Origin of the sequence: Fodinicola feengrottensis (genome assembly GCF_010993775.1) — a bacterium.
GTDB lineage: Bacteria > Actinomycetota > Actinomycetes > Mycobacteriales > HKI-0501 > Fodinicola > Fodinicola feengrottensis.
The window spans coordinates 54,122-166,810 of record NZ_WOTO01000004.1; the positions used below are offsets into that span (position 1 = coordinate 54,122).

Genomic DNA, 112,689 nt, shown 5'->3' on the forward strand with positions numbered 1-112,689 from the left:
GCGAGTCGTCGAGCAGGTCCAGCCGACCGAGTGCCTTCGCGAGGTCCCACGAGTGCACAGTCATCTCCTGCGCGTACGCGAGCATCGCGGCCCGGCCAGGGAACTCGCCGAACGGCAGCGACAGCACCTTGTCCAACAACGCGTCGTCCGACCACACCTGCTCGACGGTGGCCCGCGCCTCGTGGAACAGCGGGATGAGCTCAGCGGCCGGCAGATCGGGTACGAGCGATGAGACGTCCGCGGCCTTGCCTCCCTTACCGGTGTGGATGACGCGCCGCACGACGCCGATCATGTGCCCGCTCAACTTCCGTACGTCGAACTCTTCGCACGGCGTCGGCAGGCTCATCTTCTCTTCGGTCGCCTCGGCGATGACCTTCTCGGCCTGGTCCAGCGCCTGGCCGAACAAGATCCGCGGGTCGCTCATTACTTCTCCTTCGTAGCTGGTTGGCGGTACGGGGAGCAGCATGGCAGCGATAATCTGACATCGGCTGTCATATATTGCTGGCAGAATTTCCAGCTGTGAAGTCAGACCGGCTGTTGTCCATCCTGATGTTGCTGCAGACGTACGGTCAGCTGTCCGCGGCCGACCTGGCCGGCCGGCTGGAGGTGTCGCAGCGCACCATCTACCGAGACCTGGAGGCGCTGTCCGCCGCCGGCGTCCCGGTCTACACCGAGCGCGGCCGCAACGGCGGCTGCGCCCTGCTCCCCGGCTATCGCACCGACATGACCGGCCTGAGTACGGACGAGGCCCGCGCGCTTTTCGTCTTCACCGGCCGCGGCGACACCTCGACGCCGGGGATGGAGCCGGCGTTGCGCTCAGCCCTGCGCAAGCTGATGGCCGCGCTGCCGGTCGGCCAGCAACCCGAGGTAGATCACGCGATGCAGCGGGTGTGGTCGACAGCCGCCGCTGGGGCGCCGAGCTCGACGAGCTACCAACGCTGCCGGTGATCGAGGACGCGGTCTGGCAGGACCGGCGGATCCGGATCCGCTACCAGCCCGGCCGCGGCGGCCCGGCCGCCGACCACCTCCTCGACCCGTACGGACTCGTCCACAAGTCCGGCATCTGGTACTTGATCGCGGCACACAACGACGAGCCGCGGATGTTCCGGGTGTCGCGCGTACAAGAGGCCACCGCGCTGGACGAGCCGTCCACCCGGCCAGCGGATCTGGACCTCGAAGAGCTGTGGCATCGGCTGCGCACCACCTTCGAGTCTTCCGGCAAGGGCATCGACGTCGTCGTTCGGGTACGAGCGGAGCGGCTCGCGCTGATGCTCGGTGCGACCCGCCGGCAGATGGTCGAACCACCCGAACACGATCCGCCGGACGCCGACGGCTGGTGTGAGGTCCGGGCTCGCTTTCGTGGTCTGCTGCCGGCTCGCGGTGTGCTGCTCGGACTCGGCACGGAGGTGCGGGTGGTGTCGCCGGTGGAGCTCCAGGACGACCTGGTCGCCACCGCGGCCGCCGTTCTGGCCACTTACCAAGGCCCGATCGGGCAACGCGATCGTGCCGCTGGGGCCACGCAGCGTGCTCGGCCGGGGCGGTGAGCAGGGCGATCATCGGGAGAATCCGGCATGAAAGTAACCCTGTGCACAAGTCGCTAGAGACATCGTTGACGAGAACCGCCACGATAGGACCGTGATCAAGACTGCCCAGCGGCTGCGTACCGGTGCCGCCACCCACCCCGGCCGGGTCCGGGAGAACAACCAGGACTCGTATTTCGCGGGTGAGAGGCTGATCGTCGTCGCCGATGGCGTCGGCGGAGCGGCCGGCGGTGAGGTCGCCAGCGCGGCCGCCATCGCCGCGATGTCCGCGGTAGACACGGAGCAAGCAGCGGACTCCCCGGACGCCGCTGCCGCCGCCTTCATCAGTGCGGGAGACGATGCCGCGGCGGATCCGGGCGGCTACCGAAGCCAAGCCGGAACTCGCCGGGATGGGTACGACGCTCAGCGCCTTCCTGCTCACCGGCGACCAGATCGTGATGGCGCACGCTGGCGACTCCCGGGCGTACCGGCTGCGCGGCGGCGAGATGGTGCAGCTGAGCAAGGACGACTCGTACGTGCAGCTCCTGATCGACCGCGGCTCGCTCCGGCCCGAGGACGCCGAGTCGCATCCGCAGCGCAACCTCGTCACCAAGGTCCTGCAGACCGACCCGGTCGACCTGTCCCTGCGCAAGGAGTTCGTCGAGCTGGGCGACCGCTACCTGGTCTGCAGCGACGGGCTGACCGGGGTGGTCCATCGGGACATCATCGTGGCGACCCTCGGCGAGGTCGCCGACCCGACCGAGTGCGCCAACGAGCTGATCGAGCTGGCCCTGGAACGCGGCGCGCCGGACAACGTCACCGCGGTCATCGGCGACGTGATCGCCGAGGAACCCGAGCCGGAGCCGGAGATGCCGCCGACCGTCAAGCTGCCGATCGTCGACGCCGAGGTCGCCGCCACCGGTGCGCCGGTCGATGCGCCGGCAGTGCTGTCGATCGATGCGCCGGGAGTGATGCCGGCCCTGGCACCGGAGCCTGAGCCGCCCGTACGCCGCGGTTTCTTCGCCCGGGTTTTCGGCCGCCGGCATGGGCGTCGCCGCCGTTAGCAGGTTCCCCGCGACAGGCCGGAGCAACAAAAAAGGGCGCACCTAGACTGAGCCGGTGAGTGATTCCCACCGGCTGCGCCGGCCATTGATCTGGGTCGCCCTCGCTGCGCTGGTCAGCAACGCCTTCATCGTGGTCACCGGCGCGACAGTACGACTGACGGGCTCGGGGCTTGGCTGCCCGACCTGGCCCAAATGCGGCGACGGGTCGTACGTGCCGACGGCGGAATACGGGATCCACGGCATCATCGAGTTCACCAACCGGATGCTGGTCTTCGCCGATGTCGTCGATGTCGCCATCCCGCTGATCGCCTTCGGCCTCGCCTGGCTGGCACGGCCCCGCCGCAAGCCGCTGATCGCGCTGAGCGTCGTCCTCGTCGGCGGCATCCTGCTGAACGCGGTGATGGGTGGGTTGACCGTCCTCAGCGGCCTGAACCCGTGGGTGGTGGCGGCGCATTTCCTGCCGTCGCCAGCCCTGGTCGTCGTCGCGTACGTCTTCTGGGTGCGGTCTCGCGAGGCCGGCGACGGGCCCATCCAGTGGCTCGGCGCGCAGCCGTTCCGGATTCTGGCGTGGCTGCTCATCCTGTCCGCCGGGCTGACCGTGGTCATCGGCACCGTGGTGACCGGGTCGGGCCCGCATGCCGGCGACGCGACCGCCGTACGCACCGGCCTCGACCCGGCGATCGTCAGCATGGTGCACGCCGACTCAGCGATCTTGCTGGTGGGGCTCACCATCGCAGCGCTGGTCGCCTTCGCCGCGGGAAAGGCACCAAAGGCGGCCACCAAGGCGATCGCCGTCCTGTTCATCGTGGAGTTGGCCCAGATCGCGATCGGCTATACGCAATACTTCACGCACCTGCCGATCGTGCTGGTCGCGGTGCACGTGACCGGCGCGATCGTGCTCTGGATCAGCGCCCTGCGACCACTGTTCGCACTGCGTCGGCGCGGCCTGGACGTACCACCCGCGGTGGAGACCGAGGTGCCGGTCGAGCTGGCCGCGGATCGGGTCTGACGCGGAACAAACCGGGCACCAACCCCGTTGCGACAGACATGAAAATCGGACTCTCCACTTTCATCACCGACGAGGGCATCCGGCCCGCCGACCTCGGCCGGGCCGCCGAGGAGCGCGGGTTCGACTCGCTCTTCATCGCCGAGCACAGCCACATTCCGGTACGCGAGGAAACGCCCTATCCGGGCGGTACCGAACTGCCGCGGATCTACTACCGGACGCTGGACCCGTTCGTCGCACTGTCCGCGATCGCTTCGGTGACCGAGAAACTGCTGCTGGGCACCGGCATCGCGCTGTGGTCATCCAGCGGGACACGATCCACACCGCGAAGGAGGCCGCGAGCCTGGACCTGGTGTCCAACGGCCGCGCGGTGCTCGGTGTGGGCGCCGGCTGGAAGCGCGAGGAGATGCGTAACCACGGCACCGATCCGCGGACCCGCGGCGCACTGCTGGATGAGCAGCTGCGAGCGATCCGGGAGATCTGGACCAAGGAACAGGCCGAGTTCCACGGAAAGCACGTGAACTTCGACCCGATCTACGCCTGGCCGAAGCCGGTGCAGCCGACCCTGCCGATCTATATCGGCGGCGAAGGGGAGGCCGCACAGCGCCGGGTCGTCGAGCTCGGCGACGGCTGGATGCCGAGCGCCAGCCGGCAGCCGACCGACCTGGCGGAAACCATCAAGAGCCTGCGCGACCGGGCCGGCCGGCACATCCCGGTGACGCTTTTCGGGGTGAGCGATCTCGGCGTCGACCTCGACGCGTACGAGGCCGCCGGCGTCGAGCGAGTCCTGTTCTTCCTCCCGACCCAGCCACGGTCCGAATCCCTGCAGACCCTCGACACCTTCGCGGCCCGCATTACCCGCTAGCCTGAGTTTCCTCGCTAGTTTGATCTTGGGTGGTGTTTTGCCTGGTCAGGTGGGTTCTGGATGGTGGCTGGGTGTATTACCTAAGTCGTGTCAGCGGGTGGGTGCGTAGTGGTGGATGTTGAACAGGTCGGCGAGTTTTTGTTGGGTCCAGGTCATGTCTGTGAGCATGCGTTTGGCGCGAGGGCGTCCTTTGTTGCCGTCGTGGTAGAGCAGGACGGTTTCCTGGATTCCTGATAGTTCGTTTAGCAGTTCGCGGACGGACATGTGTATATCGGCGTGTTCGGCTTCGCGGCGCATGAGGTGGGCGATGGTTAGGGCCAGGACGCAGTAGAACACGTGGACGCGGATTTTCTGGTCGGTCCAGTGGTGCATGGGGCTGAAGGAGACCACGTGAGTGTCTTTGAGTTGACGGAATCCGGCTTCTACGTCGGATTGGGAGCGGTAGCCGGCGACAATGTCGGTGACGGGCCAGTCGTCGTGGCCGGTGAACAGGATCCGTTTGCCGAAGATCCGGTTCTCCAGGCGGGTGCGGGCACGCCGGTCGGTGCGCCAGGTCAGCCGCAGCTCAGCCGGTTTGTCGCCGGTCAGCGTGGTGGTGATGATGTCGCTGACCCAGCGGTGTCGGCAGATCGTGGCGATCTCGGTCTGGACTGCGGCACGGGATTTGCGGGTGCGCCCGCGCGCCAGGCGGCCCTGCAAAGCGGTGAGCTTGCCAGTCACGGTGGCGAGCGTCTGGTCCAGGCCACGAACCTGTTTGGCGTGCAGCGTCGTCGAATGCGTGAGCACGGCGCGGCGTGTCACGCCCAGCGCGGTGACGGTGGTGTCGACATGGGTCAGGCCGCGATAGCGGCCGGCGTCACCGTCGGCGTCGACCGGCCGGTACCGGGATTTCGGTATCGCCAGCAACGCCGGATGGTCGCTCGGTGGCAGGAGCCGATGAACCCGATCCCGGTATCCTCCACCAGTTCGTGGTTGTCGGCGGAATTCTGCCCGGCGTCGTAGACGATCGTCAGCGACTCCACGGAGGTAGTCAGCTGCCGGTACCGGGCGACCAGTTCGTCGATCATCGCGCTGAACTGGGTGACATCCGGCCGGTCTCCCGGATAGGTATGGGACAGCACCGGAACCCCCGCCGTCGCGGGTGACCACCAGGCCCAGCCCAACCAGCCGCAGGTCCACCCGCTTCTGCTTCGCCCTGCCCCGCTGCGCGATCGGCGCCTTCTCGTTGCCGGAGTCGATGAAGGTGGCGAAGTTGGTCATGTCCAGCACCAAACCGGTCAGGTCCAGCCCGAACTCGGTGACGATCCGCCGCCCTAACTTGGTTTCGATCGCTCGCAGGTCGGCTACCGACAACCGATCCATCGCGTTCCAGAACCGGCGATGGTCGGTCGCGCCGCGCGGTAGCCGCAGCCACCGCGCGCCGGCGTGGAGGCCCACCAATCGGCGAACGCCAGCTTTGAGCACGGCGCCACGATCCGGTTCGCCGTCGCCAACGCGATATACGTGCCCACCGAGGCCAGCGCGTCCGCCCGGCGCGACACCACACCATCGACCGTCCCCACCACGTCCAGTCGCTCCAGCATCGACCACACCGCGGCCAGATCCCCGAACGCCTTGTGTTCGCTACGCACCGGTTCACCGGCCGCCGCGTCGGTCAGCTTGGCCACCACCTCCTCCGCGCTGCCCAGATACTGCTGCGACACGATCCGCGGCTTGCCCTGCACCCGCGCGGACTCGACCAGGTAGTAGTACGTCTTCCCCGCCTGGCGCTTCCCTACGATCGACGGCATATATAGGTAATACACCATCGACGCCTACAACCCAAACACACACAACACAAAACACGCCGAACGATCAGCTAGCAGGGAAACTCAGGCTAGGTTCGCTTGATGAGCCATCGGCCGCGGTCGATGGCTCATCAAGAAAGACTTCGTACGCGTGCCGGCGGTGGTCGGCGAAGAGCGTCAACGCACTCTCTCTGTTGCCAGCACGCAGGACCTGGGCAAGCTCGCGGTGCTCAGCTGGAATGTGTTCCAGATAGCCGGCGGCACTCCGGCCGACCCGCATCAGCAGAAAAAGGTGCACCTGGGAGCGGATCCCCTGCCAAGCCGCCCGCAGCCGATCGTGATGTGCCGCCGCGAAAACCGCGTCGTGGAAGGCGAGATCAAGGTCCAGCATCGCGTGTTTGTCCTCGGCGCGGGCCATCGCGGCCACCGTTTCCTCGATCGCCACGAGGTCGGCTTCGAACGCGTGGTCCATCAGTCGTCGTACGGCCAGATCCTCCAGTGCGCCGCGCAAGCTGTCGAGTTCGTCAGCGTCCACTGTGGACAGTGACGTGACGGTCGCACCGCGGTGCCACTCGTTGCGTACCAGTCCTTCGCGTTCCAGCCGCAACAGCGCCTCCCGTACGGGCCCCCGGCTGACCCGCAGAGCGCCGGCCAACTCCACTTCCCGCAAAGGTGTGCCGGGCGCATAGAGACCGCCGAAAATCGCGTCGCGGATGCGGTCCGCCACCTCGTCGGCCATGCCGCGCCGCCGGGCCGGAGCCAGTTGATCGCTCATGTCTTAATGTTAACATTACGACAACTCCCTCAACGGAAGGCGCGCCCGTGTCCCCACTCCCCCGCTTCCATCTGGCCGTGCCAGTCGACGACCTCGCCGCGGCCCGGCACTTCTACGGCGAGGTTCTCGGCTGCGAACAGGGCCGCAGCTCGGACCGGTGGATCGACTGGAACCTGCGCGGCCACCAGTTCGTCACGCACCTCGCGCCCGGACATGAGGCGCGGGCCGCGCACAACCCGGTGGACGGCCACGACGTACCGGTGCCGCATTTCGGGCTGTTGCTGACTGTCGAGGAATTCCACGTATTGGCCGACCGGCTCCGGGCCGCCGGCACCGCCTTCGTCATCGAGCCATATCTGCGATTCCAGGGCCAGCCGGGCGAACAGTGGACGATGTTCCTCACCGACCCGGCCGCAAACGCGATGGAATTCAAGGCATTCGCCGATGACGCCCAAGTTTTCGCTGTTTGAAAAAAAGAAGGAGACGAAGAATGCGGGTTGCCGCCGCGCAGGCTCGGCCGCACTGGCTCGACTCGGCCGCTACCACCGGGAAAGTGGTGGAGTGGATCGAGAATGCGGCCGCCGAGCAGGTCGAGCTGTTGACCTTTCCGGAGACCTTCCTGTCCGGCTACCCGTCGTGGCTGGAACACACCGGCGGGGCCCGTTTCGAAAACCTGGAACAGAAACGTGCGTACGCGGCCTATCTCGGTGCCGCCGTCGAAATGACCGGCCCTGAACTCGCCCTCATCACCGAAGCCGTACACGATCTCGGTGTTTTCGTTTACCTGGGCACCACAGAACGATCCGGCGGCACGATTTTCTGCACCCTGGTGGCCATCGACCCGGCCGCCGGCATCGTCAGCACCCATCGCAAGCTGATGCCCACGTACGAGGAGCGGCTGGTCTGGGGCATCGGCGACGGTCACGGCCTGCGTGTCCACCCGGTCGGACCGACCCGGGTGGGAGGCCTGAACTGCTGGGAAAACTGGATGCCACAGGCCCGCCACGCCCTCTATGCGCAGAGTGAAGAGTTGCACGTCAGCGTCTGGCCCGGCAATCCACACAACACGGCCGACCTGCCTCGGTTCATCGCCCGCGAAGGCCGGGTGTTCTGCCTGGCCGCGAACGGCCTGCTGTCGCTGGCCGATGTGCCCGCCGACTTTCCGTTGCGCACGGCGCTGGAAGCGGCGGAGTTGACCGACTACTGCCGCGGCGGCTCGGCCATCGCGGCACCGGACGGCACCTGGGTGGTCGAGCCGGTGGTCGACGAGGAACGCCTGGTCATCGCCGACCTGGACTTCACCCGGGTCCGCGAGGAACGCCAGAATTTCGACCCCACCGGCCACTACAGCCGGCCCGACGTCTTCTTCTCCGTCGAGGTCGACCGCCGGCGCCGCATCCCCACCGCCTTTCGGGACTAGTGGCCTGCGCGAACCTGACGTTTCGGTAGTCGACCACCCGGAGTGTCGTCTACCGAAACGTCGAGCTCGCGGAGGTCAGCTGGCGGCTCGTACGGGCGAATCGGCGAACTGCGTGTGATACAGCTCGGCGTAGAGCCCGTCGGCTGCGACCAGCGACTCATGCGTGCCGCGCTCCACGATCTGGCCATGCTCCAACACCAGGATCTGGTCGGCGGACCGGACGGTGGACAGCCGGTGCGCGATGACCAGCGCCGTACGCCCGGCCAGCGCCTCGTCGAGCGCGCGCGCTGCACCGCCGCCTCACTCTCGGAGTCCAGGGTGCGCGCGGTGGCCTCGTCCAGCACCACGATCGACGGGCCCTTCAGCAGCAGCCGAGCGATCGCGAGCCGCTGCTTCTCGCCGCCGGAGAGCCGGTAACCGCGGTCTCCCACCACCGTGTCGAGCCCATCCGGAAGCGACCGCACGAGCTCCCCGACCTGCGCGCGGTCCAGCGCGGACCACAGCTCGTCCTCGGTGGCGTCCGGCTTCGCGTAGACCAGGTTCACCTTGATCGTGTCGTGGAACAGGTGCGCGTCCTGGGTGACCACGCCGATCGCGCCGCGCAGCGACTCCTGCGTCCAGTCGCGTACGTCCGTGCCGGCCACCTTCACCGCGCCACCGGTCACGTCGTAGATCCGGGAAACCAGTTGGCTGATCGTCGTCTTGCCGGCGCCGGACGGGCCGACCAGGGCGATCAGCTGGCCGGGCTCGGCGGTGAACGACACCCCATGCAGCACGTCGCCGGCCGCCCGCCGGTCGGCGACCGCCAGGTCTTCCAGCGATGCCAACGAAACCTCGTCCGCGGACGGGTAGCGGAACCGCACGTCGTCGAAGACGATCGCCGGCTGGTCCGCCGGCAGCAGTGCCGGCAGGGTCTTCGCGTCCGGCCGGTCGGTGATCATCGGCGGCAGGTCAACGACCTCGAAGACACGCTCGAAGGACACCAACGCGCTCATCACGTCCACCTGCACGTTCGACAGCGCGGTGATCGGCCCGTAAAGCCTGGTCAGCAGCAGCGCGAGGGTGACCACCGTGCCGGCCGAGAGGGCGTTGGTCAGCGCCAGCCAACCACCCAGCCCGTACGTGGCGGCGCTGGCCACCGCGGTCAGCAGACCCAGCGCCACGAACAGGCCGCGGCTGTACATCGCGCTCTTGACGCCCATGTCCCGGACCTGCGCGGCGGTGTCGCCGAACTCCTTCGCCTCCGCCGTCGGCCGCCCGAAAAGCTTCACCAACAGCGCGCCCGAGACGTTGAACCGCTCGGTCATCGTCGAGTTCATGCTGGCGTTGAGCCGCGCGGTCTGCCGGGTGATGTCGGCGAGCTTGCGGCCCACCCATCGGGCCGGCAGCACGAAAACCGGCAGCAATACCAGCGCGGCCGCAGTGATCTGCCAGGACAGGGTCAGCATCGTACCGACCGTCAGGGCCAGCGCGATGACGTTGCTGACCACGCCGGACAGCACCGACGTGAACGCGCGCTGCGCGCCGATCACATCGTTGTTGAGCCGGCTGACCAACGCACCCGTCTGGGTGCGGGTGAAGAAGGCGATCGGCATCCGCTGCACGTGGTCGAAAACCGTCCGGCGCAGGTCCAGGATGATCCCCTCACCGATCCGCGCCGAATGCCACCGCTGCACCACCGACAGCCCCGCGTCGAACACCGCGAGCCCGGCGATCAGCGCCGCCAACCAGATCACCGTCGACACCGCGCCCTTCGCGGTGATCACGTTGATCACCCGCCCGGCCAGCACCGGAGTGGCCACCCCAATCGCCGCTGACACGGCCACCGTGAGCAGGAAGATCGTGATCTCCCAGCCGTACGGCCGCGCATATCTCATGATCCGCAGGGCGGTCCGCCGCCCTGGTCTTTTCTCTTTGGACAGCGTCTTTCGCCGCTCGGCGGACACCATCATCTGCCAACCGGACATCCCTGGATCTGACATCGACATCTCTATAACCCGTCTTCCCCTATGCTGGCGTCGGAACGCCGTCCTCGCCCAGCGCATTCCCAAGGTATGCGGCCGGTACGACAACAACGTCCCGTTCTGGTCCAGCATGCAACCTCAAGCAATGTTGAGGTCAAGGGCGCTTGGCCGGCTCCAGAGCCGCCGCCACCGCGTCCGCGAACCGCTCGGCAGCGCCTTGCGCATGCGCGAAGAACAGCGACGGCTCGGTCAGCTCAAGCTCCAACACCACCGGTCCGGTCGCGGTCGGAATGAGGTCCACCCGCGCGTACAACAAGAGCCGATCCGCTCCGCCCGGCACGGCCGCCAACACCCGCTCACCCATCGCCAACTCGGCCGCCGTCGGCTGGTGCGGGGTGATCTCCTCGGGCTGATAGAGCCCGTCGATCTGGCGTACCGGCCCGGCCAGCATCGCCGCTTTCTTCACCGAATGACTGAAGGAACCGCCGAAATACAGCAGCGCCGTCTCACCCTTGGTGTCCACATCGGACAGATACGGCTGCACCATCACGGTCCGCCGGGCCGCCAGCAGCCGGTTCGCATGCGCCCGCGCCTTGGCCACCAGCTCCGGGTCCTCGGCGTGGTATCGCCCGGTGTCCAGCGACCCCGCCCCCACCGACGGCTTCACCACGAACTCCCCCGCCGCCGGCAGCACGCTCGCGTCCCCCGGTTCGAGCCACGTCGTCGGCACCACCGACAGGCCAAGATTGGCCAGCTGCAACAAATACCGCTTGTCGGTGTTCCACCGTACGACGTCCGCCGGATTCACCAACCGCGGCACCGTCCCCACCCACTGGAGAAACTCGTCCCGCCGGCGTACGTAATCCCACACCGACCGCAGAACCACCAGCTGATACTTGTCCCAGTCGACCGATTTGTCATCCCAGACCACAATCTCGGTGTCGATGCCCCGCCGAGTCAGCGGATACAACACCTTCCGGTCGTCCGGATCCGCATCCGGCAACTCGGCACAGGTCACCAACGCCACCCGCGCGCGCCCCGCCATCATGTCCCCCTACGCTCAGCCGCCCACCGCTCGGCCAAACCCTACCGAGCCCGCCCCACGACCCACCCGCCCGCAGTCGAGCTTGCTAAGGCGCGGCGATGGGGCACCTTCGTTGTTGGCGTCAGACCAGGGCGTCCACGGTCATGGCGATCGACAGCAGCGTCAAATAGGTGATCGACACATGGAAAAGTCGCATCGGCCGGATCCGCTCTCCGCGGCTGACCTGAATGAACAGCCGGTGCGCGTCGATCAGGAACCAGCCACCCAGCGCGATCGCGACCAGGCCATAGATCCAGCTCATCCCGACAGCCCAGAGCGCCACCGAGGCCCCGACCATCGCCCACGAGTACACGACGATTTCGACCGCTACCCGCATCGGCTTGGCGACCACCGGCAGCATCGGTACGCCGGCGGCCGCGTAGTCCTCTTTGAAACGCATGGCCAGCGCCCAGAAATGCGGCATCTGCCAGAAAAAGACGATCCCGAAGAAGGCCCACGCCGACCACGAGAGGGTGCCGGTGACCGCTGCCCAACCGATCAGCACTGGAGCGGCACCGCAGATGCCGCCCCAAAAGGTGTTCTGAGCCGTACGTCGCTTCAGCAGCAACGTGTAGATCAGGACGTAATAGAGGTTCGCGCCAATCGACAGCGCGGTCGCGAGCGGGTTCGTGGTGAACCAGAGCAGAACGGCGGCGACCGCGCCGAGCACGAGACCGAAGATCAGCGCGCTGCGCGGCGAGATGAGCCCCTGCGGGAGCGGACGGCGGGACGTCCGCTTCATCAGCTGGTCGATGTCGCGGTCGATATAGCAGTTCAGGACGTTCGCGCTGCCGGCCGCCAGCGTGCCGCCGATCAGGGTGGCGAAAGCGGTGAACAGCGGCGGCACGCCGTGCGCGGCCATGAACATCGCCGGGACAGTGGTGATGAGGAGCAGTTCGATAATCCGCGGCTTGGTGAGCGCCACATAGCCGCGTACGACCGCGCCGAAGCCGCGGGCCACCGCGGGCTGGGCCTGGACTGAAGGGGTCTCGGCTGGGGGCCGAGCCGGATCGATGACCGCCGTCACGCGGGAGCCACCGCACCGCGAAGGGCAAGCGACCGCACTGGGCAGCTCATGGGCAACCTGGGCAGCATCGCCTCTCCCACTCATCGACCGTGTTCTACAGATCGTAGTACCGGGGTTCCGGCCGGTCCTTGCGGGGTGCCACCGACCAAGCGCCAACCACCCGCGCCGACGCGGGCGCCCACCGACGGACAGGACAACGCCGTCAGGTACGTACGAAATCCGGCCTCCTGATGCCCATCGGCGGCCATCGAAAGTCAAGCGCACGCCAAGAAAGCCCCGGATTTTGGTCGATTCGGAGGCCGTCGGTAACCCGTCAACCGCGCCGAAAAGAACAGCAGTCGACATGTGATTCAAGAGTCCGCCGTTGACCCGGCCCTGACCTGTCGAGTGTGGCGAACATCGGTAGGGTCGAAGACGACGTCTGAAACAGTGTTGACCCTTGTGAGCAGGAGCAATCGTGGCAGAAGCAGGATCGGGCAGCAGCCTGGGATGGACGGACCTCGACCGGCGCGCGGTGGACACCGCCCGGACCCTCGCGATGGACGCGGTGCAGAACACCGGCAACGGGCATCCGGGCACCGCGATGAGCCTCGCGCCGGCCGCATATCTGCTTTTCCAGCGCATCCTTCGGCACGATCCGACCGCCCCGGACTGGGCCGGTCGCGACCGGTTCGTGCTCTCGAACGGACACTCCAGCCTGACCCTTTACGTGCAGCTCTACCTGTCGGGATACGGCCTGGAGCTGGATGACCTCAAGCAGCTGCGCAAGTGGGGCAGCCTGACACCCGGTCACCCGGAGCACGGCCACACCAAGGGCGTCGAGACCACCACCGGCCCGCTCGGCCAGGGCGTCGGCAACGCGGTCGGGATGGCGATGGCGGCCCGCCGCGAACGCGGTCTCTTCGACCCGGACGCGGCTCCCGGCGAGAGCCTCTTCGACCACCAGATCTACGCGTTCTGCGGCGACGGTGACCTGGAAGAAGGCGTCAGCGCGGAGGCGTCGTCGCTGGCCGGCCACCAGCAGCTGGGCAACCTGACGCTGATCTACGACGACAACAAGATCTCCATCGAGGACGACACCAACATCGCGTTCAGCGAGGACGTGGCGAAGCGGTACGAGGCGTACGGCTGGCACATCCAGGTCGTCGACTGGACCGATGGCGGCAAGGGCTACCACGAGGACGTCGAGGCGCTAAACACCGCGATCGAGGCCGCGAAAGCCGAGACCAGCAAGCCGTCGTTCATCGTTCTCCGGACGATTATTGGCTGGCCAGCGCCAAAACTGCAGAACACCGGCAAGGCGCATGGCGCGGCGCTGGGCGAGGACGAGGTGGCCGCGACCAAGGAGGTTCTCGGCCTCGACCCGACCAAGTCCTTCGACGTGGCCGACGACGTCATCGCGCACAGCCGCGAGGTCGTCCAGCGCGGCCAGGCCGCGCATGCGCAATGGCAGCAGGCGTACGACAAATGGGCGGCGGCCAACCCGGAGCGCAAGGCGTTGCACGATCGGCTCGCCGCGCGCGCCCTTCCGGAGGGCTGGACGGACACACTTCCGCACTGGGATGTCGATCCGAAGGGTGTCGCGACCCGGGTCGCCTCCGGTGACGTGCTGTCCGCGATCGCGCCGGTGCTGCCGGAGCTGTGGGGCGGTTCGGCCGACCTCGCCGGCTCCAACAACACCACGCCCAAGGGCGAGCCGTCCTTCGTACCGGCCGAGCACCAGACCAAGATGTTCACCGGCGGCCCGTACGGCCGGGTGCTGCACTTCGGCATCCGCGAGCACGCTATGGGTTCGATCATGAACGGCATCACGCTGCACGGCGGCACCCGCGTCTACGGCGGCACGTTCCTGGTCTTCAGCGATTACATGCGCGGCGGCGGTACGACTGGCCGCGCTGATGAAGCTGCCGGTCACGTACGTATGGACGCACGACTCCATCGGCCTCGGCGAGGACGGCCCGACGCACCAGCCGATCGAGCACCTGTCCGCGCTGCGGACCATCCCGGGCCTGGACGTCGTACGACCCGGCGACGCCAACGAGACGGCGTACGCCTGGCAGACCATCCTGGAGAACACCGACCGCCCAGCCGGCCTCGCGCTCACCCGGCAGAACGTGCCGACCCAGGAAGGCACGTCACTGGAAGGCGTCCGGCGCGGCGGGTACGTCTTGCAGGACGCCTCCAGCGGCCGGCCCGACGTGGTGCTGATCGCGTCCGGTTCGGAGTTGCAGCTGGCAGTCGAGGCGCGCAAGACGCTGGAGGCCGACGGCGTTAAAGCCCGTGTGGTGTCCATGCCGTGTCGTGAGTGGTTCGACGACCAGGACCAGACGTACCGAGACGACGTGATCCCGCATGACGTGCATGCCCGGGTCAGCCGTCGAGGCGGGCATTTCGCAGAGCTGGTGGAAGGTCATCGGCGACGCCGGCCGGCACGTCGGCATCGAGCATTTCGGTGCCAGCGCTGACTACAAGACGCTTTACGAGCAGTTCGGCATCACCGCGGCAGCGGTTGTCCAGGCAGCGAAGGAAAGCATTCAGCAGGCCAGCAGTCGTTAATCATTCAACCGAAGATTCTGGGAGTGATGGCAGTGACAGAGAACAAGGGCGGTCCACTGGCCGAGCTGTCCGCCGCGGGGGTGGCGATCTGGCTCGACGACCTGGACCGCGGCCGGCTGCGGACCGGCGGTCTGGAAGCGCTGATGCACGACAAGCACGTCGTCGGGGTGACTACCAACCCGACGATTTTCGCCAAGGCGCTGGAACACGGCGACGAGTACGACGAGCAGACCCGCGATCTCGCGAGCCGCAAGGTGTCGATCGACGAGGCTGTACGCAGCATCACGACGTACGACGTGCGCTGGGCCGCTGACGTGCTGCGTCCGGCGTACGACGCCTCGAACGGCGCCGACGGCCGGGTGTCCATCGAGGTCGACCCGAGGCTCGCCCGGGACACCAAGAACACCGTGGCGGAGGCGAAAGCGCTGTGGTGGCTGGTCGATCGCGAAAATGCCTTCATCAAGATCCCGGCCACCCTGGAAGGTCTGCCGGCCATCACCGAGGCGCTCGCGGCCGGCATCAGCATCAACGTGACGCTGATCTTCTCGCTCGAGCGGTACGACGCGGTAGCCGAGGCTTTCCTGACCGGCATGGAAAAGGCCAAGGAAAACGGCCACGACCTGAGCAAGATCGAGTCGGTCGCGTCGTTCTTCGTGTCCCGGGTGGACACCGAGGTCGACAAGCGGCTCGACAAAATCGGCTCGGACGAGGCGAAAGCTCTTCGCGGCTCCGCGGCGATCGCGAACGCTCGACTCGCGTACCAGCATTACGAAAAGGCCTTCGGGTCGGATCGCTGGAAGGCCCTGGCCGCCGCCGCCGGCGCCCCACCCGCAGCGTCCGCTCTGGGCGTCGACCGGCGTGAAGGACCCAGCTTTCCCGGACACCCGCTATGTGGTCGAACTGGTGGCTCCAGGCGTCGTCAACACGATGCCCGAGGCGACCCTGGACGCGACCGCGGACCACGGCGAGATCAAGGGTGACACGGTCACCGGCGGGTACGAGGACGCGCAAGCCGCCCTCGACAAGCTGACCGCCGTCGGCATCGATCTCGACGATGTCGTCAAGGTCCTGGAGGACGAAGGCGTCGACAAGTTCGAGGTCTCTTGGAAGCAGCTGCTGGAGACCGTCGAGAAGCAGCTCGCCGGCGGTGCCGCGTGACCGGCTTCGGTGCTGAGCAAGGCAAAAAGCAGGACGACGAGGTCGGGAATGCGGCCGCCGGCGGCCTGCAGGTCGTCGGCGCGTACGACGTGGCCGGCGCCGCTGACGTGCTGGTCGCTTTCAAGGCCGACGACGTGGCAGCCAAGCTGTCCGCCGGCGACGACACACGTTGTGGGGTCCGGATGCCCAGCCGGAGTCGTCCAAGCGCCTGGGCTGGCTGGACCTGGCGAGCGAGTCGCGCGCTTTGGTCGAGCCGCTGGCAAAACTCCGCGAGGAGCTGGTCGCCGAGGGCCTGGACCACATCGTGCTCGCCGGCATGGGCGGCTCGTCGCTGGCGCCCGAGGTCATCACCGAGACCGTCGGCAAGTCGCTGGTCACCCTCGACACCACCGACGCTGGCCAGGTTCGGGCCGCGCTGGCCGAGAATCTCGACCGTACGATCCTGGTCGTCTCTTCCAAGTCGGGCGGCACCGTCGAGACCGACAGTCACCGCCGCGCGTACGTGAAAGCGTTCGTCGACGCCGGACTTTCCGAGGCGGACGCGAACAAACGATTGGTCGTAGTCACCGATCCCGGTTCGCCGCTGGAAAAGTCGGCGAAAGAGGCCGGCGTACGAGCCGTCTTCCTGGCGAATCCGAATGTCGGCGGCCGCTATTCGGCGCTCACACCGCTTTCGGCCTGGTGCCCAGCGCGTTGGCCGGCATCGACATTTCCGAGCTGCTGGACCAGGCCGAAGCCGTACGCGGCTCGCTGGCTGATCCAGACGGCCCGGCGGTCGCGCTCGGTGTTGCCCTTGGCGCCGCGTACAAAGCCGGTCGCGACAAGATCGTGATCGCCTCCGACGGCACCGGGCTGGTGGGTCTGGGCGACTGGGCCGAGCAGCTGCTCGCCGAGTCGACCGGCAAGGAAGGCAAGGGCATCCTGCCGGTCGCGGTCGAGTCCCCCACCGCCGCCGGGACCACAGGTGACGACGTGCTTGCCGTCACTGTCGGCGGTTCACTGCACGTCGGCGAGGCTGCCGGCGCCGGCCGCGATGTCGCGGTCAACGGCCCGCTCGGCGCGCAGTTCCTGGTCTGGGAGTTCGCCACCGCGCTGGCCGGCCGGGTGATCGGCATCAACCCCTTCGACCAGCCGGACGTGGAGGCCGCCAAGCAGGCCACCCGCGATCTGCTGGCCAACCCGGCCTCCGCGCAGTCCGACACCGAGCCGGTCTTCACCGACGGCCCGGTGCAGGTCTTCGGACCGGCCGAGCTGCTGGCCGGAGCGTCCACTGTGGACGATGCGATCGGCAAGGTTCTCGGCGCGCTCGGCGACCACGGTTACGTTGCCGTGCAAGCGTATTTGGACCGGCACGCCGACAAGAAGCTGGCGAGCGTACGCGACCCGTTGTCGAAGCGGTCCGGGCACGCGGTCACTTTTGGCTGGGGGCCACGGTTCCTGCACTCCACCGGGCAGTTCCACAAGGGTGGCACGCCAGTGGGTGTGTTCCTGCAGATCACCGGCGTGGTCGCCGACGATCTGGAGATCCCGAACCAGCCGTTCTCCTTTGGCACCCTGCAAAAGTCGCAGGCCGCCGGGGACGGCTCGGTGCTGGAAGGCCGCGGCCGACCGGTGTTCCGCTTCCACCTGACCGACCGTTCCGCCGGCATTGACCGGATCCTCAAAGCCGTGGAGTCCACCGGATGACCGATTCAGCACAGACGGCCGAGCGGCCGTCGCTCGACCCGCCGCCCGGCTGGGCGAACCCGCTGCGCGACCCGCGGGACCGTCGGCTGCCGCGCAGCGCCGGCCCCTGCGGGCTGGTGATCTTCGGGGTCACCGGAGACCTTGCCCGCAAGAAGCTCATGCCGGCCGTGTACGACCTCGCCAACCGGGGCCTCCTGCCGCCCGGCTTCGCACTGGTCGGGTTCGCTCGCCGCGACTGGGCGAAGCAGGATTTCGCGCAGATCGTGCACGACGCGGTGAAGGCGCATTCCCGTACGCCGTTCCGCGAGTCGGTCTGGAAGCAGCTGGCCGAGGGTTTCCGTTTCGTACCAGGCTCTTTCGACGACGACAACGCCTTCGACGAGCTGGCCCGTACGATCAAGGAGCTCGACGAGACCCGGGGCACCAACGGCAACCACGCGTTCTACCTGTCCATCCCGCCGAGCGCGTTCCCGGTGGTGTGTGCAAGCAACTCCACCGCTCCGGCCTGTCCGACCAGCTGCCCGGCGAGTGGCGCCGGGTGGTCATCGAGAAGCCGTTCGGGCACGACCTGAAGAGCGCTCGCGAGCTGAACAACGTCGTCGACGAGATCTTCCCGCCCGAGTCGGTCTTCCGGATCGACCACTACCTGGGCAAGGAGACCGTCCAGAACATCCTGGCGCTGCGCTTCGCCAACCAGATGTTCGAGCCGATCTGGAACGCCAACTACGTCGACCACGTGCAGATCACCATGGCCGAGGACATCGGCATCGGTGGCCGCGCCGGTTACTACGACGGCATCGGCGCTGCCCGGGACGTCATCCAGAACCACCTGCTGCAGCTGCTGGCGCTCACCGCAATGGAGGAGCCGGTCTCCTTCGACGCGAAGGATCTGCGCCAGGAGAAGGAAAAAGTCCTCTCCGCGGTACGCCTGCCGGCTGACCTGTCCCAGTCCACCGCGCGCGGCCAGTACGCGAACGGCTGGCAGGGCGGCGAGAAGGTCATCGGCTATTTGCAGGAAGACGGCATCTCCAAAAAGAGCATCACCGAGACGTACGCGGCCATCGAGCTCGAGATCGACACCCGGCGCTGGGCCGGGGTGCCGTTCTACCTGCGGACCGGCAAGCGGCTCGGTCGCCGCGTCACCGAGATCGCGGTGGTCTTCAAGCGCGCCCCGCACCTGCCTTTCGAGTCCACCGCGACCGAGGAGCTGGGGCAGAACGCGCTGGTCGTACGCGTGCAGCCGGACGAGGGCGTGACCATGCGGTTCGGCTCCAAGGTGCCGGGCACCTCGATGGAGGTCCGGGACGTCACGATGGACTTCGGCTACGGCGCGTCGTTCACCGAGGCGTCTCCGGAGGCGTACGAGCGGCTGATTTTGGACGTGCTGCTCGGCGATCCGCCGCTGTTCCCGCGGCACGAGGAGGTCGAGCTGTCCTGGAAGATCCTCGACCCGATCGAGGAGTTCTGGGCCCAGCAGGGCCAGCCCGACCCGTACACGTCCGGCACCTGGGGTCCGGCGTCCGCTGACGAGATGATGGCCCGCAACGGGCGTACCTGGAGGCGGCCGTGATCGTCACCCTGTCCGACACCACGTCGTCGGCGATCGACCACCGGCTCACCGAGATGCGGCACTCCGGCGGCGCGGTCGCGCTCGGCCGGGTGCTCACGCTGGTGGTCATCACCACCGCGGACGAGAGCGAGCCGGTCATCGCGGCGGCCAACGACGCGAGCCGGGAACACCCCTGCCGGGTCATCGTCGTACTGACCGGCGAAAAACGCGGGAAGTCGCGGATGGACGCGGAGATCCGTGTCGGCGGCGACGCCGGCGCGAGCGACGTGGTCGTCATGCGGATCTCCGGCGAGCTGGCCAGCCACGCCGACTCGGTGGTGCTGCCGCTGCTGCTGTCCGACGCCCCGGTGGTGGCGTACTGGCCGAGCGACCCGCCGGCCAACCTGGCGCAGGACCCGATCGGCAAGATCGCTACCCGGCGGATCACCGACGCGATGACCAGCAAGCGGCCGGTCACCGCGCTCGCCAAGCGCCGTGAGGGCTACAGCGAGGGCGACACCGACCTCGCCTGGACCCGGCTCACCCTGTGGCGGGCCGCGCTCGCCGCCGCGCTCGACCAGCCGCCGTACGACCAGGTCACCGAGGCAGTGGTCAGCGGAGAGGCGTCCAGCGCCTCCACCGAGCTGCTGGCCGGCTGGCTGGCGTACGCGCTGAAGTGCCCGGTCCGGCGCAAGACGAACAAGGGTCCGGGGATCGTCAGCGTACGGCTGGAGCGCGCGAGCGGCCCGGTCGTCCTGGAGCGCCCGGACGGCCTGACCGCGACCCTCGACCAGCCCAACCAACCGACCCGCCGGCTCGCGCTGGCCCGCCGGAAGCTGAACGAGTGCCTCGCCGAGGAGCTGCGCCGGCTCGACCCGGACGACGTTTACGCGGACACGTTGAACAAGGGCGTACCGTCCCTGGACGCCGACGCAAAAGCCACCGCCAAGGCGGCTCCGGCCAAGAAGTCGGCCGCCAAGAAGGCCACCGCCTAGGCGTGCGCCTGCGTGACAATCGGAATCCGATTGTCACGCAGGCGGCAGTGCGACGAGAGAGTGGGAGACAAGGATGACCACGGCCCCGTCCGTAGTAGTGCACCCGGACAAGGAAACGCTGGCGCAGGCGGTAGCGGCTCGGCTGATCACCAAGCTGGCCGACGCGCAGGCCGCCCGTGGTGAGGCCACCGCGGTGCTCACCGGCGGTACGGTCGGCACCGCGACCCTCGCGGCAGTGGCCGACTCCCCCGCCCGGGACTCGGTCGACTGGGGCCGGGTCAGCCTGTGGGGGGCGACGAGCGGTTCGTACCGGACGGCGACCCGGAGCGCAACGACGAGCAGGCTCGGGAGGTCTTCCTGGAGAAGCTGCCGCTGGACCCCAAGCGCGTCCACCGCTATCCCACGAGCGACGGGCCGGACGGCGACGACGCGGCGGCCGCGGCCAGTCGGTACGCCGAAGACCTGATCGCGGACGGCGGCGGCAAGCTGCCGGTCTTCGATGTGCTCCTGCTCGGCGTGGGCGGTGAGGGCCACGTGGCGTCGATCTTCCCCGATTCGGAGGCGGGTCGTTCGCAGCGGACCGTGGTGGCCGTCCTCAACAGCCCGAAGCCGCCGCCGATCCGGCTGAGCCTGACGTTCCCGACCATCAACACCGCCGACGAGGTGTGGCTGGTGGTGGGCGGCCCGGACAAGGCCGAGGCGGTCGGCCGGGCCCTGTCCGGCGCCACCCTGACCGAGGTGCCGGCCGCTGGCGCGCACGGGCGTACCGCCACCCGCTGGCTGGTCGACGAAGCTGCCGCCGGCCAGATTCCCCGCTAGAAAAGCAAAAGAGGCGCTACCGGAACTCCGGTGGCGCCTCTTTTTTGGTTTGCTACTCCCCGCGACGCTCGCGGAGGCGGTTCAGCGCCTCGTCAAGAATCGCGGCACCGTCGGCGTCCGAGCGGCGCTCTCGCACGTACGCGAGATGCGTCTTGTACGGCTCGTTGCGCGGAGCCGCCGGCGGGTGCTCCTCGTCCTGGCCGGCCGGCAACCCGCACTGCGGGCAGTCCCACAGATCCGGCACCTCGATCTCCATGGAGAAGGCCGGTCGGGTGACATGACCGTTGGCGCAGTAGAAGCCGATGTGCCGCCTGGGGGCGGACTCACCGCGCTCTGCCTCCCCCATCGGTCCAGCCCCGACCCGAGTGCCCCGAATGGCGTTCCCACCAGCCACAGCATGCTCCTGTCTGGTCGCCGCTAAACGTATAGTCAACAGATGTTACGGGACCCGGAAACCGGCACGAGGCCAGGTTCTGCGAATCCACCGGAAGATCGTCCGTTATTGGCGGAATGTCCCGCCAGCAGCGGGAACTAGAGGTTGAACTTCAGCAGCAGCCCGAGCCCGATCGCGCAGACGAACCACAGGATCCCGACACCGATGGTGATCCGTCCCAGGTTCTTCTCCGCGATCGACGAGCCGGAGAGCTGCGAGCTGACACCGCCGCCAAACATGCTCGACAGGCCGCCGCCCTTGCCCTTGTGGAGCAGGACCAGCACGATCAGCAGCACGCTCGCGATGACGAGCACGATGGACAGGGCCAGGGTCATCTCAGCTGGAGCCTCTCTGTACTGACAGGATGGGCCACACGAGTGTGGCTGTGGTCAAGGATACGCGCTCGCTCCGACACGCCGACGGTGCCCGGCGATAAAACGCCGGACACCGTCGATGAGTCGAGCTAGGACAGCCGGACCTTCGGGTCGATCACGCCGTAGAGCAGGTCGACGATCAGGTTCAGGAACACGATGAACGCCGCCGCGAGCAGTGTCACCGCGGTGATTACCGGGAAGTCGAGGTTGTTGACCGCGTCCACGATCAGGAACCCGAGTCCCTGGATGTTGAAGACCTTCTCGGTGATGATGGCGCCACCGAGCAGCGCACCAATATCCAGGCCGGCGATCGTCACCAGCGGCGTCAGCGCGGCCCGCAGGGCATGCTTCACCACGACTCTGCGTTCTCGCAGACCCTTGGCTCGGGCCGTACGGATGTAGTCCTCGTTCAGGGTTTCCAGCATGTTCGCCCGAGTCAGCCGGGCATAGATCGCCGCGTTCGCGATCGCCAGCACGAAAGCGGGCAGGAACATCGCCTGCAGGAAGAACCACGGTTGACTGAACGGCGAGAAGTAGTCCGGGCGGATCGGCCAGTATCCCTGGTCGACAACGAACTTCTGAATCGTCAGACCGGTGAAGAACGTCGGCAGCGAGACACCCGCGAGGGCCAGCACCATCACCACGCGGTCCATCAGACTTCGGGGCTTCAGAGCGGAAACAATGCCGGCGCCGACGCCCATCAGAATCCAGAGAATGGCCGCGTACAGGGTTAGTGACACTGTTACCGGAAGTTTTGGTCCTATCAGGTCGTTCACGCCGGTATCTCGGGCGAACGAGTAGCCCAGACAGGGTGCAGCGCAGTTGTAGCTTTCGGGGGTCGCCGCCCCGACCGATGGGCACCCGATGAAGTCCTTCGGACCCGTCATGTTGGCGTAATGCCGCTCAGTCACCAGGCCCTTGACGAAACGCAGGTACTGGCACTGGATCGGGATGTCCAGCTCCAGCTTGTGCCGCGCGCCGGCCAGGTTCTGCGGAGTGCACTGCTTCGAGCAGGAGACGGCAGCCGGGTCGGTCGGGATCGCGTAGAACAACCCGTAGCAAACCACCGACAGCACGAAAAGCGTCAACACCGCCAGGAGCAGGCGCCGGAGAATGTAGCGAATCATCGTGGTCTTCCTGGTCAACGGCCGGTGGGTCGGCCTCGGTCACCGTCTCATCTGGACGGCCTCGACTGGGGACGGTGCGAGAAAACCTTCGCTGACCAGAGGTGGTGCGCCGGCCGGTGAGCCGGCGCACCACATCGTGGCCGTTTGTCGAGATTTCTACTGTGAGACACCGATTTCAGCAGGCTGACATCGGAGTACTCGGAGTGCAGGTGCGCACCGGTGACCTTGGAGCCCACCAGGTACACGGCCTTCTCATACCGGAGCGGGATGGTCGCGCCGGTCTGCTGAATCGCGATGTCCAGGTCGCCCCACTGCGGCTGCTGGGCATCATCGGAGTCGGGGTTCTTGGCGATCGAGTAGATCTTGCTGTTGATCGCCGGGTCGTTTAGCTGGGAGTAGTTCTGGTTGCCTTCCGGGATGATCTGCGCGCCATCGAACAGCGGCGGGATCACGGTGGAAGCCGACGGCCAGTCAGCACCCCAACCCACGTACACCAGCTCGTCCTCGACCGCCGGCTTGCCGACGGTGGTGTAGTACTGCTTACGCGGGATCGGGTTGGCGGTCACGGTGATGCCGGCCCGGGCGAACCCGTCCTTCACCGCGGCGGCCAGCCGGTCACCGGTCGGGGGTCTGCGAGTAGTCGAACTTGATGTTCTTCTGGCAGGTCGGCGACTGCGCGAGCAGCTGCTTGGCCATCGCCGGGTCACCCTCGGGCTTGCTGCCCAGGTTGTACGGGTCGGCCTTCTTGTACGCCTTCAGGGTCGGCGCGATGATGCTCGTCGCGATGTCACCGAAGGCCGGGCCACCGAACGCGGTGAGCGCGGTCTGCTTGTTCATCGCGTAGTTGTAGGCCTGCCGGCACTTCTGGTCCGGGACCTTCTTGGTGTTGACCGCGATATACCAGGTGAAGCCGTCGAGGCCGACGACCGAACGGGCCTTCAGCTTCGGGTCGTTCAACACCTGCTGAGCCTGCTGCGCGGTGACCTGGGTGTTGCCGAAGGTCATCGTCGCCTGGTCAGCGCCCTTGTCCTGGATCAGCCGGTCGGTGATGACCGAGGCGTCCAGACCGAACTTGAAGTCGAACTCGTCCGGCAGGTTCTTCCGAACCTTGTCCAGGCTCTGGTCCCAGTACTTGTTGCGAACCAGCGTGAGCGACTGGTCGCGCACGTGGGACTTGATCATGTACGGGCCGTACGAGAACGGCTGGTCGTCGTACTTCTCCTTGGTGTCCTTGTCTTTACGGACGGCCGCGAAGATACCCATCGATACGGTGTAGTTGAAGTCAGGCACACCCTGAGCCAACTTGTACGTGATGGTGTCGCCCTTGCAGGTGACCGACGGCAGGCCGTTCGGGTCAAGGTAAACGCCCTTGTAGTTCTTACCACCCAGCAAGTACTGCTTCTGGTACTGCGGGCCGTCGGTGAGGATGTCCGAGAAGGACCGCTTCACGCCGTACAGGAAGTCCTCACAGGTGACCTCTTTGCCGTCCTGCCACTTCAGGTTCTGGCGAATCGTGAAGGACCAGACGCTGGCGTCGGCGTTCTTCGTACCGGTGTCGGTGGCCGCGTCGCCCGCGATCGCCGTACCGGCCACGCCGGCCGCGTTGACATAAGAGGTCAAGGTGGGCGCATAGAGCACTGCGACATGCTGCTGCGAGGCCACGTAGTTACGCGCCGGGTCCAAGTGCTCGAAGTCGGACTGGTCCAGCAACGTCAGCGTGCCGCCCTTGTGGTCAGCACCGCCGCTTCCCCCGGAACTCCCGGAATCTGGAGTGCCACAGGCGGTCGTCAAAATCGCGACCGCGGCACCGACCGCGAGCCATCTCACGGCTCGGTTTCTGCTGAGCGTCATGCGCTCCCTACCCTTCCTGCATCCCTCATTGGATTCCCCCAAGAGTGCGACGGCCGGACTGCCGCCGGTGTTTCCAGACGCCGAGAACTCAGTGGCTGGACCTCGGGTCGAGTGCGTCGCGCAGCCCGTCCCCAAAGATGTTGAACCCGAGCACGATCAGGAAAAGCACCAGGCCCGGGAGGAAGAAATACGACGGTACGACTGTCGACCAGCTGACCGCGTCCTGAAGAATGACGCCCAGCGAGGCGGTCGGTGTCACGAACCCGACGCCCAGGTAGGCCAGCGACGCCTCGACGGTGATGTAGACCGGGATGATCAGGCTGGTGAAGACGATGATCGGGGCCCACAGGTTCGGCAGGATCTGCCGGAACAGAATGTGGCCGCCACTCGCGCCCACCGTACGGGCCGCGTCAACGAACTCGCGCTCTCGCAGCGACAGCACCTGGCCACGGATGACGCGGGTGAAGTAAGGCCAGCCGAACACCGAGATGACCATCACCAGGATGAGGCCGCGCCAGAACGGCGAGGTCGAGTCGATGCCGAACGAATTCAGCCGGTTCGCGATCAGCGGGGTGAGCGCGATCAGGAACAGCAGCTGCGGGAAGCCCAGCAGCACGTCCACGATCCGGCTGATCAGGCTGTCCACCCAGCCCCCGAAATAGCCGGCGGCGATGCCGGTGACCACGCCGACGCCGACCGCGACGATCGCCGAAACGACGGACACGATCAGCGAGGTGGCGACCCCGTACAGCAACCGGGCCATCAAGTCGCGGCCGGTGGACGGCTCAACGCCCAGCCAGTGGTGTGCGGAAATGCCGCCGATCGGGCCGATCGGCAAACCTGCCGACGTGACCGAGCTGGCGTCGAAGGTGAACGGGTCGACACCGGCGATCAGGTCCAGCAACGGACGCAGGAGCGCCAACAGCACAAAGAAGAGCACCAGGCCGACGCCGAACATCGCGGCCTTGTCGCGGCGCAACCGCCGCAATGCGATCTGCCACAGGGAACGACCCCGAATCTCGGCGCCGGACTCCTGCGGCACCATCTCCGGAGTGTGGCCGAGTTCGGTTTCGCCAACCGATTGCGTCATGGACTCCGTCTGCCTTTCGGTAACTGATGGCCGGTACGCGGCGTGGCCCGACAACCACGAACCGGCTGGACTCTAATGCCGTCGAGCATGCCCGCGTGCGGAAAACGCCAACCCCGACGCAGAATCGTGACCTACTAGTAATAAAGCCGGACCAGCGGGGTCGGATCCAAGTATTGGGTTCAGACCTTTTGGGTGCATATAAAGGCGGGCCCACCTGCGATAACAGGTGGGCCCTCTGGTTGCGCCAGCTATCGAATGGTTACGCTGTCACATGCTCACGGAACCGGCAAATCCGGGCGAACTCCTCCGGATCCAGGCTGGCGCCGCCAACAAGCGCGCCGTCGACGTCCGCTTCGGCCATAATTCCAGCCACATTTGATGATTTAACCGAGCCGCCATAGAGGATACGAATGCCTTTCGCGACATCCACGTCGTACAACTCCTCAATGGTGGCCCGTAGAACCGCGCACACTTCCTGAGCATCCGCCGCGGTGGCCACTTCGCCGGTGCCGATCGCCCAGACCGGTTCGTACGCGATGACAAGGTCGACCGGCGCGCGGTCGCCCTTCGGGTCGCTGCCCAGGATGGTCTCCGCCTTCACACCGGCCAGTGCCGCCCGCAGTTGGAGCGTGCAGTGCTCGACATGACCATTCTCTTTCCGCACCAACAGGCCCTCGCCGACGCACAGAATCGGTGCGATGCCGTGCTTTCGGGCCACTTTGACCTTCGCTTGACGACGTCGTCGGTCTCGGCGTGATGCTGTCTGCGCTCGGAGTGGCCGATCACCACGTACTGGCAGCCGAGCTTGGCCAACATCGGACCACTGACATCGCCGGTATACGCACCGGAATCGTGCGGCGACAGATCCTGCGCTCCATAACCGAGCAACAGCCGGTCGCCGCCAATCAGCGTCTGCACGCTGCGAAGGTCGGTGAAGGGTGGCAGCACGACCACCTCGACGTCGGTCAACTGCTCCTCGGAGAGGCTGAACGCGATCTTCTGCGTCACCGAGATGGCCTCAAGGTGGTTGAGGTTCATCTTCCAGTTGCCGGCGATCAACGGCCGGCGACCGGTGGTGGCCGCCTTGGTACGGGCCATAGTTTCTTAGTCCTCCAGCGCTTCGAGGCCGGGCAAGGTCTTGCCCTCCAGGAACTCCAGCGAAGCGCCACCTCCGGTGGAGATGTGCCCGAAAGAATCCTCGCCCAGTTCTAGCAGGCGTACGGCCGCGGCCGAATCACCGCCACCGACCACCGATAGACCCGAGACCGCGGCGACGGCTTCGCCGACACCACGCGTACCGCCAGCGAACGGAGCCACTTCGAAAACGCCCATCGGGCCATTCCAGAACACCGTTTTTCGCGGTTTTGAGTATGTCCGCAAACAGCGCCACCGAAGCCGGGCCAATATCAAGGCCCTTGAGGTTGTCCGGAATCTCGTCGGCAGCGACCACCTTCACCAACGCGTCCGGGATGATCGCCTCGGCGACCACCACGTCCACCGGCAACACCAGCTTGTCGCCGGCGTCGGCGAGCAGTTGCTTGCAGACCTCGACCTGGTCCTCTTCCAGCAGCGAGCCGCCGACCTCTTTGCCCTGGGCTTTGAGGAAGGTGAAGCACATCCCGCCACCAACCAGCAGTTTGTCGACTTTGGGCAGCAGGGATTGGATAACACCGAGCTTGTCTGACACTTTCGAGCCACCGAGAACGACCGCGTACGGCCGCTGGGGATCGGTGGTGAGCCGGCGCAGCACTGCCAGCTCGGTCGCGACCAGCAACCCGGCATAACGCGGAAGCTTGCGCGCGAGTTCGAAAACGCTGGCGTGCTTGCGGTGTACGGCGCCGAAAGCATCGTCCACATAGGACTCACCGAATGCGGCGAGTTCGGTTGCGAACGCCTGTCGCTCCGCTTCGTCCTTGGACGTCTCGCGCGAGTCGAAACGCACATTCTCCAGCAGCGCGACGCCGCCGTTTTCCAGGCCCGCGACGGCCGCTTTCGCGCTTTCCCCCACTGTGTCGGTGGCGAAAGCGACCGGCGCGTCGAGCAGCTCGGACAGCCGGATCGCGACCGGATTCAGCGAGTACGCGACATCCGGCTTGCCTTTCGGCCGGCCCAAATGGCTCAGCAGAACCACCTGAGCGCCGGCCTCGCGCAACTTGTTCACCGTCGGCAGCACGGCCTTGATCCGGCCGTCGTCGGTGATCCGGCCGTTGTCCAGCGGCACGTTCAGGTCCACGCGTACGAGGACCTTTGCGCCGGCGACACCGGCCTTCAGCAGGTCGTCAAGCGTACGAACGACAGCGGTGCTCACTTCAGTGCTCACTACAGTGCTCACTACAGAGACGACCCGACGTACGCGGCGAGGTCGACGAGGCGGTTCGAGTAGCCCCACTCGTTGTCGTACCAGCCCAGGACCTTGACCTGGTTGCCGATGACCTTGGTCAGCGGCGCATCGAAGATGCAGGACGCCGGGTGCGTGACGATGTCGGCCGACACGATCGGGTCGGTGTTGTAGACCAGGTAGCCCTTGAGCGGGCCCTCGGCAGCCGCCTTGAACGCGGCGTTGATGTCGTCCACGGACGCCTCGTTGGTCAGCGTCGCGGTCAGGTCGGTCGCCGAACCGGTCGGCACCGGCACCCGCAGCGCGTACCCGTCCAGCTTGCCCTTCAGTTCCGGCAGCACCAGGCCGATCGCCTTCGCGGCACCGGTCGAGGTCGGGATGATGCTCAGCGCGGCGCACGCACGGGGCCCGGCGCAGGTCCTTGTGCGGCGCGTCCTGCAGGTTCTGGTCCTGCGTGTACGCGTGGATCGTCGTCATCAGGCCGCGCTCGATGCCGAAGCTGTCGTTCAGCACCTTCGCCAGCGGCGCGAGGCAGTTCGTGGTGCAGGACGCGTTGGAGATGATGGCGTGCTCGGCGGGCTTGTACGTCTCGTGGTTGACACCCATCACCACGGTCACGTCGTCGTTCTTCGCCGGCGCGGAGATGATGACCTTCTTGGCGCCGGCCGCCAGGTGCGCCTTCGCCTTCTCGCCGTCGGTGAAGAACCCGGTCGACTCGATGACGATGTCCGCGCCGAGGTCCTTCCACGGCAGGTTCGCGGGGTCACGCTCGGCGCTCGCGCGCACGACCTTGCCGTTGACGGTGATGTTCTCGTCGTCATAGCTGACCTCAGCGTTGAGCCGGCCGAGAATGCTGTCGTACTTGAGCAGGTGCGCCAGGGTCGCGTTGTCGACGAGGTCGTTGACACCGACCACCTCGACATCCGCACCGGAGGCCAGCACGGCGCGGAAGAAGTTGCGGCCGATGCGGCCGAAGCCGTTGATGCCTACACGGATCGTCACGCGGATTCTCTCCTCGATCTGAGGTGGTCTCCAGCGACCCAACGCCGCTGCGGAACACCTCACACTGGTCGTCACTCGCGAGCCTATCGACCCAGGCTGGCGTACCACTACCGGACCCTCTAGATCGATTCAAGAAACGTACGTGATTGCCACCACTTTCCGACTGTGCGTCGATCTGCGGGTGGGGCTGGATTCCCGCCGGCTGTGGGGTTTTTTGTCCCGCACTTGACGTCGAGTGCGGGGTTTTGTCCCGCACTCGAGACCTGACCAGTTGTCCAGAAATGGGGAACTGTCCCCAACCGCACCACCGAAAACAAAGATCTACTGGGCCAGCATGTCCTGGGTGACACTCGACTCGGTGTCGGGAATGCCCATTTCGCTGGCGCGTTTGTCAGCGAGAGCAAGCAAACGCCTTATGCGACCGGCGACGGCGTCCTTGGTCAGTGGCGGATTCGCCAGTTGTCCCAGCTCCTCCAGGGAAGCCTGTTTGTGCGTCAATCTCAACCGGCCGGCCTCGATCAGGTGCATTGGAGCCTGACCACCGAGGATTTCCAGCGCCCGCTCGACTCGGGCACCGGCGGCGACCGCGGCGCGGGCGGAGCGGCGGAGGTTGGCATCATCGAAGTTGGCCAGCCGGTTGGCGGTCGCTCGGACTTCGCGGCGCATCCGGCGTTCTTCCCAGGCCAGTACGCTCGCGTGCGCGCCGATCCGGGTGAGCAGGGCGCCAATGGCGTCCCCGTCTCGTACGACCACGCGGTCGACGCCGCGCACTTCTCGGGCCTTCGCCGAGATACCTAATCGGCGCGCGGCGCCCACCAGCGCCAACGCCGCTTCCGGGCCCGGACAGGTGATCTCCAGCGACGCCGAGCGGCCCGGCTCGGTCAGTGAGCCATGCGCGAGGAAGGCACCTCGCCAGGCCGCTTCCGTGCAACAAAGACCCGCCGACACCACTTGCGGCGGCAGCCCTCTCACCGGCCGGCCGCGCAGATCGAGCAGACCAGTTTGGCGGGCCAACGCCTCGCCGTCCCGGCTCACCCGGACGATGTAGCGGCTCCCGCGCCGCAACCCGCCGGACGCCAGCACCTGGATCTCGCTGGAGTGCCCATAGACCTCGGTGATCTCCCGGCGTAGCCGCCGGGCCGCGGCGCCGGTGTCCAACTCGGCTTCCACGATGACCCTGCCGCCCACAATGTGCAGCCCGCCGGCGAACCGCAGCAACGCGGCCATCTCGGCTTTTCGGCAGCACGGCTTGGTAACGGTGAGCCGACTCAGTTCATCCTTGACCGCTGCTGTCATCGCCATGAGTCCACCGCCATCCTCTCGTACGCCCCATCCAGTGCCCCCCACAGAGCCGCCGCCAGCAAAGACTGGTCATGACGAGGTGTCCCATCGGCTGCCGCCACCGGCGCGTGGATCACGCGCGCCCCCATTGCCGCGGCGGCAGAGTCCAGTTTGGTTGTCACTTCTGAATTGGCCGGCGCCACGGACGGATCGGTGACGATCGCGTCGCATCGCAGCCCCGGCAGATGCTCGGCCAGCACGTCCACATGGGCCGCCGCCGTCATCCCCTCGGTCTCCCCAGGACCGGCTGCCAAATTGAGCACCAGCACCACTTTCGCCCGGGTCCGCGCCACCGCGGCCCCTATCCCGGGCACCAACAGGGGCGCCAGCACACTGGTGAACCACGAGCCAGGACCAATCACCACCGCGTCCGCGGCCTCGATCGCCTGGACCGCCGCCGGACAGGCCGGCACGTCTTCCGGATCGATCCAGAGCCGGCGAATCCGGCCTCTGGCGCGGACGAGTGCGGCCTGCCCACCGACCTTTTCGGCTCGGTCGGATCCCGCCGTCACTACCTCACCACCCAGCACCAACGGCCGTTCCGCGGCTGGCAACACCCGCCCCCGGGCGTCCAGCATCGCGGCGGCGGCGGCCAGCGCGGTCGGTGCGTCGCCGAGCTGTTCCAGCAGCCCGGCGAGGATCAGATTGCCCACAGCGTGCCCGGCCAACGGCCCGGTGCCGCCGAGGCGGTGTTCGAACAACGTCGCCGCGGTGACCGCGGTCGGACTGTCTCCAGCCAGCGCGACCAGCGATTTACGCAGGTCACCGGGTGGCAGGATGCCCAGCTCGGAGCGTACGCGACCCGAGGACGCACCGTCGTCGGCGACCGACACGACCGCGCTCAGGTCCAGCCGGCGACCCGGCTGGTCGAGGTGCTTCAGGGCTCGTACGGACGCGGCCAAGCCGTGGCCACCGCCGATCGCGACAACCCGCAGCTTCGGCGTCCGCCGTGGCTTGGCGACCTTTCCCGCGCGGGCCCGCACCCTGGTCACTCCCGCCCCAGATCGCGGTGAACCACCCGGACCGGCAGCTTGCTCTCTTCCAGCATCGCCCCGAGCCGCTCGGCGGTGGCGACGCTGCGGTGCTTGCCGCCCGTACAACCGACCGCCACGGTCAAATACTGCTTGCCCTCACCGGCGAAACCGTCGACGACATCGGTCAGCAGTGCCGCATATCGAGACAGGAACTGCGCGGCTCCCGGCTGCTTGAGCACGAAGTCGGCCACGTCCGGGTGCTGGCCGGTCAGCGGCCGCAGCTCCGGCACCCAGTGCGGGTTGGGCAGGAATCGCATGTCCACCAGGAAATCCGCGTCGCCGGGCACGCCGTACTTGAAGCCGAAAGAAAGCACGGTCGCCTTCAGCCGGTGCCACTCGTCGCCGAAGATCTCCTCGACCCGGTTCCGCAGCTGGTTCACATTCAGCTCGGTGGTGTCGATGATCAGGTCGGCCTCGCCGCGGGCGCTGGCGAGCAGCGCGCGCTCGGCGATGATGCCGTCAAAGAGCCGGCCATCGCCCTGCAACGGGTGCTTACGACGCACACTTTCATAACGGCGTACGAGCACATCGTCGTCGGCTTCCAGGAAAAGCACCCGCGGATGGAAGTCCCGGGCTCGCAGTTGCTGGATCGCCTCGGCGATGTCGGAAGAAAGGGCGCGGCTGCGTACGTCCAGCACGATCGCCGTTCGCCTCGCGGCGCCACCGGTTTGCTGCGCCAACTCCGCCATCGTGATGACGAGCGACTGGGGCAGGTTGTCGACCACGTAATATCCGACGTTTTCCAGCGCACGCGCCACCGTCGAGCGACCCGCGCCCGACAGTCCAGTCACGATGACCAGGTCCATCACCGACGGCACCGTGGACAGCCTGCTGTCACTCGACCTGAACTGCGCGGACCTCGCCTGCGCCGACGACCCACCGGTCACTGCTGCCCCTCCCCAGCGTCCGGCTCGAGCACTTCCCCCGTCGCCGCATCAAATGCGATCGCATCCCCCGCGGAGCGATTTTCCCCATAAGAGGAATCCGGCTCCCCAAGCCCGACACCGGCCGATTCCCCCGCCCGGTGACGAAGACTGTCCCACCGTAGCCGGCCCACCTTCGGCATTTGCCGCCACCCCACCAAGTGCGGTGTGTACGGCTTGTGCGGTATGTAAACCTATCCCCGGCACGTCGGTGATGTCCTGAACACTGGCCGCCCGCAGCTTTTTCAATGACCCGAAGTGTTTCAGCAGCGCCTTGCGCCGGGTTTCGCCGAGACCGGGCACGCTGTCCAACGCCGACGCCGTCATCCGCTTCGACCGCTTCTGCCGGTGATAGGTGATGGCGAACCGGTGCGCCTCATCCCTGACCCGCTGCAGCAGATAAAGACCTTCGCTCGTACGAGGCAAGATCACCGGGTAGTCCTCGCCCGGCAACCACACCTCCTCCAGCCGCTTCGCCAGCCCGCACAGCACCACATCGGTGATACCGAGCTCGCTGAGCACCGCGGCGGCCGACGACACCTGCGGAGCGCCACCGTCCACCACCAGCAGATTCGGTGCGTACGCGAACTTCTTCGGCTTTCCGGTCTCCGGGTCGATGCCCTCGCCGACCACACCGCTGGACGATTCCCGCTCGCTCAGATACCGAGCGAACCGGCGGCGCAACACCTCGGCCATCGCGGCCGTGTCGTCCGGTCCGCGCTCACCCTCGACGATGGTCCCTTCGCCGCGTACGGCGAACCGCCGGTATTCGGACTTACGCGGCACCCCGTCCTCGAAGACAACCATCGACCCGACCACGTCGGTGCCCTGCACGTGCGAGATGTCGTAGCACTCGATCCGCAGCGGCGCGTCGTCCAGGCCGAGCGCGTCGGCGATCTCGGCCAGCGCCTGCGAGCGTACGGTCAGATCGCCGGCTCGACGGAGTTTGTGCTGCGTGAGCGACTGGCCGGCGTTGCGCTGGACCGTCTCCATCAGCGCCCGCTTGTCCCCGCGCTGCGGCACCCGCAGGTCGACGCGGCTGCCGCGCAGGCCGGTCAGCCAACTGCTGAGCGCCTCGGCGTCCTCCGGGAGCTGTGGCACGAGCACCTCGCGGGGCACCGCTTCGCTGTCCTCGCCGCCGTAGATCTGCGTACAGAACTGTTCCACCAACTGCCCAGTGTCCACATCGGACACCTTCTCGGTGACCCAGCCGCGCTGGCCGCGCACCCGCCCGCCTCGTACGTGGAAGACCTGCACAGCGGCCTCCAGCGGATCCTCCGCGAACGCCACCACATCGGCGTCGGTGCCGTCGCCGAACACCACCGCCTGCTTCTCCAGCGCCCGCCGCAGCGCGCCGATGTCGTCCCGCAACCGGGCCGCCCGCTCGAAATCCAGGTCGTCGGACGCGGCCCGCATGTCCTTCTCCAACCGGCGGATCATCTGGTCCGTCTTGCCGGCCATGAAGTCGCAGAAGTCCTCGACGATCGCCCGGTGCTCCTCGGCGCTGACCCGGCCGACGCATGGTGCCGAACACTTGCCGATGTAGCCGAGCAGGCACGGCCGACCGATCTGGCCGGAGCGCTTGAAAACCGGCCGAGCAGGTCCGGGACGGGAACACCCGAAGTAACAGGTCCAGGGTTTCCCGAATCGCCCAAGCATGTGAATACGGGCCGAAATAACGCACGCCCTTGCGCTTGGGGCCGCGCATGACCAGCAGCCGCGGGTATTCCTCGTACAAGGTGACCGCGAGGCTCGGATAGCTCTTGTCGTCCCGATAGCGGACGTTGAAGCGCGGGTCGTATTCCTTGATCCAGGAATACTCCAGCTGCAGCGCCTCGACCTCGGTGCCCACCACCGTCCAGTCGACGCTCGCCGCGGTGGTGACCATCTGGTACGTCCGCGGGTGCAGCCCACCGGGATCCGCGAAATAGGAGTTCAGCCGCGACCGCAGGCTTTTGGCCTTGCCGACATAGACCACCCGGCCCGTCTGGTCACGGAATCGGTAAACGCCCGGCGACTCGGGGATGGTGCCCGTCGCGGGCCGGTACGTCGCTGGATCCGGCACGCCCACACCCTAGCTCGCCGCACCGACAGCGTGTCGGTGATGCCGGGCCGTACAAACCGCGGAAATCCCCTTGATGCCATCGGGCAGCATGGACTCATGGCATCGACAGCTCCGCGTCTTCCGGTCGGCACCCAGGTGGTGCTGCGCGACCTCGCGGCCGACCACAGTGGCCGGCCGGTCCAGCGCGGTGCCATCGGCCGGGTCGTCGGCGACCAACCGGACGGTTCGTACGCCGTGAAGCTGTCCGACGGTCGTACGCTCGGCGCCGCCCGCGACCAGCTGTCATTACGTCGCGCGTACCAGCAGGACCTCGCGGTGGGTCTGTACTCGGATCCGCACCAGCTCGTCAACGACCACACGATCTACGCCGTCGTCGTCGGATCGCGCGCTTTCGGTCTGTCGACAGACGCCTCCGACACGGACGTGCGTGGCGTCTACGTCGCGCCGACAGCGGATTTCTGGTCGCTAGCCAAGCCTCCGATGCACGTTGAGGGTCCCGAGGATGAGTGGTTCAGCTGGGAGGTCGAGAGCGGTTTTGTGAGCTGGCGTTGAAAGCCAATCCGAACGTCCTGGAGGTGCTCTGGTCGCCGCTGGTCCGCCGAGTCACGCCGGTCGGACAGGAATTGTTGGACATTCGGCAGGCTTTCCTGTCCCAGCTGGCTTATCAGACCTATCACGGCTACACGCTGAGCCAGTTCAAGAAACTCGAGGCAGACCTGCGCCAGCGCGGCGAGCCGAAATGGAAGCACGTCATGCACCTGCTGCGCCTGCTGCTGTCGGCGCGAACACTGTTGCGTACGGGCGAGCTCGCTATCGACGTCGGCGACCAGCGGGACGCCTTGCTGGCCGTGCGACGCGGCGAACGGTCGTGGGAGGAAGTCGAGCGGTGGCGGTTGTCGCTGCACCGCGACCTGGACGACGCCATGGACGGCACCCCGCTGCCGGCCGTGCCCAACATCGCGCGCGTCGACGGGTGGCTCCGGGACGTACGCCTGCGCGGAGTGCCGCGATGACCCGGGACATGCGCGCGAGCTCTCGATGCCGGAGCTGCGGGACGTGGTAGCCGAGCAGCCGTACGAGCTGCTGTTCGTCACCGTGTCCGGTGCGCACCTCTACGGTTTTCCGTCCGTCGACTCGGATGTCGATCTACGGGGCGTCCACGTCCTGCCGCTCTCCGACGTCGTCGGGTTGCGCGGCGGCCCGGAAACCATCGATCGGATGTGGACTCGGGCCGGCGCCGAAATCGACCTGGTGACCCATGACGCGGGCAAGTTCTTCCGGCGGCTGCTGTTGCGGCGCAACGGATATGTGCTGGAGCAGCTGCTGTCCCCGCTGGTCGTGACCACCGGCCCGGTGCACGCCGAGCTGGTCGACCTGGCGCCTTCGTTGCTGACCAGGCACCACGCCCACCATTACCGCGGTTTCGGCCGCGGTCAATGGCGGCTTTTTCAGCAGGGCAACGACCTCAAGCCGCTGCTCTACACGTTTCGCGTCCTGCTGACCGGCATCCACCTGCTGCGTTCTGGTGAGAGGTCGTCGCGCACCTGCCCACGCTGGTCGATCTCGTCGACGCGCCCGCGTACTTGCCGGACCTGATCGCCACCAAAGCTGGTGCCGAACACTCCACTGTGGACGGTGATTTCGAGGCGGACATCGCTGGTCTTTTCCAAGTGCTGGACGACACGGAGCAGGACAGCGAGCTGCCCGACTCCCCGACCGCCGAGCCCGCCCTGCATGACCTGCTCGTACGACTCCGGACGCGCGGCCTAACTTTTCTTTAGCGCACCGGTAATTCCGTGCATTGCGGCGGACATCCGCTCAACATACCCTTCCGGCTCGCCGAAATGGATGGCCAGGTGTTCGGCTCCGGCGGCCGCGAAGCCGACCGCCGCGGAAATCAGGTCGTCCAGGCTCGTGTCCCAGGCCGTACGCGTGCCAACCGCAATCGGCCGATCGGTCTGCTGCTTGAGGAATGCGACCCGTTCGGCGAATTTCGGGGCGTCGATGCCAAATCCCTGCCAGCTGTCGGCCAGCCGAGCCACCCGCCGGAGCGCCCCGTCGGACGTACCACCCACCATGATCGGCACTGGATGATCCGGCCGCGGCTCGAAGAACCCGTCTTCGAAACCATAAAAAGTGCCTTCGAACGGGCCTGCACCAGCCGCGAAAAGGTGCCTTAGCAGCGCGACGGCCTCGTCCGTACGGGCCGCCCGCGTGCCGAAATCGGACCGCAGCGCGGTGAACTCCGACTCCTCCCAGCCGATCCCGACGCCGAGCGTGACCCGGCCTTCGGACAGCCGGTCGATGGTCGCGACCTGTTTCGCGACCAGGAACGGATCGCGCAGCGGAAGAATCAACACCGAGGTGCCGAGCCGGATATTCGTGGTCGTACCGGCCAGATGCCCGAGCGTGACCAGCGGCTCGTACACGCCGCCATAGGTCATCCCGTACGGACCGGGCGGCAGCACGTGATCCGGCAGCCACGCGGTGTGATAGCCGAGCGCGTCGGCCGCCCGGGTGATTTCCCTGCAGCTGCAGCGTCCGCCGCCCCATCCCGACCGATTCATTCGGTAACACCACTTGCAGTTGCATTCTGCCGAATCTAACGAAACGGCGCCGGTTTGTCTGGTTCCGGCGCCGTTTCGTACGCGACTAGCCGTTAACGGTCACCGTGGTCGTGGCGGTGACCCCACCGCTGGTGACCGAGATCGTGGCCGTACCAGCGTGCCGGCCGGTGACCACCCCGGTCCGCTCGTCCACCGAGGCGATCCATGACGCCGACGACGACCAGACGTGCGAGGCCGGATCGGCGATCGGCAACGTCAGCGGCGGCAGGTTGTCGCCGCCCACGGCCGTGCCGGTCGCGCTCAGCCGCAGCGTCTTGCGTACGGCCAGCGGCCCGGTCGGCGCCGTCACCGCGATCTGCGACAGCACCGGCTCGACGCTGAACTGGATGGTCCCGGACGGCGAGGTGTGCAGCAGGCCGAAATGATAGAAACCGCCCTGGTTGGACGGCGCGTACGCCGGCATGCCGAGGTCCGCGAAGGTCAGCTGCGGAACCCCACCGTGCGCGACATCGGTGGCATTTCCGTCCGGGTCAAGGATTTGCTCGGAGAAGCCGCGGGCATGCCCGTACACCATCACCACGTTTTTGCCCGGGTGCGTTTGGATGTAGCGCTGCACCAGGCGGACGTATTCGCGAGCCTCCCAGCTGCGGCTGAACTGGCTGTCCTTGGCCTCATGCGGGTCGTACGCCGGAGTGTGCGTGACGACCACGATCGCTTTGGCCTTGGAGGTGGTCAACTGCTGGACCAGCCAGGGAAACTGCGGCTCGTTCGGCACCTGGAACGGATCCGATTTCTGGATGCCGATGTGCGAGCTGTCGGTGACGATCACCTGCGCGCTTCCCTGCTGGTACGCGTAATGCGTGTCGCCGAAGACCTTGGTGAAGTTCTGGTTCTCCGGCACCGCGCCCTGGGTGATCTCGTGGTTGCCGACCGCGTCGCGATACGGGACGCCGATCGCCTGCATTTTTGCTGTTGGCGTACTGCAAATTCGGCAGGTCACCGTTGTCGGACATGTCTCCGAGGAACTGCGCCATCGCCGGTTTGGCGTTCGCCGGCAGCCGCGGCACCCGCTGGGCAATCGCCGCCATCACGTTGGCACTGGCCGAATTCGGGGTAGACGCCAGCATATGCGCGTCGTCACCGGTCAGAATCGTGGTGCCATCGTGGGAGAAGTCGCCCGCGTTCTCCTCGAACCGCAGCCAAGACGGGTTATTTGGCACCGCCACGTACGGCGGCGTCACGATCGGCCGCGGTGAATAGAGTGCGTCCAGGCCGCCGACGGTGAGCGTGCCGCTGTACGGCTCGTCGGCCTGCGCGATCTGCAGGAAATCAAGGAAGTTCACGCTGATCGGCGCCGGCATGGTGCTCGGCACTGGAATGTTGACCCGTTTCCAGCCGGTAAAGGTGATGAAAGTCGGATAGAGGGTGGCCGACGTACCATCCGCGCCGACCAGTTTCGCGGCAAGTCAATGCCCTTGCCGTCGCCCTTCACCCACACACCGATCGACGTGGGAGCCCGGCCGTTCGCGTCGGCCGGCGCGCTCAGCGTCACTTTCGGGCTCAGCACCAGCTGTTTCACGCCAGGAGACCGCGGAATCGAATAGGCCACCTGCATCGAGCCGACCGCCGACGAACCGGGCGGCACATCGCCGGGAGCGTTCGTGAAAGTGGCGTCCGCGGTCGTGGTGTTGCGCAGGCTCCACGCGCTCGCGTCGGCGGTGTCGGCGATGTGGTGCGACTCGCCGCCAACCGCCACACTCGCGGTCGCGGTCTTCCCACCAAGAGTCGCCGTCACGGTCGCCATTCCGCCGTCAGCGGCTCCGGCCGTCAAGACGCCGTGGGCGTCGATCGTGCCAAGATTTGCCGGTGTCACGGCCCATTTCGCCGCCTCGGCCGGCACCTGCACGTCGGTGGAGCCGCTCTTGCCGGACAACGTGAAGGTGACCTTGTCGCCATTCGCGATCCGGTCCGGTGCGGGCGGCGAAACCGCCAGCGAGCTGAGACTGTCGGTGACCCTTACCGTCTGCACGCTGGTGGCATATCCGTTCCGGGCAACGATCACCGCGGTGCCGGCACTGTGCGCTGTCAACGTGCCGTTTTCGTACGAGGCAATCCAAGACGGGACGACGGTGACATCGTTCGTACCGGTGGCAGGGTTTCCGGCACTGTCCGTCGCGTACACCTTGAGTGGCACGGACGCGTTGGGCACGGTGACCACCGGCTTGCCACCGTTGATGACGACCTGCCGGGCCTGGCTGGCCGACTTCTCGGTCGTGTACACGAAAATGCCGTTCGCGACATTGCGCTCGTGACCGTCGGATGGATTGTTCATGATCGCCGGAGTGGTCTCGCCGGGCCGCCGGGCGATCATTTCGCTGGAGCCGCCGCCATCGAACAGGATCGCCGAATCCACGCCGTGGGCGACAAAATAGCCGGCCGCCACGGTCGGCGTGACGCCCACTGCCTGGTTGTCCGCGCCGCGCCCGTCGATGACCACGACCAGCGCGTGCTTGCCGTCCTTGCTCAGGCCAACCGCGGTTTCCGGGTTACGGGTGGGATTGTTGCCGCCCGGTGGTTCGCCAGTCGGGTCGACATACGCCTTGCCGTCTTTGACCAGCTGAGTCGCGCCGCTGATCAGACCGGTCAAGTCGTTGTCCGGCGCGATTTTCTGGCTGACCGTCAGCTTGTCGCCAGCCTTCACGGTTGCCGCCAACCAGTCGCCGCCGGCGCCAGCACCCGCGAGCCCCTGCTGGTCGGCGGTCAGCGCCGGCAACACCTTCAGGCCGGTTTGTACGCTGTCGACCACAAAACCGGACGTGTCGCCATGCCCCACGACCAATGTGGACGGTGGCAGGCTGGTGGTGCCCGGCGCACGGTCGGTGAGCCCGAGACCGTTGGTCACCCGGGTGATCCCGCCACCGATCAGATCGCCAACCACGTTGATGGACGTGACCGCGTGCGTGTTCGTACCGTCGGTAACCGTCGCCGTGTAGGCCTGCGGGCCAATCACCATTGAGCCATCCGGCCGTACGCCCAACTGCGCGTTGTAGTTCGGCCGCGGGCTTTTCACGATGTTGCCGTCGCGGATCAGCGCGCCGCGGGGCGCGCCACTCGCGTTGATGTCGAAGTAGTCGCCGTTGACGCCGGCGATCGCGTGCGTACGCGCAGCCATCGAGCTGATCGTCTCGTTGGCCGGGTCGGTGATCCGGTCATCGTTCGCGACCATGCCGATGTGCACATTCGGGTCCGCGAGGTTCACGTCCAGCACCTGGCTGCGCTGCCGGCCGTCGTCGATGGTGTCGTACGTTTCGCCGTACTGCTCGACGCCCTTGGTGATCGTGGTGCTGGGCGTCCGGCTCTGGTCGACGACCAGCTGCCAGCCGGGCGGGGTTTTCGGCAGCCAGCTCCGGTCGGAAGCGGTGGCGGTTTGCGCGCTCGCCGGCACGGCGACCAGAAGGCTCGCTACTACGAGTGCCGACGCGGTCGCCACTCGTAGGGTCAAACGGGATCGAGCGGACAACTCGTACTCCTCCGGTTGAGCTGGGCAAACGCCGGTCGACAGCTCAACACCCTAGGGCGTCCAGGAGGTTTCTGACTACATAACAGACGGCCACCGTAAGGTAATTACATGACCTGATGCGGTCTGGATTACTGTGGCAGTGTCAAAAGTCCGGCGACGACTTCGTCCAGCCGCTCGGCCACCACGTCCGGAGTGTCCACAATGGGCGGGACCCGGCCTTCGAGCCTGGTCACGAACCCGGTGGTCAGGCCGGCCCGGCCAGCGCCGTGGGTGTCCCACGAATGCGCCGCGACCAGAGCCGCCTGGTGCGGCTGGACGCCAGCGGTCGCACACGCGTACAGATAGGCCGGCCGCGGCGGCTTCCACGTGTGCACGTCAGCCGACGACATCACGCCGGTGAACCGCTCGTACACGCCGGCCTTGCGCAGCGCGCTGGCCACCACCTCGGTCTGGCCATGGGTGAACGCCCTCGCTCGTACGCCCGCGTCCGCCAGCAGGTCAAGCGCTGGGGTCACGTCCTTATGGATCGGCAGCTCGGCGAAACCGCTCACCACGTACTCGATCTGGTCGTCCTCGAGCACCCACCCGCTGGCCTGCGCCAACGCCGAGCGCGCGACCGCACCGAAGGTCTCGTACGTGCCGGCCAGGGTCAACGCCATGCCATCTCGGAGCGTACGAGCGAAGAACAGCTCCAGCAGGTGCGCCGGCTGACCCACCTCCACGATCCGGTCACGCAACGGTTCGAGAGAGAGCAGAGTTTCGAAGACGTCGAAGAACACGACCTTCGGCCGCTTCTTGGCAGATTCCACAGCTACGGAGCGTACTCCTTCATCGATCAAGCCGTCTCTCTTCGGAGTATGCACAGAGCGTCGCCACGCGGTAGCAGATTCGGCTACCCTTATTCACCATGACGGGGCATTTTAAGCGACTTGTCCGGATCGTTGCTGTCGTAGCGCTGGCCGGCCTGGCGTTGGGAGCCGCAACCGCCTGCGGGAAACCCACCCAGCCCGGCGGCCTCCCGCCCGCTCCCAGCACCAGCTCGGGCGGCAACCCCACCCCCAGCACCTCACCTAGCCCGTCCCTCACTCCCCCCGTAGCCGTCACCACCGGCACCGCGGAAGAACAAATCGACGCGCAAACCAGATCGTTCATCACGAAGGCACTTCCGCAGGCATATGTCGCACCGGCTAGCCGTCGGCGAGGTTTGCTCGAACCCGTCGCCATGGAACCGGCAATCGGCATCTACCTCAACCAAATGTCCGCACTTGATCAACAGAATCAAGAACAACGAGTCGAAGAGCAAATCATTAGCCTTACGATCCAACGCAGCGGATCGACAGCCCTTGCGAATACGTGTGTGGACTCGACTAAGGGCGGACTTTTCGACAAGAAGACAAATCGGCAACTGACACGCGGTGTCCCACGGGAGGTCCTTCTCTTCACGCTGAGTCCGAGAAGAACGTCTGGAAGGTCAGCGGAACATCTGCCAAGGGCCAAAAATGCTGAGATTCCTGACGGCAGGCACTCTAGTCTTGATATTAATCAGTCACGCTTCGAATATTCACCGCCGTGATCCGCCACCGCAACCACCTCGCGTTGTCACAGGTGGCCAAGGAGCATTCGTCAATACTGACGAGCGCCTCCCAGGCCGACAAAATGACTCACACAGTCAAGCTGCCAGACAAAGCGGCAATAACGGAGCGACGACCCCCGCATATGTTTCGCCGTTTTGTCGGGTGACGGATATTGGGGGGGAATCCGGAAGAGCAGAAGCGGCTGGACGTGAACTGTGGCGATCCAGCGACCGGTGGTCGGGGGCCTTTGATCAGCACTGCCGGGCTGGCGCAGGAAGTGGCGAACCAGCTGCCGATCCCCAGGCCGGACCTGCAGATCCGGCCCTTCACGACGTACGCCGACGGTATGAGGGGCGGCCTGACCGGCGCGCCGATGTGGCTGTGGATCGGTACGACGTGGAAGCCGCTCACCCAGCACACCACGCTCGGCCAGATCTGGGTCACTGTCGTGGCCACGCCAACAAAATCCAGCTGGTCTTTCGGCGACGGCACGGCGATTTCCTGTCAGGGGAGAGGCACCCCGCTCACCGACCCGTCCCAGGGTCTACGCGGCTCGCCCACTTGCGGGCACACGTACAAATCGACCTCAGCGGCCTTCAAAATCACCGCGACCGTCACGTGGACCATCTCGTGGACCGGCTCCGGTAACACCGGCGGCATCTTGGACCCGCTGAACCTCACCAACAACACGCTCTACACGGTCAAGCAGGCCCGTTCCCAACTTGTCGCCCCCTGACATAAGCATGGAGAGTATGCTTATGTCTATTGGAGGTGGCCGCCATGACCGTCAACGAGCTCGGAGCCGCTCTCCGCGCCTGGCGTGACCGGCTGTCGCCGGCCGAGGCTGGACTCAAAGCAGAGCCACGCCGGCGTACGCCCGGGCTGCGGCGCGACGAGGTCGCGCGGCTGGCCGGGATCTCCGTGGACTATGTCGTTCTGCTGGAGCAGGGACGCGCGGCGACGCCATCGCCGCAGGTGTTGACCACGTTGGCGAGAGCACTTCGGTTGTCGGACCCGGAGCGGGCGCATCTGTTCCGGCTGGCCGGGCGAGCCCTGCCGGCCGCACTCCCCAGCGTCCTGCCACCGTCCGTACGACGGCTCCTCGACCACATCGACGCAGCGGTCGCGGTTTTCAACGCGAGGTGGGATCCAATGGCCACCAACGCCGGCTGGACGGACCTGTTGGGGGATCCACTGGCTCGCGCTGAGCAGGAGCGCAACATCGCCTGGCGGCATTTCGCCGGCCTGCCGAGCAGAATCGTGCGGACCAGCAAAGAAGAATCCGGCTTCGAGGAAGCGCTGGTTGCCGATCTCCGACGCAGTTATGGAAAGTATCCACATGACCAGGAACTCGCGGCCCTGGTGGCACGACTCAACGACAGCAGCGAGAGATTCCAGGACCTGTGGAGGGCGCAGCGAGTCGCCGCGTATTACGGCGAGCGAAAGACGATCGGCATCGACGATTACCACTGTGACATTCTGCCGATCGAGTTAGGTGACGTACGGGTCGTCATCTACACACCCGTGAAGGTGGTAAATGCTTTACCAGCCTCAGGGGGACTGCCAGTCGCGGATCTCGCGTTAGTACCGACAAGATCCCCACGCGAGTCATAGGAGTCCACGATGTCCGAGACCTTCGTTCTCGTTCCCGAATTCCGAGAAATCGACGGTTTGCGCATTCGCTACGCGGAAAGCGGCCGCGGCGCCAGCCGAACCTTCCTGCTCACCAACCCGTGGCCGGAAAGCCTTTACGCCTTCCATCCGATCTGGAACCAGTTGGCGCAGGACGCCCATGTGGTGGCGATCGACCTGCCCGGCTTCGGCCAGTCCGAGCGACGCGCGGAGCTGTATTCACCGCAGGCGATGGGTCGCTTCCTGATTTCCGTGGTCGACAGTTTTGGTCTTGTCAAGCCACATCTGGTCGGCCCTGATGTCGGTACGAGTGCGAGCCTTTTCGCCGAGCTGGCGCGGCCCGGCACGTTCGCGACGATCACGATCGGCAGCGGCGGCGCATCCGTACCACTGAATGTCACCGGAATTCTCAAAGACATCATCGAGGCGCCGGACCTCGACGGCCTGCGAGCGCAGGATTCTCGGGCAATCCTGAGTCCCGCGCTCGACGCGATCGAGCCTCGGTTGCCGGCGGAGATTCGTGAGGACTACCTGCTCTCGTACGAGGGCGACGGGTTCGTCGAATCGTCCGCCTTCGTTCGGCGATACGCTGCCGAGCTGCCGATTCTGGCCAGCAAGCTATCCGAAATCAGCACCCCGGTGCAGATCATCTCCGGCCGGAAAGACCCCGTTGTTCCGCCCGAGAACGGCGAATTCCTGGCCGCCAGACTGCCGAACGCGGTCGCACGGCTGGTCGACAGTGGTCATTTCGTCTGGGAGGAAGCATCGCAGGAGTACGGAAAACTGGTCACCAGTTGGGCCGACGAGCACCCCGCCGAATAGCGGATCAGTGGCCGGTGTCCAACCGGGCACCGGCGGCTCGCTGGGTCCGCTGTCTCGCCCGGGACGCTCGAAGATTCACCGCGTTGGCACAAATCCGCGCATTGTGCCACACCGCGCTGTTGTTGCGCGACCGATCGTAGAACGCCACCTGACACGGATCGTTCCGGCAGATTTTGAGCCTTCGCCACGTATCCAACCGCTGCGCCACGAAAATCTCCAACAGCACAAGAGAAGCGACCCGCCGCCAACCCTCGCCACGCGGCTCCAGCGTCACCTCGCCGCCCGCTTCCATCCGGGCCGCGAGCGCCACTGAGCCAACAGCAGGTACGTCCGTGTTGTGCTCGAGGACCGCCCGTACGGTCGCCCGAAAATCCCGCAGCTTCGCGGCGTCGCCAGCCCGCAGAGCGATCCGCTCAGCCAGCGCGCCAGCCAGCCAGCGCTGCGCGTCTTCGTCCGTCGCCAACAGGTCCGCCGAAGACCCCGGCCGCACCGGCCGGGTGTTGAGCAACTCCTGCACGAACACCAGCCCGCGAGGCGCGTACCCCAGCCCATACCGATCGTTCGCCACCCACGTCACATCCACCATTGTACGCAAGCATGACACCTACGCCTCTGTCGCAAGCCGGCCGCACCACGAACTCGACGTTTTCGTCCTCATCGTCGGCGTGTTGACTACCGGAACGTCGAGTTAGACTGCGGGCGAAACGATCAAACGGACATCGGGGCGGGCTGGATGCGGGAAACGAGCGCGGTTAGGCGGCAGCGGATCCTCGCCGTGGTGTTCGCCCGGGGCGCGGTGAAGGTCAGCGATCTGGCCGCTGAGCTGGGTGTTTCGATAGTTACCGTACGCCGGGACGTGGAGCAGCTGGCGCGGGCCGGCAAGCTGCGGCGCGGACACGGGGTGGCCCGCTCGCTCGCGCGACGACGGAGCCGGAAGCGCAAACGATCACGAACACCGACGGAGCGGTCGTCCTCGTGGTGCCCGAGCGGCACACCTACTTGTACGAGGCGGTGCATGGGGCGCGGACAGCGCTCGATGAGGCGGGCGTACGGGTCGCGTTGCACATCGCGCCACAGGTCCCGGCCGCCGAACGGCCCATCGTGGAGCGAGCGCTCGCCGGCGACGTACGGGGGCTGCTGATCGCGCCGCGCTGGCGGACCGCTGATCTCGAAGAAGCCGATTATGGCTGGTTAGCGGGCTTGCGCGTGCCGGCGGTGATCATGGAACGCCGGCCGCGGCCGGGCAGCGCATTACACGCGGTCGACTCGGTCTGCTCCGATCACTGGTACGGAATACACCTCGCGGTCGACCACCTCGTCTCGCTCGGCCATCGGCGGATCGTGCTGGCCGCCCGCGACGACAGCCCGACCGCACGCGCATTGCGAACAGCGTTTGCGGAGATCGCGGCGGCGCATCCGGCAATCGACGGCTGGACAATCGTGCTGAGTTCTCCCAACGCCAGCCCCGATCCGGTCGACGGCCCGCTCCCGCCGCTCGCTGAAATCCTGGCCAAACACCAGGCCACCGGTGCGATTCTGCACGGCGACGTCGACGCGCTAATGCTTGTCCAGCAACTCGCCGACAGTGGCGTACGAGTGCCGCAGGACTGTTCGGTCGTGGCGTACGACGACGTGGTCGCCGCCCTCGGCAGCACCCCGCTGACCGCGATCGCGCCACCCAAAGCCGAGGTGGGACAGGTGGCGGCGGAACTTCTGCTGCGCCGGCTGGACGGTAAGGTCGGCCGGCCGCAGCGACTGCAGCTCCTACCGGAACTCAAGGTCCGCGCCTCGACTGATCGTTTGACCGATTAGAACCCTCTTTTGATCGATCCCTTGACTCCAAACGCTCAGCCGATCAGGATTCGAGTGACCCGAGAGGAGCCTCGATGCCCGGTCGACTGACTCGCCGCTCCCTGCTGCTGACCGCGAGCCTCGCGCTCCCGCTCGCCGCGTGCGCACAGGCCGGCGGCACCGCTTCCCGGAGCGGCCCGACCAAAATCACCTTCTGGTCCGCGCTGCGCGGCAGCAAGCAGGTCGTCGACGCGTTCAACCGTACGCAGAACAAGATCCAGGTCGTCTTCCAGCAAATCCCGTCCGGCGACCAAGGGGGTTACGCGAAGCTCAGCAACGCGGCCCGCGCCGGCAACGCCCCCGATGTCGCCACCATCGAATATCCGCAGGTCCCCGGGTTCGCGATCGACGGCGTCGCCCGCGACCTCAGCTCGATGGTCAGCGACCGGCTGCGCGCGAAACTATTGCCGCAGGCGCTTGGGCTCACCACATTCGACAGCCGGATTTTCACTGTCCCCCTGGATGTCGAGCCGATGGTGATGCATTACCGGAAAGATCTCTTTGACCAGTACGGCCTGACAGTCCCGCGCACCTGGGACGAGTTCGAAACACTGGCGCGTACGCTCAAAAGCAAGGCGCCGAACCGCCGATTGTACGTTTTTCCCACCGATGGCGCGCAACAGGTCGCCGCGTACGCGTGGCAGGCCGGCGCGCAGTGGTTCGGCACCAAAGGTGGCGCGTGGAACGTCTCACTCGCGGACGCGCCAACCCGCCGGATCGCGGCGTACTGGCAGCGGCTCATCGATGAACGCCTGGTTTTCACCAATGCCGGCACCGGCCGCCAGTTCGACGCTCAGGTCAGCCAGGGTTTGGTGCTCGTACGGCTGACCGGCGCCTGGGACGCGGGTGCCCAAATGAAAGCACACACGACACAGAAGGGTCGCTGGCGCGTCGCGCCTCTGCCGCAATGGGATCTCGCGCATCCCGCGCTCGGCACTCAGGGCGGTTCCACCTTCGCTGTCACCAAAAACAGCACGCATCCCGAGGCCGCGATGGAATTCATCGAATGGCAGGTATCGGATCCGGCCGCTTTACGGGCCCGGCTCACCAGCGGCGCCAGCAGCCAATATCCGGCGGTGCCCGGGCTGTTGGAGGTAGGCCGCGCGGCCTTCAACCGCTCGTACTACGGTGGCCAGGACATTTACCGGCTTTTCGATGACGAGGCCCACAAAATCCGCGACGGCTGGATCTGGGGACCACGAATGTCCGCCACTCAACGGGTGATGCAGGACGGTTTGGCCCGGGCCGGCGCTGGCCAGGAAACGGTCATCGACGCGGTGCGTGCGGCGCAGAGCGGCACCATGCCCGACCTGCGAGCGCTTGGCCTGTCCACCACCGAATACAGCACTTGAGGAGAGGGGTGGGCAGTTGACTACGACCGCGCACCGCCGGCCACCGCGCCGAGCACGGCCAGCCTGGTGGGTACGACTCGAAAGCACGCGACCAAGCGGCGCGGCGAACGTTTCGCCCGCGGCGTTTTGATGGGTCCGTTCTTCGCGCTCTTCGTGGTTGTCTTCCTGATTCCGGTCGGGACAGCGCTGTGGCTGAGCTTCTTCGCCGAAGACCGGCCGGGCCTCGGCTTCGGGCCAGACCGGACAGTTTTCGTTGGCCTGCGCAGCTACTTCGCGGTGCTCAGCGACCCGACCTTTCTCAGCAGCCTCGGCACTGTCGTTTCCTACTGCCTTCTCTACATTCCGCTGATGGTGGTCGGTGCGCTGGCGCTGGCCCTGCTGTTGGACTCCGGTGTCGTACGTCTGCGGGCCTGGGCCCAGCTCGGACTCTTCATGCCGCACGCGGTGCCTGGCATCATCGCCGCCATCATTTGGCTCTATCTCTACACACCCGGCCTCAGCCCGGTCGTCGATCTGCTTGGCAAGGCGAACATCACCGTCGACTTTCTGGGCGTACACACGGTGTTACCAGCGATCGTGAACATCTCGCTGTGGAGCAACCTCGGCTATAACATGGTGATTTTCTATGCCGCCCTGCAAGCCGTCCCACGTGAAGTGATCGAGGCGTCCGTTGTCGACGGTGCCGGTCCGATGCGCACGGCGCTCTCGGTCAAGGCGCCGTTGGTACGCTCCGCGATCGTCACGGTCGCGATGTTCACCTTGATCTGGGCCCTTCAACTTTTCACCGAGCCGGTCCTGCTCAGCCAGTCGACTCCGATGATCAGCGCGCGTTTCTCCCCCAGCATGTACATTTTCGACGCTGCCTTCACCCGCAACAACTACGGTCTGGCAGCGGCCGCGTCGGTGATCCTGCTGATCTGCACCATCGCGCTGTCGTACGGCATCACCCGCTGGTCCAACCGCACCGACCGCCGGCAGGAGATTGCCCGATGACTACGGCCGTTTTTTGCGTCCCCGTCTGCTCGGTCGAGTCACCGTCAACCTCGTTGTCGGCATCGCCGTTCTCTACACGCTGTTGCCTGCGTTGTGGCTGGTTCTGGCCGCGTCAAAGAACAGCGACGCACTGTTCGGCAGTGACGTGCTGTCGTTCGGCAATTTCTCCTTCGTCAAGAACCTGACCGATCTTTTCGCCATGGACAGCGGGATCTACGGCCGCTGGTTACGTCAACAGCCTGCTCTACGCAGTGGTCGGCGCTGCGATCAGTTCGATGGTGAGTGTCGCGTGCGGCTATGCCTTCGACAAATACCAGTTCCGGCACAAGGAAAAACTCTTCGGGCTGGTGCTCGCCGCGGTGATGGTGCCGCAGACGGTGCTGGCACTTCCGCTCTATCTGATGGCGTCCACTGTGGGGCTGGTCAACACCTTCTGGGCGGTGTTCATTCCGGTACTCTTCAATCCGTTTGGCGTCTATCTGGGCCGGATTTTCAGCCAGGGCTATGTGCCGGACGAGGTGCTGGAGGCGGCCAGGGTGGACGGCGCCGGCGAGCTGACTCGATATATCAGAGTCGCGCTGAGGATGCTGGGGCCTGGCGTGGTCACGATCTTTCTCTTCCAGCTCACCGCGATCTGGAACAACTTCTTCCTGCCCATGATGATGCTGTCGGACCAGAAGCTCTACCCGGTCAGTCTCGGGCTCTACACCTGGAACAGTTCGGCGACTGTGACGCCTGACTACTATCCGGTGGTGATCATGGGATCATTGCTCGCCGTCCTGCCGCTGGTTATCGCCTTTCTTCTCCTGCAACGATTCTGGCGATCCGGACTCACGGCGGGAGCGGTCAAATAGCCACCATCCCACGCGCTGCTTTCGCGATGGCGCAGAACGCGGCCGACGCCGTGCTGGACGACCGGGCTCTCGCCGCCTTCGACAAAGTCTGTGACCTCCAGCTCCCAGTCATAGACGATTTTCGCGGTGCTCGCCTGCAGGACCTGGAAATCCTTATCACCGGCTGGGGGTGCCCACCGATCGACGAGGCTGTGCTGGACGCTGCCCCAAAACTACGAGCAGTCGTGCACACGGCCGGGTCCGTACGAGCGCACATCACCCAAGCCTGTTGGGATCGCGGCATCGAGGTCTCATCGGCGGCCGCGGCAAATGCGGTGCCAGTCGCGGAATACACGGTCGCCATGATTCTCCTGAGCGGCAAACGTGCGCTGGAACGTGCGCGCGACTACAAGACCGTCCGGCGACGCGAAGAATGGTTGAGTACGCCACGGACCATCGGCAACTTCGGCCGTACGATCGGCATTCTGTCCGCTTCGCTGATCGGCCGACGCGTCATCGAATTACTGCGCCCGTACGATCTGAACCTCCTTCTGCACGATCCGTACGTTCTCGAAGGGGAAATCGACGTTCCACTGGTCAGCATCGAAGAACTGTTCGAGCGCAGCGATCTCGTCAGCGTCCACACTCCCCTGCTCTCGACGACCCATGGCCTGGTCAGCCGCGAGTTGATTGGCATGATGCGACCGGACGCGGTGCTCCTCAACACCGCCCGCGGTGCGGTCGTTGATCAGGACGCGCTCGCCGAGGCGGCTCGGCGGGGGGGACGTACGAGCCATCCTGGATGTCACCGATCCCGAAGTCCTGCCGCCGGAACATCCTTTGTGGGATTGCGAAAACGTGCTGATCACGCCGCATCTCGCCGGCTCCCAGGGAAACGAGTGGGACCGGCTGGCGCCGGCCTCGCGCGCCGCCGGCCGCCGAGATCGAGCGCTGGGCCACCGGGTCCGGCTTCGCTTATCCAGTGAAACGCGAAAGGTTGGATCTGCTCGCATGAAACTCCCTGGCGACGACCGGGACCTGAGTCCGTTCACCGGCTACACCCGCCAGCACTGGGAAACCGCCGCGGACCGCCTGGTAGCAGCGGCCTGGCGTTGGACGACCCCGCGCGGGGCGCTGCTGGACCTGCCTGGTCCGCCCTCGCGGAGCGGCGTTCGCTCGGACGGTCTGGAAGGCTATGCGCGTACGTTCCTCGCCGCCGGTTTTCGGGTCGCTGGCGCCAACGGAGACGACCCGCATGGGTGGCTCGACCGGTACGCGAGTGGATTGGTCGCCGGCACTCGTACGCCCGGACGCGACGACGCCGAGTCCTGGCCGCTGATCCTGGACCACAGCGTCCAGGGCCAGCCGATGGTCGAGTCCGCTTCGGTCGCGCTTGGCCTGCGACTGACCCGGCCGTGGCTGTGGGATCGGCTCGACGGCGATGCGCAGGACCGCGTCGAGGAATGGCTTCGCGGCGCCGTCAGACATATCCCGGCGCCCAACAACTGGTATCTCTTTCCCTTTACGGTGGCCGGTTTCCTGGAATCCGTCGGCCGGGGCGACGCTGAGACGGCCCGCGTCCGCGACCGTGCCCTGGAGCTGCTGGAGACCTGGTATCGCGGCCAGGGCTGGTATGCCGACGGCGATGGTCGCGCTTTCGACCATTACAACGGGTGGGCGCTGCATCTTTATCCGGTGCTCGACGCCTACCTGGCGGGCGCAGACGCCCCGCAGGGGCCGAGGTTGCATGAGCATCTGGAGAGTTTCTCTTTGCTCTTCGGGTCCAATGGCGCGCCAATCCACTTTGGACGGTCGTTGACCTACCGTTTCGCGGCCGGCGCGGCAGTGGCACTCGGTGCGATCACTGGCCACACCCCGCTCACACCCGGTGCCTCGCGGCGGACTGCTGAGCGGAACTCTACGTTATTTCCTTGACAAAACTGACGACGACCTGCTCAGCCTGGGCTGGCATGGCCCGCACTCGGCAACTCTGCAGAGCTACTCAGGTCCCGGTTCCCCTTACTGGGCTTCAAAAGCGTTTGTCTGCCTCCTCGCACCGCCCGAACATCCACTGTGGACGGCCGTCGAGGAACCCGCGCCCAGCGAAGGCCCGGATCAGGTGCTGGCTTTGGCTGCCACCGGTCTGCTCATCCAGACCACCCAGACCGACGGGATCGTACGACTGCACAACCACGGCAGCGACCACGTACGACCGCACGAAGGTGAGCTGGCGGAGGAAGACGATCCGCACTATGGCCGCCAGGCCTATTCAACCCGTACCGGCCCAACGTCGACCCACAACGTGTCCGACAATCATGTTTGTGTGGTCGTTGACGGCGTACGCAGCGTCCGCCGCCGCATCCACCCACTCGGTGCGGCCCACGGCGATGGCTGGGGTTGGGCCGCCTCCTGGCACCTGCCGGTTTTTGGCTCTGGCGCGCCAACAGTTCCTGGTCTGCGGATCGAAAGCGTCACCGTCGCCGTGGGAGCGCACGAATTACGAGTCCACCGCGTCGTAGGCGCTCCACCCGGCGTCGGAGTCGAACAGACCGGCTGGGCGACCGGCCCGGACGAACCACTGGTGTCCACACTCCTACCGCTGCACGGCTGGACCTCAACAGATGACGTACGAGCACCGGAGGGCACGGCTTTCACTCGCTGGGCACTCGTACCGCGGCTTGTCGGCGAGGGAAGCGGACTTTACGCCGCTTTGGCCACCCTGAGCGCGAAGCCCGTCCCGCCGGCAGCCACCCTGATCAAGGCCGACAACTCCACCATTTGCGTCCAGTGGCCGGACACGTCACGGACGTCCATCGCCTTCGACCCGCTCACCGTCGTCCACCGTCCCTGACCCTCGCGAACTCGACGTTTTCGCTGTCAACCACGGTGTGTCGGCAGCGAACACGTCGAGTTCGCGGTGGCTATCGCTTCGCGGGCTGGCGTTTACGAGCCGGAGCCGCCTTTTTTGCCACCGCGGCAGCGGTTTTTTTGGCCGCCGCCTTCTTGGCGGGAGCCGGCGCCGAGGCCGGCGCGGAAACGGCGCGTTTGGGTTGGCGGGCGGCGGTGACGGCTTTGCGGCCGGGGGCCGGCGCGGGCTCCAGGACGTGCTGGAGGAAGCGGCCAGTGTGGCTGGCGGCCACCTCGGCGACCTCCTCCGGAGTGCCCTCGGCGACGACCATGCCGCCGTTGCGGCCGCCTTCCGGGCCGAGGTCGATGACCCAGTCGGACGATTTGATGATGTCCAGGTTGTGCTCGATGACAATCACCGTGTTGCCCGCGTCGACCAGCCGGTCGAGCACGCCGAGAAGCTTGCGCACGTCCTCGAAATGCAGACCGGTGGTCGGTTCGTCCAGCACGTACACGGTCCGGCCGGTCGAGCGTTTCTGCAACTCACTGGCCAGTTTGACGCGCTGCGCCTCGCCGCCGGACAGGGTCGGCGCCGGCTGGCCAAGTCGTACGTACCCGAGGCCGACATCGACCAGCGTGACCAGATAGCGGCGGATCGCTGGTACGGCTGAGAAAAATTCGGCGGCTTCCTCGATCGGCATGTTGAGCACCTCGGAGATGCTCTTGCCCTTGAAGTGAACTTCCAGGGTTTCGCGGTTGTAGCGGGCGCCCCGGCAAACCTCACACGGCACGTACACGTCCGGCAGGAAGTTCATTTCGATCTTGATCGTGCCGTCGCCGGAGCATGCCTCACAGCGACCGCCCTTGACGTTGAACGAGAAACGGCCAGGGCCGTAGCCGCGCACCTTCGCTTCGGTGGTCTCCGCGAAGAGTTTGCGGATATTGTCGAAAACGCCGGTGTAGGTGGCCGGGTTGGACCGGGGCGTACGGCCGATGGGCGACTGGTCGACGCCCACCACCTTGTCCACCAGGGACAGACCGTTCACCCGAGTGTGCCGGCCGGGCACCAGCCGGGCACTGTTGATGGTGTTGGCCAGCACCGAATACAGGATGTCGTTGACCAGGGTGGACTTGCCCGAACCGCTGACCCCGGTCACCGAAATGAAGCAACCGAGCGGAAACTCCACGTCGATGCCGCTGAGGTTGTGCTCTCGGGCGCCCTTCACCACCAACTGCCGGTTGCGGTCCGGCACCCGGCGCAGCGGTGGCACGGCGATCTCGGTCCGGCCCGACAGATACGCGCCGGTCAGCGAATCCTTGCTCTTCAACAGATCGTCGACCGAGCCGGACACCACCACATGGCCGCCGTGCTCGCCGCGCGCCGGGGCCGATGTCGACCACCCAGTCGGCCGTACGAATGGTGTCCTCGTCATGCTCGACGACGATCAACGTGTTGCCAAGGTCCCGCAGGCGTACCAAAGTCTCGATCAGCCGCCGGTTGTCGCGCTGGTGCAGACCGATCGACGGCTCGTCCAGCACGTACAGGACGCCAACCAGGCCGGAACCGATTTGGGTCGCCAGCCGGATGCGTTGCGCCTCACCACCGGACAGTGTGCCGGCCGGGCGGTCCAGCGACAGGTAGTCCAAACCGACATCGAGCAGGAACCGCAGTCTTTCGCCAATTTCCTTGAGAACTCGCTCGGCGATCGCCTTCTGGCGGCGGGTCAGCTTCACCGCGCCAAGGAAATCCGCGCATTCGTCAATGGACATCGCGCAGACTTCGGAAATGTTCTGGCCGCCAATGGTGACGGCGAGAACCTCGGGCTTCAGCCGAGCGCCCTTACAGACGGGACAAGGAACATCCCGCATGTAACCCTCGTAACGCTCCTTGCTCCACTCGCTCTCGGTTTCCTGGTGCCGGCGCTCGATGAACGGCACGACACCTTCGAACGACGCATAATACGAGCGCTCGCGGCCATAGCGGTTCTTGTAGCGTACGTGGACCTGCGTCTCGTGGCCGTAAAGAATCGCTTTTTGGGCGCCTGCCGACAACTCTTCCCACGGCGTGTTCAGATCGAAGTCGAGTGCGTCACCCAGTCCACCCAGCAGGCGGTTGAAATACTCCATGTTGTGACCGGTCGCCCACGGCTGGATGGCGCCACCGGCGAGGGTCTGCTCGGGGTCGGGCACCAGCAGCTCCGCGTCGACCTCCTTGCGCGTACCAATGCCGCTGCACTCCGGGCACGCGCCATACGGAGCGTTGAAGGAGAACGACCGCGGCTCCAGCTCCTCGACGCCGAGCGGGTGGTTGTTCGGGCAGGCCAGCTTCTCCGAATACGTCCGCTCGCGAGTTGGGTCGTTTTCCTCCAGGTCCACGAACTCGGCGACCACGATGCCGTTGGCCAGCCGCAACGCGGTCTCCACCGAGTCGGTCAGCCGGCGCTTGGAGCTGGCCTTCACCGAGAGCCGGTCGATGACCACCTCAATCGTGTGCTTGACCTGCTTCTTCAGCGTCGGCGGCTCGGCCAGTGAATGCACCACGCCGTCGACCCCGGGCCCGCGAGAAACCCTGCGTCTGCAGGCTGGAGAACAGGTCCAAATACTCACCCTTGCGAGCTCGTACGACCGGGGCCAACACCTGGAACCGGGTGCCGTCCTGAAGCGCCATGATCTGGTCGACGATCTGCTGCGGGGTCTGCTTGCTGATCAGCTCACCACAGGTCGGGCAGTGCGCCTCGCCGGCCCGCGCGAACAGCAGCCGCAGGTAGTCGTACACCTCGGTGATGGTGCCAACTGTCGAGCGCGGGTTGCGGTTCGTGGACTTCTGGTCGATCGACACCGCCGGCGACAGGCCCTCGATGAAGTCCACGTCCGGCTTGTCCATCTGGCCGAGGAACTGTCGCGCGTACGACGACAGGGACTCCACGTACCGGCGCTGGCCCTCCGCGAAGATCGTGTCGAAGGCCAGGCTGGACTTGCCGGACCCGGACAGGCCGGTGAAAACGATCAGCGCGTCCCTGGGTAGGTCCACGCTGACGTTCTTGAGGTTGTTCACGCGCGCCATGAACACTCAGGTGTTGAAGCTGGTCGGCCACCGCGATGTGTCCGCTCTCTCGTCGATACGGCTGGTGTTCGTACAAGCTGATGTCGATGCAAGGACGAGAAGTCCCCCGCACCAATGTAACCGGGAGGTATGACAGTTTGATCCCGGCCTCGTACACATGTCCACACCCGGGGCCGACTGCAGCAACGACCAGCGACTATGCGTACGACGTTTTCCCAGAACGTCCGCAACGCCCCGCTGCTTGCGTCTGGCGCAAGCAGCGGGGCGTTGCGGATCAAGAGGTGGTCAGAGCGGCAGGTCCACCAGGGTGGCGAGGCGGGCGCGGTGGTTCGCGGCCGTGCCCAGCGCGAGGGAGGTGCTCTTCGCTCGCTTCAGGTAGAGGTGTGCGGGGTGCTCCCAGGTGAAGCCGATGCCGCCGTGCAGCTGGACGGCCTCTTCGGCGACGGTGACGGCGACCTGGGACACCTGGGCCTGGGCCAGCGCGGGCGATGGCGATGTCGGCGTCCGGGTCGTCGGTCGCGACACAGGTCGCCGCATAGCGGGCCACCGCGCGGGCCTGGGTCACCGACACCCAGGCATCGGCGAGCCGGTGTTTCAGGGCCTGGAACGAGCCGAGCGGGCGACCGAACTGGTAGCGGGTCTTCAAATACTCAATCGTGGTTTCCAGCGCGCGCTCGGCGACGCCCAACTGCTCGGATGCCAGCAGCGCGGCGCCCGTACGCAAGGCCGCGGTGAGTGCTCCTACGGCATCGTCGCCCGCCGCGATTTGCCGGCCGTGCGCTTTTTTCCAGCGTCACATCGGCAAGCGGCCGGGTGGGGTCGAGCGTGACGATCGGCGACCGCGTGACATCCGCCGCGGCAACGACGAACAGCGCCGGACCTTCGGCTGGTACGACGAAATAGTCCGCGGTCAGGGCGTCGACGACAGTCGTCACGGTCCCGCTCAAAGTGCCGCCCTCGGCTCGTACGGCCGAAGGAAAGTCGTTGCCGAAGAACGAAAACGGCACCGCGAGAGTGGCCGAGACCGCTCCCCCCCCCCAGCAAGCTCCGACAGCAGCTCGGTCTCGCCGGCCGCCAGCAGCGCGGCGGTCGCCAGCACCGCACTGCCGAAGAACGGGGTGGGCGCGACGGATCGGCCCAGCTCCTCCAGAACCACGGCGGTTTCCCGGAAAGACGCGCCTGCACCGCCCTGTGCTTCGGCGATCGGAAGCCCGGCACAGCCGGTCTGCTCGGCCAGTGCCTTCCACAGCGCCATGTCGTACGGCTGGTCGGTCTCGATCCGGCCGAGCACCACGTCCGGCCCGGATCGGTCGGTGAGCAGCGCCCGTACACTCGCGCGCAGATCGGACTCTTCCTCGGAATACAGCAGCTGGCTCATCGTGGGAGGTCCTTCCACGGCACGTCCTTGTCGACCCGCGGCTCGGACGGCAGCCCGAGGACGCGTTCGGAAATAATGTTCCGGAGAATTTCCGACGTGCCGCCCTCGATCAGTTTCCCTTGGCTCGCAGGTATCTGTAGCCAGGTGTACGACCGAAGAAGTCCACATCGGACGGTCGGCGCATGGTCCAGTCGTCGTAGCGCAGCCCGTCTTCGCCGGCCAACTCCACCTCCAAGCCGGAAATCTGCTGGTTCAGCTGGGCGAAGGCCAGTTTCGCCGCGGACCCCTCGGGGCCTGGTACGCCGGCGGCCAACTGCTCGCGTAGCCAGCGGCCAGTCAGCCGGACCGCCTCGGCGTCCACCCACAGCCGCAGCAAAGCATCGTGCGTGCCGGGCGTACGCAGCTCCGGATGCTCTCGCCAGGTGGCGGCTAGCGTGCCGATCGCACCGCCTTCGCGTGGCATCGCGCCACCGCCGATCGACACCCGCTCATTCATCAGCGTGGTTTGCGCGACTCGCCAACCGTCGCCGACCTCGCCCAGCCGGTACGAGTCCGGAAGTCTTACGTCAGAAAGGAAAACCTCGTTGAACTCGGCCTCGCCGGTGATTTGCCGGAGCGGTCGTACGTCCACCCCGGGGTCGGTCATGTCGCAGACGAAATAGGTCATGCCGCGGTGTTTTGGCACGTCCGGGTCGGTTCGAGTGACCAGGATCGCCCAGCGGGCCTGATGCGCCAGCGAGGTCCAGACCTTTTGGCCGTTGATCAGCCATTCTTCGCCATCTCTGACGGCTTTGGTGCCCAGCGCGGCAAGATCGGAGCCGGCGCCGGGTTCGCTGAACAGCTGACACCACACTTCTTCGCCGGTCCAGAGCGGCCGCAGGAATCGCTGTCGCTGTTCGTCCGTACCGAAGGCAAGGATCGTCGGCGCGGCCATGCCGAGGCCAATGCCGATCCGGCGCGGGCTGTTGTCCGGCGCACCGGCCGCCGCGAAGGCCTCGTCCACCTCGGTCTGCAGCGACCGCGCCGCGTCCAAACCGCCGAGGCCAGACGGAAAGTGCACCCAGGCGAGGCCCGCGTCGAAGCGTGCGCGGAGAAACTCCAGCCGCTTGCTCGTCGGTAGAGATGCCGGTCGGGTCATGGGCGGCCAGGAAGTCGCGTACCTGTTCCTGCAACGCTGGGGCAGTCGGACTCATCCGGGCAGGATCCTTCTCTCGAAGCAACTGTTCGGTATGACGTATCCAACCGGACACTACACTGTCAACCGACCAGTCGGTATGCTCGCGGCAACGGCCCGGCCAGGTGAGGAGCACCGATGGATTTCGCGTTCGACGCCCGTACCGAGGAACTGCGGGGTCAGCTGACCGAGTTCATGGATTCGCATATCTATCCCAGCGAGCCGATCTTCGAGGAGCAGCTGGAAAAGCGGGAGAATCCGTGGGAACAACCACCGATCATCGACGATCTCAAGCAGGAGGCCCGCAGCCGCGGGCTGTGGAACCTTTTCCTGCCCGGTGAGCATGGTGGCGGGCTGACCAACCTGCAGTACGCGCCGCTCGCCGAGCTCACCGGCCGCAGTCCGGAGCTCGCGCCAGCCGCGCTGAACTGCGCCGCGCCGGACACCGGCAACATGGAAGTGCTGACGATGTTCGGCACACCAGCACAGAAAGAGCAGTGGCTGCAACCGCTGCTGGAAGGTGAGATCCGGTCCGCTTTCTGCATGACCGAGCCCGATGTCGCGTCCTCGGACGCCAGCAACATCAGCACCAGAATCGAGCGCGACGGCAACGAATACGTGATCAACGGCCGCAAATGGTGGTCATCGGGCGCGATGAGCCCGCGCTGCAAGATCTTCATCGTGATGGGCAAGACCGACCCGAGCTCGCACCGGCACCGCCAGCAGAGCATGATCCTGGTCCCCCGCGACGCCCCCCGGCGTGAACATCAAGCGCGGCATGCACGTTTTCGGTTACACCGACGGATCCCACGGCGGCCACGCCGAAATCGAGTTCACCGACGTACGAGTGCCGGTGCAGAACATCATTTCCGGTGAGGGAGACGGTTTCGCGATCGCCCAGGCCCGGCTGGGCCCCGGCCGCATTCATCACGCGATGCGGCTGATCGGGATGTCCGAGCGGGCGCTGGAGGCGATGTGCCGCCGGGTCACCTCGCGGGTCGCGTTCGGCAAGTCGATCGCCGAGCAGGGCGTCGTACAGGAATGGATCGCCGATTCGCGGATCAAGATCGAACAGTTGCGGCTGCTGGTCCTCAAAACCGCGTGGTTGATGGACACCGTCGGAAACAAGGGCGCACACACCGAAATTCAGGCGATCAAGGTGGCGGCACCCTCGGTGGCCACCTGGATCATCGACCGGGCTATTCAGGCACACGGTGGCGGTGGCGTCTCGCAGGACTTCCCAGTCGCCGCCTTGTACGCGCACGCTCGTACGCTCCACCTGGCCGATGGGCCGGACGAGGTGCACAAGCGGTCGCTGGCACATCGCGAGCTGCGCAAGTACGAGACTCGCTAGGTTTTCGCGAGGGGTGATTGGGTGCGGAGGCTGGAGATCAGCATGTCGCCGTAGTGTTCGGCGACCTTGCGACCGGAGAGCCGCCCCTTTTTCGGCGATACCAGATGCCCAGATGGTGAACAGCGCCGAAGTAGTAATCGACGACCAGGTCGGCCGGCACATCGGTACGGAATTCGCCGGCCGCCTGACCGTCGGAGATAACCCTCGCGGAAACGTTCGTGGTAGCGGCGGCGTTCGGCGCGTACGAGCGCCTGTTTTTTCGGTGCCCAGCATGTGCATGGACCGGAAGAAGATGACGGTGTCGTCGAGGTTCGCGATGCTGGTCATGACCACGTCGGCGGCGGCCGCGTGGACACGTTCGGCGTACGAGCCGTCGCCGGAGAGAAGTTTTTCCAGCCGTTCCATCTGTACGGACAGGACCCGGTGGTAGATCTCGTAAAGCAGGTCGTCTTTCGAGCCGAAGTAGTGATACATCGCGCCCTTGGTCACGCCGGCGGCTTCCACCACCTCCTGGACCGAGGTACTTTCGAAACCCTGCTGGGCGAAAAGCCGGGTAGCGGCCTCCAACAACCGGCCGGGCACGCCCGTACGGGCGAGCTTCTCCGGCGCGCCCAGCGCCGATGACTCGCCCGGCATCGCTGCTTCCACCCCGTCATCATACCGGGCGGTCGGTCGGGCAGCGGCGGGAACGACAGGTATCGTGCGAGCCATGGATGGTGCTCCCCTGCGGGCCGCGGTGTTCGACTTCGGCGGCGTGCTCACCGGCTCGGTGGGCCGGGCGGTGATGACCTGGCTGACCCGCGAGCGCATCGCCGTCGACGGCTACCGGACGGTCATGTCGGAATGGGTCTTCAACCGGTCCACCGGCACGTCACCGGCCTATCGGCTGGAGACCGGCGAGATGCCCGGACCGGAGTTCGAACGGTTGCTGGCGGCCAAACTCCAACTGACCGATGGCGGACCGGTCGTCGCGGCGGGCTTGTTGGCCAGGATGTTCGCCGACATGACCGTCGACCCGGCGATGGTCGAGCTGGTACGAGCCCTGCGCGCGGCGGGCCTGCGGACGGCTATGTTGTCCAACCAGCTGGGCCAACGACTACCCGCTCGACCTCGTCGCGGACATCTTCGACGTGTCGGTGATCTCCGCCGAAGTCGGGCTGGCCAAGCCCGATCCGGCGATCTACCAGCTGCTGTTGGAAAGGCTCGCGCTGCCGGCCGAGACGGTCGCCTTCATCGACGACATCGAGCACAACGTGGAGGCCGCTCAAGAGGTCGGCATCGTCTCGGTCGTACACACCGACGCGGCCACCACCCGCCAGTGGTTCGCGGCCCGGGTCCCGCAGCTGGAAGCCCAACCCTGACAGTGGCACGATGACGAACCGTGACGGACACATACAGCGGTGAAGTAAGCGTCGGCAGCCCGGCCCAGACCCGGCAGCTGACCCACCTGGAGATCAGCAAGGTCTCGGTCGGCCCGATGGACAACAACGCGTATCTGCTGAAATGCCGGCAGACCGGCGACACCCTGCTGGTGGACGCGGCCAACGACGCCGACACACTGATCGCGCTGCTGGCGAAGCGTACGAACGGGGAGCTCGGCACGGTCTTCACCACGCATCAGCACGGGGACCACTGGCAGGCGATCGGCGCCGTGGTGGCCGCCACCGGCGCCACCACCGCGGCCGGTCGGCCGGACGCCGAAGGGCTGCCGGTGGCGGTGGATGTGCCGCTGGACGACGGCGACGAGCTGGTCGTCGGCGACTGCACGCTGACCGCCATCCACCTGGTCGGCCACACTCCGGGATCCATCGCGTTGGCGTACGAAGATCCCCAAGGGCACACGCATGTCTTCACCGGTGACTCGCTTTTCCCTGGCGGGGTGGGAAGAACGGGCAGTCCCGAGGCTTTTCAGTCGCTTTTGCATGACGTACGCACCAAGATCTTCGACCGCTTCGACGACGACACCTGGGTCTACCCGGGCCATGGCAAGGACACCACCCTCGGCGTGGAGCGCCCGCACCTGGACGAGTGGGCGGCTCGCGGCTGGTAGGACACCGGAAACCTCAGGGCGACACGGACTGAACCCCCTTTTGTTGCCCTGAAATACCTTGACCAAAGGTCCGTATTTGGTCAGGCTGAACGGGTAGCTCCGCATAGCGCCCATTAAAGCCTGACGAAAGCGGACAAATCATGGCCTCCTTCACTCGTCGTCAGGTGCTCGCCAGCGGGCTGGTCAGCGCGATGGCCGGCTTCGGTTCGCTGTCGGCCTCGGCCCGCAGCGCGCTGGCCAGCGTCGCCCGGCCCGGCCCGGATCGCGACTGTCCGACATCGAGCATGTGGTGATCCTGATGCAGGAAAACCGGTCATTCGACCATTATTTCGGCACCCTGTCAGGGGTTGCCGGCTTCGACGACCCGCTGGTGCCGCGGGACTGGCGGACCGGCCGGACCGCCTTCGAGCAGCTCGACCCGTCCGCGCAGGACGGCGCCAACGGCCTGCTGCTCCCGTGGCACCTGCCGGTCGCGACGAGTTCCGCACACTGCCTCACCGACGTGTCGCATACCTGGCAAGTGCAGCATCAGTCCATGAATGGCGGGAAAAACGACACCTGGGTGTCCAGCCATGTCACTCCGGACACCCAGATCGCCAAGGTCTCCGACCACCCGGCCGCGATCGTCAACGGCGGCGCCAGGGTGATGTCGTACTTCACCCGCGACGACCTGCCCTTCCACTACGCGCTGGCGGACACTTTCACGGTTTGCGACCGCTATTTCTGCTCGGTCATCGGGCCAACCATCCCGAACCGCCTCTACTTGATGTCCGCGTCAATCGACCCAGCCGCGACACATGGCGGGCCGGGCATCAACAACTTCAAGAACGGTTTCAGCTGGACGACCTATCCGGAGCGGCTGCAGGCGGCTGGCATCGACTGGCGCCTTTACCGAGAAGGCGACGACTTCGGCGACAACATGCTCGATCATTTCGCCGCCTACCAGGATCGCACCAGCGACCTCTTCCGGCGCGGCCGTACGGTGCTGGCCAGCGGCAAGGTGCCGAACATTTCTCAGCCAGGACGTACAAAACGGCAATCTGCCCCAGGTTTCCTGGATCGTCGGCCCGTCCTGGTCCACCGAACACCCGGAATACATGCCGGCCGGCGGCGCCTATTTTCTCCAGCAGGTGCTCGAAGCGCTTACGTCAAACACGGCGGTCTGGCAGAAAACCCTGTTGATCGTGACGTACGACGAAAACGGCGGGTTCTTCGACCACGTACGAGCACCGCAGGCGCCACGGGGCACGCCGGGCGAATACCTGACGCCGGCCGCGCTGGCGACCACTCCGGAGGCGGCTGGCATCGCCGGCCCGATCGGTCTTGGACCGCGGGTGCCGACGATGCTGATCTCGCCGTTCACCCGCGGTGGCCTGGTCAGCAGTCACACGTACGACCACACCTCGGTCCTGCGGTTACTCGAAACCAGGTTTGGCGTCGAGGTGCCCAACCTGACGCACTGGCGGCGGGCCACCTGCGGCGACCTCGTCGAGGCCATCAACTTCGCCGGCACCCCGCGACCGCGCTGCCCACCCTCCCGGACACCGCCGCGCTCCTGCGGGAAGCCGTCGAGGAGTGCAAAACCCAGCCGCCGCCCCAGGTTCCGGTCGAGCAGGTCATGCCCAGGCAGGAGCACGGCTTCCGCCGCCGGCCCAGCGGCCCGATCTTCTAGAAAACGCCGCCACCAAGAAAACTAAGGCCGCGGTTGATTCCCGGCCCTACGGCACCACGGTGACCGGCCAGCGGCCGCTGCGTACCAGCCGGACCGCGATCGACCCGACCAGCCGGTGGCCAGCCTGCTCGGACGCGCCGACCACCACTGCGTCGGCACGGGTTTCGTCGGCGATCCTGGTCAGCTCGGTGTACGGGTCGCCATGCACCGATAGGAAGCGGTAGTTGAGCGTGTGCTCCCGGGAGGCCGCCTCTTCTATCTGCTTGCGCAGATCCTGCGCGACCTCCTCCAAGGTCTCCTCGACCGAGCCGGCCAGCGACGGCACCAACGCCGACATCTGCGGTGTGCTGCCGACGTACACGATGACGAGCTCGGCACCGTGCCGCCGGGCCATGCCAGCCGCGTACGCGGCCGCGTGCATCGACGAGTCCGAACCGTCCACGCCGACCAGGATCACCAGCGGGCCGTCGTTGCCCAGTTCGAAGTAGCTCATCGCCGGCTCTGCCTCCGTGTGCCCGGACCTGATCACCGCAAGTCGGTCACACCGTAAACCACCGCGGCCCGGCTCGGCGCGCCGAGATTCAGTCGGCCAACCGGAAGGCCAGCTCGGTCTCCCACTTGGACATGTCCGGCTCGATCACCGGATTCGTCTTGTACGACTCCAAGCGGCACCCCCACTTCTCGCCGGCTGGCGTGTCCTCCCGGTCCCAGCGCAGACCCCGCTCGCCACCCCACTCCAGCACCGCGCGTACGACGCTGACGAGCTGCTCGGGCGAACCAAGGTGGGTCACCGTGACGTACCGGCCCGCTGGCAGCACCCCTGGTCGTACGTCCTCGTCGCCCGGCACCTCGGTGGCGACCGGTACGCCGGCCTCGATCTCCAGGTGGCTGCTCATGTCTATGACGGTGTAGCGCAGGAACGGCGGGCCCGCCGGCGCGATGCCACGACTGGCGAGCCATCCGAAGACGGCCGGGATACGGTCGGCGATCTCACCGATGGTCCGCATCGTGACGGTGCCGCCAATGGCCACGTACGGCTGGTCGGCACAATGGATGATGCTGGGTTGGGTTGGGTTCATGTCGGGGTAGACCGGCAAGCCGACGGGAAGTCATCGGCAAACGAAGAGCAAAAACGTTACAAAAAGGACCGATTTCGCGGTTTGAGGGAACCAACCACCCCCTAGCGTCGTCACCAAACAGGGCGCGAGGAGCATGGACACCAGTCAGGTATCCTCCGCACTCAAGCAGACAACAAAGGAGTTGGGTGAGCTTGGCGAGCAGGGCCTCGCGGCAGGACGACGACCGGCCGCGCAAGACCAAGAAGTCCAAGTCGCCGCGATGGGCGCGACTGTGCCTGATCATCGGCATCGTGGTGGTGGTCCTCGCGGGCGGTGGCTGGGTGGCCGCCAACCAGGTGATCAACCACTACGCCGACGAGGTTCACAAGAGTGACATCCTCGGCGGTGTCCCGCAGAACGAGCGGGCCAGTGTGCCGCCGTCCGGCGCCCCGGTCACCGGCCCGCTGAACATCCTGATGCTCGGCTCGGACAACGCCGACGGCTCCCGGGCCAAAACCCAGGGCGTGGACGGTCAGCGGTCCGACTCGATCATCCTGTTCCACATCGACAAGTCCTTCCAGCACGTGTACGCGTTCTCCATCGAGCGCGACTCGTACGTGCGGATCCCGGCCGGCGGTTCCTGGCAGGGCGGTAAGGACAAGATCAACGCCGCGCTGCAGTACGGCGGCCCGTCGCTGACCCTCCGTACCGTCCAGGACCTCCTCGGCATCAAGATCAACTACGCCGCGGTGGTCAGTTTCTCGGCGCTGATCAAGGCGGTTGACGCGGTCGCGCGGCGTGGATGTCAACGTCGACAAGACGACGTACGACAACCAGTTCAAGCGCACCTGGACCAAGGGCATCCACCACCTGACCGGTATGGACGCGGAGTATTACGTGCGCCAGCGGCACGGACTCGCAGCCGGTGACTACGACCGGATGAAGCGCCAGCAGCAGGTCATCCGGGCGCTGGTCGCCAAGGCCACCACGGGCGGCGTGCTCAGCAACCCGTACAAGCTCAACGCACTGCTGGAGACGGTCATCGGCTCGGTGACCGTGGAGACCACCACGCCGGTCAAGGACCTGGTCTTCGCGTCCCGCTCGCTTGGCCTGGGCGCGGTCACCTTCAGCACCATGCCGATGAACGGCACCATCCAGATGGGCGGCACCGACTACGAGCGGGTCAGCTCGACCGGCGTCGAGGCGCTCGGCAAGGCGATCAACAGCGACGACTTCACCGCGTATCTGAAAAAGTATCCGCCGAATGACGCGTCGCACGGCCTCTGACCGTCTTCGCAAAGCGCTCGTCGTTGTCGTGAGTCTCGTGGCTGTCCTGGCCGTCACCGGCTGTGATCCGCTGCCGGTTCGGCAGGCCAGCCATGAGACGAACGTCTTCACCCCGCCGCCCTTGCCGGCCGACGCGCGATCCCGTCCGCTGGGGCGACCTGGGCCGCTGCCGGCGGACACCGGCCCGTACAAGATCACCCTGACGCAAGGCACCTCCCAGGCACCGGTGGCGTACGACCCGTGCCGGCCGATTCACTACGTCACCAACCGTGCCAGTAAGCCGCGCAACGGTGACGCCGTGTTGCGCGAGGCGCTCGCCCGCCTCGGTGCGGCCACCGGCCTGCACTTCCACGACGACGGCGCCACCACCGAGGTGCCGGTGCCGCACCGGCCGGACTTCCAGCCCAAGCGCTACGGCAATCGGTGGGCACCGGTGCTGATCAGCTGGTCCGACCCGCAGGACCTGGCCGACCTCGATGGCCCGGTGGTCGGCATCGGCTACAGCGCGACTCGTACGGCGATCCCGGCCAGCGCCGCTACGTGAGCGGCACGGTCGTGTTGGACGGGCCACAAATCAACGAGTGGCTGAAACAGAGCGGCGGCCGGGCCCGGGCCCGGGCGATCATCGAGCACGAGCTCGGCCACCTCGTCGGCCTCGGGCACGTCCACGACCCGCACGAGATCATGAACCCGGACGCCTCGGTCAGCACCACCGACTACGGACCAGGCGACCTGCATGGCCTGGCACTGCTCGGCACCGGTCGCTGTTTTCGGGACGCCTGAAGGGGTTTTTTACTGCGGACAGCGGGACTCGACCGGTCGGCCATCCAGCAGGAATGCCGACAATGCGCTGCTGACACACGGATTCGCGAGATTGACGCCGTGCCCGCCGGCGTCGATGCTGACCATCGCGGCCCGCCGCCCGAAGGCCGCCAGCGTCTGCCGGGCGCCCATGTATGACGTGAATGGATCGCGGAGGTTCTGCAGCAGCTGGATATTGCGCGGCCCGTTCGTATTCGGCCGTACGGCCGGCTCGCGCGGTGGGTAGTGCCAGAACGCGCACGGCCACACGTTGCCCGGCATTCCGTTGGTCAGCGGGAAAAGCGCCCGGTCGACCCGGACCTGGGTGGCGTAGGTAGCGGGATCTCGGGACCAGGCCACGTCCCCACAGATGACCGCGTCCTGCGCCGAGACGAGGTTGTCCGGCACGACGGTCGGCAGCGTCGTGGATGGCACGGCCGCCTTTGCCGCCGGTGCGGCCGCGAACTGCCAGACGGCGGACGCGAGTGGGTAATACCGAGGGCCGGTCAAAGAAATGTCGGTGACCGCCCGGAGGCCGTTACCGTCCAACACCCGCCCGCTCGGCGTCTTCTTCGGCGTACGGTCCAGCTGCGCGGCCAGCCGGAAATAGGTGGCTCGCACTTGGCTAGCCGTCGTACCGAAATGCAGCGTACTGTCCTGCGCGGCCAGCCATTTCGCGAAATCCGGGAAGGTCTGCTCGGCGCCGAGACCGTCCAGGTTCAGCGCCTGCTTGACGCCGCCCGGCGGATCCACGCTGTCCAGCACCATCCGATCGGTGTGGCTGCTGAACATCGTCGCGTACACCTCGCCGAGATATGTCGCGTACGAGGTGCCGTAGAAGGAAATCCTTGGTACGCCAAGGGTCTGGCGGATGTGGTCCAGGTCGCGAGCGATGTTCGCGGTGGTGAGGTAGCTCAGATAGTCGCCGGCGTTTTGGGCGCAGGTGTCGGCGATCCTGCGAGCGTCGGACAGGCTGCTCGAGATGTCCCCGTTCGGCGACGGAAAGGGGAAACCCTTCTCGGCCGCCCGGTCCGCGTCGGACAGTCCGCACTTGACCGGAGTGCTCTGGCCAACCCCGCGATCATCCAGGCCGACCAGGTCGTACGCGTCGGTCACCGCGGCCGGCAGTTGGCGGACCAGCTCGCTCGGGTGATCCAGGCCAGTGACCCCTGGGCCGCCGGGCACTGTCAGCAGATATCCCTTGCGCAGGGCGGGTTTGGCCGACTTGAGCAGCGAAATCTCGAGGTCGATTTTCGGCCCGTCCGGATGCTGGTATCCAGCGGGACCTGAATCCTCGCGCACTGCTGACGCTGATCGCGATCGACGAACTGCCCGGAGGCATCGGGCGTCTGGGGTGGACACACTCCCCACTGCGGGGTTGTCATCCCCGGCGAGGCGGCCGCCGGGGATATCGGCACGAAGCCGGCTATCAAAGTGGTCAAGACAAGGAAAATTCTCACGCACGTCCTCCATGCATTCGTGGCTCGTACGAACCACCCTCGCGCGAGGACGCGGTCCAGCGCATTCACCCCTGGACCGAAAAAAAACCGCCTCCACCCGCGGGTGGAGGCGGCCATCAACTATGCGGTTCGCACCCGGTTGTTGACGACGACCCGCTGCACAAACCAGGTAATCGCCAGGTAAAGCGGCAGGCTCGCGAAGCCCAACCCGGCCGGCGCACCCAGTTTTTCGGCGAGCACGTCAAGCCCGAGGTGAACAGCCACACCGATGACCCAGAGCGACGCGGTCAACCAGGTGCCCTGGCGCATCAACTGGTCACCATCTCGCCAGAGTTTGACGGTCAGCGCCCGCGCCAGACCAAAAGCACCGGCCAGCACCAATCCGACCAACACCAAACCGAGCCCGCCCGGCGACAGTGGATGGCCCTGCAGCACCTGCGCCGACGAATAAAGGCCGTACACCGCCACGACCAACAGGAAAATCTGGTTCGACTTCTGTTTGACCGGGCGCGCCTGCAACTGCCGGAAGACCAGGTAGGCCAACACAGCCAGCCCGATCAACACGTTGGCAACCGTCACCGACTCCCCCTCCACAACGTGACCGCGAATCGGTCCCGCGGCGCCGAGATCACAGTACGGCGATATCGGATCGACGGCACCAGCACACGGGTGGACCTTTCCGCCTCAACCCTGGGATGGAGACACCCGAATCATGTTCCACGACAGTGGCGGCAGGGAGATCTCCAGTTTCCCACCCTCCACTGTGGAGGGTGCCGCGGTCCGCGGCGCGACCCGGTTCGGATGCGCGGCGGTGTTCGTGGCCTGCGGGTCGCCGTCGCCGACGTACGTGTGATGGGCCACCGCGAGGCCCGGATATCCGCGCAGATCCACCGTCAGTGGCAGGCTTTCCCGCTGGTCCCGGTTGACTGCGAAGACCGTCACCGCGGTGCCGTCCGGCGACTCCACCGCCACGCTGTCCAGCACTGGCACCTCACCAAACCAGGCGGTCTCGTACGACGGACGGACCGGTCGCCGCGGTCCGCAGCACGGTTCCCCGGCCGTACCGACTGGTCAGCGCGAACGGGTGGAAAATCGACTGGCGCCAGGCTGCGCCATTCGGCTCGGAGCGGATCGCACCGATCGCGTTCACCAACTGGGCGAGGCAGGCCATGCTCACTCGGTCCGCGTGCCGGAGCAGGCTGATCAGCAGGTTGCCGACCACCACCGCGTCGGTCAGGGTGTATTCGTCCTCAACCAGCCGCGGCGCGTGCGCCCAGTCGTGGCTCATCTCGGTGCCGACCTGATACCAGATGTTCCACTCGTCGAAGGAAAGATTGATCCGCTTCTTGTGTCGGCCCTTCGCCCGTACGTGATCGGCGGTGGCCACGATCGCGTCGATGAAGGTGTCCATGTCCAGCGCAGAGGCCAGAAAACTCGCCTTGTCGCCGTCTCGCTCCTGATAGTACGAATGCAGGGACACGTAGTCGACGTACTCGTAGCAGTGTTCCAGAATGGTCGCTTCCCAGCTGCCAAAGGTGGGCATCCGGGAATTGGACGAGCCGCACGCGACCAACTCCAGAGTCGGGTCCACCAACCGCATCGCCTTCGCCGTCTCGGCCGCCAACCGGCCGTATTCGTCCGCGGTCTTGTGGCCAATCTGCCAGTCGCCGTCCATTTCGTTGCCCAGGCACCACACCCTTACGTCATGGGGATCAGCGGCGCCGTTTTTCCTGCGCAGATCAGACGTAGTACGTGCCGCCCGGATGGTTGCAATACTCAACCAGGGCGGCCGCCGCGTCCACGCCCCGGGTGCCGAGGTTGACCGCCAGCATCGGCGCCGAGCCGACCTGGCGGGTCCACCGACAGAACTCGTCAGTGCCAACCTCGTTGCTCTCCACCGACCGCCAGGCGAGATCCAACCGGGTGGGCCGCTGGTCCTTGGGGCCGATGCCGTCTTCCCAGCGATATCCCGAGACAAAAATTGCCGCCTGGGTAACGTAAAATCGGCACCCCAAGCTCTCGGGTCAACTCGGCCACATCCTCGCGGAAGCCGTCCTGGTCCGCGGTGGGATGTCCGGGCTCGTAAATCCCGGTGTAGACACACCGGCCAAGGTGCTCGACGAAAGAGCCGTACAAGCGCGGGTCGACCTCCCCGATCCGGAAAGCCGGGTCGACCACGAGACGAGCTGATGGCACGCAAATGTCCTTTCGTTACTTGAAACCGCTGAGGCCCAGCAGTCCAGCGGTACGCGGGAGCGAGCGCCGACTGAGGTTTTCATGGCTGCCCTCGACTCTCGCCAGCCGAGCCGACTGTCGACCCGCGAACGAGCAGTTCCACTGGCAGCAGCACGCTGCCATGCACCTGCTCGCCGCGAATCCGGTCCAACAGCAACGTCATCGCGCGCCGCCCGGTCTCCCGCATGGGAATGCGCACGGTGGTCAGGGACGGCGTGACGTACGCGGCGAAAGGCATGTCGTCGCAGCCCACCACGGCGCAGTCATCCGGCACTCGTACGCCCCGCTGGTGCAACGCCGACAAAACTCCCAAGGCAATCAGGTCGTTGTGGGCGAAAACCGCGGAGATCGTCCGATCGCGCTCCAACAGTTCAAGCGTGGCCCCGAATCCACCCTCGGCGGTCCACGCGGCCTCCACGACATGGTCGGCGCGCAGGCGTACGTCCCGATCGGCCAGCCCGGCCCGAAAACCGCGCGACCGGCTCGTCACCACCCGCCGCTGCGCCGGGCCGCGGCCACCATCGCGACATTGTGCCGACCCAGCTCGACCAGGTGGTTCGCGACCATTCGACCGGTGCCGCCGTGGCTCGATCCGACCACCGGCACCCCGCCGCCGGGCACATGGTGAATGCTCACCGCCGGCACCTGGCCACGCAGCAGAACACCGATCTCGGCGTTCTTCTCCATTCTGGGCGCCGCGGACAGAATGCCGTCCACTCGCCTTTCCAACAGTTTCCGAACAAACAAACCCCGGCCCATCCTCGCCCAACGCGGTGCCGATGATGACCGCGTGACCATTCCCGCGGGCCTCTTGTTCAGCGCCCACCACGAACTGTGCGAGTGCCCAGTCGTCGAGATCGTCGGCGACAATGCCAATGGAATATGTCGAACGGCCCAACAGGCCGCGCGCCACCGCATTCGGGACATAACCCAGTTCTTCCGCCGCCGCCAGGATGCGCTGCCGGGTGGCGTCGGAAACCGCGACCGGCGCGCCTTTGAGAACCTTGCTGACCTGGTCTGGAAACTGACGCCCGCGTGCGCCGCGACATCCTTGAGCGAGGCGTACACACACCGGCCTCCTCACCACGCGGGCCACCCGTAGGCGAACGTTCGCCTACCGGGAGGATGCCATTAACAGGTGATCCAGGCAACAGGCGTACGACCGATGGCGTGGTCCACTTCAGGCCATCGGCTACTCCTTGTCGACTCCGGTGAAAACGTGGGTCGATTCACCGGAGGACGCCGGATCAACCACAGCCAGCACCTCGTCGCCGGCCTCCAGAGTGGTGTCGCTCCGGACCGGCAACAACCGGCCGTCCCTTACGACAATGCTGATCCAGACGTCCTCGCCGAGGTCCAGGTCCTGAATAGCGGTCCCGTCCGCGGCCGATCCGGCTTTCACGAAAAACCTGGTCACACCGTCGGGTTCCTCGCGCAGCCGGACGCCCAAAGACCACGTTCTGGCTCCACCAAACGCATCGGCACTCCCGCTTTGTGCGCGAGAAACGGCACCAGTCCGCCCTGCACAATCACCGAGAACGCGACCACCACGAAAATGATGTCATAAATCTGCGTCGCCCCAGGCAGACCGGAGGCAAGCACGAACGTACCCAACAGAATGGGTACGGCGCCCTTCAACCCTGACCACAGGACGAAAATCCGTTCCCCCCCCCAGTGCAGCTTGACCGGCAACAGCAAAATCCCCACCAGGAGCGGCCGGACCAGGAAAGCCAGCAAAACCGCCAGCACCAGCCCGATTTGCCACGCGTGCCCGTCAGGCAGTGATCGCAACGAAACAGTCAACCCCAGCACGGTGAACGCGACGATTTCTCCCAAGCTGGCAAGCGAACCGTGGAACCGCTCGATCTCCCGCTTGTACGGCGCTCGTACGTCACCGAGAATGATGCCGGCCACGAAAACCGCGAGAAATCCGGACCCGTGAGCGAAAGTCGCGACTCCATAGATCACGAAAACGCTGGCGAGCGTACGCAGTGCGTAAAGTCCCTCGCTGGGCAAAAACGGCACCCGCCGAATGAAAAGAGACAGCCCGAAACCGCCGGCGATCCCGACCGCCGCGCCGACCACCATCTGCAGCGCGAACTCCCCCACCCCGGTCCACACCGCACCGAGGCCACTGGCGCCGCTCGCCGCCAGCAACGCCACCATCAGGGCGATGCCAACCGGGTCGTTGGCGCCGGACTCGCCTTCCAGGATCACTCCGGACCGGCCGGAAACCTCGCGGCGACCGAGCACCGAGAAAACCACGGCGGGGGGTCGGTCGGCGCCAACGCCGTCCCGATCAGCAGCGCTGGCACCCAATCCAGGCCGAACAGAAAATGCGCCAGCACCGCCACCGCGGCGGCCGTGACCAACGTGCCGGCGGTGCCGATCCACACGATCGCCCCAGCCGCCGACCGCAACCGACGACGGCCGATGTGCATGCCGCCGTCGAAAAGAATGACGGCCAGCGCGACCGTCACGATCCGCTGCACGGTTTCGATCGGGACGACCCGCAGCTGCGGCACCACATCCGAGGCGACCGCGGCGGCCAACAGGAACAGCGCCGGCGCCGGCACCCGCAGCCGGGTGCTCAACCGGTTCGACAACACGGCAAGCAGCATCGCGGCCGCGACCAGCCCCACCAGCACCCCGAAGGGCATCACATCCGACACGCCAAAACTCCCGTCGACCGGAACCCGGACCGCGGTCGCGATCCGGGTTCGCCGACCAGACTTCCCGGCACACCGGTGATCCACCCTACCTGGCGGTGAAGTCAGCCGCGTGATCACGAGCCCACGTCAGGAACGTACGCGCCGGCCGGCCGGCGACCTCCTGGACGGTGTTCGTGATGGGCACCGGGACCATCTGTTCGTACGCGTCGAAAAGTACGTCCACAAAGGACTCCGGGAAGTCGTCCGCCACCATCTGGGCGCGCGCCCGAGGCCGGTCGACTTCCTCCCAGCGCAGCGGCCGGCCGATCGCCTCACCAATGAGACGGACCTGGTCGGCCTGCGCCACCAGCTCAGGCCCGGTCAGGTCGTAAACCGCACCCGCGTGCCGGCCGTCGAGCAGCGCGCGTACGGCCACTGCCGCGATGTCCGCCTCGTGCAGCATCGGCATCGCGACCTGCCCGTACGCACCGCGGACGATATCGCCGGCGCGGATCTGCGGCGCCCACCAAAGCGCGTTGGCGGCGAAGGTGCTCGGCCGGATGAAGGTCCACTCCAGACCGGACCGTCGGAGCAGCTCAATCTGCTGGTCGAAGGTGCAGTCACGGACGCCGCCAGACCCCAGGAACACCACCGGCCGACCGATCGCTTCGAGCACCGCGGGCAGCGTCTCGGCGGTGTGCAGCGGCCAGACAAGAAAGACGGCCGACACGTCAGCGGCGGCCAGCGATTCGGGCTTCTCGAGGTCGCCGTACGCGGCCTCGACGCCAGCCGGGAGCGATGCATCGGGACGGCGCGTCAGAGCGCGCACCCCGACGCCTTTGGCCAGCAATTGCTTGACGACCTGACGGCCCACATTGCCGGTCGCACCGGTCACCAGGATCTCGCGCATCTCAGCCCCACAGAAGTCAGCGGTTTCGGTTCCGCCAGCATGGGATGGAACCAGCTTGTGCAACCAGCCGAAACAGCGAAGGCGACGAAATCCGCCAATCGGTACGATCGTGGGGTGGAATCTTCCATGGATGATCTCGACCGGGCGTTGGCGGACGCGCTGCGGATCAACGGTCGCGCGCCCTTCGCGCGGATCGCCGACGTGCTCGGCGTCTCGGAGCAAACCGTCGCCCGCCGCTACCGGCGACTGCGCTCGGCCGGCATCCTGCGGGTTGTCGGCGGCGTCGACGGCGCCCGGCTCGGCTATTCGTCGTGGACGATCCGGCTGCGTTGCACCCCGGACGCGGCCACCGCCATCGCCGCCGCGCTGGCCCGCCGGCCGGACACCTACTGGGTGCACATCCTGTCCGGCGGCACCGAGATCTCCTGTTTCATCCAGGCGCATACGACTGAGGAACGCGACGACGCTCTGTTGCTGGAAAAACTGCCGAGGACGACCCGGGTGCTCGCGATGACCGCGCACGCGATGCTGCGCGGTTATGCGGCGCCCAGCGGCTGGTCTGGCATAGCCCGACTTTCCGCCGCTCAAGTGGAAAAACTGCGGCCACCACAGCCGGAGGCGGCAACCGGGACGACTGAGCTCACGGACCCGGACCAGGCGCTGCTGGAAATCCTGGCGCGGGACGGACGAGCCGGGCACGCCGATCTCGCGGCGGCGACCGGCTGGTCGGAGTCGACCGTACGACGGCGGATCGACGGTCTTGCGCGGGCCGGCATTCTCCGCTACGAACTCGATATTTCGCCGGAAGCGCTGGGATTTCACGCCGAAGCGCGACTGTGGATGACCGTCCGACCAACCGGTCTGATCGCGGTCGCGCAGGCGATGGCCAACCACCCGTATGTGCAGTTCGCCGCCGTGACCACCGGACCGACGAACCTGATGGTGGCCTTGGCATGCCCCGACTCGGACGCCCTTTTTGACTGCGTCACCGGAGAAATCGGATCATTCGAAGATGTCCAGACACTCGAAACAGCACCGCTGATCCGTACGGTCAAACGTACGGGAGCGGTGCTGCCTCGATGAAATCGAACCTACTTGATCATCGGTCCGAGGTTCTTTGCGTGCGACTGCACGAACACCTGTCCGTTGCTGTCGCCCGTCACGTGCACGACCTCGGTGGTCCTTGACATGGTGCCGGCCGGAATCAGTGTGACGGCCGGATCCACTTTCACGTTCTTCTGCTTCAGGTGCATAGCGAAGACGTCTTGCGGAGCGTTGGACGCACTAGCGGCCGCCGCTACGTAGACATTCCTCGTACCATCGGCATTGTTCAGAATAAAGGCTATGCCGCGATCAGTGGGCAAGCTCATGATGTTTTTTCCTTTCCAAGTCAGCGCCGGCGACGCCGGCGGTAGGCGATGGGGCAGCGGCGACCAACGGGTCCGCGGAAGTGGCCGGCGTGCCGAACATGATCGCGCGCCAGTCGCCGCTGTAGGAATAGATGCCGCACGACGTCTGGATTCCCAGCCGAGCCGGAACCCGCGCCGCCATAATATGCGCGTTCACCTTTCCCATGTCATAGATGTCGTCCAGGTGCCGCCAGAGCGTAATGCTCAGCATCGTCCGCTGCCGCCACAGGATCACCGCTTTGCCCCCGACAAAGCCAGGAGCCTGCCGGCGCACCTGACGCTTGATGTGGATGTGCAGAACCATCAGCCGGAACAATCCACTCAGCGACGGGCACGCGAACCTGGTGATGACCACCTGACCGCGTTTGTCGCTGACTCTTTCATGATTGCTCATGCCGCTACGCTCCCAACGCGATGTAAACGGCGACTCCGACCAACGCGACTCCGGTGGTACGCCGCACGAGATGGAACCACGGTTGCCGGAAATCCCCCAACAGCGACGGCCTTCGCAGCTGGAAGAGAATGCTGCGACCGACGATCGTCAGCACCCCCCGGTGGTCATCCCGCACAAGGTCAACCAGGACGCGCTCGGAGCCAGCAGCACCAGGCCGGTCAACGCCGCCCACGTCAGCGAGGTCGATTTCTGCGTGGTGAAAAGCAGCGAAAGGTCGAAACCCCACACCACTCCCAACTTGCCCGGCGGCATGGTTTTCAAGTACTGGACAGGAACCTGACGCCAGATGTGCGGCGTCTTGGCGGCCAGGTCGGCCACCGCGAAACCCACCAGCACCACGCCAGCGGCAATCTGCCGTACCAGTGGAGGCAGCAGCCAGGAAGCCAGCGATCCCAGCCCGAAAGCCACCGTCGCCAACAAAGCCGAAGCGACCATGCCTCCGACCCACAGACCAGCCAGAAATCTCGCGCCCTGGAATTTGCTGCGCCTGAGCATAGGACCGGCGACCCCGGCCATGGATTGGCCTCAAGGGCTGAAAATCTGCAGGATCGCGGCCACGCCACCGATCACGAGCCATACGGCCACCTGAGAGTCCACCTGTCGCTTTGGGTTGGCAGGCCTACGCTGACCTAGTTGTAGTGGCAGTCCGCGGCCGAATACTGGTCACCCGACGTCTCGCAGCAAGAGCAATGCAGGAATCCACCTGGCTCAGAGCAGTACCAGATGTAGGCGGCGTGCGCGTGGCAGTAGTCGTACGTGGTGTTGGCCGGGTAGTGGGCGAGGTTGCAGCAGTTCGGGCCGTTGGGCGACGCCGGCGCGGCAGACGCGGCCTTGGGTTTGCCGCCGAAGACGCCGGCCGAGACCAGCACGCCGGTGGCGCCGATCGCGGTCAGGATGCGCCTGCGGAGCACTGGCTTCTCGATCACTCCAGGAGTTTGTTCTGGTGCGGTCATGACACTCCTTCCAGTACGGTGGAAATCCGTCCGAGCAAGGGCTCGAGCCTGCTGAACGAATACGCCTCGACCAGGACACCGTCCTGGAAGCGCAGCGCCGTCGGGCTCGTTTTGACGCCGAAATTCGTCGAAACCCAACTGCCGCGGCGGCGTCGACGAGATGCGGCAGATGGCCAATCGAGTGCTGGCCGACGAAATCCTCACCGACCTGCGCCACCCCGCAGGACACCACGACACCGATGTCCGCCAGCTTTTCCGGGCGGTAGTTCGCCAGTTCGTCAGCCACGCTGTTGCAAGTGCTGCAGATGGAACTCAACACCAGCACAGTCGCCGAACGGCGATGCGCGAGACCACCAAGGGCTTCCGGCCAGTCGTTCATCACCGCGCCAGCGATGAAATCACTGTGCGACGCGACGCCGGGATCGTCCGCGGGGACCGGGATTCGAGTGGACAACTCACCCACCATGGCGAAAAGCACCACTACCGCGGCCGTCAGAAGAAGCAAAGCCAGAGCACCAACAACGATCATGTGGCCGACTCCGATCTGTTAAGAAACGTTCCCGGCGATCACCAGGATCTGCTTGCGATGCGAGAGATGAGGAGCCAGCCCGCCGACAGCACGACGGCCGTCAAGGCACTGCCAACCGCCCATGTCTGCGCGTCGAGCACTGGCCATACGACCAGGTTCGCAGCCCCAGCGGCCACCAGCGCCACGCCCATCATGATGTTGGTGAGCCCCAACGGTTTCGTGCTTTCCGCACCGAAGCAGCCGCAAGGCTCGCTGCTGCCGCGCACCATGCCGGCGACACCGAGCACCACAAAACCGGCGCCCAGCAACGCGACCAGGAACTGGCCAGGGAGCCGCGCCGGAGGGATCGCATACGTGAATGCCGCCACGAACTCCAACGCGGCCAACACCCGTACCGCGACGGGGAGCTTGGGCGGCAAGGCTGGCACCAGCTCACGCAACGCACTCGCGGTCGTCGAAGGTTTGACGATCTTTGTCGCGGCAGCCCTCAACAAGATCGTCACCAGTACCGCATTGGCGCAGATGAGCGCCAGGTCGACGAGTATTATTGGATCACCTCCAGTTTTCCGTGCGGGTCGGACGAACCACAGCCAGAAGCACCTTTTGGTGAAGACTTGAACTAAGTAAAGGCAGAAAACGTTATCTGTCAAGAGCAAACGGCCACTGTGGTCAAACTGGCAGTTGGCGAACACCGTCCCGGAGAATTCGGCCTTATCGCGAGACGACTGTCAAGAGTCAATGACCACATGAGGATCGGCTCGTGGTGGCCAGAACCGGACCGAAGTCGAAGGCGACAGACCGATCACTTTACCGATAAAATCGGTGCCGGCGACAGCCGTCGCCGTGCCCACAGTCATTGCCCACTTGGGGGTTCAGCGATCAGGCGGTCGGCCAGACCGACATTTCCGTCAACGACGTGATCTGGGCGCTTTGCCCGGTCGTTTTCAACCGGACAAACCGCGCGTTCACCGTCACTGGCAGGGAAATCTCTTCGAATGCCGACAATGCGTGCACGGTCTTGCGAGTTTGTCCACCGCACGCCGTCGTCGCTGCTGTCGACGGTCAGTGCGGCTGCGGCCAAGCCGTGCGCGAAGATCGTACGGACGGGCCGCGACTCCCCCAAATCCACCCAGACAGCGGTGTCAGCTGGGCAGGACTTACCGGTGGGCGCGGGCGTCGATCCGTCCGAGCAGGGCTGGAGGGGGAAACTCGCACCGAATCGGCCGTCGGTGAGCGGACAGGGATCCAGCCGTACGGCACCGGTCCAGCCCTGCACGAAACACGCCGCGCCGCGGGAAAGTGGCGCGCCCACGCCACCATCCGTGCGGATTTGCTGGCTTTGGTGGGTAATCGCGAAGGTGGTGTCCGGCCCGTCCACGGAACTGCTGGCAGTGACTCGAAACCCGGCCCGGGTGTCTTCCAGGGCGCGGGCGTCGACCCGGTCGCCGGGCTTCGCCGGCTGGCTCCACACCTGCGCGTCGCCGTCGACGAATTCCGCCGTGTAGCCGGAAACCGGCGACGGCAGGGCGTCCCAGCGTACGGTCACCTGGCCTCCAGCAGCCGCCGCGAGGTGGCTGGGTCGCCAAAAGGTCAGAGCCGGCACCGAAAGGTCGGTGTGCGCTGGATCTTGAAGTCGGACACCACGCTCGGCCCGGCCACCTCGGCGCCGGCCGGAGGCAGGCTGGCGGCGAGCGAGAAGAAGCTGGCCTCGCCGAAGAAACCCTGCACGTCCGAGCCCCGCATCCGGAACCGGTAGCCGCCGTTCGCGTCCGTACGCTGCTGCTGGACCGTTTTGCAGATCGGCAGCGATTCCTTACTCAGGCAGGAAACCAGGGCGGCTCCGGCTGTCAGGCCGACGGTGAGCAGTTCCGCCGGGTCCGGTGCGCGGAACAGCCCGGCCGCAATTTTGGGCGCCGCGCTGCCATCGGGCCGGAGCAGGCCGCCGTGCAGATCGACCATCGCCTTCGGGTCGACCTTGCTGGCCGCGCAGCCCACCACACCGCTGACCAGCAAGACGGCGAGGGCGGCGGACGCCACTGTCCGAAGACTGCGCATAAAGCCGAATGGTAATCGACGAGCGCCCGTCAGCGCGGCGACATCATGGCAGCGGCCGCGGCGGCCGTGTGGTGTCGATCAGCCGGCGCATCGCTCGCGACGCGGCCGCTGGCCGGTGCCCCTGCACAGCCAGCAGGACGGCGCGGTGCAGCGGCAGTGTCGCGCGCACCCCCCCCGGCAGGTGCGAGGTGGTCTGCAGAGAATGCCGAAGGCCGGTCTCCAGTAGCCGGCCGAGCTGCTCGATCAGCTGATTGCCGCTCGCACGCAACAAAATCAGGTGAAAGGCAAGATCCGCGCGGACGAAGTCGTCCTCCGACTCGGGCAACGCACCAGCGTGCTCGGCCATCCCGTCGTACGCGGCCTGCAGCGCGGCTACCTCGGCCGCGCTGGCCCGCTCGGCGGCGAGGCCGGCCGCACCCGGCTCCACTACCAGCCGAAGTTCCAGCAAGTGCGCGAGAAAGTCCGGGTCGCCGGCCCGGCCGTGCCACTCGATGACTTCCCGGTCCATCAGGTTCCAGTCGGCCCGCGGCAGCACCCGAGTGCCCAGCCGCGGCCCGGCTCGACCAGCCCCTTGGCCGCCAACGCCTTGACGGCCTCCCGCACTCCCCCTCTGCTGACCTCCAGCTGCGCGGCCAGCTCCACCTCATTCGGCAGCTGGCTGCCGCTGGTCAGCTCGCCGGACACGATGCGCAGCCCCAGCCACTCCACCACCTGGCCATGCATCGTGCGGTGCCGGCCAAGCGGGCCGCCGCGGGTCGTGCTCACCGCAAAATCATCGAATCATTCGGTGATTATGTCAAACCGTGGCTCTTGACTCTATCGACGAATCATCCAATGATTCACCCACACGCGGACCGACCAGCCCGGCCCGCACCCGGACCAGACGGGATGTGTGGTCATCCATGCACGAGACCCAACCGGCCAGTTCCTCCAGGCGTACGGCGCTGAAGCTCCTGGGCACCGGCGGTGCCGCGGCGATGCTGTTGAGCGCCTGTACGGGCGTCAACGGGAAACCGACGGCGGCATCGGGCGCCGCCGGCTCCTTCCCGGCCACGCCGAAGTGGAAGTTCGTCTTCGTCAACCACGTCACCACAAACTCGTTCTTCGTACCCACCCGGAACGGCCTCGCCGACGCGGCCGCCCTCCTGGGCCTGCCGGCACCACAATGGACTGGCTCGGAGTCCGGCAACGTCTCGGAGATGGTGAACGCCTTCGACACCGCCATCAACGGCAACGCCGACGGGATCGCGATTGCACTGACCGACAGCAATGCCTTCGTCGAGCCGACCAAACGGGCCCTCGCCAAGGGAATTCCGGTGCTGGCGTACAACGCCTCGGCGGCCAAGAACTACGTGCTGACCTATGTCGGGCAGGACCTTTACCAATCCGGATTCCTGATGGGACAACGGATCGCCCAGGATGTCAGCTCCGGCGACATCCTGGTCGGGATTTCCCAGCCGGGCGGCAACAACGTGCAACCGCGGCTCGACGGGATCACCGCGGCGCTGAAGCAGGCCGCTCCGGCCGTACGAGTGCTGTCCATCAACACCGGCGCGGAACAGGCCAACGAGCTGAACGCCATCACCGCCGCCTACACCGGACATCCGTCCGCGAAAGGCATTTATGCCGTCGATGCCGGCAGCACCGCCTCGATCGCGCAGCTGATCACCAGCAAGAACCTGCAAGGCAAGATCCATGCCGGCGGATATGACCTGCTCGCCGACACTATCAAGGGGGTCGGCGCCGGAGCGCTCGACTTCACCATCGACCAGTCCGCCTACCTACAGGGCCTGTTGCCTGTTCTTTACCTTTATCTCTACCGATTGTCCGGCACACTGGTCACTCCACCCTTCACCGACACCGGGCTGACCTTCGTCACCAAGGACAACGTCGCCGGGTACGCGTCCGCGGACAGCAGGTACGAGGGTGGCCCGAAAAATACTGTCGGAACCATGCCCAAGGCGATCCCGTTGCCGCCGGAGACGACCGTTGGCCACTAACACGCTGATTGGCAGTCTCGTACGGATCCGCGAGTTGAGCATCCTGCTCGTGACGATCGCCTGTGCCGGCTACTTCGCCTTGACCAGCACCGGTTTCACGTCCCTCGACAACGGCCACACCATCGCGCAGTACATCGCGCCTTGGGCGATCGTCGGAGCGGGCGAGGCGATGTTGTTGATCTGCGGGGAAATCGACCTCTCCGCCGGTTTCGTCTTCACCTTGGCTCCGTTCGTTCTGGTGCTGCTCAACAACAACGGTCTGCCGCTGTTCGTCGCACTGCTCGCCACTGTGGTGATCTGCGCGCTGATCGGGACGGTCAACGGCCTCATCCGTACGCTTTTCAACCTGCCGTCCTTCATCACCACCCTGGGCATGGCATTTCTCCTGCAGGGCCTGTCCTTGATCATCTCCAACGGCTCGCCGGTGCCGGCACCGGCGGACACCTGGGTGCGTACGACATTCGGTGGCGCCCGCTGGTCGGAACTGACCTGGGCGCTGGTCATCATCGCCGTCATGCAGATCGTGTTGTCGGCCAGCAGATTCGGCATCTACACGCAGGCCACCGGCTCGAATCCGGTCGGCGCCGCGGAATCGGGCATCCGTACGAGCCGGGTGAAAGTCGTCAACTTCGCCGTGACCAGCGCCCTCGCCGGGTTCGGCGGCATTCTGGAGGGCATGCGGGTGGGATCGTTCGATCCCACCAACGGTGGGTTCAACACGATGTTTTTCGGTGTGGCGGCAGCGGTTATCGGTGGTACGGCACTGCTCGGCGGGTCCGGAACGGTCGTCGGCGCCCTGCTCGGCGCGCTGTTGCTCGGCATCGTCTACGACGGTTTCAACCTCACCGGGGTGAACGCGAACGCCTTCAATGTGGTGCTGGGCGTCGCCATCCTGGTCGCGATGTTCCTGAACACCTATCTGAGCGTGCTGCGCCGGCGGGCCAGCGCCGTACGGGGGCGGACATGACCGACACGGATATGATTCGCGCCGAGCACGTACGCAAGCGGTTCGGGCCGGTGACCGCTATTCAGGACGTGAACCTGCACGTACGCAAGGGGGAAATTCTCGGGCTGATCGGCGACAACGGCGCCGGCAAGTCCACTTTGATCAAGATCCTCACCGGATATCACCAACCCGATGGCGGCCAGCTTTTCTTCGAAGGAGAGCCCATCCACCTGCGTTCGGTGGTGCATGCCCGATCTCTCGGCATCGAAACGGTGTTCCAGGACCTGGCGATGATCGACGACCTGCCGGTCTACCTGAACCTGCACCTGAACAAGGAGCTGGTGCACCGGCCGCTGCCTTTCCTGCGTCGCAAGGAAATGCGTCGCAAGGCCCGGGAAGCGCTGGACTCGATCGGGATCACCATCGGGTCGGTCACCGACCCGGTCAGCCAGCTGTCCGGCGGCCAGCGGCAGGCCATCGCGGTGGCCAGGTCGGTTTTCTCGGACGCGAAGGTCCTGCTCCTGGACGAACCGTTGGCTGCCATGGGCGCGAAAGAAGGCGGGTTGATCCTTCGACTGCTGATGCAACTCAAGGAGCGCGGCGACCGACCTGGCCATCATTCTGATTGCCCACAACTACAGCCAGATCGTCGTCGACGTGTGTGCGACCGCGTCAACCTACTCCAACACGGCACGATCACCTTTGACAAAGCGTCAAAAGACACGTCGGTCGCCGAGCTCCTGGACCTCGTCCACGCCGAATACCGCCTCTGACCTACATGTTGATCATGTGCCCGGCGAGGCCGTGGATCGCTTCCTTGACGGCTTCGCCGAGGGTCGGGTGGGCGTGTACGTTGCGGGCGACCTCGTGCACGGTGAGGTCCCACTGTTGAGCGAGGGTGAGCTCGGGCAGCAGCTCGGTCACGTCCGGTCCGACCAGGTGGGCGCCGATGATCTCGCCGTACTTGGCGTCGCTGAGAATCTTCACAAAACCGCCGGTGTCGCCGAGGCCGGGCGCTTTTCCGTTCGCGGTGAAGGGGAATTTCGCCACTTTCACGTCGAAACCCTGTTCGCGGGCCTGCGCCTCGGTCCAGCCGAAGCTGGCGATCTGCGGCTGACAGTAGGTAGTAGGTAGCACGCGGGATCATCACGTAGTCGAGCTCCATCGTCTCGGCGTTCCCGATGGTCTCGGCCGCGATAATGCCCATTGCCTCGGCGGCATGCGCCAGCATGAGTTTCGCTGTGACGTCCCCGATCGCGAAGATGTTCGGCACGTTCGTACGACACCGGCCATCCACCTCGATGGCGCCCCGCTCGGTCAGCTGGACACCGGTGTTTTCCAGGCCGTAGCCCTTGACCCTGGGCGCGAAGCCAATCGCCTGCAGGACCTTGTCCGCCTCCAGCACCTGCTGTTTGCCATCTTTTGTGACTGTCACTCGTACGTTCGTGCCAGTGTCCTCAATGGACTCGACTCGGGTCGAGGTGAGCACGTCGATGCCGAGCCGCCGGTAACGTTTGGCCAGCTCGGTGGAAACCTCGACATCCTCCGCCGGAACCACCCGATCGAGGAATTCCACGATGGTGACCTTCACGCCGTAGTTGTGCAGCACGTACGCGAATTCCACCCCGATCGCGCCGGCGCCGGCGATGATGATGCTCTCGGGCAGCTCGGCGCTGAGAATCTGCTCCTCGTACGTGACCACCCGCTCCCCCAGCGACGTGCCCGGCAGCAGCTTGGTGGTGGCGCCGGCCGCGACGATGCAGTGCCCGAAGGTCACCGTCTCCTCGCCGCCATCGGTCAGCTTGACCCGCAAAGTCGACGCGTCGGTGAAGGTGCCCCAGCCGGACAGCTCGGTGATCTTGTTCTTCTTCATCAGGAAGTGGACGCCCTTGACCCGTCCGTCCGCGACCTGCCGGCTGCGTTTGTACGCCTGGCCGTAGTCAAAAAACTCACCGTGCCGTCGACGTGGATCCCGAAGGTCTTGGCCTCGTTCTGGAAAAACGTACGCCAGCTCCGCGTTGCGCAGGAGCGCCTTGGACGGGATGCAGCCCACATTCAGGCACACGCCGCCCCAGTACTTCTCCTCCACCACCGCGACACTGAATCCCAGCTGCGCGGCCCGGATGGCGGCCACGTACCCACCTGGGCCAGCGCCCAGGACCACGACGTCAAAGTGTTGAGTCACGTACCAGATGATATTTCGCGGGCAGCCGCGCCGCGCACCGGCGGCAGGATGATCCGGTCACTCGGTGCGGCGAGGACGACAGCGTCACCCCAGTTTGGCGATGATCTTGGCCGCAAGGGTCTTCTCGGCTGGTAGCCGGGAGTCCGCGCCGCCGGTGAAACTCGTCCAGTTGACGTCGACCCAGATCATCCCGTGCCGGAACGACAGGATGTAGTTGTTGACGAATGCCTGATCACCAGTGCCGGTCACTGGTTTGGAGTTCGGGTCGCTGGTCGACGCCGCCTGGAAAGCGTCCGGCGTGGTCGGGTTGAGGGTGATCTGCAACGCGCCGTCGTCCGGCTCCCACCTGCATATCCCTGCTGCGGTCGCTGGTACTCGCGGTGTGGTCGCTCACCGGACGGCCGCTGATGGCGGTCACGTCGGCATCGGTGAGCAGCGTGCACGGATCCGGGAGCGTACCCATGTCCGTCGACCCGCCGGTCGCGGTCGGCGTCGCCGTTTGCGGCTGCCTCGTCCCGGACGGCGGCGCCGTCGCGGTCGGCGACGCGCCGTGCGGCGAGGCGGCTTTGTCGGTCAACAGCCCGCATCTGCTCGCCGCGAATGTGGTGATCACGACCACCATCGCGGCCTGACATGTCCTTTTAGTAGACAAAGCTCAATCCCCGTCTGTTAACGCACAAGTGTCCGTTCAGCCTGTCGGACAGTCGGACTGGCTCGCGCCGGGAGAATTCCCAGGTTTCGCCGGCCCCGAGGCCGCGGGGTATGAATGAGGACATGAATCCTCTTCGTTTCGGGCTCAAGCTGAGCCAGGGCGCCACCATCGACGAGCTGCGGGCGATCTGGCGGATCGCCGACGAGTCCGGTTTCGACCACTGCTGGAACATGGACCATTTCGCGAGCCTGTTTCGACGGCGGTGAGAGCGACATCTTCGAGGCGTGGACCGCTCTCGCTGGCATGGCCGCGCTGACCACCCGGACCCGAATTGGGTGCTCGGTGACCGGCAACACCTACCGCCATCCAGGCGTGCTCGCCAAGATGGCCGTCACCGTCGACCACCTTTCCGGTGGCCGACTGGAGTTCGGCATCGGGTCGGCGTGGGCCGACGAGGAGCACACCATGCTCGGGCTGCCGTTCGGTACGGTTCGGGACCGCGCCGACTGGCTGGAGGAGTCGTTGCAGATCATCCGCTCGCTGTGGACCCAGCCGCGGACGACTTTTGCCGGCAAGCACTACCAGATCACCGAGGCCATCGCCGAGCCCAAGCCCGTCCAGCGGCCGTATCCGCCGATCTGGATCGGCGGCAGCGGCCGGAAGCGGACATTGCGGATGGCCGCCGAATACGCCGACGTGTGGAACGCCGCGGGCGGTGAGCCGGCCGAGATCGCCGAACTGTCCGGGGTGCTCGACCAGCACTGCGCCGACATCGGCCGCGACCCGGCGGACATTCGCCGGTCCGTGCAGCTGCGGGTGCCCGACGACGTGGAGACGCTGTTGTCGCAGGTCGAGGCGTACGCGAAGATCGGCGTCACAGAGCCGGTCCTGATCGTCCGGGACAATCCGATCGCCCAGGCCGAGAAGGTCGCCGAGCTACTCCCCCGGCTGCGGTCGATCGGCTGATCCACACACTCAGCGTCACGGGTCCAGAGACCGTACAAAGCACCCGTGGTCCTGCCATAGGATGCGTTGACCGCTATACGTACCCAGGAGGGCCGTGTGATCGCTGGGCAGGAGCCAACTTCGGCGCTGCTGGCCGAAATCGCCAGCACCGGCACCGATCCGCATCGCGGTGGCTACTCGCGGCATCTGTTCACCGACGCGGAGTTGAGCTTGCGGGAGTGGTTCGCCGAGGCGGCGGCCCGGCGCGGGCTGACGGTCGAGGTGGACGGCAACACGAACCTGTGGGCATGGTGGGGTGAGCCCGGAGCAAGCGCTGTCATCACCGGGAGTCACCTGGACTCAGTGCCCGGCGGCGGCGCCTTCGACGGGCCGCTCGGAGTTGCCAGCGCGCTGGCCGCCGTCGACCTGCTGAGAGCCGACAATTTCCAGCCTGGCAAGCCTTTCGCGCTGGCGGTGTTCGCCGAGGAGGAAGGCGGCCGGTTCGGCCGGGCCTGCCTCGGTTCGGCGCTCACCGCCGGCGCGGTCGACCCGGCGGATGCCTTACGGCGTACCGATCCTGACGGCGTCAGCGTGGCCGACGCGGCCCGCCGGGCCGGCTTCGATCCGGCTGCTTTCGGCCCGGATCCAGACCGGGTCGCGCGGATCGGCCAGTTCGTCGAGCTGCACGTCGAGCAGGGCCGCGGGCTCGCCGACCTGGACACCCCAGTGGCGGTCGCCTCATCCATTCTGGCCCACGGCCGGTGGCGTTTTCGGTTTACCGGCCAGGGAAACCACGCTGGTACGACACGGCTTGAGGACCGTCGCGACCCGATGCTGCCGGCCGCCGCGACGGTGTTGGCGGCAAGGCGTACGGCCGCCAAACACCAGGCCCGAGCCACCGTCGGCCGGTTGCAACCGGTGCCCGGCGGCACCAATGTCATCGCGTCCACTGTGGACATGTGGCTGGATGCCCGTGACGACCGCGAAACCGTGGTTATGAACGTGGTCGACGACATCACGGCGGCGGCCGAGGCGGCCTGCCGGGAAGAGGGGTGCCAGGTCGTGGTGACCAAGGAGTCGTTCCTCGCCGAAGTGGCTTTCGATGCCGCACTTCGGGACCGGCTGTTGGAAACTCTCGACGGCGCGCCGGTGTTGCCCACCGGCGCCGGTCACGACGCCGGCGTGTTGGCCTCGTCCGTACCGACCGCGATGGTGTTCGTACGAAATCCGACCGGCATCAGCCACGCGCCCGAGGAAACACGCCGAAACCGCCGACATCGAGGCCGGCAGTCGCGCCCTCGCGGCCGTGCTGCGGGAGCTCGCCCGATGACCGCCTTCCGGCTCCGGCACGCGTGGCTGCCGGGCGGCCTCGTCGGCCCGATCGAGATCGAGGTCGATCCCAAGGGCATCATTGTGGCGATCCGTACCGGTGGCCATTTCCCGGACGCCACCCATCTGCCCGGCCTCGTGGTGCCGGGTTTCGCCAACACCCATTCGCACGCTTTCCACCGGGCGCTGCGCGGTCGCGTACACGATGCGGCCGGCACTTTCTGGACGTGGCGGGAGCGAATGTACGCGCTCGCCGACATCCTGACACCCGACCTGGTATTCCAGCTGGCGCGGGCGGTTTACGCTGAAATGCTGGCAGCCGGCTACACGTCGGTCGGCGAGTTTCACTACCTGCACCACCAACCCGGCGGCAAGCCGTACGACGACCCGTACGCGATGACCGCCGCGCTGCATCGGGCGGCCACCGAGGTCGGCATCCGGCTGACCCTGCTGGACACCTGCTACCTGAGTGCCGGGATCGGCCCGGACCGCACTCCTATCCCGCTTTCCGAGCGACAGCTCCGATTCTCCGACGGCAGCGCGGATCGGTGGGCCTGGCGCTGGCGCGAACTGCGGGAAGTCTTCCCGGACGACCGGAGTTTCCGGCTGGGCGCGGCCATTCACTCGGTCCGCGCGGTGCCCGAGAACGCCATCGACAAAATCCTGTCCACAGTGGACGCCGACACTCCGCTGCATGTCCATCTTTCTGAGCAACCAGCGGAAAACGAGGACACCCTCGCCGCGTACAACCGCACCCCGACCGGCCTGCTGGCCGACCACGGCGCGCTCAGCCCGCGGACCACGGCCGTGCACGCGACTCACCTCACCGACACCGACATCTCGACGCTGGCCGACTCCCGTACGAGCATCGCCTTCTGCCCCACCACCGAAGCTGACCTGGCCGACGGCATCGGCCAGGCCGGCCGGTTGCACGCCGCCGGCACGCCCTGTGCATCGGCAGCGACCAGCACGCACAGATCGACCCGCTCGCCGAGATTCGCGCGCTGGAATACGCGAACGCCTATTGTCTGGCACTTTTGCCAGCCTCGGCGAGGAAAAGTCCGGCCAGCGGGTGCATTTCAGCCCGGCCGAGCTGATTTCCTTCGGTACGGTCAACGGCCACCGCAGCCTCGGCTGGCAGGACGCCGGACAGCTCGTCGTCGGCGCGCCTTTTGACGTCGTATGCCTGCAGACCGACTCACCTCGTACCGCCGGCGCCCAGCCCGACCAGCTGGTGATGGCCGCAACGGCCAGCGACGTGCTGCTCACCGTCGTCGGCGGCCGAATCGTGGTCCGCCAAGGCCGCCACCACACCCTTGGCCGCCCCAGCGAACTCCTCACCGCCGCCATCGAATCCGCCTGGTCCGCCGCCAAATAAACCGCCCCTCTAGCTAATCGAGGAATGCCACCCTCTCCTAGAGAAGGCTTCCGGTGTTGCTGGTGGGGCTGTTTTAGTTAGCTACCCCAACGAAATTCAGCTATTCGAACAGGCGTACGATGTTCGGTATGGGTTCAGTGCGGTGGTCCCATGGTCAGTCGGCGGCGCCGGCTGATCTGGGAGATGACGCGCTGGTTGGGGACGTGGTGGAATGCGAGCGGATGCGGGCAATGATTGATGCCCGTCAGGTGGCGTCTTTCGCTGAGTTGGCGCGTCGCCGTGTGGTTGCCGGGCCTTCGTTGGTGAATGAGTCCATGACCGCGACGCGTGAGCGGGTGGTGAAGTGGTGTGCGGCGGATTTCGCGCCGGCTCTGCGGGTGGCGCAGGTGACCGCCCAACACCGCCTGGACACCGCGATCCAGCTCTATAGCGACTTCCCTGCCGTCTGGAAGGCATTGGCCGCCGGGGTGATCACCAGTCCCAAGGCCAGGATCTTCCTGGAGATGCTGGAGAAACTTCCCGCTGATCTCGCCGCGGAGGTCATCGATGCGACCTTGCCAGATGCGGGTGACCGTACGCCTGGGCAGCTGCGTAAAGCGATCCAGCGGGCGATCATCGCGGTCGATCCGCAGGCGCCGCCCAGGATCGTCACGAGGAGGCGAAGCAACAGCGGCGGGTGCAGTCGTCGCCAGCAGATGATTCGATGGCGTGGATGCGGGCCTATCTGACCGCTGATGAGTTGGCCTCGATCATGTCGATCCTGGACGCGTACGCACACTCCTGCCCAGACGACGACCCGCGATCAATGGACGTCCGCCGCGCGGACGCGCTGCTGGACCTGATCACCGGCGGCAGCCTGGGTGATATCCCGTCACCGCAACTCCCGGACAATGACCTCCCGGACAATGACACCGACAACAGCAACGGAGTCAACCAACCCGCAGCCGACGACACCGGTGTAAGCGGTGGTGGCATCGACGACTGCGGGTACGAGCCGTCCACTTCCCCAGCAACTGCAGCGGGTTCCGCTTTCCACCAGCGCCCGCGCAAGCCCGGCGTTTGACCTGCGAGTAGTCGTCGGGGCCGGCACACTGCTCGGCCTAGACGACAAGCCTGCGTTTTTGGCCGGGTACGCGCGATCCCGGCCAGCATGGCCCGCCGACTCGCCAAAGACTCCACCTGGCGGCGACTACTCACCGACCCCAGCTCCACCAAGCTCATGGAAGCCGGTCGAGCACGTTATCGACCATCGATGGCGTTGCAGGAATTCATCGAAGCCCGAGACATCACCTGCCGCTGGCCCGGCTGCCGTACCGCCGCCCAACGTTGCGACAAAGACCACTCCACCCCGTTTCCGGACGGGTGCACCTGCAAAGAAAACCTCCTCTGCCTCTGCCGTTTCCACCACCGGCTCAAAACACATTCCGACTGGAAAGTCAGACTCGACCCCGACGGCACCTACACCGTCATGAGCCCCACCGGACGCACCTACATCACCGAGCCACCACCACCCGGCGAAGACGACGCGCCTCCGACCAGAAACCGGCGACGCGGATCGATCTACCTAAACGACAAGGACGAACCACGCGTCCAGCCGCCCCCACCCGAAAAACCCGCCACCTGGCCAGCCGAAAACCGCCCTTCTGAAGGATTTCAGACAGAGAATCACGGCTTAGTACGCCAGAGGGCGGTGACGTCGTCCTCCGGGGGTTCGGTGACCATCTCGCCGGTGGAGCCGAACTGACGCGCCTTTCCGTGGTAGACCGGCCAACCTGGGTTTCCGGTGGTGGCGAAGCGGCTCCAAGCGGCGATCATTTCGTCGCGTACGGCCAGATTTTCCGGCGTTTGCGCGTTGATCGCGGCCAAGCCGTCGAAAATATAGGCGAGTTCGGCGCCGTGGCAGGCGCCCAGGGCCGGGCCGAAGGGTTCGGCGACGAAGAGGGCCGCGTACGCCCGGCCGCCGGCGGCGACCTGGGCCTGGGCCAGTTGGATCACCGGCACTTTGTAGATGGCGTCACTGAGGAACAGTGTTCGCAACTCGGTGAGGTCCGCTTGGGGAGCCCGCTTTCGGTACGCGGCAAGGACATCCGCCGGCCGATCGAAACCGGCGGAGGAGATCTCGGCGAGCAGGGCGGCCTCGTTGGCCGGTGCGTACGCGGGTCCCTGCATCGCCTGGAACAGTCGCATCTCGTCCCGGTTCGCGCTGACCAGCAGTGGGATGTCGACCACAGCGCGGGCGATCACCGCATCTTGCGGACGTTGCGGCATGACCTTACCGTCCAAAACGGCACCCCAGGAGCGACCACCGGGCAGGTTGCGGCGGCCGAGGTTGTTGTCGATCACGGTCGGCTGCACCGCCAGGAACCGCTCCGTCGGCACGTCCACCAGAGCGTCCACAGTGGACACTCCGAGCTTCGCCATCAGGTCCGCCGCGATGTCATTGACTGTCTCGGTGGAGAATATCCGTGAGGTGCTGCCGCTGCTCAGAATCGCCTTGCCGAAGGTGCCGGCGGCCGCGGGCATCGCGAGCAGAGCGCCGACCGAGAACGCGCCGGCGGACTGGCCGGCCACCGTGATGTTGTCCGGGTCGCCGCCGAAAGCGGCGATGGTGTCCTTCACCCAGTGCAGCGCGAGCGCCTGGTCCTGCAGGCCGAGGTTGGTGGAGCCGGCCCACTCCGGACCACCGAGGTCGGCCAGGTGCAGGAAGCCGAGCGCGCCCACCCGGTAGTTCGCGCGCGACGACGACCACATCCGCCCGCCGCGCCAGCGCGGCACCATCGGTGTCGGGCGGCGACGCCGATCCCATCTCATACCCACCGCCGTAGATCCAGACGATCACCGGCCGGCTCCCGGCCACGTCCGGCGTCCACACGTTCAGATACAGACAGTCCTCACTGATCGGCACCTCTTCGGCTGCCCCGTCGGCGCCGAACGTGGCGGAGTCCAGCGCCATGCCGGCGAACCCGGCCTGCGCCGGCTTGGGCGGGAAGCGGATCGCGTCCCGTACGCCTTCCCACGGCCGCACGGGACGCGGCGGCCGCAGCCGGAGCGGCCCGACCGGCGGCTCGGCGAACGGCACTCCGGCGAACAGTGCCCCGCCAGCGGACATCGGCAACCCCCGCAGCCGGCCGTACGAGGTCTTGATGGTGTACGCGTCAGTCATACCTTGATCATTGTCGGCGACAGGCGCTCTTTCCAGTGCTGGCAGCCCAGCGTCACATCTGTGGCGGGCCTGCGCGAACGCCGAATGGCGGTGCGGGCCGGGCACCGGTACGCCCGCGGCTGGGTCTGCGGCGGCTGGACCTAGGTCGTCGAGCGTACGACCAGCTCGGTGGGCAGGATGACCTTGCGGCGGGTCTTCCCGCCGGTGATCGCGGCAACCATCAGCCGGGCGAGTTCGCGGCCCATCTGTACGGTCGGCTGCGAAACCGTGGTCAACGGCAGCCAGGCCCGCCCACTGTCCAGGTCATCGCCGAAACCAATCACCGCGACCTCGCGCGGGACGCGTTTCTTGGCCGTACGCAAAGCTTCCAGCACACCGACGGCATTGACATCGGACGCGGTCAGAATGGCGTCGAAAGGCACGTCACGGGAGATCAGCTCGGCGGTGCCGGCCCGCGCGCCTTCCTCGGTGTAGTCCGAGGAGACCACCAGAGCCGGGTCTTCCGGCAGCCCGACGGCGGCGAGTCCGCGCTGGTAGCCGGCATACCGGTCGTGGCTAGAGCGTTTTGTCGGAATTCCGGTGACGGTCGCGATTCGCCGGCGGCCATTCGCGTACAGATATTCGACAGCCCGCCGGGCACCGCCGACATTGTCCGCGTCGACATAGCAGGCACCCGGGGTGGCGAACGGTTTTCCCAGGAAAACCACTGGAACTCCGGTGTCCTGCAAGATCCGACCGAAGGAATCGCCGCGTTGCGGTGCCAACAACATCACGCCGTCCACGTGCCGGCCGCGGACGTAGTCCTCCAGCCAGGTCCGGTCGGTGGCGGACCGGGCGACCACGATGACGAAGCGGTACGGGGTGTCCGCCAGCTCGGCCGACACGCCTTCCACCATGCCAGCGAAAAAAAACGGCTGGCCGAGCATCTGCGTCTGGTCCTCCGCGACGACCAGGCCGACGGTGTCCGAGCGGCTGGTGACGAGCTGGCGGGCGGCGAGGTTCGGCACATACCCGAGGGCGGCGATCGCCTCCCGGACATTCTTCTCGACCTCCGGGCTGACCGGCGTGGATCCCCGCACCACCCGGGAAACCGTGGACGCCGACACCCCGGCGCGGGCCGCGACCGCGTCCAACGTCGGCCGCTCCGGCTGAGACGGGCCCATTTCACCCCCAAAGATGACGCGCCGTCCCACCCCCCCCACGGTCGGTCTGGCATTCGCTTCGGGTCTGACACTAGCGAACCGGCGAGCGCGGTTCGTACGGGTCCGCCGTCGCGCCGCCTACGAACGAAAGCGCAGGGGGCCCCTTCGAGTGAAAGGACCCCCTGCGAGCGTACGTACGAGCGAGGCCTAGCTGAATGCTCCCAGGCCGTGCGGCGCGCCGACCCCGGTCGGGCCGTCCCACCCGGCGACGCCGGTGCAGAGCGCCACATGCGCGCTGCAGTCGGTGGCACCGTTCTGCGCGTTGCTGCCGCCGACGATGTCGGTGATGCTGCCGGCCGGCGCCGAGTACATCGTGTTCGGACCCTCGACCGAGGACAGCGCGCCACCGCGGGTGTAAAGCGCCGCGATGAACGGCGAGGCCGCGCTCGTACCGCCGACGGTCAACCAACCGCCGCCGGTGCCACTGTCCGGTGTGTACGTGTCGTACACCGAAACTCCGGTGTACGGGTCAGCGTCCGCGGACACGTCCGAGGTGGCCCGGTGACCGGCGCAGTTCGCCGAAGCCGCCGCCGACTGGCCGACCGCGGCCGCCAGGTTCGTCGCGCACCCACTGCCCGCGCCCACGAAACTCGTGGTGCCCTGCGAGTTGGTGAACGTGCCGCCCCATGCCTTCTGCGTGAAGGTCTGACCGCCGTCGGTGGTGGTCAGCGTCGTACCGCCGGCCGAGGTCACCCATGGCAGCTGCTGCGGCCAGATCTGTGTGTTGCCGGCATATCCACCGTCACCGGAGGACGCCACCACGGCCATTCCTTGTGGTGCAAGGCAATCGCCGGCGCGCCGGCGCCGATGTAGCTGGCCTGCAGGCCCGGCGGCAGGCCATAGCTCATGCTCACCGACTTCGCGCCGAGGGTCGCCGCCTCCTTGACCGCGGTGCCGAAGTCGTCGGCCAGCGCGCCAGGCAGCTGCAGCGTCGCCGCCTCCAGCAGCTTGAGCAGGCTCATCGGAATCTGTACGACGGTGATGTGGCAGGTCGGGCAACCCGCCGACGCCATGTCGACGTCCAGCGCGCGGTCTCGGTCGCGTACGATTCCTCGACCGAGGCCAGCGACGAGTCCGGGGCGAGCGCCGGGCCACCGTGGTAGTCCACGATTTTCAGGCAACCGTTGGCAACTGTGCAGGCCGAGAGGCCGTAGTAGCTGCGGTACGTGCCGAGGTCGGCCTCAAGATTCGGGTACGCCCCAACCGCCACGATCGACTCGGTGCTGGTCGGGCCGACGGTCGGAGCCGGCAGGAAATACGCCTTCGCGAGGTCTCCCGGGCCGTAGCCGGTCGGCGTCGCGGTGGTCATCGGGGTGGCCGAGCCCTTGCTGGTCGTCACCGTCAACAGGTCGCAGCCGAGGTTTACGAGCCGGCCCCGCAGCTGGGTCTGACAGTTGTGCCGGACGCCGTGCGTCGCGGCGAGATTTCCGGCTCGTACCGCCTTGGCCACCGCGGCGGCATTGGGGGTATTAGGCTGTTTTTTGTCGGTGCTGCGGAGGCTGGTGCCGCCGCCACCACCAACGCAGAAGCGGCCGCCGCAGCGACCACTAATCTGATGATTTTCCTGGTTCTGCCGGATTTGGACACCCGCATACCGCCACCGCCCTCGTGAAGAACAGCCGCTAATTACCGTGCAAATGGGACCAAGACCGCCGCTACTTGGCGGTAGCGGCCAGCGCAACCTAAACCCGCTTCAGAAGTCTTGACAAGACTCCTTGCCAAATTCGGTCAGAATTGCGAACTATTTCCTGATTCTCCGGTTAAGCGCAAGTTAAAGAGCGGAAAAAGTCGGTCGGCATTCAGGTACGTACAAATGCCCGCTATCCGTTCGCCGCGAATATCGAAGAGCACCAACGCCCATGGCTTGTAGCCGCCACCGGACGCCGGGACATATTGCCCGTACGCCGGCATGCCACTCGCCTCGACCGGCACGAACACCGAGCCCTTGCACGGTCCGTCGGCGCCGCCCACCCAGGCGCCCCGGATCGCCTCCCGGCCGCGCAACCACCATCGGAACGGCGGCATGGACATGGTCGCGTCTTCGTGCAACAACGCGGTGAGCGCTTCCACGTCGTACCGCTCAAAGGCGTCGACGTACCGGCCGAGAAGTTTTCGCTGCTCATCGTCCATCGGCCGGCCAGCGGCCAGCTCTCGACTGTCCATAGTGGACCGTGCGCGTTGCAACGCGCTGTTGACCGAGGCCACCGACGCGTCCAGCAGATCGGCCACTTCGTCGGCTTTCCAGCGCAACACGTCACGCAGGATGAGAGCACGGCGCGCTGTTTTGGCGGCAGCTGCTGCAGGGCGGCCACGAAGGCCAGCCGCACGGTCTCCCGCTGAGCCGCCAGCTCGGCGGGATCGGCGTGCGCCGCCAGCACGCGGCTCGACGGAATCGGCTGCACCCAGGCACTGTCCGGCAACGGCACCCCGATCGGCGACCCGGGCTGGCTCGGAGCGCTCAGATCCATCGGACGAGCCCGCCGCTGCACACTGCGGAGCATGTCGAAACAGACGTTCGTGGCGATCGCGTAGACCCAGGTCTTAAGCGACGCCCGGCCGCCCTGGAAGCCGTCGATGCTCTGCCACGCGCGTACGAACGCCTCCTGCACGGCGTCCTCGGCCTCGAAACCGGACCCCAGCAAGCGATAGCAGTAGCCAGTGAGCCCGATCCGGTGCTCCTCCAGCCGTACGTCCAACCCTTCGGCCACGCCCATCCCCCAACCCTACGTAATGACCTGGCCAGCACGTGGATATCGTGTACGTCATTCGCTGACATGAAGGGCACGCGGTCCTCACGACATGGCCGACGACGTAGAGAATCTCCTCCGGATGGCCGACGTGCACTGGTGGGCGCGGGGTCGCCGACGGCTGATCGCCCAGCATGCCGGCAAAATTCGCGGTCGCTACCACTGCGACGGCCACGCCCAGCCAGTCGCCCTCGACGTCGGCGCCGGGGTCGGGCAAATCACCGACGTGCTGCGCGACGGCGGCTGGAAGGCGCTCGCGGTCGAGCTGGACGCGGAAGGCGCGTCGGCGATCGGGCGCCGCGGTCACAGCGCGTTCCGTGGCGACGCCACCCGGCTGCCGCTGGCCGACGAGAGCGTCGACCTGGTGGTCAGCTCGGACGTACTCGAACACATCCCCGACCATGTCAGCGCCGCCGCCGAGCTGCTGCGGGTGCTGCGCCGCGGCGGCTTCGCGCTGGTGGCGGTGCCGGCGCATCCCGCGCTGTGGTCCGCGCACGACGTGGCCATCAACCACCAGCGCCGCTATCGCCGATCGGAGCTGATCGACCTGATGCGAGACGCTGGTTTCGCGCTGGACGACAGTCAGGTGTGGAGCTGGAACATTCTGCTCTATCCAGCCGTACGAACAGTCCGCGCGATGGGCCGTCGACGGTTGGAAGCGGCCGCGGATGCCAGTCCTGACAGTGAAAGCGACCCGAAAAGTGACCTGGCACCGGTCCATCCGATCGTCAACTGGATCCTGACCATCGTGTTGCGGATCGAGTCCGTCCTGCCGCACTGGCTCGCCGTACGACTGCCCGGCGTCTCACTGGTGGTGCTCGCCCGCCGGCCAGCCTGACTACTTTTTCGTACAGCCGCAGGAATCGCGGTGCACGAGACTCGGCGACAGGCGTTCGGTGCGGGGTGACCTGGTCGGGTCGGCCAACCGGTCCATCAGAAGTTGTACGGCGCAGGTGCCGATTTCCCTGGTGGGCTGGGCCATCACGGTCAGTCGGGGAGAAAAATCCTCCGCCCACGGGAATCGTCGAAAGCCACCAATGCGATGTCGTCCGGCACGGTGAGACCGGCTTCGCGGATCGCCCGTACGGCACCAATAGTCATGCTGTTGTTGCCGACCACCACCGCGGTCGGCCGCTCCGGAAGGTCGAGCAACGCGTGCATCGCCTTGCAGCCGGCATGCTGTTCGGAGTCCCCATCCACCACCAGTTCGTCGGTGATCGGCAGGCCGCGCCGGGACATCCCGAGCCGGTAGCCGTGGTCCCGTTCGATCGTCGTACTCAGCCCCGGCCGGCCGCGGACGAACGCGATCCGCCGGTGCCCGTTGCTGGCCAGGTGATCGACCAGGGCGGCGACCGGCTCGGCGTTGTCCGGGCCGACCTGGTCGAACCGGTCGTCGACCATCCGGTCCACGAACACCGCGGGCACCGCGCGGTCGGCCAGGTAGCCGATGGTACGTACCGGGTCGGTGGAGGGCGCCACGATCAGGCCGTCGACCCGGCGTTGGTGCAGGGTCTGGACGACCGCGAGCTCATCCGCCGGCTCATCGTGCGAGTCCGCGAGCAGCAACGTGTAGCCGGCGCGTACGAGCGCGGCCTCGATTCCTTGCAGGACCTCGACGAGCGAGGGGTTTGAGATCGCCGAGACAACGACTCCGATAGAGCGGGTGCTTTGGGTGACCAGCGACCGGGCCACGGTGTTGTGCGTGTAGCCAGACTCGCCGATCGCCGCCAACACCGCTTCGCGGGTCTGCTCGCGGACCACTCGGGTGCCGTTGAGGACGTGCGACACCGTCGCGATGGACACACCGGCGAGCCGCGCCACCTCGGCCATCGTCACCGCTGATCCGGCACGACCGGGCCTGACCATCGATCACCTCTTCTCGACCGACTGAGTGGCGTGACGATACCACGTAAGCGCTTGCGTAAACGCTTACGTGGCCGTACGGTGCCTGCAGTGGCGTACCAAAGAGATGCCGGTCACAACCCCAGGGAGCGCCCGTGAAAATCTCCGTGCCCCATGCCCGCCGTCGGCGACCACGGTCCCCCGTCCTGCTGGCGGTCGCCGCCGCCACCGCGTTGTCGCTGCTCACCAGCTGCGCCGGCGCGGGTGAGCTGGGCGGCAGCGGCAGCACCAACCTCACCGTCGCGATCGTGGCCAACCCGCAGATGAAAGACGCTATCCAGCTCTCCAAACAGTTCACCGCCGACCACCCGGACATCAACCTCCGGTTCGTCACGCTGCCCGAAAACGAGGCCCGCGCGAAAATCACCGCATCGGTGGCCACCCAGGGCGGCGAGTACGACATCGCCATGATCAGCAATTACGAGACGCCGCAGTGGGCGCAGAACGGGTGGCTGACCAACCTCACGCCATACATGTCGGCGAGCCCGGATTACGACGCCAACGACTTCGTCCCGTCGATCCGCGACTCGGTGTCGTACCAGGGCGGCATGTACGCCGCGCCCTTCTACGGCGAGTCCTCGTTTTTGGCCTACCGCAAGGATCTCGTCGCCAAGGCGGGGCTGACCATGCCGGCCCACCCGACCTGGCCGCAGGTCGCCGCGATGGCCGCGAAACTCAATGATCCGTCCCACGGCGTCTCCGGGATCTGCCTGCGCGGCCTGCCCGGCTGGGGCGAGGTGCTGGCACCACTGGACACCGTCATCAACACGTACGGCGGCCGGTGGTTCGACCAGAAATGGAACGCCCAGCTGACCTCACCCGAGGTGAAACAGGCAGTCCAGTTTTATGTGAACACCGTGCAGAAGTACGGCGAGCCGGGCGCCGCGATCAGCGGTTTCTCCGAATGCGTCACGCAGTTCAGCCAGGGTCAGGTGGCGATGTGGTACGACGCCACCTCGATGGTCAGCACGATCGAGGACCCGGCCAACAGCAAGGTCGCCGGCAAGATCGGCTACGCGCCGGCGCCGGTCGTCAAGACACCCGCGTCGGGTTGGCTTTATACCTGGGCGCTGGGAATTCCGTCCACCTCCAAGAACAAGGAAGCGGCCTGGCAGTCATCCAGTGGATGACGAACAAGAAATACATGACGACCGTGGGCAGCCAGCTCGGCTGGGCCCGGGTACCACCGGGAAGTCGGCTTTCCACGTACCAGATCCCGCAGTACGCGGCGATCGCCAAGCCGTACGCGGAGGCCACCCTTTCCGCGATGCGAGCGGCCGATCAGGCGCATCCCACCGCGGAACCGGTGCCCTATCAGGGAATCCAGTTCGTCCGAATACCCGAGTTCCAGGATCTGGGTACCAGGGTCAGCCAACAGATAGCCGCCGCGATCGCCGGGAACATCACCGTCGACCAGGCGCTCCAACAGTCCCAACAATACGCCGAAACCGTCGGCGAAACCTACCGCCAATAAAGGGGGACCGGAGATGACAACGCTCGCCACGCCGATGCGCCCGCTCACCCAGGTGGAGAAGAAAGCCGTCCGGCGGGAAGGCTGGTCGCGCCGGGTGCCGCTGTTGCCCGGGCTGATCTTCGCGATCATCGTCACCCAGCTTCCGTTTCTCTTCACGCTTTTCTATTCACTGCAATCCTGGAACCTGGTACGACCGGGATCCCAGCATTTCGTCGGGCTGGAAAACTACGTACGAGTCTTCACCGACAGCACCTTCCGGCAAGCCGCCCTCAACACCATCCTGATCACCGCCGGCTGTGTGATCGTGGCGATGTTGCTGGGCATCGGGCTGGCTTTGTTGCTGGACCGCGCCTTCCCGGGCCGGGCCGTGGTGCGTACGCTGCTGATCACCCCGTTCCTGATCATGCCGGTGGCCGGTGCGCTGCTCTGGAAAACCACCATGTTCGACCCGACTTTCGGCCTGGTCAATGCTGTTCTGCGACTCTTCGGCGCCGGCAGCACCGCCTGGGTGGCGCAGTTCCCGCTCACCTCGGTGATCACTTCGCTGGTCTGGCAGTGGACGCCGTTCATGATGTTGCTGGTGCTGTCCGGCTTGCAGAGCCAGCCGGCCGAGGTGTTGGAGGCCGCGTCGGTGGACGGCGCGAACCGCTGGCAGACCTTCGTGCTGGTGACGCTGCCGCATTTGCGCCGCTACATCGAGTTGGGTGTGCTGCTTGGCGCGATTTATGTCGTCAACACCTTCGACCAGATTTACATGATGACCCAGGGCGGGCCTGGCACATCCAGCACCAACCTGCCGTTTTACCTTTACCAGCGGGCATTCCTGGGCTTCGACATCGGCCAGGCCGCCGCCCTCGGAGTGGTCGTGGTGGTCGGCACGATCATCGTCGCCACCGTCGCACTGCGGGTCATTTTCAAGAGCTTCACTGCTGGGGAGGAAGCATGACCGTCCAGACCGCCCGCCACGCGGCCCTCGCTCCGCGGCCCGCGCCACGGAAATGGCGCCCCGGCTCGTCCGCGCTGACCGCGATCACCTGGATCATCGGCGTCGGGTTCTTTTTCCCGGTGCTGTGGATGGTGCTGACCGGATTCAAAAGTGAGGGCGACGCTTACACCAATCCCCCGCGGCTCTTCTTCCTACCGACCCTCGAACAATACGAGAGCGTCTTCGCTCGCGGTTTCGTACCGTACCTGCTCAATTCCGCGTACGCGACGATCGTGTCGACGCTGTTGGTGCTGGTGCTGGCCGTACCAACCGCCTATGCCGTGTCGATCCGGCCGGTGAAGAAGACGCAGGACGTGCTTTTCTTCTTCATCTCCACAAAGATGCTGCCGGTCGCCGCGGTGATCGTGCCGCTTTACGTGGTGGCCAAGCAACTCGCGATGCTCGACAACATCTGGACGCTGATCATCCTTTACACCGCGATGAACCTGCCGATCGCGGTGTGGATGATGCGCTCGTTCTTCCTGGAAGTGCCCAAAGCCATCATCGAGGCGGCCCAGGTCGATGGCGCCGGCCTGCCCCGCATCCTGACCCAGATCATGTTGCCAGTGGTCGCGCAGGCAGGCATGGCCGCGACGGCTCTGATTTGCGTCATCTTCGCCTGGAACGAGTTCTTCTTCGCCGTCAACCTGACAGCCGCGCGGGCCGCCACTGTACCGGTCTTCCTGGTCGGCTTCATCACCAGCGAAGGCCTCTTCTGGGCCCAGCTTTCGGCCGCCGCCACACTCTCCTCACTGCCTGTCATTATCTGCGGCTGGATCGCTCAAAAACAACTCGTCCGCGGCCTCTCCATGGGCGCCGTCAAGTAAATCCGCCCTTGAGTCCGCAACGCCCCGTCACTTGCGTCCAGCGCAAGTAACGGGGCGTTGCGGCAAAAACTCCTACTTGCCGGTCAGACCGACGGTCAGGACGCTCGGGTACGGCGGGTACGGCGGGAGATAGAAGTTGGTCACCTTCGAGCCGCGCAGGAACGCGTTTTTCGCGTAGAAGAGCGGAACAATGGGCGCGTCCTGCATGACCTGCTGGTCCAGGGCACCCCACTGCGCGGCGGCCTTGGTCAGGTCGGTCTGCGAGGTCGCCGCGGCGATGGCCGCGTCCACCTGCGCGTTCGAGTACTGCGAGATGTTGAACCCGCCGTTGCCAATCTCACTGGTCCCGATCAGCGGCTGGATCGAGCCCTGCGCGCTTGGGAAGTCCGGCAGCCAGCCCGAAAGCGACAGGTCGTAGTTCGGCTTCCCCCCGGTCGAGTCAGCCTGCCAAGAGTCGTCGTCCTCCGGCTTGAGCGTGACCTTGATGCCCGCTTTCTGTAGCGAGGCCTGGATAGCCTGCGAGACGGCCACGTGCAGCGAGTCGTTCTGACTGATCAGCACCAGCGGGGCGGTCTGGTTGAATTTCGCGGTCGCCAGCAGCGCCTTCGCCTTCGCCACGTCACCGGACGCCGGCGCCTGGTAGAGATCATATTTCTGGTAGCCGCTGATGCCCGGCTCGATCAGCGTCGACGCGATGTCCCCGCCGATGACCGGGCCGCCGGCCGCGATCTGGACGGCGTTCTTGTCGATCGCGTATTCGATCGCTTGCTTGCGTACGTTCACGTCGTTCAGCGGTGCTTTACGGGTGTTCAGCGCCAAATAGTCGAGCGCACCACTGGGTGAGACCGCCAACCGGGCCTTGACCTGCGGGTTGTTCAGCACCTTCGGAGCGAGCGCGGCCTGCAGGGTGACAAACGAAAACGCCGCCTGGTCGGCGCCCTGGTCGGCGATGATCCGCTGGTTGATGACCTCGCCGTTCAGCGCCATGTCGAGCACGATCGAGTCCGGCAACGCGGTCCGCACCGGGTCGGTCTTCTGGTCCCAATACTTGTTGCGGACCAACACGATCTTGCTGCCCTGCTGGGCGGACTGGACCTTGTACGGGCCAGAAGCCAGCGGGTGGTCCTGGTAGTGCACCACGTCCTCTTTGGACTTGGGCACCCCGGTGAACGCCGGCATGCTGACGATCCATGGCCAGTCACCGTAGGGCTTGTTCAGGTGGAAAACGATGGTGCTCGCATCCGGCGTCGCGATCGACGGCAGGTCCTGGCCGGTCAGCGGGCCCTTGTAGTTCTCACCGCCGACCAGCAAAGTCTTGTGGTCGCCAGACCCTCGGACAGCTGCGGCGCGAACGTACGCTCCACGCTGTACTTGACGTCCTGTGACGTGATTTTGCTGCCGTCCTCATAAAGGACACCCGGCTTGAGATGGTAGGTCCAGGTTTTGCCGCCATCGCTGGGCGTACCGGTGTCGGTCGCGAGGTCCGGCACCACCGTCGGCGGCTTGTTCGGGTCGGTTTTCCAGGTGGTCAGGCTGCGGATCATCAGGTGGATCGCACTGACCGCGAGGCTCTGGCTCTTCGCCGGATCCTCTTTCAATGTCGGGTTGTCGAAAAGGATGTGCAGCGTGCCGCCCGTGGTCGCGGTGCCGCCGGACCCGGGGGTCGGATTGGCGTTGCACGCGCTCGCGGTCAACGCGACCGCAGCCACCAGGGCGATCAGAACCCGGCTCTTCTTCACCGGAAACTTCCTTTCATTTGCCGGCCAGGCCGACGGTCAGGGTGTTCGGATAGGGCGGATAAAGCGGCAACTGGAAGTCAGCCACCTGGGAACCGCGTAAGTACGTGTTTTTGGCGTAATATAAGGGAACGATCGGCGCGTCCGCCATGATCTGCTGGTCCAGCGCGGCCCACTGCGAGGCGGCCCTGCTCAGATCGAGCTGCCCCACCGCCGCACCGATCGCCGCGTCCACTCGCGGGTTCGAGTATTGGGAGATGTTCCGACCGTTGTTACCGATCTCGCTGCTACCGAACAACGCTTGGATTGCCCCCTGGGCGCTGGGAAAGTCCGGCACCCAACTGGACAGCGCGAGATCGTAGACGGGTTTGCCGCTGGTCGAGTCCGCGACCTGCGAGTCGTTGTCCTCCGATTTCAGGGTGACCTTGATGCCGGCCTTGCCCAGCGACTCCTGGATAGCCTGCGCGATGGCCAGGTTCGCGGAGGCGTTGTCCGTCAACAACACCAGCGGCGTGGTCTGGGTGAACTTGGCCTGCGCCAGCAGCGCCTTGGCCTTGGCGATGTCTCCGGACGCCGGCGCCGGATACAGGTCGAATTTCTGGTAGCCGGGAATGCCCGGTTCAATCAACGTGCTGGCCAACTCGCCGCCGATCACCGGCCCGCCGGCCGCCACCTGCACGGCGTTCTTGTCGACCGCGTATTCGATGGCACGGCGTACGTCCGCATTGTCCAGCGGCGCCTTGTGGGTGTTGAGCGCGAGGTATTTCAACAGCCCACTCGGCGAAATCGCCAGTCGGGCCTTCACCTGCGGGTTGTTCAGCACCTTCGGCGCGAGCGCGGCCTGCAGATTCACGTATGAGAAAGAGGACTGGTCGATGCCCTGGTCAGCGATGATCCGCTGGTTGATGACCTGGTCGTTCAACGCCATGTCAATCACGATCGAGTCCGGCATCGCGGTCCGCACCGGGTCGGTCTTGGGGTCCCAATACTTGTTGCGAACCAGCACGAACTTGGTGCCCTGCTGCGCCGACTGGACCTTGTACGGACCAGAAGCCAGCGGGTGGTCCTGGTAGTGCACCACGTCCTCTTTGGACTTCGGCACTCCGGTGAACGCGGGCATGCTGGCGATCCACGGCCAGTCACCAAAAGGCTTGTTCAGATGGAAAACAATCGTGCTGGCGTCCGGTGTCTGGATCGACGGCAGGTCCTGACCAGTCAGCGGGCCTTTGTAGTCCTGGCCGCCCACCAGCAATGTCTTGTGATATGCCAAGCCTTCCGACAACTGCGGCGCGAACGTACGCTCCACGCTGTACTTGATGTCCTGCGTGGTGATCCGGCTGCCGTCTTCATAACGCAGCCCCGGCTTGAGATGGTACGTCCACGTACGGCCGCCATCGCTCTGCTCGCCAGTATCGGTGGCCAGATCGGCGACGACGGTTGGCGGCTTTCCCGGATCGGTTTTCCAGGTGGTGAGACCCCGGACGATCAGATGGATCGCGCTGGTCGCGAAGTTCTGGCTTTTCGCCGGGTCTTCCTTCATCGTCGGCGAGTCGTCCAGGATGTGCAGGGTGCCGCCTCTGATCGCGGCACGGCACTACCGGACCCCGCGCTCGGGTTCGCGTTGCAGGCGCTCGCGGTCAACGCGAGACCAGCGGTGAGCAGGACCAGCGATCGACGTCTCTTCATTGGCGACTTCCTTTCGGAGAAGGGATGTTCGCCCAGGCTTTGACTCGCGCTCTACTGGTCATACGTCACCCGCGGATCGAGAAAGACGTACGCGATGTCGACGACCAGGTTCGCGAGAACGATCAGAAATCCGGAGAAGACGGTGAGGCCGACCACCAACGGCAGGTCAAGTTGGTGCACCGCCTCGATCAACAACTGCCCGATGCCCTGCATGCCAAAGACCGACTCGGTGATCACCGCACCGCCGAGCAGCGATCCCAGGTCCAGCCCGAAAACGGTGATAATCGGCGCCAGCACCGAGCGGAGTCCGTGCCGGAGGACGACTCGGCGCTCGGTCAGGCCCTTGGCGCGGGCCGTGACGATGTAATCCTCCCCCAGCACTTCGAGCATCTGGTTCGGGGGTCAGTCGCGTATAGACAGCGGCCGACACGAAGGCCAGTACGCACCAGGGCAGCACCAGATGCCAGGCCCATTGCAGTGGATTATCGAAAAACGGCACATATCCGCTGACCGGAACCGCGTTCAGTCCGAAACCGAAAAGCAGAATACCGAGCAACCCGACCAGGTACGTGGGCGCGGACACCCCAGCGAGCGCGCTGACCATCAACGTACGGTCCAGAACACTTCCCCTTCGTACGGCCGAAATCACCCCAGCGGCGACCCCCCCACCACCAGCCACAGCAGCGCGGCGCCGACCGCGATCGACGCGGTGATCGGGAAACGCTGGGCAATCAGGTCGGTGACCGGCGCACCGAGCCGGAACGAATAGCCGAAGCAGGGCGCCACGCAATGCACCAGGCCAGTGCCGGCACCGAACGTACGGCCAGCCACCAGACCCACCAGGAATTCCCAGAACTGCACGTACACCGGCAGGTCGAGATGCTCGAAATGCAGGACGTTTTCGCGAGCCGGTCCGGCGTACACGGCTTGCCACACGACAGCTGCGCCGGATTCGACGGCAGTACGAAGAAAATCAGGTACGTCACGGCGGTGATCAGGAGCAGCACGACGACAATGCCGAGCAGTCTGCGGATCAGGTATCGGATCACAGGCGACCGAGCCTCGGGTCGAGAGCGTCGCGAATGCCGTCGCCCAGGATGTTGAATGCCAGCACTACCAGGAAAAGCGCGCCACCGGGAAAGATCAGGAACATCGGGTCGGTCTGCACCCACTGCACCGCGTCGCTGATCGAGCGTCCCCAGTCCGGCGTCGGCGGCGGAATACCGACGCTGAGATAGGACAGCGCGGCCTCGGTGCCGATCATGCTCGGAATCAGGATCGTGGTGTAGACGATGATCGGGGTAGCCACGTTCGGCAGCAGCTCGCGGGCCATGATCCGCAGCGGCTGCGCGCCCAGCGTCCGAGCCGCGTCGATGAACTCCCGGCGGACCAGCGACAACACCTGCGCGCGTACGACCCGGCCGACCGTCGGCCAGCCGAAGAAGCCCATCACCGCGATAAGCAGCACCGGTTTGGGCAGCCAGTCCGGTGCGATCACGGTCAACGCGATCATGAAGATCAGCGCCGGGAAGCTGAACACCACGTCCATGATCCGGCCGATCAGGGTGTCCACGAAGCCGCCCGAGAGGCCGGCGACCAAGCCCGCGGCCGTACCGATCAGCACCGAGGTGGCCGCCGCGGCGACGCCGATCAGGAACGACGTTCGCGCGCCGTAAACCACGATCGCGAACATGTCCCGGCCGGTCAGCGGCTCGACCCCGAACCAGTGCTGCAAGCTCACCCCACCGAACGCACCACGCGGCGCGTTCGCCTGGACCGGGTCGAGCAGGTCGACGTGGTATGTGTACGGGTCCTGACCTTCGATCGCGGCGAGCAGCGGAGCCCCGATCGCGATCAGGAAGAACAGCACCACCACGATCGCGCCAGCCAGCGCCCAACGGTCCTGGCGCGCAACCGCAGCCAGGCCAGCTGCCACGGCGAACGGCCGACGACCTGGGCTCGCGGCAAGTCCCCCACCACCTCGGTCGGCGTGAGGTCCGCGCCGGTCGGCGGCATGCTCAAGTGGCTTCCCCTCGCCAGTCCACAGTGCTCTTTCGCGGCATTAGATCGCGCCAGGCAGCGCTGATCTTCCCGTTTCGGGAGCCAATTCAGAAGGACCGACACAGATCACAGTCGATTTGGTGCTTTCTGATACCTAATCGTCATATTCGCTGACCGGCTCCGGCCGCTCGCTAAAGTAGCCGGTGTGACGATCACAGAGGTTCGTGTCCATCAGGTTTCCGTCCCGCTGCACACGCCGTGGGTGACGGCCGTGCGGCGTACCGAAGTCGTCGAAAGCCTGCTGGTCGAGATCGTCGACGCGGACGGCCGGTCCGGCTGGGGCGAGGGAGTCGCGACCTGGAAGATCACCGGCGACTCGCTGCCCGGGATGGCCGCCGCCGTTGCTGGACCGCTGGCCGAGGCGGTGACCGGCCGCGATCCCGCCGACCTGGACGACCTCTGCCGCGCGGTGGGGACCGCGGTTGTCGGCAACACCGCCGCGAAAGCCGCCGTGGACTGTGCCCTGCACGACCTCGCTGCCGTACGCCTGGGCGTCCCGCTCAGCCAGCTGCTCGGCGCCGCCCCACGACTCATGCCCACCGACGTGACCCTCGCCCTTGGCCCGGTCGCCGAGATGGCCGAAGCCGCTGGTCAGCGGGTCGCCGAAGGCTTTCGCGTGCTGAAGGTGAAGGTCGGCGGTGACCCGGTCGAAGACCTGCACCGGCTGGTGGCGATCCGCAAGGCGGCCGGGCCGGGCACGGTGATCCGGCTGGACGCCAACCAGGGCTGGACGGCCCGCGAGGCGGTACGGATCGTGTCCCAACTGGAGGACGCCGACCTCGGCATCGAGCTGGTCGAGCAGCCCGTACCAGCCGGTGACCTGGACGGACTCGCCTTCGTCAGCGCCCGGGTGTCGACCCCAGTGGCCGCCGACGAGACCGTGTGGTCACCGGCCGACCTGGTGGAGATCGTCCGGCGGCGGGCCGCCGACGTGGTCAACATCAAGCTCGCCAAGTCCGGTGGGCTACGGCCGGCGCGCGGCCTGGTCGCGGTCGCGGAGGCCAGCGGGGTGCAGGTGATGGTCGGCTCGATGATGGAGAGCCACGTCGGCATCGGCGCCGCCGCCAGCCTCGCCGCGGTGACCAGGACCCCTTACGCCGTCGACCTCGACGCGGCCTGGTGGCTGAAACACTCCCCGGTGACCGGCGGCCCGTCGTACGAAGGACCGGACCTGCGGCTCGCCGCCGCGCCCGGCCTCGGGATCACTGGCCTTCGGCCATAAGGACCCGACCCGACCAACCGGCGCTGCTGCCTCAGGCCGTCCGGGAATTCACCCGCGCGCCGGCCGTCTGAGCTTCGCCAGGATTTCCAGGTGGTCGACGGCAGCGCCGGGCGCGCCGCCGGCATCGCGGAAGGATTTCCTTATCCTGTCAGCGTTTTCCCGGTATGTCGGGTCGTCCAGAACCGCGTCGACGGCCGCTCCGATGTGCTGATCGGTGGCTCTGCCGAACCGCAGCCGCCGGCCTGCCCCGGCTCGTACGACCTGGTCGGCGACTATCGGCTGGTCGTCCCGGATCGGTGCCACGACCAGCGGAATGCCCTGATTCAACGCTTCGCAAACCGTGTTGTGACCGGCATGGCAGACCACCGCGGCTGCTCGCTCGAGCAACGCGACCTGCGGCACCCGGCCGCGGACGATCACGTCCGCGGAGTCGGCCGGCAGCGTACCCAACGGGTCCACGATCACGGCCTGCATGCGGTCGGCGCGCGCTTTCAAAGCGTCGAACGCGGCCGCCAGGAACCCTTGGCCGGCATCCGCGCTGACAGTGCCCAAAGTGACCAGGACCAGCGGTTTCGTCGGATCCAACAGCTGCCAGCCGAACGCGATCGGGTCCGGCCGGTCGATGATGGAAGGGCCGACGAAACGTACGTGCGGGAGCAGTTCCCCCCTTTCGATGCCGACCAGTTCGGGCGTACTGAACGCCAGCACCAAATCGCGGGAGGTGCGCGGATCCTCGCCGACGTACGGATCGCCGTGCCGGCGCTGCAGGTCGTCGAGCAGCCCAGCCAGCCACTGCGCCACCTTGGGCAGGCCAGCCAGCGGATCGAGCAGCCCGGCCGAGGTGGTCGCTGAAGTCGCCCAGGGCAACCCCTGCACGTTCGCGACCACCGCACCGGCGATCGCTTGCTGGTCAACCACCCAACACGTCCGGTCCGAAATCCTCGACCGCGGCCGTCACACCGGGCACCATCGCATCGGCCAGCGGGCCGAGCACGTCCGCCCAGAGGAACTGCAGCGCGGCGAATCCTCGCAGGTCGGCCGGCCGGTTCAACGCGGACTCCGGCGGCATCGCGCAGTCGTAAACCACACCCGCGACAAACCGCTCGACGACGCCGACGGGCCCGCCCAAGCCACCTGATGCCCGCGGCCCACCAACTCGGCGGCCACCCCAACGGTCGGGTTGATGTGGCCGGCGAAAGGTGGCACCACAAAGAGAAAACGGCTCATGCCGGGACCGGGTCGTGCTCGGAAATCCAGCGTAGCAACAATTCCCGGACCACCCGGTGGGACTGCACCAACACGGAGTGGTCCTGCCCGTCCAGGACCTCCGTCCGGCAGTACGGCAGCGCCTCGCCGAGCGCGGTCAGGTCGTCCTTCTGGAAGCCCTCACTGCCCACAATGGACAACACCGGGCAGCGGATTTCCTGCAGGGCTTCCAAATCGAGCAGCGGGCCTTGCGGCACGTCGACGGCCATCGTAGTGGTGAGCAGTCTTTTCGCGGCGGCCCTGGTCAACCGGGTGTGATGGCTGCCGAAGGTGGCCTCCAGCCAGTGAAAGAACTCCTCGCGGCGGATCTCCCGCATGATGTTTTCCAGCGTCTCGGTCATCTTGGCCGCCCACGGCTCGGTGGCCGGTTCCGCCTCGATGGAGACAATGCTCGCGACCCGTTCCGGGAAAGCCGCGGCATAGCTGAAGGCGATGGTGCCGCCGAAGCTGTTTCCAATCAGGTGAACGGGTTCGGACACTTCCAGCTCGTCAAGCAGACCTGCGAGGTCGGCCACGAAGTCCGCTACCTGGTAGCCGGACTCCGGCAACTCGCTCCGGCCATGGCCCGCGCAGGTCGTACGCGATCACGTCGACGCCGGCCGCCGAGACCGGCGCGGCCAGCGTCAGGTAGAAACTCGCCAGGCTGTCAGTTCCGAGGCCGTGGATGAAGACCGCCTTGGGCGCGGGCCCCCGACCGGCATTTTTTGCCGGCATCACCTCGAAATGCATCCGGTTGCCGTTGATCACGTCGATGCCCACGCCTCAGCACTCCCCTTCGCCGGCGCCAACACAGTCAGCCACATAGTCCACCAGTTCGCCGACCCGCAACCCGATCACGTCGTCCAGGTCCTTTTCGGCGAGGAACTCAGCCAGGTTCACTCGCTCGCCATAGCGCTCCTGAATGCGTCCCGCGACCGTGACCAGGTCAATGCTTTCCAGTTCCAGCTCTTCGTGGAAGGTGGTCCGCATGGTGATCTCGACGCCGTCAAGCCCGTAGTCATCGAGGATGCCGCGAAGCATTCCGCTGATCTCCACCAGAATCTCCGCAGTGGTGATGCCGCCAACCGCAGTCATTGCCCGCTCTCCTCATCAATCGTCCACGTCACGACATACACCCGGTCCGGAAGGTCGGCCGGATTGCGAACGGTCGCCGATCGCAACCGGTGGGTCCGCGCTCGTACGGACACGACCAGCTCGTCACCGACCACCTCGGTCACCACGAAATGCCTCGGCTGGCCACCGAGGCCGGTGCCTTCCGCTTTGGCCACCGCCTCTTTCGCTGTCCAGAATCTGGCAAACCACAGCTGCGTCGGCTCCCCGGTCGCCGTCACCGAGTCGGCCAGCAATCGTTGCGTTGCTCTGGCTCGGAAAGCGCGAACGCCATCGTACTGGCCGGTCGCTCGACGACTTGTTCGACGTCGATGCCGACCCGTACCGACGCGCCTGGCCGAGCCAGCGCTACCCCGACTTGCGCGCAATGTGCCAGCGAGACACTGAAGGCCGGCAAGTCGTCGCGGTGCCGGCCGGTGACGTACGGGCGACCGGACGGATCGTTGCCGACCGCGATTTCGGCTGGGAACAAGGCATCCCAGCCTTGCTCCCACAACCAGCCACGGACCGCGTCCTTGACCGCTATCCGGCCGAGCAGCCACCGGCGCTGCGATGTGGCTGGTAGCGCGGCGTATTCGGCCTGCTCGCTGGTATTCAGATACTTGCGCAGATAAAGATCCCGCGAGGCCTCTCGTGGCCACCGCTCCGGGGTGAGCATCCACCCGCCGGCCTGCGGCTCGGAGAGCAGGTTTCGCTGCGGCATCCGGTAGGCCCACTCGATGGCCAGGTGGCTGTCGAAGCGATAGTCCTGCCAGCCGCTGATTTCCGCGAAAACCCGGCCACCGCTGGTCAGCTGCGCGTCGAACTCGTACGCCCGATCCGTGATCGACCGCACCACCAGCGTGCATCCGACCTCGCTGCCGGGCGCCGGCTCGTCAGCGTAGAAGTCGATCTTCGCGATGGAGACCGGGAAAACCACTCGGCGAGTGGTCTGCGTTTCCACGATCCACAGCCCCAGCAACTGCCCGACATTGTCCAGCAGTCCACCCGGCGCGGTCGGCACGGTGAACACCGCCCGCGCATGCTTTTCGCCGACCGCCAGCAGTTCGGTGACGCCCTGATAGCGCGGCCCGTGAAACATCCAGCGTTCGGTGTAAAAACGCTCGGCGGTGATGGTCGGCACCCGCTCGGCGGCAGTAGGTGCTGGCCACGGTGGAACCGCCGGCGGATAGTGGCTACCCAGCTGGACAATTCCATGGGCGTACTCACCCAACCCGACTTCGACCCGGTCCGGCGCGGCGGTGGGAGTGACAGCCAGCGGAACATCCACCGCCGGCGCGGCCACCAGCCAACGGTTCAGCCGTACGTCCGAAACTCCCACCGCGGTCCGGCCCGGCACCTCTTTTTCGGCAGCGTCCATCATCAACCGGACGATCGTGGTCGCCGGCACCACCGGCCGCCGGTCGATCTCGTCCGGCCAGCCCTCCCGCTGCTCGGCGAAACAGTGGTCCAGCAAATAGGGCATGGTTTTTCGGTGGAAACTCGCAAAGTCCTTGGTACGGCCGGTCGCGGGCTAGCGGCCCGCAACACCGCCACCGCGGTTCGCTCGGTTTCCCGCAACATCGCGTCCAACTCGGCCGCGAGCGGGAAATCGGCGGTGTAGTCGTCCAAAGTGGACCGGGTGGTGTCCCGCGATGGGACCAACCCGCGAGCCGCCGCACCGAGGCTCACCGAACCACCGGACAGGTTCAGTTTGATCGGACTTCTGGTGCGTACGGGCGGCACTATGGTTGACAGTGCGCCAAAGTCCGGCGATCCGCCCTCCACCCACACCGCGGCGGCGACCCGCCGGAGCTGGTCCAGCCCAGACCGCTGGGAAGAGTTCGCCGGCACGGTCAGATGGTCGTCGTCGCCGAGAGTGTCGTCGATCAACGAGCCGAGCTGACCGGGGCCGATCTGCACGAAAACCCGGAAGCCGGCCGCGTACATGTTCCTGATCAGCGAACGGAACCGCACCGGCTCGACCAGGTGCCGCACATAGAGCTCACGGACTTCTCTTGCCCCTACGGGAAAGACCGACGCCGTGGTGGCCGACCACACCGGCACTGCTGGTGGATGGATCACCATGTCCTGGACAAACCCGCGAAACTGGTCGAGGTAAGGCGCGAGCATCGGTGTGTGGAAACCAGACCGGAACGGCAGCACCTGGCAGATCACCCGCCGCGCGCGGAAGTCGGCGACAACCTCGGCAATCGCACCGGCGGGGCCGCAGACAATCGTCTGGTTCGGGGAGTTCTCGTGTGTGACACCACCACATCGGGCCACTTGACCAGCGCCTCGACGACCCGCTCATACGCACATCCAAGGACAGCGAACTCCACGCCAGGCACCCGCAGCGAATCCGGGTCGACCCGGTCCAGCATCTCGTCCGAGGCCGCCGCGCCGTACACACCCGCGGCGATCATCGCGGTCCACTCGCCGACGCTGTGCCCGGCGACGGCATCCGGCGCCATTCGCAACCGGCGGAGCACCGCATCCAGCAATCGGCCGACCCGGATCACGCTGATGCTGTGCTGACCGAGGCTGTCGCTGGTC

General features: G+C 66.2%; 112 protein-coding genes and 31 pseudogenes (2 of these 143 only partly in view). 59 read left to right on the forward strand and 84 right to left on the reverse strand.

All coding sequences use genetic code 11. The features are described 5' to 3' along the window. Positions 1–424, reverse strand: partial view of a TIGR03086 family metal-binding protein gene (locus GNX96_RS04515; RefSeq protein WP_163567138.1) — the 5' portion only. The gene continues 146 nt to the left of window position 1, outside the view; only the first 424 of its 570 coding nucleotides appear in the window; the start codon lies at positions 422–424; its stop codon lies off the left edge, out of view. Positions 425–519: 95 nt separating this feature from the next. Here GNX96_RS04515 and GNX96_RS48760 point away from each other — a divergent pair, with 95 nt between their 5' ends. The 5 genes and pseudogenes from GNX96_RS48760 to GNX96_RS04535 all read left to right on the forward strand — a co-directional run bounded on the left by GNX96_RS48760 (position 520) and on the right by GNX96_RS04535 (position 4,455). Beyond that, on the forward strand, positions 520–948 hold the full coding sequence (locus GNX96_RS48760; protein ID WP_279579339.1) for a helix-turn-helix transcriptional regulator: 429 nt from the start codon (positions 520–522) through the stop codon (positions 946–948). Further along, the gene (locus GNX96_RS48765) at positions 891–1,544 is read left to right on the forward strand and encodes a WYL domain-containing protein (protein ID WP_279579340.1); all 654 of its coding nucleotides are present in this window, start codon (positions 891–893) and stop codon (positions 1,542–1,544) included. Before GNX96_RS48760 ends, GNX96_RS48765 begins: the two co-directional genes overlap by 58 nt. Before the next feature lie 323 nt (positions 1,545–1,867). Next, positions 1,868–2,584 (forward strand): PP2C family protein-serine/threonine phosphatase, encoded by a 717-nt coding sequence (locus GNX96_RS04525; protein ID WP_279579341.1) that lies wholly within the window; start codon positions 1,868–1,870, stop codon positions 2,582–2,584. Positions 2,585–2,639: 55 nt separating this feature from the next. After that, on the forward strand, positions 2,640–3,593 hold the full coding sequence (locus tag GNX96_RS04530; protein ID WP_279579342.1) for a COX15/CtaA family protein: 954 nt from the start codon (positions 2,640–2,642) through the stop codon (positions 3,591–3,593). 38 nt (positions 3,594–3,631) lie between these two features. Further along, positions 3,632–4,455: pseudogene (locus tag GNX96_RS04535) on the forward strand (LLM class F420-dependent oxidoreductase). Positions 4,456–4,545: 90 nt separating this feature from the next. On the opposite strand, the pseudogene GNX96_RS04540 reads toward GNX96_RS04535, so the two are convergent. Together GNX96_RS04540 and GNX96_RS04545 are read right to left on the reverse strand one after the other, a co-directional pair. After that, positions 4,546–6,245, reverse strand: a pseudogene (locus GNX96_RS04540) (IS1634 family transposase). A gap of 64 nt (positions 6,246–6,309) precedes the next feature. Continuing rightward, on the reverse strand, positions 6,310–7,017 hold the full coding sequence (locus GNX96_RS04545) for a GntR family transcriptional regulator (protein WP_163567140.1): 708 nt from the start codon (positions 7,015–7,017) through the stop codon (positions 6,310–6,312). 47 nt (positions 7,018–7,064) lie between these two features. Here GNX96_RS04545 and GNX96_RS04550 point away from each other — a divergent pair, with 47 nt between their 5' ends. Both GNX96_RS04550 and GNX96_RS04555 read left to right on the forward strand, forming a co-directional pair. Continuing rightward, positions 7,065–7,487 carry a VOC family protein gene (locus tag GNX96_RS04550; RefSeq protein ID WP_163567141.1) on the forward strand — a complete coding sequence of 141 codons (423 nt, stop codon included), beginning with the start codon at positions 7,065–7,067 and terminating at the stop codon, positions 7,485–7,487. A 20-nt stretch (positions 7,488–7,507) separates the two neighbouring features. Further along, positions 7,508–8,437: a carbon-nitrogen hydrolase family protein gene (locus GNX96_RS04555; protein WP_163567142.1), complete on the forward strand. Its 930-nt coding sequence runs from the start codon at positions 7,508–7,510 to the stop codon at positions 8,435–8,437. A gap of 75 nt (positions 8,438–8,512) precedes the next feature. Here GNX96_RS04555 and GNX96_RS04560 read toward each other — a convergent pair. From GNX96_RS04560 to GNX96_RS04570, 3 genes and pseudogenes are all read right to left on the reverse strand, one after another. Then, positions 8,513–10,425, reverse strand: a pseudogene (locus GNX96_RS04560) (ABC transporter ATP-binding protein). A gap of 130 nt (positions 10,426–10,555) precedes the next feature. Continuing rightward, entirely contained in the window at positions 10,556–11,446 is an 891-nt protein-coding gene (locus GNX96_RS04565; protein WP_279579345.1) for an ATP-grasp domain-containing protein, read from the reverse strand. Between the two features lie 121 nt (positions 11,447–11,567). Then, a complete protein-coding gene (locus tag GNX96_RS04570) occupies positions 11,568–12,512 on the reverse strand; it encodes a heme o synthase (RefSeq protein WP_279579346.1) in 945 nt (314 codons plus the stop codon). A gap of 454 nt (positions 12,513–12,966) precedes the next feature. Between GNX96_RS04570 and tkt the strand changes: the two are divergent. From tkt to pgl, 7 genes and pseudogenes are all read left to right on the forward strand, one after another. Then, positions 12,967–15,068: pseudogene (gene tkt, locus GNX96_RS04575) on the forward strand (transketolase). 26 nt (positions 15,069–15,094) lie between these two features. Continuing rightward, positions 15,095–16,226, forward strand: a pseudogene (gene tal / locus GNX96_RS04580) (transaldolase). Between the two features lie 169 nt (positions 16,227–16,395). Next, positions 16,396–17,058, forward strand: coding sequence for a hypothetical protein (locus GNX96_RS48775; RefSeq protein WP_279579347.1), 663 nt, complete (start codon positions 16,396–16,398; stop codon positions 17,056–17,058). An 850-nt stretch (positions 17,059–17,908) separates the two neighbouring features. Next, positions 17,909–19,482, forward strand: a pseudogene (zwf, locus tag GNX96_RS04590) (glucose-6-phosphate dehydrogenase). Further along, positions 19,479–20,456: a glucose-6-phosphate dehydrogenase assembly protein OpcA gene (opcA, locus tag GNX96_RS04595; RefSeq protein WP_163567145.1), complete on the forward strand. Its 978-nt coding sequence runs from the start codon at positions 19,479–19,481 to the stop codon at positions 20,454–20,456. Before zwf ends, opcA begins: the two are co-directional and overlap by 4 nt. Positions 20,457–20,529: 73 nt before the next feature. Beyond that, positions 20,530–20,685 (forward strand): annotated as a pseudogene (locus GNX96_RS60825) (6-phosphogluconolactonase); the annotation flags it as partial. A 56-nt stretch (positions 20,686–20,741) separates the two neighbouring features. Further along, the gene (gene pgl / locus GNX96_RS04600) at positions 20,742–21,275 is read left to right on the forward strand and encodes a 6-phosphogluconolactonase (protein ID WP_313885579.1); all 534 of its coding nucleotides are present in this window, start codon (positions 20,742–20,744) and stop codon (positions 21,273–21,275) included. A 52-nt stretch (positions 21,276–21,327) separates the two neighbouring features. Here pgl and GNX96_RS04605 read toward each other — a convergent pair whose 3' ends face one another. The 13 genes and pseudogenes from GNX96_RS04605 to uvrC all read right to left on the reverse strand — a co-directional run bounded on the left by GNX96_RS04605 (position 21,328) and on the right by uvrC (position 34,853). Then, positions 21,328–21,669, reverse strand: coding sequence for an RNA polymerase-binding protein RbpA (locus GNX96_RS04605; protein ID WP_163567146.1), 342 nt, complete (start codon positions 21,667–21,669; stop codon positions 21,328–21,330). A gap of 137 nt (positions 21,670–21,806) precedes the next feature. Further along, complete coding sequence (gene secG, locus GNX96_RS04610) at positions 21,807–22,043, reverse strand: preprotein translocase subunit SecG (RefSeq protein ID WP_163567147.1); 237 nt, start codon at positions 22,041–22,043, stop codon at positions 21,807–21,809. A gap of 128 nt (positions 22,044–22,171) precedes the next feature. Further along, the gene (locus GNX96_RS04615) at positions 22,172–23,227 is read right to left on the reverse strand and encodes an ABC transporter permease (RefSeq protein ID WP_279579348.1); all 1,056 of its coding nucleotides are present in this window, start codon (positions 23,225–23,227) and stop codon (positions 22,172–22,174) included. A gap of 29 nt (positions 23,228–23,256) precedes the next feature. After that, the gene (locus tag GNX96_RS04620; RefSeq protein WP_163567149.1) at positions 23,257–23,808 is read right to left on the reverse strand and encodes a periplasmic substrate-binding domain-containing protein; all 552 of its coding nucleotides are present in this window, start codon (positions 23,806–23,808) and stop codon (positions 23,257–23,259) included. Positions 23,809–23,824: 16 nt separating this feature from the next. After that, positions 23,825–25,060, reverse strand: a complete 1,236-nt coding sequence (locus GNX96_RS04625; RefSeq protein WP_279579349.1) for an ABC transporter substrate-binding protein — start codon at positions 25,058–25,060, stop codon at positions 23,825–23,827. Positions 25,061–25,148: 88 nt separating this feature from the next. Next, positions 25,149–26,150: an ABC transporter permease gene (locus GNX96_RS04630; RefSeq protein ID WP_163567151.1), complete on the reverse strand. Its 1,002-nt coding sequence runs from the start codon at positions 26,148–26,150 to the stop codon at positions 25,149–25,151. Between the two features lie 259 nt (positions 26,151–26,409). Then, positions 26,410–27,248: pseudogene (gene tpiA, locus GNX96_RS04635) on the reverse strand (triose-phosphate isomerase). Positions 27,249–27,254: 6 nt separating this feature from the next. Next, positions 27,255–28,458, reverse strand: a pseudogene (locus GNX96_RS04640) (phosphoglycerate kinase). Positions 28,459–28,481: 23 nt separating this feature from the next. Further along, positions 28,482–29,490: pseudogene (gap, locus tag GNX96_RS04645) on the reverse strand (type I glyceraldehyde-3-phosphate dehydrogenase). Positions 29,491–29,811: 321 nt separating this feature from the next. Next, the gene (whiA, locus tag GNX96_RS04650) at positions 29,812–30,792 is read right to left on the reverse strand and encodes a DNA-binding protein WhiA (protein WP_163567152.1); all 981 of its coding nucleotides are present in this window, start codon (positions 30,790–30,792) and stop codon (positions 29,812–29,814) included. Next, entirely contained in the window at positions 30,783–31,823 is a 1,041-nt protein-coding gene (locus GNX96_RS04655; RefSeq protein ID WP_279579350.1) for a gluconeogenesis factor YvcK family protein, read from the reverse strand. The genes whiA and GNX96_RS04655 overlap by 10 nt, the downstream gene beginning before the upstream one ends. Next, positions 31,820–32,671 (reverse strand): RNase adapter RapZ, encoded by an 852-nt coding sequence (gene rapZ / locus GNX96_RS04660; RefSeq protein ID WP_163567253.1) that lies wholly within the window; start codon positions 32,669–32,671, stop codon positions 31,820–31,822. The genes GNX96_RS04655 and rapZ overlap by 4 nt, the downstream gene beginning before the upstream one ends. Before the next feature lie 129 nt (positions 32,672–32,800). Beyond that, positions 32,801–34,853: pseudogene (gene uvrC, locus GNX96_RS04665) on the reverse strand (excinuclease ABC subunit UvrC). A gap of 39 nt (positions 34,854–34,892) precedes the next feature. On the opposite strand from uvrC, the gene GNX96_RS48780 reads away from it, so the two are divergent. From GNX96_RS48780 to GNX96_RS48790, 4 genes are read left to right on the forward strand one after another with little or no spacing between them, the layout of a single operon-like run. Next, positions 34,893–35,405 carry a DNA polymerase beta superfamily protein gene (locus GNX96_RS48780; RefSeq protein WP_279579351.1) on the forward strand — a complete coding sequence of 171 codons (513 nt, stop codon included), beginning with the start codon at positions 34,893–34,895 and terminating at the stop codon, positions 35,403–35,405. Next, positions 35,402–35,866 (forward strand): nucleotidyltransferase domain-containing protein, encoded by a 465-nt coding sequence (locus tag GNX96_RS48785; protein ID WP_279579352.1) that lies wholly within the window; start codon positions 35,402–35,404, stop codon positions 35,864–35,866. Before GNX96_RS48780 ends, GNX96_RS48785 begins: the two co-directional genes overlap by 4 nt. A 25-nt stretch (positions 35,867–35,891) precedes the next feature. Beyond that, the gene (locus GNX96_RS04675) at positions 35,892–36,449 is read left to right on the forward strand and encodes a nucleotidyltransferase domain-containing protein (protein ID WP_279579353.1); all 558 of its coding nucleotides are present in this window, start codon (positions 35,892–35,894) and stop codon (positions 36,447–36,449) included. Further along, on the forward strand, positions 36,437–36,634 hold the full coding sequence (locus GNX96_RS48790; protein ID WP_279579354.1) for a hypothetical protein: 198 nt from the start codon (positions 36,437–36,439) through the stop codon (positions 36,632–36,634). Before GNX96_RS04675 ends, GNX96_RS48790 begins: the two co-directional genes overlap by 13 nt. On the opposite strand, the gene GNX96_RS04680 is transcribed toward GNX96_RS48790, so the two are convergent. Together GNX96_RS04680 and GNX96_RS04685 are read right to left on the reverse strand one after the other, a co-directional pair. Continuing rightward, entirely contained in the window at positions 36,620–37,420 is an 801-nt protein-coding gene (locus GNX96_RS04680) for a TIGR03619 family F420-dependent LLM class oxidoreductase (RefSeq protein WP_279579355.1), read from the reverse strand. The genes GNX96_RS48790 and GNX96_RS04680 overlap by 15 nt on opposite strands. Positions 37,421–37,505: 85 nt before the next feature. Further along, positions 37,506–38,384 (reverse strand): metallophosphoesterase family protein, encoded by an 879-nt coding sequence (locus tag GNX96_RS04685; RefSeq protein ID WP_163567153.1) that lies wholly within the window; start codon positions 38,382–38,384, stop codon positions 37,506–37,508. Positions 38,385–38,431: 47 nt separating this feature from the next. Here GNX96_RS04685 and GNX96_RS04690 point away from each other — a divergent pair, with 47 nt between their 5' ends. After that, complete coding sequence (locus GNX96_RS04690; RefSeq protein WP_163567154.1) at positions 38,432–38,680, forward strand: hypothetical protein; 249 nt, start codon at positions 38,432–38,434, stop codon at positions 38,678–38,680. 79 nt (positions 38,681–38,759) lie between these two features. Here GNX96_RS04690 and GNX96_RS04695 read toward each other — a convergent pair whose 3' ends face one another. After that, positions 38,760–40,940, reverse strand: coding sequence for a phosphodiester glycosidase family protein (locus tag GNX96_RS04695; protein ID WP_163567155.1), 2,181 nt, complete (start codon positions 40,938–40,940; stop codon positions 38,760–38,762). Between the two features lie 128 nt (positions 40,941–41,068). Beyond that, complete coding sequence (locus tag GNX96_RS04700; protein WP_279579356.1) at positions 41,069–41,719, reverse strand: HAD family hydrolase; 651 nt, start codon at positions 41,717–41,719, stop codon at positions 41,069–41,071. A 1,042-nt stretch (positions 41,720–42,761) separates the two neighbouring features. On the opposite strand from GNX96_RS04700, the gene GNX96_RS04705 reads away from it, so the two are divergent. Genes GNX96_RS04705 through GNX96_RS04715 form a run of 3 tightly spaced genes read left to right on the forward strand, consistent with a single transcriptional unit; the run spans position 42,762 to position 44,968 of the window. Further along, entirely contained in the window at positions 42,762–43,250 is a 489-nt protein-coding gene (locus GNX96_RS04705) for a hypothetical protein (RefSeq protein WP_163567156.1), read from the forward strand. A 44-nt stretch (positions 43,251–43,294) separates the two neighbouring features. Next, entirely contained in the window at positions 43,295–44,128 is an 834-nt protein-coding gene (locus tag GNX96_RS04710) for a helix-turn-helix transcriptional regulator (RefSeq protein WP_163567157.1), read from the forward strand. 9 nt (positions 44,129–44,137) lie between these two features. Further along, positions 44,138–44,968, forward strand: a complete 831-nt coding sequence (locus tag GNX96_RS04715) for an alpha/beta fold hydrolase (RefSeq protein WP_163567158.1) — start codon at positions 44,138–44,140, stop codon at positions 44,966–44,968. Between the two features lie 4 nt (positions 44,969–44,972). Here GNX96_RS04715 and GNX96_RS04720 read toward each other — a convergent pair whose 3' ends face one another. Further along, a complete protein-coding gene (locus GNX96_RS04720) occupies positions 44,973–45,536 on the reverse strand; it encodes a CGNR zinc finger domain-containing protein (RefSeq protein WP_279579357.1) in 564 nt (187 codons plus the stop codon). Between the two features lie 165 nt (positions 45,537–45,701). On the opposite strand from GNX96_RS04720, the pseudogene GNX96_RS48795 reads away from it, so the two are divergent. From GNX96_RS48795 to GNX96_RS48810, 10 genes and pseudogenes are all read left to right on the forward strand, one after another. Next, positions 45,702–45,872, forward strand: a pseudogene (locus GNX96_RS48795) (DeoR family transcriptional regulator); the annotation flags it as partial. A gap of 74 nt (positions 45,873–45,946) precedes the next feature. Then, positions 45,947–46,780 carry a substrate-binding domain-containing protein gene (locus GNX96_RS04725; protein WP_279579358.1) on the forward strand — a complete coding sequence of 278 codons (834 nt, stop codon included), beginning with the start codon at positions 45,947–45,949 and terminating at the stop codon, positions 46,778–46,780. Positions 46,781–46,854: 74 nt separating this feature from the next. Further along, a complete protein-coding gene (locus GNX96_RS04730; RefSeq protein WP_163567159.1) occupies positions 46,855–48,171 on the forward strand; it encodes an ABC transporter substrate-binding protein in 1,317 nt (438 codons plus the stop codon). Positions 48,172–48,237: 66 nt separating this feature from the next. Further along, entirely contained in the window at positions 48,238–49,164 is a 927-nt protein-coding gene (locus tag GNX96_RS04735; protein ID WP_279579359.1) for a carbohydrate ABC transporter permease, read from the forward strand. 275 nt (positions 49,165–49,439) lie between these two features. Continuing rightward, entirely contained in the window at positions 49,440–50,018 is a 579-nt protein-coding gene (locus GNX96_RS04740; protein WP_279579360.1) for a carbohydrate ABC transporter permease, read from the forward strand. 26 nt (positions 50,019–50,044) lie between these two features. Further along, positions 50,045–50,767: pseudogene (locus tag GNX96_RS04745) on the forward strand (NAD(P)-dependent oxidoreductase); the annotation flags it as partial. After that, positions 50,733–50,837 (forward strand): annotated as a pseudogene (locus GNX96_RS62495) (hypothetical protein); the annotation flags it as partial. The pseudogenes GNX96_RS04745 and GNX96_RS62495, both read left to right, overlap by 35 nt. Positions 50,838–51,008: 171 nt before the next feature. Then, positions 51,009–51,932: a DUF2264 domain-containing protein gene (locus tag GNX96_RS48805; RefSeq protein ID WP_279579440.1), complete on the forward strand. Its 924-nt coding sequence runs from the start codon at positions 51,009–51,011 to the stop codon at positions 51,930–51,932. Then, positions 51,886–52,032: pseudogene (locus GNX96_RS62500) on the forward strand (DUF2264 domain-containing protein); the annotation flags it as partial. The gene GNX96_RS48805 and the pseudogene GNX96_RS62500, both read left to right, overlap by 47 nt. A gap of 84 nt (positions 52,033–52,116) precedes the next feature. After that, a complete protein-coding gene (locus GNX96_RS48810) occupies positions 52,117–52,848 on the forward strand; it encodes a hypothetical protein (RefSeq protein ID WP_279579361.1) in 732 nt (243 codons plus the stop codon). Between the two features lie 70 nt (positions 52,849–52,918). Here GNX96_RS48810 and uvrA read toward each other — a convergent pair. The 3 pseudogenes from uvrA to GNX96_RS04765 form a co-directional block, all read right to left on the reverse strand. Then, positions 52,919–55,908, reverse strand: a pseudogene (gene uvrA / locus GNX96_RS04755) (excinuclease ABC subunit UvrA). Positions 55,909–56,193: 285 nt separating this feature from the next. Beyond that, positions 56,194–57,286 (reverse strand): annotated as a pseudogene (locus GNX96_RS67065) (acyl-CoA dehydrogenase family protein). Then, positions 57,283–58,479: pseudogene (locus tag GNX96_RS04765) on the reverse strand (acyl-CoA dehydrogenase family protein). The pseudogenes GNX96_RS67065 and GNX96_RS04765 overlap by 4 nt, the downstream one beginning before the upstream one ends. A 119-nt stretch (positions 58,480–58,598) precedes the next feature. Between GNX96_RS04765 and GNX96_RS04770 the strand changes: the two are divergent. Then, a pseudogene (locus GNX96_RS04770) lies at positions 58,599–59,814 on the forward strand (acyl-CoA dehydrogenase family protein). 492 nt (positions 59,815–60,306) lie between these two features. Here the strand turns inward: GNX96_RS04770 and GNX96_RS62525 are convergent. Together GNX96_RS62525 and GNX96_RS48820 are read right to left on the reverse strand one after the other, a co-directional pair. After that, positions 60,307–60,624: pseudogene (locus GNX96_RS62525) on the reverse strand (helix-turn-helix domain-containing protein); the annotation flags it as partial. Positions 60,625–60,685: 61 nt separating this feature from the next. Beyond that, positions 60,686–60,907, reverse strand: a complete 222-nt coding sequence (locus GNX96_RS48820; protein ID WP_279579363.1) for a hypothetical protein — start codon at positions 60,905–60,907, stop codon at positions 60,686–60,688. Positions 60,908–60,935: 28 nt separating this feature from the next. Here GNX96_RS48820 and GNX96_RS48825 point away from each other — a divergent pair, with 28 nt between their 5' ends. Both GNX96_RS48825 and GNX96_RS04785 read left to right on the forward strand, forming a co-directional pair. Continuing rightward, positions 60,936–61,175, forward strand: a complete 240-nt coding sequence (locus GNX96_RS48825) for an HAD-IA family hydrolase (protein ID WP_279579441.1) — start codon at positions 60,936–60,938, stop codon at positions 61,173–61,175. Between the two features lie 20 nt (positions 61,176–61,195). Next, complete coding sequence (locus GNX96_RS04785; RefSeq protein ID WP_279579364.1) at positions 61,196–61,864, forward strand: MBL fold metallo-hydrolase; 669 nt, start codon at positions 61,196–61,198, stop codon at positions 61,862–61,864. Between the two features lie 160 nt (positions 61,865–62,024). Here the strand turns inward: GNX96_RS04785 and GNX96_RS48830 are convergent, their stop codons facing one another. Further along, on the reverse strand, positions 62,025–62,150 hold the full coding sequence (locus tag GNX96_RS48830; protein ID WP_279579365.1) for a hypothetical protein: 126 nt from the start codon (positions 62,148–62,150) through the stop codon (positions 62,025–62,027). 12 nt (positions 62,151–62,162) lie between these two features. Here GNX96_RS48830 and GNX96_RS48835 point away from each other — a divergent pair. Together GNX96_RS48835 and GNX96_RS48840 are read left to right on the forward strand one after the other, a co-directional pair. Beyond that, positions 62,163–62,765 (forward strand): annotated as a pseudogene (locus GNX96_RS48835) (alkaline phosphatase family protein); the annotation flags it as partial. Beyond that, the gene (locus GNX96_RS48840; RefSeq protein ID WP_279579442.1) at positions 62,662–63,561 is read left to right on the forward strand and encodes an alkaline phosphatase family protein; all 900 of its coding nucleotides are present in this window, start codon (positions 62,662–62,664) and stop codon (positions 63,559–63,561) included. The pseudogene GNX96_RS48835 and the gene GNX96_RS48840, both read left to right, overlap by 104 nt. A gap of 21 nt (positions 63,562–63,582) precedes the next feature. On the opposite strand, the gene GNX96_RS04795 is transcribed toward GNX96_RS48840, so the two are convergent. Beyond that, positions 63,583–64,029, reverse strand: coding sequence for a universal stress protein (locus GNX96_RS04795; RefSeq protein ID WP_163567160.1), 447 nt, complete (start codon positions 64,027–64,029; stop codon positions 63,583–63,585). Positions 64,030–64,117: 88 nt separating this feature from the next. Beyond that, entirely contained in the window at positions 64,118–64,615 is a 498-nt protein-coding gene (locus tag GNX96_RS04800; RefSeq protein ID WP_163567161.1) for a GyrI-like domain-containing protein, read from the reverse strand. Positions 64,616–65,070: 455 nt separating this feature from the next. Here GNX96_RS04800 and GNX96_RS62530 point away from each other — a divergent pair. From GNX96_RS62530 to GNX96_RS04820, 5 genes and pseudogenes are all read left to right on the forward strand, one after another. Beyond that, positions 65,071–65,376 (forward strand): annotated as a pseudogene (locus tag GNX96_RS62530) (LCP family protein); the annotation flags it as partial. Positions 65,377–65,392: 16 nt separating this feature from the next. Next, positions 65,393–65,518 (forward strand): annotated as a pseudogene (locus tag GNX96_RS62535) (hypothetical protein); the annotation flags it as partial. A 15-nt stretch (positions 65,519–65,533) separates the two neighbouring features. Next, entirely contained in the window at positions 65,534–65,881 is a 348-nt protein-coding gene (locus tag GNX96_RS04810) for an LCP family protein (RefSeq protein WP_279579366.1), read from the forward strand. Between the two features lie 28 nt (positions 65,882–65,909). Continuing rightward, positions 65,910–66,425, forward strand: coding sequence for a hypothetical protein (locus tag GNX96_RS04815; protein ID WP_163567164.1), 516 nt, complete (start codon positions 65,910–65,912; stop codon positions 66,423–66,425). Beyond that, positions 66,422–66,664, forward strand: coding sequence for a matrixin family metalloprotease (locus tag GNX96_RS04820; RefSeq protein WP_163567165.1), 243 nt, complete (start codon positions 66,422–66,424; stop codon positions 66,662–66,664). Before GNX96_RS04815 ends, GNX96_RS04820 begins: the two co-directional genes overlap by 4 nt. Before the next feature lie 9 nt (positions 66,665–66,673). Here the strand turns inward: GNX96_RS04820 and GNX96_RS04825 are convergent, their stop codons facing one another. The 12 genes and pseudogenes from GNX96_RS04825 to GNX96_RS04850 form a co-directional block, all read right to left on the reverse strand. Further along, positions 66,674–67,984, reverse strand: a complete 1,311-nt coding sequence (locus tag GNX96_RS04825; protein ID WP_163567166.1) for an alpha/beta fold hydrolase — start codon at positions 67,982–67,984, stop codon at positions 66,674–66,676. A 278-nt stretch (positions 67,985–68,262) separates the two neighbouring features. Next, positions 68,263–68,721, reverse strand: coding sequence for a hypothetical protein (locus GNX96_RS04830; RefSeq protein ID WP_163567167.1), 459 nt, complete (start codon positions 68,719–68,721; stop codon positions 68,263–68,265). A 105-nt stretch (positions 68,722–68,826) separates the two neighbouring features. Then, entirely contained in the window at positions 68,827–69,126 is a 300-nt protein-coding gene (locus GNX96_RS48845) for an alpha-L-arabinofuranosidase C-terminal domain-containing protein (protein WP_279579367.1), read from the reverse strand. Positions 69,127–69,133: 7 nt separating this feature from the next. Next, positions 69,134–69,922 (reverse strand): alpha-L-arabinofuranosidase C-terminal domain-containing protein, encoded by a 789-nt coding sequence (locus GNX96_RS48850; protein WP_279579368.1) that lies wholly within the window; start codon positions 69,920–69,922, stop codon positions 69,134–69,136. Beyond that, positions 69,882–70,157, reverse strand: a complete 276-nt coding sequence (locus GNX96_RS48855; protein ID WP_279579369.1) for a hypothetical protein — start codon at positions 70,155–70,157, stop codon at positions 69,882–69,884. The genes GNX96_RS48850 and GNX96_RS48855 overlap by 41 nt, the downstream gene beginning before the upstream one ends. Positions 70,158–70,417: 260 nt before the next feature. Beyond that, positions 70,418–70,867 (reverse strand): LacI family DNA-binding transcriptional regulator, encoded by a 450-nt coding sequence (locus tag GNX96_RS48860; protein WP_279579370.1) that lies wholly within the window; start codon positions 70,865–70,867, stop codon positions 70,418–70,420. Then, entirely contained in the window at positions 70,864–71,094 is a 231-nt protein-coding gene (locus GNX96_RS48865; RefSeq protein WP_279579371.1) for a type 1 periplasmic-binding domain-containing protein, read from the reverse strand. Before GNX96_RS48865 ends, GNX96_RS48860 begins: the two co-directional genes overlap by 4 nt. Before the next feature lie 241 nt (positions 71,095–71,335). Further along, positions 71,336–71,473, reverse strand: a pseudogene (locus GNX96_RS62540) (hypothetical protein); the annotation flags it as partial. 96 nt (positions 71,474–71,569) lie between these two features. Beyond that, positions 71,570–71,794: a TrkA C-terminal domain-containing protein gene (locus GNX96_RS48875; protein WP_279579373.1), complete on the reverse strand. Its 225-nt coding sequence runs from the start codon at positions 71,792–71,794 to the stop codon at positions 71,570–71,572. Then, the gene (locus tag GNX96_RS48880) at positions 71,791–72,630 is read right to left on the reverse strand and encodes a cation:proton antiporter domain-containing protein (protein WP_279579374.1); all 840 of its coding nucleotides are present in this window, start codon (positions 72,628–72,630) and stop codon (positions 71,791–71,793) included. Before GNX96_RS48880 ends, GNX96_RS48875 begins: the two co-directional genes overlap by 4 nt. Next, positions 72,591–73,049, reverse strand: coding sequence for a cation:proton antiporter domain-containing protein (locus GNX96_RS48885; RefSeq protein ID WP_279579375.1), 459 nt, complete (start codon positions 73,047–73,049; stop codon positions 72,591–72,593). The genes GNX96_RS48880 and GNX96_RS48885 overlap by 40 nt, the downstream gene beginning before the upstream one ends. 85 nt (positions 73,050–73,134) lie before the next feature. Further along, complete coding sequence (locus GNX96_RS04850; protein WP_163567169.1) at positions 73,135–73,938, reverse strand: NAD(P)H-binding protein; 804 nt, start codon at positions 73,936–73,938, stop codon at positions 73,135–73,137. 126 nt (positions 73,939–74,064) lie between these two features. Here GNX96_RS04850 and GNX96_RS04855 point away from each other — a divergent pair, with 126 nt between their 5' ends. Continuing rightward, on the forward strand, positions 74,065–75,021 hold the full coding sequence (locus GNX96_RS04855; RefSeq protein WP_279579376.1) for an Lrp/AsnC family transcriptional regulator: 957 nt from the start codon (positions 74,065–74,067) through the stop codon (positions 75,019–75,021). 8 nt (positions 75,022–75,029) lie between these two features. On the opposite strand, the gene GNX96_RS04860 is transcribed toward GNX96_RS04855, so the two are convergent. From GNX96_RS04860 to GNX96_RS48890, 10 genes are all read right to left on the reverse strand, one after another. Beyond that, positions 75,030–75,308, reverse strand: a complete 279-nt coding sequence (locus GNX96_RS04860; RefSeq protein WP_163567171.1) for a hypothetical protein — start codon at positions 75,306–75,308, stop codon at positions 75,030–75,032. Continuing rightward, positions 75,292–75,741 carry a hypothetical protein gene (locus GNX96_RS04865; protein ID WP_163567172.1) on the reverse strand — a complete coding sequence of 150 codons (450 nt, stop codon included), beginning with the start codon at positions 75,739–75,741 and terminating at the stop codon, positions 75,292–75,294. Before GNX96_RS04865 ends, GNX96_RS04860 begins: the two co-directional genes overlap by 17 nt. Before the next feature lie 4 nt (positions 75,742–75,745). Next, the gene (locus GNX96_RS04870; RefSeq protein ID WP_163567173.1) at positions 75,746–75,895 is read right to left on the reverse strand and encodes a hypothetical protein; all 150 of its coding nucleotides are present in this window, start codon (positions 75,893–75,895) and stop codon (positions 75,746–75,748) included. Beyond that, positions 75,889–76,296, reverse strand: a complete 408-nt coding sequence (locus GNX96_RS04875; protein WP_163567174.1) for a hypothetical protein — start codon at positions 76,294–76,296, stop codon at positions 75,889–75,891. The genes GNX96_RS04870 and GNX96_RS04875 overlap by 7 nt, the downstream gene beginning before the upstream one ends. Before the next feature lie 134 nt (positions 76,297–76,430). After that, positions 76,431–76,754, reverse strand: coding sequence for a hypothetical protein (locus GNX96_RS04880; RefSeq protein ID WP_163567175.1), 324 nt, complete (start codon positions 76,752–76,754; stop codon positions 76,431–76,433). Positions 76,755–77,321: 567 nt separating this feature from the next. Then, positions 77,322–77,975: a MauE/DoxX family redox-associated membrane protein gene (locus GNX96_RS04885; RefSeq protein WP_390623918.1), complete on the reverse strand. Its 654-nt coding sequence runs from the start codon at positions 77,973–77,975 to the stop codon at positions 77,322–77,324. 161 nt (positions 77,976–78,136) lie between these two features. Continuing rightward, positions 78,137–78,886 (reverse strand): hypothetical protein, encoded by a 750-nt coding sequence (locus GNX96_RS04890; protein WP_163567177.1) that lies wholly within the window; start codon positions 78,884–78,886, stop codon positions 78,137–78,139. Next, on the reverse strand, positions 78,874–79,320 hold the full coding sequence (locus GNX96_RS04895) for a hypothetical protein (protein WP_279579377.1): 447 nt from the start codon (positions 79,318–79,320) through the stop codon (positions 78,874–78,876). The genes GNX96_RS04890 and GNX96_RS04895 overlap by 13 nt, the downstream gene beginning before the upstream one ends. Before the next feature lie 61 nt (positions 79,321–79,381). Beyond that, positions 79,382–79,873: a FadR/GntR family transcriptional regulator gene (locus tag GNX96_RS04900; RefSeq protein ID WP_279579378.1), complete on the reverse strand. Its 492-nt coding sequence runs from the start codon at positions 79,871–79,873 to the stop codon at positions 79,382–79,384. Then, entirely contained in the window at positions 79,846–80,103 is a 258-nt protein-coding gene (locus GNX96_RS48890) for a FadR/GntR family transcriptional regulator (protein WP_279579379.1), read from the reverse strand. The genes GNX96_RS04900 and GNX96_RS48890 overlap by 28 nt, the downstream gene beginning before the upstream one ends. Before the next feature lie 137 nt (positions 80,104–80,240). Here GNX96_RS48890 and GNX96_RS04905 point away from each other — a divergent pair, with 137 nt between their 5' ends. From GNX96_RS04905 to GNX96_RS04915, 3 genes are read left to right on the forward strand one after another with little or no spacing between them, the layout of a single operon-like run. Further along, complete coding sequence (locus GNX96_RS04905; protein ID WP_163567179.1) at positions 80,241–81,338, forward strand: substrate-binding domain-containing protein; 1,098 nt, start codon at positions 80,241–80,243, stop codon at positions 81,336–81,338. Next, positions 81,328–82,305: an ABC transporter permease gene (locus GNX96_RS04910; RefSeq protein WP_163567180.1), complete on the forward strand. Its 978-nt coding sequence runs from the start codon at positions 81,328–81,330 to the stop codon at positions 82,303–82,305. The genes GNX96_RS04905 and GNX96_RS04910 overlap by 11 nt, the downstream gene beginning before the upstream one ends. Next, positions 82,302–83,057 (forward strand): ATP-binding cassette domain-containing protein, encoded by a 756-nt coding sequence (locus GNX96_RS04915; RefSeq protein WP_279579380.1) that lies wholly within the window; start codon positions 82,302–82,304, stop codon positions 83,055–83,057. The genes GNX96_RS04910 and GNX96_RS04915 overlap by 4 nt, the downstream gene beginning before the upstream one ends. A gap of 488 nt (positions 83,058–83,545) precedes the next feature. Here GNX96_RS04915 and GNX96_RS04920 read toward each other — a convergent pair. Then, positions 83,546–84,469: pseudogene (locus GNX96_RS04920) on the reverse strand (dihydrolipoyl dehydrogenase family protein); the annotation flags it as partial. 84 nt (positions 84,470–84,553) lie between these two features. Continuing rightward, entirely contained in the window at positions 84,554–84,793 is a 240-nt protein-coding gene (locus GNX96_RS04925) for a hypothetical protein (protein WP_163567181.1), read from the reverse strand. Positions 84,794–84,849: 56 nt separating this feature from the next. On the opposite strand from GNX96_RS04925, the gene GNX96_RS04930 reads away from it, so the two are divergent. The 8 genes and pseudogenes from GNX96_RS04930 to GNX96_RS62550 all read left to right on the forward strand — a co-directional run. Further along, on the forward strand, positions 84,850–85,101 hold the full coding sequence (locus GNX96_RS04930) for a hypothetical protein (protein WP_163567182.1): 252 nt from the start codon (positions 84,850–84,852) through the stop codon (positions 85,099–85,101). Positions 85,102–85,231: 130 nt separating this feature from the next. Next, positions 85,232–85,387 (forward strand): hypothetical protein, encoded by a 156-nt coding sequence (locus GNX96_RS48895; protein ID WP_279579381.1) that lies wholly within the window; start codon positions 85,232–85,234, stop codon positions 85,385–85,387. A 37-nt stretch (positions 85,388–85,424) separates the two neighbouring features. Then, positions 85,425–86,087 (forward strand): LLM class flavin-dependent oxidoreductase, encoded by a 663-nt coding sequence (locus GNX96_RS04935; RefSeq protein ID WP_279579382.1) that lies wholly within the window; start codon positions 85,425–85,427, stop codon positions 86,085–86,087. Between the two features lie 96 nt (positions 86,088–86,183). After that, positions 86,184–88,571 carry an allantoate amidohydrolase gene (locus tag GNX96_RS04940; protein ID WP_279579383.1) on the forward strand — a complete coding sequence of 796 codons (2,388 nt, stop codon included), beginning with the start codon at positions 86,184–86,186 and terminating at the stop codon, positions 88,569–88,571. 61 nt (positions 88,572–88,632) lie between these two features. Next, a complete protein-coding gene (locus GNX96_RS48900) occupies positions 88,633–88,773 on the forward strand; it encodes a hypothetical protein (protein WP_279579384.1) in 141 nt (46 codons plus the stop codon). A gap of 230 nt (positions 88,774–89,003) precedes the next feature. Continuing rightward, a complete protein-coding gene (locus GNX96_RS04950; RefSeq protein ID WP_279579443.1) occupies positions 89,004–89,501 on the forward strand; it encodes a DUF222 domain-containing protein in 498 nt (165 codons plus the stop codon). Further along, positions 89,450–89,836, forward strand: coding sequence for a DUF222 domain-containing protein (locus GNX96_RS04955; RefSeq protein WP_163567185.1), 387 nt, complete (start codon positions 89,450–89,452; stop codon positions 89,834–89,836). The genes GNX96_RS04950 and GNX96_RS04955 overlap by 52 nt, the downstream gene beginning before the upstream one ends. Positions 89,837–89,890: 54 nt before the next feature. Beyond that, positions 89,891–90,517, forward strand: a pseudogene (locus GNX96_RS62550) (hypothetical protein); the annotation flags it as partial. Here GNX96_RS62550 and GNX96_RS04965 read toward each other — a convergent pair. From GNX96_RS04965 to GNX96_RS48915, 8 genes and pseudogenes are all read right to left on the reverse strand, one after another. Beyond that, on the reverse strand, positions 90,439–91,584 hold the full coding sequence (locus GNX96_RS04965) for a carboxylesterase family protein (RefSeq protein WP_313885581.1): 1,146 nt from the start codon (positions 91,582–91,584) through the stop codon (positions 90,439–90,441). The pseudogene GNX96_RS62550 and the gene GNX96_RS04965 overlap by 79 nt on opposite strands. Then, positions 91,568–91,936: pseudogene (locus GNX96_RS48905) on the reverse strand (carboxylesterase family protein); the annotation flags it as partial. The gene GNX96_RS04965 and the pseudogene GNX96_RS48905, both read right to left, overlap by 17 nt. A gap of 140 nt (positions 91,937–92,076) precedes the next feature. After that, the gene (locus GNX96_RS04970; RefSeq protein ID WP_163567186.1) at positions 92,077–93,099 is read right to left on the reverse strand and encodes a LacI family DNA-binding transcriptional regulator; all 1,023 of its coding nucleotides are present in this window, start codon (positions 93,097–93,099) and stop codon (positions 92,077–92,079) included. 186 nt (positions 93,100–93,285) lie between these two features. Then, positions 93,286–93,897: a S8/S53 family peptidase gene (locus tag GNX96_RS04975; protein ID WP_279579386.1), complete on the reverse strand. Its 612-nt coding sequence runs from the start codon at positions 93,895–93,897 to the stop codon at positions 93,286–93,288. Then, complete coding sequence (locus GNX96_RS04980) at positions 93,828–94,151, reverse strand: hypothetical protein (protein ID WP_279579387.1); 324 nt, start codon at positions 94,149–94,151, stop codon at positions 93,828–93,830. The genes GNX96_RS04975 and GNX96_RS04980 overlap by 70 nt, the downstream gene beginning before the upstream one ends. Then, on the reverse strand, positions 94,097–94,588 hold the full coding sequence (locus GNX96_RS04985) for a S8/S53 family peptidase (RefSeq protein ID WP_163567189.1): 492 nt from the start codon (positions 94,586–94,588) through the stop codon (positions 94,097–94,099). Before GNX96_RS04985 ends, GNX96_RS04980 begins: the two co-directional genes overlap by 55 nt. Positions 94,589–94,866: 278 nt before the next feature. Then, positions 94,867–95,391, reverse strand: coding sequence for a nuclear transport factor 2 family protein (locus tag GNX96_RS48910; RefSeq protein ID WP_279579388.1), 525 nt, complete (start codon positions 95,389–95,391; stop codon positions 94,867–94,869). A gap of 71 nt (positions 95,392–95,462) precedes the next feature. Next, positions 95,463–95,852 (reverse strand): annotated as a pseudogene (locus tag GNX96_RS48915) (sigma-70 family RNA polymerase sigma factor); the annotation flags it as partial. A gap of 85 nt (positions 95,853–95,937) precedes the next feature. Between GNX96_RS48915 and GNX96_RS04995 the strand changes: the two are divergent. Then, the gene (locus tag GNX96_RS04995) at positions 95,938–96,723 is read left to right on the forward strand and encodes a class I SAM-dependent methyltransferase (RefSeq protein ID WP_163567190.1); all 786 of its coding nucleotides are present in this window, start codon (positions 95,938–95,940) and stop codon (positions 96,721–96,723) included. On the opposite strand, the gene GNX96_RS62555 is transcribed toward GNX96_RS04995, so the two are convergent. Both GNX96_RS62555 and GNX96_RS05000 read right to left on the reverse strand, forming a co-directional pair. After that, positions 96,724–96,867, reverse strand: a complete 144-nt coding sequence (locus GNX96_RS62555; RefSeq protein WP_390623919.1) for a substrate-binding domain-containing protein — start codon at positions 96,865–96,867, stop codon at positions 96,724–96,726. It abuts the gene before it with no gap. A 5-nt stretch (positions 96,868–96,872) separates the two neighbouring features. Then, a complete protein-coding gene (locus GNX96_RS05000) occupies positions 96,873–97,751 on the reverse strand; it encodes a LacI family DNA-binding transcriptional regulator (RefSeq protein WP_279579389.1) in 879 nt (292 codons plus the stop codon). A 143-nt stretch (positions 97,752–97,894) separates the two neighbouring features. On the opposite strand from GNX96_RS05000, the pseudogene GNX96_RS05005 reads away from it, so the two are divergent. From GNX96_RS05005 to GNX96_RS05015, 3 genes and pseudogenes are all read left to right on the forward strand, one after another. Then, a pseudogene (locus GNX96_RS05005) lies at positions 97,895–99,261 on the forward strand (ABC transporter substrate-binding protein). Positions 99,262–99,274: 13 nt separating this feature from the next. Further along, entirely contained in the window at positions 99,275–100,207 is a 933-nt protein-coding gene (locus tag GNX96_RS05010; RefSeq protein WP_163567191.1) for a carbohydrate ABC transporter permease, read from the forward strand. Then, on the forward strand, positions 100,204–101,073 hold the full coding sequence (locus tag GNX96_RS05015) for a carbohydrate ABC transporter permease (protein ID WP_163567192.1): 870 nt from the start codon (positions 100,204–100,206) through the stop codon (positions 101,071–101,073). The genes GNX96_RS05010 and GNX96_RS05015 overlap by 4 nt, the downstream gene beginning before the upstream one ends. A 72-nt stretch (positions 101,074–101,145) precedes the next feature. Here the strand turns inward: GNX96_RS05015 and GNX96_RS05020 are convergent, their stop codons facing one another. From GNX96_RS05020 to GNX96_RS48935, 9 genes and pseudogenes are all read right to left on the reverse strand, one after another. Continuing rightward, a complete protein-coding gene (locus GNX96_RS05020; RefSeq protein WP_279579390.1) occupies positions 101,146–102,384 on the reverse strand; it encodes an ABC transporter substrate-binding protein in 1,239 nt (412 codons plus the stop codon). Next, positions 102,348–102,812: an ABC transporter substrate-binding protein gene (locus GNX96_RS48920; RefSeq protein WP_279579391.1), complete on the reverse strand. Its 465-nt coding sequence runs from the start codon at positions 102,810–102,812 to the stop codon at positions 102,348–102,350. Before GNX96_RS48920 ends, GNX96_RS05020 begins: the two co-directional genes overlap by 37 nt. A 13-nt stretch (positions 102,813–102,825) precedes the next feature. Beyond that, positions 102,826–104,349 (reverse strand): ABC transporter substrate-binding protein, encoded by a 1,524-nt coding sequence (locus tag GNX96_RS05025; protein ID WP_279579392.1) that lies wholly within the window; start codon positions 104,347–104,349, stop codon positions 102,826–102,828. 197 nt (positions 104,350–104,546) lie between these two features. Continuing rightward, positions 104,547–104,885: an ABC transporter permease gene (locus GNX96_RS48925; RefSeq protein ID WP_279579393.1), complete on the reverse strand. Its 339-nt coding sequence runs from the start codon at positions 104,883–104,885 to the stop codon at positions 104,547–104,549. Between the two features lie 70 nt (positions 104,886–104,955). Then, positions 104,956–105,099 (reverse strand): annotated as a pseudogene (locus GNX96_RS62560) (ABC transporter permease); the annotation flags it as partial. 41 nt (positions 105,100–105,140) lie between these two features. Then, on the reverse strand, positions 105,141–105,431 hold the full coding sequence (locus GNX96_RS48930; RefSeq protein WP_279579394.1) for a hypothetical protein: 291 nt from the start codon (positions 105,429–105,431) through the stop codon (positions 105,141–105,143). A gap of 23 nt (positions 105,432–105,454) precedes the next feature. Then, a pseudogene (locus tag GNX96_RS62565) lies at positions 105,455–105,544 on the reverse strand (hypothetical protein); the annotation flags it as partial. Continuing rightward, positions 105,541–106,371 carry an ABC transporter permease gene (locus GNX96_RS05035; protein WP_279579395.1) on the reverse strand — a complete coding sequence of 277 codons (831 nt, stop codon included), beginning with the start codon at positions 106,369–106,371 and terminating at the stop codon, positions 105,541–105,543. The gene GNX96_RS05035 and the pseudogene GNX96_RS62565, both read right to left, overlap by 4 nt. After that, the gene (locus GNX96_RS48935) at positions 106,350–106,517 is read right to left on the reverse strand and encodes a hypothetical protein (RefSeq protein ID WP_279579396.1); all 168 of its coding nucleotides are present in this window, start codon (positions 106,515–106,517) and stop codon (positions 106,350–106,352) included. Before GNX96_RS48935 ends, GNX96_RS05035 begins: the two co-directional genes overlap by 22 nt. Before the next feature lie 184 nt (positions 106,518–106,701). On the opposite strand from GNX96_RS48935, the gene GNX96_RS05040 reads away from it, so the two are divergent. Then, a complete protein-coding gene (locus tag GNX96_RS05040; protein WP_163567194.1) occupies positions 106,702–107,778 on the forward strand; it encodes a mandelate racemase/muconate lactonizing enzyme family protein in 1,077 nt (358 codons plus the stop codon). 48 nt (positions 107,779–107,826) lie between these two features. Here GNX96_RS05040 and GNX96_RS05045 read toward each other — a convergent pair whose 3' ends face one another. The 9 genes from GNX96_RS05045 to GNX96_RS48965 all read right to left on the reverse strand — a co-directional run. Continuing rightward, entirely contained in the window at positions 107,827–108,696 is an 870-nt protein-coding gene (locus GNX96_RS05045; RefSeq protein ID WP_279579397.1) for a glycosyltransferase, read from the reverse strand. Next, complete coding sequence (locus GNX96_RS48940) at positions 108,689–108,907, reverse strand: hypothetical protein (RefSeq protein ID WP_279579398.1); 219 nt, start codon at positions 108,905–108,907, stop codon at positions 108,689–108,691. Before GNX96_RS48940 ends, GNX96_RS05045 begins: the two co-directional genes overlap by 8 nt. A 94-nt stretch (positions 108,908–109,001) precedes the next feature. Further along, on the reverse strand, positions 109,002–109,592 hold the full coding sequence (locus GNX96_RS05050) for an alpha/beta fold hydrolase (RefSeq protein ID WP_279579399.1): 591 nt from the start codon (positions 109,590–109,592) through the stop codon (positions 109,002–109,004). Continuing rightward, positions 109,534–109,803, reverse strand: coding sequence for an alpha/beta fold hydrolase (locus GNX96_RS48945; protein WP_279579400.1), 270 nt, complete (start codon positions 109,801–109,803; stop codon positions 109,534–109,536). Before GNX96_RS48945 ends, GNX96_RS05050 begins: the two co-directional genes overlap by 59 nt. A 3-nt stretch (positions 109,804–109,806) precedes the next feature. Next, positions 109,807–110,118, reverse strand: coding sequence for a phosphopantetheine-binding protein (locus tag GNX96_RS05055; protein WP_163567195.1), 312 nt, complete (start codon positions 110,116–110,118; stop codon positions 109,807–109,809). After that, positions 110,115–110,375 carry a 4'-phosphopantetheinyl transferase family protein gene (locus GNX96_RS48950; protein ID WP_279579401.1) on the reverse strand — a complete coding sequence of 87 codons (261 nt, stop codon included), beginning with the start codon at positions 110,373–110,375 and terminating at the stop codon, positions 110,115–110,117. The genes GNX96_RS05055 and GNX96_RS48950 overlap by 4 nt, the downstream gene beginning before the upstream one ends. Continuing rightward, positions 110,372–111,619: a polyketide synthase dehydratase domain-containing protein gene (locus GNX96_RS48955; protein ID WP_279579402.1), complete on the reverse strand. Its 1,248-nt coding sequence runs from the start codon at positions 111,617–111,619 to the stop codon at positions 110,372–110,374. The genes GNX96_RS48950 and GNX96_RS48955 overlap by 4 nt, the downstream gene beginning before the upstream one ends. After that, positions 111,517–112,419 carry an acyltransferase domain-containing protein gene (locus GNX96_RS48960; protein ID WP_279579403.1) on the reverse strand — a complete coding sequence of 301 codons (903 nt, stop codon included), beginning with the start codon at positions 112,417–112,419 and terminating at the stop codon, positions 111,517–111,519. Before GNX96_RS48960 ends, GNX96_RS48955 begins: the two co-directional genes overlap by 103 nt. Before the next feature lie 24 nt (positions 112,420–112,443). Beyond that, positions 112,444–112,689, reverse strand: the final stretch of a protein-coding gene (locus GNX96_RS48965) for a beta-ketoacyl [acyl carrier protein] synthase domain-containing protein (RefSeq protein WP_390623920.1). Its footprint extends 1,527 nt past the window's final position; the window shows 246 of its 1,773 coding nt (coding positions 1,528–1,773); its start codon lies off the right edge, out of view — the gene reads right to left on this strand; the stop codon is at positions 112,444–112,446.

Coding starts and splice junctions, on each gene's coding strand:
- GNX96_RS04545 (WP_163567140.1), bottom strand. CDS start 7,017: ATGAGCGATCAACTGGCTCCGGCCCGGCGGCGCGGCATGGCCGACGAG.
- GNX96_RS04555 (WP_163567142.1), top strand. CDS start 7,508: ATGCGGGTTGCCGCCGCGCAGGCTCGGCCGCACTGGCTCGACTCGGCC.
- GNX96_RS04565 (WP_279579345.1), bottom strand. CDS start 11,446: ATGGCGGGGCGCGCGCGGGTGGCGTTGGTGACCTGTGCCGAGTTGCCG.
- secG (WP_163567147.1), bottom strand. CDS start 22,043: ATGACCCTGGCCCTGTCCATCGTGCTCGTCATCGCGAGCGTGCTGCTG.
- GNX96_RS04625 (WP_279579349.1), bottom strand. CDS start 25,060: ATGACGCTCAGCAGAAACCGAGCCGTGAGATGGCTCGCGGTCGGTGCC.
- GNX96_RS04630 (WP_163567151.1), bottom strand. CDS start 26,150: ATGACGCAATCGGTTGGCGAAACCGAACTCGGCCACACTCCGGAGATG.
- whiA (WP_163567152.1), bottom strand. CDS start 30,792: ATGGCGATGACAGCAGCGGTCAAGGATGAACTGAGTCGGCTCACCGTT.
- rapZ (WP_163567253.1), bottom strand. CDS start 32,671: ATGGACCTGGTCATCGTGACTGGACTGTCGGGCGCGGGTCGCTCGACG.
- GNX96_RS48780 (WP_279579351.1), top strand. CDS start 34,893: ATGCCGGGCCGTACAAACCGCGGAAATCCCCTTGATGCCATCGGGCAG.
- GNX96_RS04675 (WP_279579353.1), top strand. CDS start 35,892: ATGCCGGAGCTGCGGGACGTGGTAGCCGAGCAGCCGTACGAGCTGCTG.
- GNX96_RS04680 (WP_279579355.1), bottom strand. CDS start 37,420: ATGAATCGGTCGGGATGGGGCGGCGGACGCTGCAGCTGCAGGGAAATC.
- GNX96_RS04685 (WP_163567153.1), bottom strand. CDS start 38,384: ATGCAGGCGATCGGCGTCCCGTATCGCGACGCGGTCGGCAACCACGAG.
- GNX96_RS04690 (WP_163567154.1), top strand. CDS start 38,432: ATGTCTCCGAGGAACTGCGCCATCGCCGGTTTGGCGTTCGCCGGCAGC.
- GNX96_RS04710 (WP_163567157.1), top strand. CDS start 43,295: ATGACCGTCAACGAGCTCGGAGCCGCTCTCCGCGCCTGGCGTGACCGG.
- GNX96_RS04715 (WP_163567158.1), top strand. CDS start 44,138: ATGTCCGAGACCTTCGTTCTCGTTCCCGAATTCCGAGAAATCGACGGT.
- GNX96_RS04730 (WP_163567159.1), top strand. CDS start 46,855: ATGCCCGGTCGACTGACTCGCCGCTCCCTGCTGCTGACCGCGAGCCTC.
- GNX96_RS04740 (WP_279579360.1), top strand. CDS start 49,440: ATGGTGAGTGTCGCGTGCGGCTATGCCTTCGACAAATACCAGTTCCGG.
- GNX96_RS48805 (WP_279579440.1), top strand. CDS start 51,009: ATGAAACTCCCTGGCGACGACCGGGACCTGAGTCCGTTCACCGGCTAC.
- GNX96_RS48830 (WP_279579365.1), bottom strand. CDS start 62,150: ATGCTCGATGTCGGACAGTCGCGATCCGGGCCGGGCCGGGCGACGCTG.
- GNX96_RS48840 (WP_279579442.1), top strand. CDS start 62,662: ATGGCGGGCCGGGCATCAACAACTTCAAGAACGGTTTCAGCTGGACGA.
- GNX96_RS04795 (WP_163567160.1), bottom strand. CDS start 64,029: ATGAGCTACTTCGAACTGGGCAACGACGGCCCGCTGGTGATCCTGGTC.
- GNX96_RS04800 (WP_163567161.1), bottom strand. CDS start 64,615: ATGAACCCAACCCAACCCAGCATCATCCATTGTGCCGACCAGCCGTAC.
- GNX96_RS04810 (WP_279579366.1), top strand. CDS start 65,534: ATGAAGCGCCAGCAGCAGGTCATCCGGGCGCTGGTCGCCAAGGCCACC.
- GNX96_RS04850 (WP_163567169.1), bottom strand. CDS start 73,938: ATGCGCGAGATCCTGGTGACCGGTGCGACCGGCAATGTGGGCCGTCAG.
- GNX96_RS04855 (WP_279579376.1), top strand. CDS start 74,065: ATGGATGATCTCGACCGGGCGTTGGCGGACGCGCTGCGGATCAACGGT.
- GNX96_RS04860 (WP_163567171.1), bottom strand. CDS start 75,308: ATGAGCTTGCCCACTGATCGCGGCATAGCCTTTATTCTGAACAATGCC.
- GNX96_RS04865 (WP_163567172.1), bottom strand. CDS start 75,741: ATGAGCAATCATGAAAGAGTCAGCGACAAACGCGGTCAGGTGGTCATC.
- GNX96_RS04875 (WP_163567174.1), bottom strand. CDS start 76,296: ATGCTCAGGCGCAGCAAATTCCAGGGCGCGAGATTTCTGGCTGGTCTG.
- GNX96_RS04880 (WP_163567175.1), bottom strand. CDS start 76,754: ATGACCGCACCAGAACAAACTCCTGGAGTGATCGAGAAGCCAGTGCTC.
- GNX96_RS04905 (WP_163567179.1), top strand. CDS start 80,241: ATGCACGAGACCCAACCGGCCAGTTCCTCCAGGCGTACGGCGCTGAAG.
- GNX96_RS04915 (WP_279579380.1), top strand. CDS start 82,302: ATGACCGACACGGATATGATTCGCGCCGAGCACGTACGCAAGCGGTTC.
- GNX96_RS48895 (WP_279579381.1), top strand. CDS start 85,232: ATGAATGAGGACATGAATCCTCTTCGTTTCGGGCTCAAGCTGAGCCAG.
- GNX96_RS04935 (WP_279579382.1), top strand. CDS start 85,425: ATGGCCGCGCTGACCACCCGGACCCGAATTGGGTGCTCGGTGACCGGC.
- GNX96_RS48900 (WP_279579384.1), top strand. CDS start 88,633: ATGGCCGCAACGGCCAGCGACGTGCTGCTCACCGTCGTCGGCGGCCGA.
- GNX96_RS04950 (WP_279579443.1), top strand. CDS start 89,004: ATGATTGATGCCCGTCAGGTGGCGTCTTTCGCTGAGTTGGCGCGTCGC.
- GNX96_RS04965 (WP_313885581.1), bottom strand. CDS start 91,584: ATGAGATGGGATCGGCGTCGCCGCCCGACACCGATGGTGCCGCGCTGG.
- GNX96_RS04970 (WP_163567186.1), bottom strand. CDS start 93,099: ATGGGCCCGTCTCAGCCGGAGCGGCCGACGTTGGACGCGGTCGCGGCC.
- GNX96_RS04980 (WP_279579387.1), bottom strand. CDS start 94,151: ATGGCGTCGGCGGGTTGCCCGACCTGCCACATCACCGTCGTACAGATT.
- GNX96_RS04995 (WP_163567190.1), top strand. CDS start 95,938: ATGGCCGACGACGTAGAGAATCTCCTCCGGATGGCCGACGTGCACTGG.
- GNX96_RS62555 (WP_390623919.1), bottom strand. CDS start 96,867: ATGGCCCAGCCCACCAGGGAAATCGGCACCTGCGCCGTACAACTTCTG.
- GNX96_RS05000 (WP_279579389.1), bottom strand. CDS start 97,751: ATGGTCAGGCCCGGTCGTGCCGGATCAGCGGTGACGATGGCCGAGGTG.
- GNX96_RS05010 (WP_163567191.1), top strand. CDS start 99,275: ATGACAACGCTCGCCACGCCGATGCGCCCGCTCACCCAGGTGGAGAAG.
- GNX96_RS05015 (WP_163567192.1), top strand. CDS start 100,204: ATGACCGTCCAGACCGCCCGCCACGCGGCCCTCGCTCCGCGGCCCGCG.
- GNX96_RS05025 (WP_279579392.1), bottom strand. CDS start 104,349: ATGAAGGAAGACCCGGCGAAAAGCCAGAACTTCGCGACCAGCGCGATC.
- GNX96_RS48925 (WP_279579393.1), bottom strand. CDS start 104,885: ATGCTCGAAGTGCTGGGGGAGGATTACATCGTCACGGCCCGCGCCAAG.
- GNX96_RS05055 (WP_163567195.1), bottom strand. CDS start 110,118: ATGACTGCGGTTGGCGGCATCACCACTGCGGAGATTCTGGTGGAGATC.
- GNX96_RS48955 (WP_279579402.1), bottom strand. CDS start 111,619: ATGCCCTATTTGCTGGACCACTGTTTCGCCGAGCAGCGGGAGGGCTGG.